Source organism: Mucilaginibacter sp. CAU 1740 (assembly GCF_039839285.1).
Classification (GTDB): Bacteria; Bacteroidota; Bacteroidia; order Sphingobacteriales; family Sphingobacteriaceae; genus Mucilaginibacter.
In genome coordinates, this window is sequence record NZ_JBDOQS010000001.1 from 403,701 (window position 1) to 519,043 (window position 115,343).

At 43.7% G+C, this 115,343-nt stretch carries 99 protein-coding genes and 2 tRNA genes (2 of these 101 cut by a window edge); 44 read left to right on the forward strand and 57 right to left on the reverse strand.

What is annotated here, in order from left to right; all coding sequences use genetic code 11:
- Positions 1 to 147, forward strand: partial view of a Trm112 family protein gene (locus AAFN85_RS01850; RefSeq protein WP_347525250.1) — the 3' portion only. Its footprint begins 111 nt before the window's first position; the window shows 147 of its 258 coding nt (coding positions 112-258); the start codon falls outside the window, past its left edge; the stop codon is at positions 145 to 147.
- A gap of 140 nt (positions 148 to 287) precedes the next feature.
- On the opposite strand, the gene AAFN85_RS01855 is transcribed toward AAFN85_RS01850, so the two are convergent.
- Both AAFN85_RS01855 and AAFN85_RS01860 read right to left on the reverse strand, forming a co-directional pair.
- The gene (locus tag AAFN85_RS01855) at positions 288 to 2,708 is read right to left on the reverse strand and encodes a DUF2012 domain-containing protein (RefSeq protein WP_347525251.1); all 2,421 of its coding nucleotides are present in this window, start codon (positions 2,706 to 2,708) and stop codon (positions 288 to 290) included.
- A 121-nt stretch (positions 2,709 to 2,829) separates the two neighbouring features.
- On the reverse strand, positions 2,830 to 3,159 hold the full coding sequence (locus AAFN85_RS01860) for a DUF6249 domain-containing protein (RefSeq protein ID WP_347525252.1): 330 nt from the start codon (positions 3,157 to 3,159) through the stop codon (positions 2,830 to 2,832).
- A 125-nt stretch (positions 3,160 to 3,284) separates the two neighbouring features.
- Between AAFN85_RS01860 and AAFN85_RS01865 the strand changes: the two genes are divergently transcribed.
- Both AAFN85_RS01865 and AAFN85_RS01870 read left to right on the forward strand, forming a co-directional pair.
- The gene (locus AAFN85_RS01865) at positions 3,285 to 3,842 is read left to right on the forward strand and encodes a sigma-70 family RNA polymerase sigma factor (protein WP_347525253.1); all 558 of its coding nucleotides are present in this window, start codon (positions 3,285 to 3,287) and stop codon (positions 3,840 to 3,842) included.
- Positions 3,839 to 4,252, forward strand: coding sequence for a hypothetical protein (locus tag AAFN85_RS01870; RefSeq protein ID WP_347525254.1), 414 nt, complete (start codon positions 3,839 to 3,841; stop codon positions 4,250 to 4,252). Before AAFN85_RS01865 ends, AAFN85_RS01870 begins: the two co-directional genes overlap by 4 nt.
- 8 nt (positions 4,253 to 4,260) lie before the next feature.
- Here AAFN85_RS01870 and AAFN85_RS01875 read toward each other — a convergent pair whose 3' ends face one another.
- From AAFN85_RS01875 to AAFN85_RS01885, 3 genes are all read right to left on the reverse strand, one after another.
- Positions 4,261 to 4,905, reverse strand: coding sequence for a C40 family peptidase (locus tag AAFN85_RS01875; protein WP_347525255.1), 645 nt, complete (start codon positions 4,903 to 4,905; stop codon positions 4,261 to 4,263).
- Between the two features lie 93 nt (positions 4,906 to 4,998).
- A complete protein-coding gene (locus AAFN85_RS01880; protein WP_347525256.1) occupies positions 4,999 to 6,132 on the reverse strand; it encodes an acyltransferase in 1,134 nt (377 codons plus the stop codon).
- Between the two features lie 115 nt (positions 6,133 to 6,247).
- On the reverse strand, positions 6,248 to 6,829 hold the full coding sequence (locus AAFN85_RS01885) for a Crp/Fnr family transcriptional regulator (protein ID WP_347525257.1): 582 nt from the start codon (positions 6,827 to 6,829) through the stop codon (positions 6,248 to 6,250).
- Between the two features lie 361 nt (positions 6,830 to 7,190).
- Between AAFN85_RS01885 and AAFN85_RS01890 the strand changes: the two genes are divergently transcribed.
- The 4 genes from AAFN85_RS01890 to AAFN85_RS01905 all read left to right on the forward strand — a co-directional run bounded on the left by AAFN85_RS01890 (position 7,191) and on the right by AAFN85_RS01905 (position 12,191).
- Positions 7,191 to 7,541, forward strand: a complete 351-nt coding sequence (locus AAFN85_RS01890; protein ID WP_347525258.1) for a hypothetical protein — start codon at positions 7,191 to 7,193, stop codon at positions 7,539 to 7,541.
- A gap of 152 nt (positions 7,542 to 7,693) precedes the next feature.
- Entirely contained in the window at positions 7,694 to 8,296 is a 603-nt protein-coding gene (locus AAFN85_RS01895; RefSeq protein WP_347525259.1) for a DUF1349 domain-containing protein, read from the forward strand.
- 261 nt (positions 8,297 to 8,557) lie between these two features.
- Positions 8,558 to 9,445 (forward strand): dienelactone hydrolase family protein, encoded by an 888-nt coding sequence (locus tag AAFN85_RS01900; protein ID WP_347525260.1) that lies wholly within the window; start codon positions 8,558 to 8,560, stop codon positions 9,443 to 9,445.
- A 274-nt stretch (positions 9,446 to 9,719) separates the two neighbouring features.
- Positions 9,720 to 12,191 carry a TonB-dependent receptor gene (locus AAFN85_RS01905; protein WP_347525261.1) on the forward strand — a complete coding sequence of 824 codons (2,472 nt, stop codon included), beginning with the start codon at positions 9,720 to 9,722 and terminating at the stop codon, positions 12,189 to 12,191.
- A gap of 138 nt (positions 12,192 to 12,329) precedes the next feature.
- Here AAFN85_RS01905 and AAFN85_RS01910 read toward each other — a convergent pair whose 3' ends face one another.
- Complete coding sequence (locus AAFN85_RS01910; RefSeq protein ID WP_347525262.1) at positions 12,330 to 13,670, reverse strand: BamA/TamA family outer membrane protein; 1,341 nt, start codon at positions 13,668 to 13,670, stop codon at positions 12,330 to 12,332.
- Positions 13,671 to 13,905: 235 nt separating this feature from the next.
- On the opposite strand from AAFN85_RS01910, the gene AAFN85_RS01915 reads away from it, so the two are divergent.
- Complete coding sequence (locus AAFN85_RS01915; RefSeq protein ID WP_347525263.1) at positions 13,906 to 15,633, forward strand: alpha-glucosidase; 1,728 nt, start codon at positions 13,906 to 13,908, stop codon at positions 15,631 to 15,633.
- 219 nt (positions 15,634 to 15,852) lie between these two features.
- Here AAFN85_RS01915 and AAFN85_RS01920 read toward each other — a convergent pair whose 3' ends face one another.
- The 12 genes from AAFN85_RS01920 to AAFN85_RS01975 all read right to left on the reverse strand — a co-directional run bounded on the left by AAFN85_RS01920 (position 15,853) and on the right by AAFN85_RS01975 (position 26,413).
- The gene (locus AAFN85_RS01920; RefSeq protein ID WP_347525264.1) at positions 15,853 to 17,466 is read right to left on the reverse strand and encodes a DUF5597 domain-containing protein; all 1,614 of its coding nucleotides are present in this window, start codon (positions 17,464 to 17,466) and stop codon (positions 15,853 to 15,855) included.
- 355 nt (positions 17,467 to 17,821) lie between these two features.
- Positions 17,822 to 18,841, reverse strand: a complete 1,020-nt coding sequence (locus AAFN85_RS01925; RefSeq protein WP_347525265.1) for a nucleoside hydrolase — start codon at positions 18,839 to 18,841, stop codon at positions 17,822 to 17,824.
- A gap of 189 nt (positions 18,842 to 19,030) precedes the next feature.
- A complete protein-coding gene (locus AAFN85_RS01930) occupies positions 19,031 to 19,792 on the reverse strand; it encodes an MBL fold metallo-hydrolase (protein ID WP_347525266.1) in 762 nt (253 codons plus the stop codon).
- 3 nt (positions 19,793 to 19,795) lie between these two features.
- Positions 19,796 to 20,884 carry a nitronate monooxygenase gene (locus AAFN85_RS01935; protein ID WP_347525267.1) on the reverse strand — a complete coding sequence of 363 codons (1,089 nt, stop codon included), beginning with the start codon at positions 20,882 to 20,884 and terminating at the stop codon, positions 19,796 to 19,798.
- A gap of 9 nt (positions 20,885 to 20,893) precedes the next feature.
- Complete coding sequence (locus AAFN85_RS01940) at positions 20,894 to 21,370, reverse strand: nuclear transport factor 2 family protein (RefSeq protein ID WP_347525268.1); 477 nt, start codon at positions 21,368 to 21,370, stop codon at positions 20,894 to 20,896.
- Between the two features lie 21 nt (positions 21,371 to 21,391).
- On the reverse strand, positions 21,392 to 22,126 hold the full coding sequence (locus tag AAFN85_RS01945) for an SDR family oxidoreductase (RefSeq protein ID WP_347525269.1): 735 nt from the start codon (positions 22,124 to 22,126) through the stop codon (positions 21,392 to 21,394).
- Positions 22,127 to 22,131: 5 nt separating this feature from the next.
- A complete protein-coding gene (locus AAFN85_RS01950; RefSeq protein ID WP_347525270.1) occupies positions 22,132 to 22,350 on the reverse strand; it encodes a 4-oxalocrotonate tautomerase family protein in 219 nt (72 codons plus the stop codon).
- Positions 22,351 to 22,382: 32 nt separating this feature from the next.
- Positions 22,383 to 22,916 carry a YceI family protein gene (locus tag AAFN85_RS01955; protein WP_347525271.1) on the reverse strand — a complete coding sequence of 178 codons (534 nt, stop codon included), beginning with the start codon at positions 22,914 to 22,916 and terminating at the stop codon, positions 22,383 to 22,385.
- A 350-nt stretch (positions 22,917 to 23,266) separates the two neighbouring features.
- Complete coding sequence (locus AAFN85_RS01960) at positions 23,267 to 23,839, reverse strand: Crp/Fnr family transcriptional regulator (protein ID WP_347525272.1); 573 nt, start codon at positions 23,837 to 23,839, stop codon at positions 23,267 to 23,269.
- A gap of 80 nt (positions 23,840 to 23,919) precedes the next feature.
- Positions 23,920 to 24,612, reverse strand: a complete 693-nt coding sequence (locus AAFN85_RS01965; protein WP_347525273.1) for an SMUG2 DNA glycosylase family protein — start codon at positions 24,610 to 24,612, stop codon at positions 23,920 to 23,922.
- A gap of 15 nt (positions 24,613 to 24,627) precedes the next feature.
- The gene (locus tag AAFN85_RS01970; RefSeq protein ID WP_347525274.1) at positions 24,628 to 25,518 is read right to left on the reverse strand and encodes an AraC family transcriptional regulator; all 891 of its coding nucleotides are present in this window, start codon (positions 25,516 to 25,518) and stop codon (positions 24,628 to 24,630) included.
- A gap of 76 nt (positions 25,519 to 25,594) precedes the next feature.
- Positions 25,595 to 26,413: an SDR family NAD(P)-dependent oxidoreductase gene (locus tag AAFN85_RS01975; protein ID WP_347525275.1), complete on the reverse strand. Its 819-nt coding sequence runs from the start codon at positions 26,411 to 26,413 to the stop codon at positions 25,595 to 25,597.
- 371 nt (positions 26,414 to 26,784) lie between these two features.
- On the opposite strand from AAFN85_RS01975, the gene AAFN85_RS01980 reads away from it, so the two are divergent.
- From AAFN85_RS01980 to AAFN85_RS02005, 6 genes are all read left to right on the forward strand, one after another.
- Positions 26,785 to 27,528 carry an SDR family oxidoreductase gene (locus tag AAFN85_RS01980; RefSeq protein ID WP_347525276.1) on the forward strand — a complete coding sequence of 248 codons (744 nt, stop codon included), beginning with the start codon at positions 26,785 to 26,787 and terminating at the stop codon, positions 27,526 to 27,528.
- A 55-nt stretch (positions 27,529 to 27,583) separates the two neighbouring features.
- Positions 27,584 to 28,474 carry a glutamate--tRNA ligase family protein gene (locus AAFN85_RS01985; protein ID WP_347525277.1) on the forward strand — a complete coding sequence of 297 codons (891 nt, stop codon included), beginning with the start codon at positions 27,584 to 27,586 and terminating at the stop codon, positions 28,472 to 28,474.
- Between the two features lie 190 nt (positions 28,475 to 28,664).
- Positions 28,665 to 29,540: a phosphatidylinositol-specific phospholipase C/glycerophosphodiester phosphodiesterase family protein gene (locus tag AAFN85_RS01990; RefSeq protein ID WP_347525278.1), complete on the forward strand. Its 876-nt coding sequence runs from the start codon at positions 28,665 to 28,667 to the stop codon at positions 29,538 to 29,540.
- 27 nt (positions 29,541 to 29,567) lie between these two features.
- Positions 29,568 to 30,740 carry a glycosyltransferase family 1 protein gene (locus tag AAFN85_RS01995; RefSeq protein WP_347525279.1) on the forward strand — a complete coding sequence of 391 codons (1,173 nt, stop codon included), beginning with the start codon at positions 29,568 to 29,570 and terminating at the stop codon, positions 30,738 to 30,740.
- Between the two features lie 36 nt (positions 30,741 to 30,776).
- Positions 30,777 to 31,721, forward strand: a complete 945-nt coding sequence (locus tag AAFN85_RS02000; protein ID WP_347525280.1) for a hypothetical protein — start codon at positions 30,777 to 30,779, stop codon at positions 31,719 to 31,721.
- Between the two features lie 108 nt (positions 31,722 to 31,829).
- The gene (locus tag AAFN85_RS02005) at positions 31,830 to 32,714 is read left to right on the forward strand and encodes a PfkB family carbohydrate kinase (RefSeq protein ID WP_347525281.1); all 885 of its coding nucleotides are present in this window, start codon (positions 31,830 to 31,832) and stop codon (positions 32,712 to 32,714) included.
- 265 nt (positions 32,715 to 32,979) lie between these two features.
- Here the strand turns inward: AAFN85_RS02005 and AAFN85_RS02010 are convergent, their stop codons facing one another.
- The 8 genes from AAFN85_RS02010 to AAFN85_RS02045 form a co-directional block, all read right to left on the reverse strand.
- Complete coding sequence (locus AAFN85_RS02010; RefSeq protein WP_347525282.1) at positions 32,980 to 33,741, reverse strand: tetratricopeptide repeat protein; 762 nt, start codon at positions 33,739 to 33,741, stop codon at positions 32,980 to 32,982.
- A gap of 1 nt (position 33,742) precedes the next feature.
- On the reverse strand, positions 33,743 to 35,575 hold the full coding sequence (locus AAFN85_RS02015; protein WP_347525283.1) for a BatD family protein: 1,833 nt from the start codon (positions 35,573 to 35,575) through the stop codon (positions 33,743 to 33,745).
- 23 nt (positions 35,576 to 35,598) lie between these two features.
- Complete coding sequence (locus tag AAFN85_RS02020; protein ID WP_347525284.1) at positions 35,599 to 36,357, reverse strand: tetratricopeptide repeat protein; 759 nt, start codon at positions 36,355 to 36,357, stop codon at positions 35,599 to 35,601.
- Positions 36,354 to 37,400 (reverse strand): VWA domain-containing protein, encoded by a 1,047-nt coding sequence (locus AAFN85_RS02025; RefSeq protein WP_347525285.1) that lies wholly within the window; start codon positions 37,398 to 37,400, stop codon positions 36,354 to 36,356. The genes AAFN85_RS02020 and AAFN85_RS02025 overlap by 4 nt, the downstream gene beginning before the upstream one ends.
- Before the next feature lie 4 nt (positions 37,401 to 37,404).
- On the reverse strand, positions 37,405 to 38,409 hold the full coding sequence (locus AAFN85_RS02030; protein WP_347525286.1) for a VWA domain-containing protein: 1,005 nt from the start codon (positions 38,407 to 38,409) through the stop codon (positions 37,405 to 37,407).
- On the reverse strand, positions 38,406 to 39,374 hold the full coding sequence (locus tag AAFN85_RS02035) for a hypothetical protein (protein WP_347525287.1): 969 nt from the start codon (positions 39,372 to 39,374) through the stop codon (positions 38,406 to 38,408). The genes AAFN85_RS02030 and AAFN85_RS02035 overlap by 4 nt, the downstream gene beginning before the upstream one ends.
- A gap of 6 nt (positions 39,375 to 39,380) precedes the next feature.
- Positions 39,381 to 40,262 (reverse strand): DUF58 domain-containing protein, encoded by an 882-nt coding sequence (locus AAFN85_RS02040; protein ID WP_347525288.1) that lies wholly within the window; start codon positions 40,260 to 40,262, stop codon positions 39,381 to 39,383.
- Positions 40,263 to 40,391: 129 nt separating this feature from the next.
- Positions 40,392 to 41,315 (reverse strand): MoxR family ATPase, encoded by a 924-nt coding sequence (locus tag AAFN85_RS02045; RefSeq protein WP_347525751.1) that lies wholly within the window; start codon positions 41,313 to 41,315, stop codon positions 40,392 to 40,394.
- 667 nt (positions 41,316 to 41,982) lie between these two features.
- Between AAFN85_RS02045 and AAFN85_RS02050 the strand changes: the two genes are divergently transcribed.
- On the forward strand, positions 41,983 to 43,014 hold the full coding sequence (locus tag AAFN85_RS02050; RefSeq protein ID WP_347525289.1) for a hypothetical protein: 1,032 nt from the start codon (positions 41,983 to 41,985) through the stop codon (positions 43,012 to 43,014).
- 283 nt (positions 43,015 to 43,297) lie between these two features.
- Here AAFN85_RS02050 and AAFN85_RS02055 read toward each other — a convergent pair whose 3' ends face one another.
- From AAFN85_RS02055 to ileS, 3 genes are read right to left on the reverse strand one after another with little or no spacing between them, the layout of a single operon-like run.
- Positions 43,298 to 43,903 (reverse strand): lipoprotein signal peptidase, encoded by a 606-nt coding sequence (locus tag AAFN85_RS02055; protein WP_347525290.1) that lies wholly within the window; start codon positions 43,901 to 43,903, stop codon positions 43,298 to 43,300.
- Positions 43,904 to 44,287 (reverse strand): TraR/DksA C4-type zinc finger protein, encoded by a 384-nt coding sequence (locus AAFN85_RS02060; protein ID WP_347525291.1) that lies wholly within the window; start codon positions 44,285 to 44,287, stop codon positions 43,904 to 43,906.
- Positions 44,287 to 47,670, reverse strand: coding sequence for an isoleucine--tRNA ligase (gene ileS / locus AAFN85_RS02065; RefSeq protein WP_347525292.1), 3,384 nt, complete (start codon positions 47,668 to 47,670; stop codon positions 44,287 to 44,289). Before ileS ends, AAFN85_RS02060 begins: the two co-directional genes overlap by 1 nt.
- 72 nt (positions 47,671 to 47,742) lie before the next feature.
- Between ileS and AAFN85_RS02070 the strand changes: the two genes are divergently transcribed.
- Positions 47,743 to 47,937, forward strand: coding sequence for a hypothetical protein (locus AAFN85_RS02070; protein WP_347525293.1), 195 nt, complete (start codon positions 47,743 to 47,745; stop codon positions 47,935 to 47,937).
- Positions 47,938 to 48,527: 590 nt separating this feature from the next.
- Here the strand turns inward: AAFN85_RS02070 and AAFN85_RS02075 are convergent.
- Positions 48,528 to 49,832, reverse strand: a complete 1,305-nt coding sequence (locus AAFN85_RS02075) for a leucine-rich repeat-containing protein kinase family protein (protein ID WP_347525294.1) — start codon at positions 49,830 to 49,832, stop codon at positions 48,528 to 48,530.
- A gap of 166 nt (positions 49,833 to 49,998) precedes the next feature.
- On the opposite strand from AAFN85_RS02075, the gene AAFN85_RS02080 reads away from it, so the two are divergent.
- The gene (locus AAFN85_RS02080; RefSeq protein ID WP_347525295.1) at positions 49,999 to 50,244 is read left to right on the forward strand and encodes a hypothetical protein; all 246 of its coding nucleotides are present in this window, start codon (positions 49,999 to 50,001) and stop codon (positions 50,242 to 50,244) included.
- A 150-nt stretch (positions 50,245 to 50,394) separates the two neighbouring features.
- A complete protein-coding gene (locus AAFN85_RS02085; protein ID WP_347525296.1) occupies positions 50,395 to 51,234 on the forward strand; it encodes an endonuclease/exonuclease/phosphatase family protein in 840 nt (279 codons plus the stop codon).
- A gap of 83 nt (positions 51,235 to 51,317) precedes the next feature.
- On the opposite strand, the gene AAFN85_RS02090 is transcribed toward AAFN85_RS02085, so the two are convergent.
- From AAFN85_RS02090 to AAFN85_RS02115, 6 genes are all read right to left on the reverse strand, one after another.
- Positions 51,318 to 51,851, reverse strand: a complete 534-nt coding sequence (locus AAFN85_RS02090; RefSeq protein WP_347525297.1) for a hypothetical protein — start codon at positions 51,849 to 51,851, stop codon at positions 51,318 to 51,320.
- Positions 51,852 to 51,998: 147 nt separating this feature from the next.
- Positions 51,999 to 52,073: transfer RNA gene (locus tag AAFN85_RS02095), tRNA-Val, on the reverse strand.
- Positions 52,074 to 52,185: 112 nt separating this feature from the next.
- A complete protein-coding gene (locus AAFN85_RS02100) occupies positions 52,186 to 53,463 on the reverse strand; it encodes a carboxypeptidase-like regulatory domain-containing protein (protein ID WP_347525298.1) in 1,278 nt (425 codons plus the stop codon).
- Positions 53,464 to 53,475: 12 nt separating this feature from the next.
- Positions 53,476 to 55,956 (reverse strand): TonB-dependent receptor plug domain-containing protein, encoded by a 2,481-nt coding sequence (locus AAFN85_RS02105; protein WP_347525299.1) that lies wholly within the window; start codon positions 55,954 to 55,956, stop codon positions 53,476 to 53,478.
- 313 nt (positions 55,957 to 56,269) lie between these two features.
- Positions 56,270 to 56,344, reverse strand: a tRNA-Val gene (locus AAFN85_RS02110).
- Between the two features lie 102 nt (positions 56,345 to 56,446).
- Positions 56,447 to 56,764 (reverse strand): hypothetical protein, encoded by a 318-nt coding sequence (locus AAFN85_RS02115; protein ID WP_347525300.1) that lies wholly within the window; start codon positions 56,762 to 56,764, stop codon positions 56,447 to 56,449.
- A gap of 2,097 nt (positions 56,765 to 58,861) precedes the next feature.
- On the opposite strand from AAFN85_RS02115, the gene AAFN85_RS02120 reads away from it, so the two are divergent.
- Positions 58,862 to 59,557, forward strand: coding sequence for a ferritin-like domain-containing protein (locus AAFN85_RS02120; RefSeq protein ID WP_347525301.1), 696 nt, complete (start codon positions 58,862 to 58,864; stop codon positions 59,555 to 59,557).
- 12 nt (positions 59,558 to 59,569) lie between these two features.
- Complete coding sequence (locus AAFN85_RS02125; RefSeq protein ID WP_347525302.1) at positions 59,570 to 60,415, forward strand: ferritin-like domain-containing protein; 846 nt, start codon at positions 59,570 to 59,572, stop codon at positions 60,413 to 60,415.
- Between the two features lie 79 nt (positions 60,416 to 60,494).
- Here the strand turns inward: AAFN85_RS02125 and AAFN85_RS02130 are convergent, their stop codons facing one another.
- Entirely contained in the window at positions 60,495 to 60,941 is a 447-nt protein-coding gene (locus tag AAFN85_RS02130) for a thioredoxin family protein (protein ID WP_347525303.1), read from the reverse strand.
- 89 nt (positions 60,942 to 61,030) lie between these two features.
- Complete coding sequence (locus AAFN85_RS02135) at positions 61,031 to 62,773, reverse strand: DUF6600 domain-containing protein (protein ID WP_347525304.1); 1,743 nt, start codon at positions 62,771 to 62,773, stop codon at positions 61,031 to 61,033.
- Between the two features lie 202 nt (positions 62,774 to 62,975).
- Between AAFN85_RS02135 and AAFN85_RS02140 the strand changes: the two genes are divergently transcribed.
- From AAFN85_RS02140 to AAFN85_RS02150, 3 genes are all read left to right on the forward strand, one after another.
- A complete protein-coding gene (locus tag AAFN85_RS02140) occupies positions 62,976 to 63,938 on the forward strand; it encodes a 2-oxoglutarate and iron-dependent oxygenase domain-containing protein (RefSeq protein ID WP_347525305.1) in 963 nt (320 codons plus the stop codon).
- 124 nt (positions 63,939 to 64,062) lie between these two features.
- Positions 64,063 to 64,434 carry a hypothetical protein gene (locus tag AAFN85_RS02145; RefSeq protein WP_347525306.1) on the forward strand — a complete coding sequence of 124 codons (372 nt, stop codon included), beginning with the start codon at positions 64,063 to 64,065 and terminating at the stop codon, positions 64,432 to 64,434.
- A 29-nt stretch (positions 64,435 to 64,463) separates the two neighbouring features.
- Positions 64,464 to 65,135 carry a CPBP family intramembrane glutamic endopeptidase gene (locus tag AAFN85_RS02150; RefSeq protein ID WP_347525307.1) on the forward strand — a complete coding sequence of 224 codons (672 nt, stop codon included), beginning with the start codon at positions 64,464 to 64,466 and terminating at the stop codon, positions 65,133 to 65,135.
- Between the two features lie 5 nt (positions 65,136 to 65,140).
- On the opposite strand, the gene AAFN85_RS02155 is transcribed toward AAFN85_RS02150, so the two are convergent.
- Entirely contained in the window at positions 65,141 to 66,379 is a 1,239-nt protein-coding gene (locus AAFN85_RS02155) for an MFS transporter (protein ID WP_347525308.1), read from the reverse strand.
- A 144-nt stretch (positions 66,380 to 66,523) separates the two neighbouring features.
- On the opposite strand from AAFN85_RS02155, the gene AAFN85_RS02160 reads away from it, so the two are divergent.
- A complete protein-coding gene (locus AAFN85_RS02160; protein WP_347525309.1) occupies positions 66,524 to 67,414 on the forward strand; it encodes a LysR substrate-binding domain-containing protein in 891 nt (296 codons plus the stop codon).
- Positions 67,415 to 67,636: 222 nt separating this feature from the next.
- Here AAFN85_RS02160 and AAFN85_RS02165 read toward each other — a convergent pair whose 3' ends face one another.
- Positions 67,637 to 68,119, reverse strand: a complete 483-nt coding sequence (locus AAFN85_RS02165; protein WP_347525310.1) for a hypothetical protein — start codon at positions 68,117 to 68,119, stop codon at positions 67,637 to 67,639.
- Complete coding sequence (tilS, locus tag AAFN85_RS02170) at positions 68,116 to 69,453, reverse strand: tRNA lysidine(34) synthetase TilS (RefSeq protein WP_347525311.1); 1,338 nt, start codon at positions 69,451 to 69,453, stop codon at positions 68,116 to 68,118. The genes AAFN85_RS02165 and tilS overlap by 4 nt, the downstream gene beginning before the upstream one ends.
- 51 nt (positions 69,454 to 69,504) lie before the next feature.
- On the opposite strand from tilS, the gene AAFN85_RS02175 reads away from it, so the two are divergent.
- From AAFN85_RS02175 to AAFN85_RS02200, 6 genes are all read left to right on the forward strand, one after another.
- Positions 69,505 to 72,138 (forward strand): OstA-like protein, encoded by a 2,634-nt coding sequence (locus AAFN85_RS02175; RefSeq protein ID WP_347525312.1) that lies wholly within the window; start codon positions 69,505 to 69,507, stop codon positions 72,136 to 72,138.
- A 272-nt stretch (positions 72,139 to 72,410) separates the two neighbouring features.
- On the forward strand, positions 72,411 to 72,656 hold the full coding sequence (locus AAFN85_RS02180; RefSeq protein ID WP_347525313.1) for a hypothetical protein: 246 nt from the start codon (positions 72,411 to 72,413) through the stop codon (positions 72,654 to 72,656).
- A 438-nt stretch (positions 72,657 to 73,094) separates the two neighbouring features.
- Positions 73,095 to 74,180, forward strand: coding sequence for a Gfo/Idh/MocA family oxidoreductase (locus AAFN85_RS02185; RefSeq protein WP_347525314.1), 1,086 nt, complete (start codon positions 73,095 to 73,097; stop codon positions 74,178 to 74,180).
- Between the two features lie 2 nt (positions 74,181 to 74,182).
- Positions 74,183 to 74,911, forward strand: coding sequence for a glucosamine-6-phosphate deaminase (locus AAFN85_RS02190; protein WP_347525315.1), 729 nt, complete (start codon positions 74,183 to 74,185; stop codon positions 74,909 to 74,911).
- 48 nt (positions 74,912 to 74,959) lie between these two features.
- On the forward strand, positions 74,960 to 76,675 hold the full coding sequence (locus AAFN85_RS02195; RefSeq protein WP_347525316.1) for a GMC family oxidoreductase: 1,716 nt from the start codon (positions 74,960 to 74,962) through the stop codon (positions 76,673 to 76,675).
- A gap of 26 nt (positions 76,676 to 76,701) precedes the next feature.
- Positions 76,702 to 77,466, forward strand: coding sequence for a DUF1080 domain-containing protein (locus tag AAFN85_RS02200; RefSeq protein WP_347525317.1), 765 nt, complete (start codon positions 76,702 to 76,704; stop codon positions 77,464 to 77,466).
- A 189-nt stretch (positions 77,467 to 77,655) separates the two neighbouring features.
- On the opposite strand, the gene AAFN85_RS02205 is transcribed toward AAFN85_RS02200, so the two are convergent.
- From AAFN85_RS02205 to AAFN85_RS02260, 12 genes are all read right to left on the reverse strand, one after another.
- On the reverse strand, positions 77,656 to 78,120 hold the full coding sequence (locus AAFN85_RS02205) for a phosphatidylglycerophosphatase A (RefSeq protein WP_347525318.1): 465 nt from the start codon (positions 78,118 to 78,120) through the stop codon (positions 77,656 to 77,658).
- 209 nt (positions 78,121 to 78,329) lie between these two features.
- On the reverse strand, positions 78,330 to 79,151 hold the full coding sequence (locus AAFN85_RS02210) for a DUF475 domain-containing protein (protein ID WP_347525319.1): 822 nt from the start codon (positions 79,149 to 79,151) through the stop codon (positions 78,330 to 78,332).
- 9 nt (positions 79,152 to 79,160) lie between these two features.
- The gene (locus AAFN85_RS02215) at positions 79,161 to 80,123 is read right to left on the reverse strand and encodes a hypothetical protein (RefSeq protein WP_347525320.1); all 963 of its coding nucleotides are present in this window, start codon (positions 80,121 to 80,123) and stop codon (positions 79,161 to 79,163) included.
- A gap of 207 nt (positions 80,124 to 80,330) precedes the next feature.
- Positions 80,331 to 81,503, reverse strand: coding sequence for a toxic anion resistance protein (locus AAFN85_RS02220; protein WP_347525321.1), 1,173 nt, complete (start codon positions 81,501 to 81,503; stop codon positions 80,331 to 80,333).
- 63 nt (positions 81,504 to 81,566) lie between these two features.
- Positions 81,567 to 82,181, reverse strand: a complete 615-nt coding sequence (locus tag AAFN85_RS02225) for a TerD family protein (RefSeq protein WP_347525322.1) — start codon at positions 82,179 to 82,181, stop codon at positions 81,567 to 81,569.
- 5 nt (positions 82,182 to 82,186) lie between these two features.
- Positions 82,187 to 82,741 (reverse strand): TerD family protein, encoded by a 555-nt coding sequence (locus AAFN85_RS02230; protein WP_347525323.1) that lies wholly within the window; start codon positions 82,739 to 82,741, stop codon positions 82,187 to 82,189.
- On the reverse strand, positions 82,731 to 83,576 hold the full coding sequence (locus AAFN85_RS02235) for a phosphoribosyltransferase family protein (RefSeq protein WP_347525324.1): 846 nt from the start codon (positions 83,574 to 83,576) through the stop codon (positions 82,731 to 82,733). Before AAFN85_RS02235 ends, AAFN85_RS02230 begins: the two co-directional genes overlap by 11 nt.
- Complete coding sequence (locus tag AAFN85_RS02240; protein ID WP_347525325.1) at positions 83,573 to 84,274, reverse strand: HAD family hydrolase; 702 nt, start codon at positions 84,272 to 84,274, stop codon at positions 83,573 to 83,575. Before AAFN85_RS02240 ends, AAFN85_RS02235 begins: the two co-directional genes overlap by 4 nt.
- 133 nt (positions 84,275 to 84,407) lie before the next feature.
- A complete protein-coding gene (locus AAFN85_RS02245; protein WP_347525326.1) occupies positions 84,408 to 85,079 on the reverse strand; it encodes a TerD family protein in 672 nt (223 codons plus the stop codon).
- A gap of 4 nt (positions 85,080 to 85,083) precedes the next feature.
- Positions 85,084 to 85,659 (reverse strand): TerD family protein, encoded by a 576-nt coding sequence (locus AAFN85_RS02250; protein ID WP_347525327.1) that lies wholly within the window; start codon positions 85,657 to 85,659, stop codon positions 85,084 to 85,086.
- 443 nt (positions 85,660 to 86,102) lie between these two features.
- Positions 86,103 to 89,666, reverse strand: coding sequence for a two-component regulator propeller domain-containing protein (locus AAFN85_RS02255; protein ID WP_347525328.1), 3,564 nt, complete (start codon positions 89,664 to 89,666; stop codon positions 86,103 to 86,105).
- 171 nt (positions 89,667 to 89,837) lie between these two features.
- Complete coding sequence (locus AAFN85_RS02260) at positions 89,838 to 90,320, reverse strand: hypothetical protein (protein ID WP_347525329.1); 483 nt, start codon at positions 90,318 to 90,320, stop codon at positions 89,838 to 89,840.
- Positions 90,321 to 90,400: 80 nt separating this feature from the next.
- Here AAFN85_RS02260 and AAFN85_RS02265 point away from each other — a divergent pair, with 80 nt between their 5' ends.
- A complete protein-coding gene (locus AAFN85_RS02265) occupies positions 90,401 to 93,295 on the forward strand; it encodes a hypothetical protein (protein WP_347525330.1) in 2,895 nt (964 codons plus the stop codon).
- 264 nt (positions 93,296 to 93,559) lie between these two features.
- Here AAFN85_RS02265 and AAFN85_RS02270 read toward each other — a convergent pair whose 3' ends face one another.
- On the reverse strand, positions 93,560 to 95,899 hold the full coding sequence (locus AAFN85_RS02270; RefSeq protein WP_347525331.1) for an MMPL family transporter: 2,340 nt from the start codon (positions 95,897 to 95,899) through the stop codon (positions 93,560 to 93,562).
- A 314-nt stretch (positions 95,900 to 96,213) separates the two neighbouring features.
- Here AAFN85_RS02270 and AAFN85_RS02275 point away from each other — a divergent pair, with 314 nt between their 5' ends.
- The 5 genes from AAFN85_RS02275 (at position 96,214) to AAFN85_RS02295 (ending at position 104,206) form a co-directional block, all read left to right on the forward strand.
- Complete coding sequence (locus AAFN85_RS02275; protein ID WP_347525332.1) at positions 96,214 to 96,582, forward strand: diacylglycerol kinase family protein; 369 nt, start codon at positions 96,214 to 96,216, stop codon at positions 96,580 to 96,582.
- Positions 96,572 to 97,297 (forward strand): DNA repair protein RecO, encoded by a 726-nt coding sequence (gene recO / locus AAFN85_RS02280; protein ID WP_347525333.1) that lies wholly within the window; start codon positions 96,572 to 96,574, stop codon positions 97,295 to 97,297. Before AAFN85_RS02275 ends, recO begins: the two co-directional genes overlap by 11 nt.
- A 334-nt stretch (positions 97,298 to 97,631) precedes the next feature.
- Entirely contained in the window at positions 97,632 to 100,010 is a 2,379-nt protein-coding gene (locus tag AAFN85_RS02285) for a glycoside hydrolase family 3 C-terminal domain-containing protein (RefSeq protein ID WP_347525334.1), read from the forward strand.
- 67 nt (positions 100,011 to 100,077) lie between these two features.
- On the forward strand, positions 100,078 to 102,417 hold the full coding sequence (locus tag AAFN85_RS02290) for a glycoside hydrolase family 3 N-terminal domain-containing protein (RefSeq protein ID WP_347525335.1): 2,340 nt from the start codon (positions 100,078 to 100,080) through the stop codon (positions 102,415 to 102,417).
- Positions 102,418 to 102,670: 253 nt separating this feature from the next.
- Positions 102,671 to 104,206: a carboxylesterase family protein gene (locus AAFN85_RS02295; RefSeq protein ID WP_347525336.1), complete on the forward strand. Its 1,536-nt coding sequence runs from the start codon at positions 102,671 to 102,673 to the stop codon at positions 104,204 to 104,206.
- Positions 104,207 to 104,212: 6 nt separating this feature from the next.
- Here AAFN85_RS02295 and AAFN85_RS02300 read toward each other — a convergent pair whose 3' ends face one another.
- Entirely contained in the window at positions 104,213 to 105,496 is a 1,284-nt protein-coding gene (locus tag AAFN85_RS02300; RefSeq protein WP_347525337.1) for a hypothetical protein, read from the reverse strand.
- Between the two features lie 246 nt (positions 105,497 to 105,742).
- Between AAFN85_RS02300 and AAFN85_RS02305 the strand changes: the two genes are divergently transcribed.
- The 8 genes from AAFN85_RS02305 to AAFN85_RS02340 all read left to right on the forward strand — a co-directional run bounded on the left by AAFN85_RS02305 (position 105,743) and on the right by AAFN85_RS02340 (position 112,942).
- Complete coding sequence (locus AAFN85_RS02305) at positions 105,743 to 106,324, forward strand: sigma-70 family RNA polymerase sigma factor (protein WP_347525338.1); 582 nt, start codon at positions 105,743 to 105,745, stop codon at positions 106,322 to 106,324.
- On the forward strand, positions 106,321 to 106,827 hold the full coding sequence (locus tag AAFN85_RS02310) for a hypothetical protein (RefSeq protein WP_347525339.1): 507 nt from the start codon (positions 106,321 to 106,323) through the stop codon (positions 106,825 to 106,827). Before AAFN85_RS02305 ends, AAFN85_RS02310 begins: the two co-directional genes overlap by 4 nt.
- A 325-nt stretch (positions 106,828 to 107,152) precedes the next feature.
- Complete coding sequence (locus tag AAFN85_RS02315; protein ID WP_347525340.1) at positions 107,153 to 108,055, forward strand: helix-turn-helix transcriptional regulator; 903 nt, start codon at positions 107,153 to 107,155, stop codon at positions 108,053 to 108,055.
- A gap of 91 nt (positions 108,056 to 108,146) precedes the next feature.
- Positions 108,147 to 108,980, forward strand: a complete 834-nt coding sequence (locus tag AAFN85_RS02320; RefSeq protein ID WP_347525341.1) for an SDR family NAD(P)-dependent oxidoreductase — start codon at positions 108,147 to 108,149, stop codon at positions 108,978 to 108,980.
- A gap of 35 nt (positions 108,981 to 109,015) precedes the next feature.
- On the forward strand, positions 109,016 to 109,747 hold the full coding sequence (locus AAFN85_RS02325; protein ID WP_347525342.1) for an SDR family oxidoreductase: 732 nt from the start codon (positions 109,016 to 109,018) through the stop codon (positions 109,745 to 109,747).
- 187 nt (positions 109,748 to 109,934) lie between these two features.
- On the forward strand, positions 109,935 to 110,780 hold the full coding sequence (locus AAFN85_RS02330) for an oxidoreductase (RefSeq protein WP_347525343.1): 846 nt from the start codon (positions 109,935 to 109,937) through the stop codon (positions 110,778 to 110,780).
- Entirely contained in the window at positions 110,741 to 111,019 is a 279-nt protein-coding gene (locus AAFN85_RS02335) for an Atu4866 domain-containing protein (protein ID WP_347525344.1), read from the forward strand. Before AAFN85_RS02330 ends, AAFN85_RS02335 begins: the two co-directional genes overlap by 40 nt.
- A 297-nt stretch (positions 111,020 to 111,316) precedes the next feature.
- A complete protein-coding gene (locus tag AAFN85_RS02340) occupies positions 111,317 to 112,942 on the forward strand; it encodes an NADP-dependent glyceraldehyde-3-phosphate dehydrogenase (RefSeq protein WP_347525345.1) in 1,626 nt (541 codons plus the stop codon).
- A 211-nt stretch (positions 112,943 to 113,153) separates the two neighbouring features.
- On the opposite strand, the gene AAFN85_RS02345 is transcribed toward AAFN85_RS02340, so the two are convergent.
- Complete coding sequence (locus tag AAFN85_RS02345) at positions 113,154 to 113,783, reverse strand: DUF2306 domain-containing protein (protein WP_347525346.1); 630 nt, start codon at positions 113,781 to 113,783, stop codon at positions 113,154 to 113,156.
- On the reverse strand, positions 113,780 to 115,343 hold the 3' portion of the coding sequence (locus AAFN85_RS02350) for a YARHG domain-containing protein (RefSeq protein ID WP_347525347.1). 332 nt of this gene lie beyond the right edge of the window; only the last 1,564 of its 1,896 coding nucleotides appear in the window; its start codon lies beyond the right edge, outside the window; the stop codon is at positions 113,780 to 113,782. Before AAFN85_RS02350 ends, AAFN85_RS02345 begins: the two co-directional genes overlap by 4 nt.

Here is a 115,343-nt window from a genome sequence, read left to right on the forward strand (position 1 = left end):
TGCACCAGCTGCCAGCGTAAATACCCTATTGTTTACGGCGTCCCCATTATGGCCCCTGATGAGTATCGACAGATGCAGTTGGAGCAGCCTATTGTTGAAAAGTGGAAGCTGGAGTATGATTTGGTTGATGTGAAATTACTGCCGTAAGGAGTGTGTTAAAAAACGTCATTGCGAGGTACGAAGCAATCGCGAACTTTACAAGGCGGATTTGCATAGCCCCTCGGCTTCTGTGCGATTGCTTCGTGCCTCGCAATGACGATGTTGTTACTTAACCAAGTTTTCACTCATCAATTCGCCACATCATTATTCTCAATTCCCGTCCTGTTTTTGTTGATTCTATCCTTTAATCCACCAAAATTATAATTAAGGCTGATATTGAATGAGCGGTAATAGTTAATGCTTTGATAGGTTTGGGTAAATTGCGGCCCGAAGGTTTTGCTTATGCTGGTGCGGTATTTGGTAAAGGGGTTTTTAATTCCTCCGGAGATGCTAAACTTGTTTTTAACAATATCCTTATTGAAATTAAAGGCACTATAAAAATAACCGTTGGAGTAGCCTTGCAAGCCAGTAGGGTTACGACTGCGTACACCAAGATCTGCATTTAAAGCCCAGCCATGGTCAAGGCGCACTACGTTTGATAGGGTTGCGCCATACATCAATTGGTTATTGCTTACGGTTTTACCATCGGCCTGCCCTTGCAGCCATAGTTGCATGATATTGCCGTTAACGCTTACATTGTAAATTTTAGTTACCGGATAGCTAAAGTTGAAATTAACACCCGCGCTTTGGGCTTTGCCGGTGTTTGCATAGCTTATTTGCGTAACCTGGGTAACGTTGTTAAAGTTCACCACCTGCACATCCAGGTTGTTCATGAACGAATAATCAAAGCCGATATTCACCGATAGCTTTTTGTTGCTGTTGTAACCAAACTGGATATCGTTCAATAAAACTGGCCTTAGGTTGGGGTTGCCGGTAACTTCAAAGTTAGGGTTAGAGCGGTCTATATAAGGGTTTAACCTGTTGATGCCGGGCCGCCTGATGCGTTGCGAAAAGCCGAAGTTGATGCTGCTTTCGTTTTTAAACCTTTTGCCTATGGAGATAGAGGGGACTACATTTAAATAATTTTGACTGGCTATAGATCCGGTGGTCATGAAATTGGCGCGGATCACAGTTTCTTCCGCCCGTACACCGGCATTAATATTCCAGCTGTTTAAATTTACCTGGTACGAGTTATAAGCGCTGAATACATTTTGTGTATTGGTGTACGCGTTCGATTGCTCGGCGTTGTACTCGTAAAAACCAGTAGCATCGTTCAGGTTGCTGTACTCAAAATCGCTGCTGCTGGTTCTGAAAATAGCTTTCAGACCAGCATCTATCATTACCTTATTTATAGGCGTAGCGAAATCAATTTGCGCGGTATGTTCATTAAACTTCTGTTTATCTATCTGCCTGAAATTAGGGGTGGTAAAATTTAACCGGTCGGAAAAATCGATATTGCTGGTGCGGTTATCACCTGCTCCGCTGTACTGGTACGAGAAGGTGAGTAACCTATTTTTTACCCCTTTAAACCCTAATTCGTAATTAATGCCCGCGTCTATGCCATGGTCGGTACCGTGGTTGTCATTCCGAAAGGTATATTGTTGGGGCTGACCGTTCCCGCTTAAAAGCGACGATTGGCCACTATGGCTATTATTACGGTTGCTGTTATAATTAAACTGGGCGGTTAACAGGTGCAGGGTATCTATCTGCAAACTCATTTCTGTACCGAAGTAGGCCGTTTTGTTGTTTGAGCGTTGATAGCCTTGCTGCGTAAGCGCGTTGCCACTGGTATCAACACGGTTATTATTATTATAAGTTTCGGGAGATTTATTGATACTGCCGCCACTAAAAGCCGAGATCCCAAACTTCCCTTTTTTAGCCGTAAAGGAAGCGCCAACACCCGGGCCACCAGTAGGCAGACTTTCATTAATGTTTACAGTGCCGTTTAGGCCGTCGTTTATTTTTTTACTGGTGATGATATTTATAATACCAGCCAGGCCATCGGCGTCATATTTAGATGGCGGTGTGGTGATCACCTCTATGCGCTCGATGGTTGAGGCGGGGATGCTTTTTAAAACTGCTTTCAGGTTGTTTTCCAAACTGCCGGAAGGCTTGCCATTAATGAACACCTTAAAGCTTGAATTACCTTTCAATAACAGGTTATCATCGCCATCTAACGAAAGGTAAGGTACTTTACGCATCATGGTTAAAACATTGTTGCCTTTACTTTCCGGGTCGGCTTTCAGATCATAAATGATCCTGTCGGCCTTTTGCCTGATGATAGGCCTCTCGGCAGTAACGGATACTTCCTTTAGCGTGGTCATGGCATCGCTTAAGTAAATAGGCTTCAACTCAAGCGTTTTTTGTTGTGCGAGGTCGATGGTTACAGTTTTGGTTTGATAACCTATCGCGTTGATGTATAGCGTGTATTTTGATGCCGGTATTGAAGCAAAGGTGAATGAACCATCATCTTTAGTTACGGTAACTTTAATAGTTTCATTATCGGCACCTTTTAGCCTTACGGTGATTAAAGGCAGGGTTGCTTTACTTGCCGAATCGGCTACGGTGCCTTTTATGGTAGATGTGATTTGGCTATAGGTAATGATATTTTGGGTGAGCAACAGAGCGATCATAATGATAAGCCGTATTGCAAATTGTTTAGTTTTCATGTTTGTGAGGTGTTAGATTTTTTAGGCAAAAGGGTTCCCTAAGGAGGATTTCTCCCTTAAAAATTTGGTGAAGCAGGCGGCTAAACCACCTGCTTAATGCAATAAATTAATGTGTGATCATTTAAACCTTGCGGCGGCGCAACAGGTAGTAGATGAGGAAACCGGCCGAGATAAAGATCATTTCAACGCCGTAAGGTACCGGAGAATCTTCGGCGCTGTATGGGATAAATTCCATTACTACAAAGCCAATACCGGCGCAAAGCAGAATGAGTCCCCATTTTAAAGCTTCGTTGCCCGAGCCTAATTCGGCTAAAAATTTGGTGCTGTTTTCGTCGAGTTGCCCTGCATCAATAATGCGTTTTTTTAACCTGTAATTGTAAAGGGCAAGTATGAAGATGGCTATCAGTATAAAAAATACGATAACTACTATAAATGGCATTAACTGTTTCATGATGTTGTATGTTTAAGTTATTTGCTACAGTAGTCAGCACTTAGGCTGCCCCGGTTGCAATTATTTTAAAATATTTTTTATTTCTTTTTTGCAACCGCCAAAGCACATATCTTGACTACTGTTATATGTTTAATGAACAAGAGGTAGTATCCAAAATATTGAACAAAGATATGCGGGCTTTTGAGCTGCTGGTAAAGCAGTACGAAAAGCTGGTTTTCTTTGTGATACACCGCCTTGTTCAGGACAGGCAAAACAAAGAGGATATATGTCAGGAAGTGTTTATTAAAGTTCACCAAAACCTGCACCGGTTCCAGTTTCAATCTAAACTATCAACCTGGATAGCGCGGATAGCTTATTTAACCGCTGTAAACTATTTAAAAAAGAACAAAAACAATTCTCCTTCCGAATATCCTGAAAATATTGATCACTATCATTTTACTGACCAAAACCCCGAGCAGGAACTGATAAAGAAAAACACCGCGGCTTACGTTAACCTGCTTATTGAACAAATGCCGCATCAATATAAAACGGTGCTCACGCTTTACCACCTTAACGAGTTTTCGTGTGCCGAGATAGAAGAAATTACCGGGATACCCGAGGGCACGGTAAAAAGCCATTTGTTTAGAGCGAGGAAATTGCTGAAAGAAAAAATTGAAAAAGATTTAAAAAGAGAAAATATATGAAAGAGCTGGATGACGATGCACTACAGGAATTGCTGAACGGCGGCCTGCTTCCGGACGATGAAACGCTTTCGGATAATGATCAGGCAAACCTGCAAGCCTATCAAAGCTTGTTCACGGCGCTTAATACCGAACCTGCCGAGGGCTTACCAATGAGCTTTGCCGCCAACGTAAGGCGCGCGATACAGGAACAGGCCGCCCGCAAAAGCGATATGCGTTTTAACATACTGGCGCTGCTTTTATTTTTGGTTGGATTGGCCGTGGCCTATGGAATGCTGGCACTCATCAGCCCGGAAAGTGGGGATATGTTTTTAACTGCCGTTGTTGGTTATAAATGGGTATTGCTAACCATGGTTGCAGGTTTTGTGGCCTTTCTTTTTATCGATCAGCGGTTGGCGAAAAGAAGTTATTAGAATTGATTTTAGCGTGCTACTGTTTCTGTTGAATCCGGAGTTGTAGCATCTTCCTCTTCAACCGGAACTTGCTCTTTAAACACGCGGATGGTTTTGATATACCTGCGTTGATAAAGATCATTCATGGTAGTTACGGTAACACCATTCTCCGCACCCGAGGTAGAATGGATAAATGCCAAAGGCTCGCCCGGTTGCGATATTACAATGCCAATGTGGCCTGCACTATGATAATTATGACTGCGGGTACCGGTAAACAATATCAGATCGCCAAATTTGGCCTCACTAATATCGATACCTTTTACCGGTTCAAAATCTGACGAGCTGCGTGGGATGGAGATCCCAAAGTGACTGAAAACATAATTAACAAAGCCCGAGCAATCAAACCCTCTTTCCGGATTGGTTGATCCATAGCGGTAGCGGATACCTTTAAGGGTTTGTGCAAACTCAACCAACTCATCGGGAGTAGTTTCGCCGGTTTCGTAATTGGCCTCCACTTCGGCATAATGATGCCTTACACGTGAGTGCTTATGTGCCTTTACTGATTTAGTTGCTTTATGTTTTTTGGATGTTGCATGATGCGCGGCAGGCTTTACCGGCTTCGAAAATGATAAAAAAGCAATAAGAAGGAGCTTGGAGCCAACTACAAAATGCATTTTGTAATGATAGGCAAAAAGTTTTCAGATTGCCAGTAAAATGTAAAAAAGGTTATTAACATATGTTGTTAATAACCTTTTTTACAGGATTTTCTAAGCTTTTTTCTTCACCAAATACTTTTTCCTTAACCATTCCCTAACTGGCTCGTCATACAATTTTAAACAGGCGTAAGCAATCGCTATGCTCGACGCAACCAACACAGCACCCCATTGCAAGCCATAACTCATTGGTATTTTATTATCAACTACCCAGGCGGTAAACCAATAAATAAGCGGGTAATGGGTAATGTAAATAGGGTAGGAGATATCGCCAAAAAACTTACATACTTTATTAGCGAAGTTGCCTTTTATCTCACCTCCAGCACCAATAGAAACAATAAGCGGGAACACTAAAATGATACAAACTGATTCATAAATACCATTCATCCAAAGATGCTCAGGGCCACCAATGCGAGGGATAAATAAGGTTAATGCGAGCAAAATGCTGCTAACCGTAAATGCCGATTTAACGCGGACCAGTTTAGCCGTGCGGCAAAGCAGCATACCGGCCAGAAAGGGGTATAACAAACGGGTAAAGCCAATGTTCAACTGTTCGGCGTTAACTGTCCAGCCGCCTATCACATCGCCGTTTGGTCCCCAAACTTCGTAACGGATCAGTAAAATGGCCGATAGAACAACAAATATGGTTAGCACCGTATTTGAAAATCTACGGATAAAGAGTGCGTACAATATATTGGCTACGTATTCAAAAAATAACGACCACGCAGGTCCGTTAAGCGGGTGCATTTCCTGCCAACCGCGGATATCCATCGAGGGCACGATCGGGATCATGGTACAACCGATCAGCATGATCAACAGCATTTTCCAAACCGGGGTGGCAGCGATAGGTGGGAATAACCCGCCTGCCTGTAAATAGAAAAATATCGCGCCTATTATTGACCCCGCTATAACCATGGGCTGCAAGCGGATGAGGCGGCGTTTGTAAAAATCCCATTGGGTCATTTTGCCCCACCTGTCATCATAAGCATAAGCCACCACAAAGCCAGAAAGCAAAAAGAAAAAATCGACAGCGAGGTAACCATGGTTAATGATCTGCGCGAAGCGGCTGCCGCCGTTAAAGGCTTCAAAGGTGTGAAATATTACAACAATGATAGCTGCTACGCCGCGTAGCCCGTCGAGGATTTTATAATGGCTTTTGGTTTCGAGATAAGCAGGGTTTTGTGACATTACAGGATTATAAAGTATTTAAGCTAATTGGGTTTATTACCCGGAATAGTCAATACCGGGCAGCTAAATATGCTTTAAATAATCAGAATATACAAGGAGTTGGCTTTTGAACCCGTTATTTTTTAGAAAGCTCTTTCCTGATCCTGCTTAATGATGTATCCGTTATCCCCAAAAAGGAAGCGATATGCTTTAAGGCTGCATGCTGAAAAATATGCGGATAGTTGGTGAGCAGGAAGCTATACCGCTCTTCGGCCGTTTCGGTGATCTGCATCAGCATCCGGGTTTTCAATTGGGTGTAGCCTTTCACCAATACCGAGCGGCCAAACTCCCTGAAATCGGGCGAGGCATGGAACAGCTGGTTCAGTTGCTCGTAAGTGATATACCAGCCTTCACAATCCGTTAGCGCCTGGATGTTCTCTTTAGAGCGGATGCGGTTAAAAAATGAGGATACCTCGAAAGCCAGTTGCCCGGCCGAGCAAAAAGCTGTAGTTACTTCATTGCCATCAATATCATGCGCGAAACCGCGCATATAGCCTTTTTCTAAAAACAGGTATTCATCGCATATTTTTCCTTCCGTAAGCTGAAACTGATTTTTAGCGAGACTTTTATAGGTAAAATGGTCGGCTATTTCCTTAGCGGCCGACATGGTGATCAGGTTACTGCTGTGCAAAAAAGCTACGAGGATATCTTTGTTCATGAGTTGATAGGTTAAGCAGGTGAATCGCTGTTTTCAAAAAATAATTACGAATTAGGAGGCACCTACGGAGCCAAACCTCTTTTTCTGTTTTCTACAAATATGGTACTCCTACGGAGTTTCTGTAATTTATCTTAAACTCCGTAGGAGTACCATGTTTATAGTTTTAAAATAAACCTGTATTTGGCTCCGTAGGTGCCTCCTTTTTTGCCGGTAGCTTAAATATCGCTAACATAATTATATCCTTTTCAAAAATAGGCGGATTTGGCAAAAATAATACCCAAGGGGTGCTTTCTTGCCAAATGGCAAGAGTATTGGCTCAAATACGCTGCAACTTTGCTTCCATAATAAAACAAATAAGATCATGGAAAACCAGAAAAACACCCTCCCCGACTTTAGCACCCCTACAACCAAAATATTAGCCATTGGCCGTTGGACAGAAAAAGGCCTCATAGCCGAAAATAGGCTTCCGGTAATGCCTAAAGAAGTTCCGGCTACACTTAGCCTGTATTTAACCGGAGTTATGGACGCATGGTATGTAAAACCCGACCTAAGTGGCGTAGTATTTATCATCAACACATCAGAGGTTAATACCGCACATGAACTGTTGGAAAAACTACCCCTTGGCCAGGCTGGCTTAATGGAATTTGATTATATCCCTTTAGGCCCGCTTAGTCCGCTGCGTTTCCTTTTACCAAAAGAGACAGCCGCATAATTTATTTTGAACCGGAGCGAAAGCCGGTGATCAAAATAGAGAGCTTCCCTTAATTAAGGGAGGCTTTTTTATTTTAGGGGAGCCACGATCTAACAAGAAAAAGAATATTTTCAATTGCTAATAATTTTGGTAATAAATGCTATTTTGCGGCCATGAAAAAACATATTCTAACACTTACCTTAATACTTAGTACGCTGTTTAGCTATGGTCAAACCATGAAATGGTTTAACAAACCCAAAGCCTGGAAAGGCAATGCCAAACAACTTACCGTTACTGTTGACCCCAATACCGACTACTGGCGCGTAACGCACTACGGTTTCATCCGCGATTCGGGACCGTTTTATTATGAGGACGTTACAGGCGATTTTGAGGCATCGGTAAAAGTGACAGGCAACTACCAGGAACTTTTTCACCAGGCAGGCCTTATGGTACGCATCGACTATAAAAACTGGATCAAAACGGGCATTGAATATGTAGACGGCGTACAAAACGTAAGCGCCGTAGTTACCCGCGAAGTATCGGACTGGTCGGTTGTGCCGCGTACCGATAGCCCAAAATCGGTATGGTTAAAACTGTTGAGAAAAGGCGATTACGTACAGATCCAATATTCGTTTGATAATAAAGATTTCAAGATGTTGCGTTTGGCATACTTCCCGCCAAAAGTAAAAGCACAAATTGGTGTGGTAGCTGCCGCGCCAGGCAAGAAAAGCTTTGATGTAGTATTTGATGATTTTGTGGTGAAGCCGCTTAAGTAGTTTACTCACCCCGACATCGCTACGCTTGTCACCCCTCTCTACGCTTCGCGTAAAGAGGGGTTTCTTTTTGATTTTGTTTTCTTTTTCTGCCAAAGTAACCCTCTTTGCCGCGTAGCGGGAGAGAGGGTGATCCAGCGAAGCGTAGATCGGGTGAATAAACTCTGCGCGAGGCACCCATGTAACACAACCTTTACCAAAAGCAAACACCTTTAGCCACCCGCCTGTTAACCTGATTAACTAAATTTGATAAAACCTTTAATTATGAGCGAGATAAAAAAAGAAGATATTAATCAGGAAGTGTTTGATCTGTACGATGATTACGCGCACAGCCGTATCGATCGCCGTGGGTTTATGCAGAAGTTATCGCTATATGCTGTTGGCGGTTTAACTGTACCATCGCTGATGAGTTTCCTGATGCCCGATTATAAAGGCAATGTGCAAATTGGTGCTGATGATCCCCGTTTAAAATCAGGCTATATTAATTACTCGTCGCCAAAAGGTGGTGGTACCATCAAAGGTTTACTATCAAAACCCATAGATGCTAAAAGGAAACTGGGTGGCATAATAGTAGTTCATGAAAACCGAGGACTCAACCCTTATATTGAGGATGTAGCCCGCAGGGCTGCGCTTGCCGGTTTTGTTTCCTTAGCTCCGGATGCTTTAACGCCACTTGGCGGGTATCCTGGTAACGATGATAAAGGCCGCGAACTACAATCTCAACGAAACAAAGGCGAAATGGAAGAAGATTTTATCGCAGCTTTCAACTATCTTAAAAACCATGAAGATTGCAATGGCAAGGTAGGTGTTGTAGGCTTTTGCTTTGGCGGTGGTATTGCCAATACAATGGCCGTGCGTGTACCCGAACTTGCTGCCGCCGTTCCGTTTTACGGCGCTCAACCTGCCGCTGCCGATGTACCTAAAATACATGCCCCACTGATGCTGCACTACGCCTCGCTGGATACCCGCATTACCGAGGGTTGGCCTGGTTATGAAGCTGCCTTAAAAGAGAACAACAAAAAATATCAAGCCTTTATTTACCAAAATGTGAACCACGGTTTTCATAATGATACCACGCCACGTTATGACAAAGCGGCTGCTGAACTGGCTTGGCAACGTACTATTGATTTTTTTAAGGAGCAATTGGCGTAAGGGATATAGTCAGTAGCTTGTAGAAATTGGATAGATTTTATTATATAGCCTCAGTTGGAAAATTGAGGCTATTGTTTTATTAAGCGATATATCCTACTATTAACTATTTGCCGACCATCCCCCAATTTTCACCGATGAACGGCAACATTCCGTCGCCCCGGCCTTAAATCAGTCATAAAAGCCTCAACGTCGATTATTTTCCTACCTCCGTCTATCGCTTTTGCCGGGCCTGTTTAGCTGTGCTTTATTTGTATCGAAAAAACCAGCAAACACAATGAAATATCTATATATCATACTCCTTAGCCTTTTATCGGTTACCATAGCAAAGGCAAACAAACGGCCTGTCGATGCGGCTTCATCTATAACCGGTACAGTTATCGATTCACTTACTCAAAAACCGGTTGATTATGCCACGGTTTCGTTATATGACCAGGCCAGTGGAAAGCTGCTCAACGGAACAATAACTGCTACCGATGGTAAATTCTCTATCGGAAAATTATCGGCTGGTGTCTATAAGATAAAGATCAGTTTCTTGAGCTATACCGATAAAACCATCTCCAACCTTAAAGTAAGTGACGGCGGCTCATTAAAGCTTGGTCGTATTTTGCTTGGCCCGGATAGCCATTTGTTAAACGAAGTAAAAGTTACAGGCAAAAAAGCACTGATTGAAGAAAAGATAGACCGTACCGTTTATAACGCCGAAAATGATTTGACCACCCGCGGCGGTGATGCTACCGATGTAATGAAACGCGTTCCGATGGTATCGGTAGATCTGGATGGTAATGTAAGCGTGCGCGGTAGCGGAAATATTAAGGTATTAATTAATGGTAAACCATCAGCAATGGCCTCGGCCAGTGTTGCCGATGCTTTGAAACAGATCCCTGCCGATCTGATCAAGAGTGTAGAGGTGATCACCTCGCCATCGGCAAAATACGACGCTGAAGGCTCGGGTGGTATCCTGAACATTATTTTGAAGCAAAACACCTTGCAGGGCTTATCGCTTAACCTTAATACTACAGCGGGTACACGGGGCAGTAACCTTGGCCTTAACGGTAGCTATAAAACCGGAAAGCTTAACTTTTCGCTTGGCGGCTTTGGCCGTTCGGGTTATAATATCCCCGGCGATTTTACCAATACTCAAACCGTTACCGATCTGGCTACTAACGATGCCTTCACAACTACCCAATCGGCCAATACCCATAACAAATATTTATTTGGCCGGTACAATGTGGGGGTTGATTATGATATTAGCGAGCATAATTCACTTAGCCTCGGTGTTGTATTGGGTGCCAATAACCGTCCCACAACGCAGGATGATTTCCTTACCCAAAGCTACCTTAATAACCAGCTTACAAGCACATCATTACAAAGAAACAAGATCACCAATAATTCAACGTCGGTAGATGCGACTTTAACTTACACGCTAACCGGTAAAAAGCCGGATCGTGAGTTCAGTTTCCTGACCGAGTTTAGCCAGAACAACCGCGATAACAACTTCGAGAATATTTTTCTGGATCAAAGCAGTGGCGCTACAACCGGCGGCTTACGGAATAATAACAATGCCATTAACAAGGAAGTTACCTTCGAAGCCGATTATCAAACACCGCTGGCCAAAAATCAATTGCTTGAATTTGGCGCGAAAGATATTATCCGTACCGTAAGCAGCGATTATACCTATTTATCAGCAGCCGATGGTACGCTTAATTACGTGCCGGTTTCGTCGGCCAGTTTATCTAACGCGTTTAATTATAAACAAAATGTGGCTTCGGCTTACGCGTCGTTCACGTTCAATCCTTTTAAAAACTATACAATAAAGGCCGGTACCCGTTACGAATACACTACCATCAATGCCGATTTTCAGAGCGGTAACGCGGTTAACATTCCCGATTATGGGATTCTTGTGCCAAGCCTTAACATTTCAAAAAAGTTTGATAACGGCGATATCCTGAAATTAGGTTACAACCGCCGCATCCAGCGCCCGTCTATCGAGTTTTTGAACCCCAATATCCAGGCTTCAAATCCGCTGAACATCAGTGCAGGTAACCCGGCCTTACAGCCCGAGTTTACCAACAACTTTGAGCTGGCTTACAGTACCAATATTAAAAACAATCACTTCAACATTTCGGCTTTTATGCGCAATACCAACGATGCTATCCAAACCATCCGGAGCACCAGCGGCGATACCATAAAAACCAACTATCAAAACCTGGGCAAGCAAAACGCGTATGGTATGAGCCTTTCGGCCAATATTGCCATCAGCAATAAGTTTAACCTTAACGGTGGCCTTGATCTTTACCATTTAGATCTCGACAATAATGATCCCGATCCGCTTTTCCACGCGTCGAATAGTGGCTGGGTAGCCAATTACCGGTTGTTTGGTAGCTATGACTTATCAGATAATTATGCGCTGCAGGCTTTTGCATTCCGTCGTTCCCGCCAGATCCAATTGCAGGGTTACCAGGGTAGTTTTGGTGTATATAATCTGAGCATCAACAGAAAATTCGCCAATAAAAAAGGTAGTATAGGTATTGGTGCCGATAACTTCCTTACCAACGGCCTCAAGATCCCAACGGTGGTTAACTCGGGCAATATCAACCAAAATTCGGTTAACATTATGTATAACCGCAGCTTTGAGATCACATTTAGTTACAAGTTTGGCGGCTTATCGCAGGCCAAGCCTAAAAAGCCTAAGAAAACCATCAATAATGATGATTTAAAGGAGGGGAGTAGTAATAGTAATAATTAGGAAGTTGGGTTGAATATTAAACCACATGTCATTGCGAGGCACGAAGCAACCGCACGGAAGCAGGTCCACCCTGTATAGTTCGCGATTGCTTCGTGCCTCGCAATGGCGTTTTATAATAAGTAAGTATAATCCTTAACCCTAAAACGCCTCATTCAACCCCAAAAAGAAACCTTTCGATCCATACTTACCAAAAGCATAATCCAAACAAAGGTTGGTACGGGTAGCCTTGTTAAACAACACGCGTAAACCGCCGCCATAACCCGGCTGAAATTGTTCAAATATTTTAGTGCCCGATTCATCGTTGGCGGTTTGCAGATTGCCAAATACCACACCACTTACAAATTTGTTGCGCAGTATCGGGAAACGGTATTCTACCTCGCTGTAGTTGTATTGTGTGCCTTTAAAGTATTGTACCACGTATCCGCGCCCGCTCCTGAAGCCTGGATCTTTACCCGTACCGGCGAGTTCGAGGTAGGGGATATTACCGGTAAGGAGATATGAACCCCAGTTCCAAAAGGCGATAACATGTTCAGGGTTCACGGATGAAAGACTAAAGTATTTCCTGAAATCGGTAGTGAACTGAACCGCGTTGCGCGAACTGCCCATCCACGATTGATTAACACGGAAGCCCGCATCAACATAAATACCATGATAGGCCCGGTTTTGGTTATCGCGGGTGGTATATTGCAGGTTAAAGAGCAAACCGTTGGCGGCATAATGATCATTAGCAAAGCCGTGGCGACTGTTGTAAATGTTATAAGGCGTAAAATCGGTAGTTGATTTGGTGTCTTCAATTTTACGGCGGATATCGAAAGATGCGCCTGCACCCAAAAACAAACCTTTATCTATCTCCTTATAAACCTTTTCGCGGATGTTATAGTATTGCGAATGCAGGGCGCGGCCTTTACGCTCGGGATTGGCCAGTACCTGGTCGGCAGCGCTGCCGTTAGATGCCTGACCTATGCCCAAACCGTAATCGGGCGATACCGTTTTGGCTGCAACCAAATTACCCTGAAAATTCCAATTATTACCCGGTGTGTATATGTTGTGGTTAATGTAAAAATAGATAATGCCTTTTGTAGTGATAGATGCCGATGTGGCTGCCACTGATAAAAGTGTGTTAGGATCATCGCCCAGCTTTTTACCGGCAACAGCTTTAATACCGATCTGCGAGCCGATGGTTGGGTTTGATGCCACGTTGGGAATAACCGTAATCCCCGACGATTTTTTACCAGGCGCATCAGCCGGTCGACCGGGATGAAGAATGTTACGCACCAGATCGCCAAAATCATATTGTTTATACAGGGTGTCGGTAGCTTTTACCGGTTTGGGTTGATCTTTATGCAAGGAATCAACTTTGGTACTATCCGAAGGAACCTGCACCTGGCCGTAGGCATGGTTTGTTACGCTGCCTAAAACAGTAAATAGAACAATACCGAATAAAGGACGAAATATTTTATATGATGATTTACGTTGCACGTTAAACTATGTAAATATTTAAAATTCAATTTATTATGTTTTAATTATGATGGCGGCAGGTTTTGTTTTAACCCCAAAAACGGGATAATGTTTTTGACTGATAATATCAGGGCATACTCAATCGGTTTTTTATACGCATGGTTGCTTGTTAAATAAATAGTTTTTAACTTGCTTGTATCCAATTATAAGCCTGTAAATCAATTTATTCCTGCTGCATTCCTTTAAATCAGTTTTTATGATGAAGAAATCCTGTATCCTGTTCACAGCAATTGCTGTTTGGATGTTAACATGCGTGGTATGCCATGCACAAAACAGTAATGATACCACCGGGCGTAAATGGTGGAAAGAAGCTGTAGTGTACCAGATCTATCCCCGCAGCTTTAAGGATAACAACGGCGACGGGATAGGCGATCTGAAAGGTATTATATCAAAACTTGATTATATAAAAAGCCTGGGTGTGGATGTGGTTTGGCTTAACCCGATATATGGTTCGCCAAATGATGATAACGGGTACGATGTTAGCGACTACCGCGACATTATGAAGGATTTTGGCACGATGGATGATTTTGATACCCTGCTGAAAGGGATGCATGCAAGGGGTTTAAAATTGGTAATGGATTTGGTAGTGAACCATAGCAGTGATGAGCACGAGTGGTTTAAGCAAAGCCGCAGCTCGCGCAATAACCCCTACCGCGAATATTATCATTGGTGGAATGCAGAGCAAGGTAAACCGCCATACCGTTATAGTTTATTTGATGTAAACCACGATGCCTGGCGTTACGATTCGCTCACTAATGCATATTACCTGCACTATTTTTCGCGCAAACAACCCGACCTGAATTGGGAAAATCCAAAACTGAGGAACGAGGTGTATGGCATCATGAAGTTTTGGGCCGATAAGGGGATAGACGGCTTCAGGCTGGATGCCTTCCAGTTTGCAGCTAAGGACACTACGTTTCCTGGCTTTCCAAAGGGATTTGAAAAGAACTTTACACAATATTATGCCATGCAGGGTAATTTGCATGGCTACCTGCAGGAAATGAATAGGGAGGTACTAAGTAAGTATAATGTAATGAGCGTTGCCGAAGGTGCCGGAAATACTTTTGAGGATGCCCATAATTTGGTTGATGCCGACAGGAAGGAATTAAATATGGCCTACGCCTTTGAGGGTGCAGACATAGCTAAACCCGAAGGATATAGCGTGATCCATTTAAAACAGGTATTTACCAAATGGGATAGCGCGTTTGCAGCCAACGGATGGCTTTCGGTTTTCCTGGCAAACCATGATCAGGCCCGGTTGATAAGCAGGTACGGTAACGACAAGCCAGAGTTTAGAGAACTATCATCGAAAATGCTCACAACCTTTTTAATGACCATGCGTGGTACGCCCTATTATTATAATGGCGATGAGTTAGGTATGACCAATGCTGGTTTTACCACTATTGACGATTACCGTGACGTGCAAACACTCAATGAGTATCAACGCCAAAAGAACATTGGAGGCGATATCCCGAAATATTTACAACGGATAGCTTTTGAAAGCCGGGATAATGGTCGTACGCCTTTTCAGTGGAATGCAGATAAAAATGCAGGTTTTACCACAGGCACGCCGTGGATAAAAGTAAACGGTAACTATAAAACTATTAACGCGGCCCGGCAGGAAAAAGACAAAAATAGTCCGCTAAATTATTTCAGGCGTATAGTCAAGCTTCGTAAAGATAACCTGGCATTGGTTTATGGGAAATATACCCTGCTCGATGCGCAAAATCCGGATGCCTATGCCTATACCCGCGAATTGAATGGTAAAAAGCTGCTGGTCATGTTAAATTTCAGGGATAAACCGGTTAATACAGAAACAGGCATCGATATTAATAAAGCCAATGTTTTGATGGGAAATTATGAACACCCATCAAAAGATGGGAAACTGTTGCCTTATGAGGCTGTTGTTTATGAGTTGAATTGAATCTGATTACCAGTAGCGGATCGCTTTTAGAGACGAGGCACCCATGGAGCTCAAAAGCTTTTGTGTCTTCGATGTTGTAAACACGGTACTCCTACGGAGTTCTAAAAATAAGGCTTGTCACCCCATAGGGGTACCGTGTTTATAGTATTGAATTAAATGAATTTTAAGGCTCCGGAGGTGCCTCTTATTTATTTTTATTGAAATGGGATTAGCGGATGATTATCTGGCCACCAACGAAATTTGCAATACCATTGTTTGAGAACCTATCCTCGGCCCGCCCCAATCTGTTTCATCGCCGTTGAGTATGCGGAGGGGTTTAAACTCCCCGTTTATGTAACTGCCCTCTTCAACTTTAAGGTATTGCCATGGTTTGCCGGCATTGCCGCCGGTTGGTTTAAAAGTTAAATGGCAATGTGAACCGATTACTAAGAATTTATTTTCGGACAGGGTAACGATAATTGCCTTGCCAACCGGAAGCGGATTATTTTTAAGATTATTGCTTGCCCCTGTGCCAAAAGTAATAATGGCATCCCAGGCACCAAGCTTAATGGCTTGCGCGGCGTGGTCTTCATGCTCAACCACTGCCTTTATCTTGCCATCAAAAGCCCATTGCGCAAGCTCAGGCATCATGGGGGTGGCCATGGCGTATTCCTGGGCATAGGGTGCAAGGCGCTCGGCCATTTGTTCGTTTGTATGAGCCTCGCCGTTAGCATCAATGCCGAAGGGAGAAAAACCGATACCGCCGTGAGCAAGTACGTCGTAAAAATAACGGGCATTTTCAGTTGTAAATCCGACTTCGGGTACAAACAGGGCATTATCGGGGCGGGTGTACAGATCGATAACTTTTTGTACACGTTCGCTGCCATCTAAATAAATATCAGGTGCAAGGAGGTCGATGTGTGGCGCGGCGACTTTCCAGATCGGGATCACATTATCCGTAGCGCCGCCGCTTTCATAATGTGTAGCAGGCGGGTTGGTTAGTGGATCGCGCAGGGCTACGTTTACGTACAATGGCAGCGGATATTCCGCTTTACCGGCCGCTGCAACCTGATCAATAAAACGGGCTATAGACCAGGCCTGAAAATACTCATCGGCACGTTCGCCAAAAACATTTTGCCATGAGCCCTTCACGCCGGGCTGGATGTTTAAGGATTTAAGCAAATCCGACTTTAATAATTCAGCAGGAACATTGGCTTCGAAAAATTTTTGAGCTTTCGCCGAATAATCGCGTACAGTATCCCATGATCCTGGCTCATTTTCTACCTGAACCATGATTACGGTATGCTGCGGATCGGCCTGTTTCAGATAGCGCATTACCGCGGCAAAAGCTTTGATATCGGCATCTAAGGTAGCTTTGGCGTGTGGTGAAGGTGAGTCGATCTCTTTCCCTGTTTTGCCTGTAATGTTGGGATATTTTGCGGCATCACGCTTCATCCACTCGGGCATGTAATGGTTACTGCCATTTTTCCAGGTGCCGAACCATAACAATACCAGGCGCACATGGTGCTGGCGCGATTGGGCAAGTAAAGTATCCAATACAGAAAAGTCAAACTTACCGGGTTGCGGTTCTATCTGTTCCCAGTACAGGGGGATCTCGAGCGTGTTGAGGTGCATGGCCTCGGCAGATTGCCAAACCTGCGGCAACATGCCCGGCCAGCCGCTTGAGTTATGTGCCTGTCCGCCTAAAATTAAAAATGGTTTGCCGTCAACCAGCAGCGCATGCCTGCCGTTTTTTTCGATGAGTTTAGGGATAGGAGTGGTTTGCGCAGAGGTTTTAACTGAGGCTAATGATAGCAATATAAGCCCGAGGAATGCAGTTTTAATTTTACCCATTGTTTTATAATATGCTAGGGATAAAATTATCATTTAGATAGGTTTGCTGTAAATACTAAAGCAGCGGTTTATAATCGGAAATTTGCAGGTATAGCATGTTTTGTAGTTGAAGCACGCAAAGGCGCTAAGACGCAAAGATTTTTAAGATATTTTAAATTAGATTGTTTTAACGTAGAGACGCATCACATGCGTCTCCCGCATGCAATTTACGGTGGCTAATGATGTGCAAGGTCGCTTGTCCTACGGGAGACGCATGTGATGCGTCTCTACTTGAAAAAACTTTATTCTTGTTTACAAAAAATCTTTGCGTCTTAGCGCCTTTGCGAGAAACCAATTCTAAAACACAAATAGCGTCTTACTTATTCAACTCCAGCTTAGCAAAAAAATCGTTAAACATCAGGTTGATATCCAGCCTCCGGTAAACCCGGATATTACGGCCATGGGCATTATACTCATAACTTCCCTGCGCGTTAATAAGTGGGCACGGTTTCAACACATACTCGCTTGATGAAGGATCTGCCTCGAAAGATGATTGCAAGGCTGTTAACAACACCAGCGGACTATCGCCTAAAATATAAACCTCGCCAAGGTTAAGCTTGTACTGCTGAATGCGTGCCATTAAACTCTCCAGCACCCCGGCCAGGTATTTACCTGTTTCTCCCTGTGGTTTTATTTTAGTATGTAACTCCGACCATGGCAGGATAGCCTGACGGTAACCATCCCTTGGTATTTGCCAAAGCTTTAGTTGCGAGTGGTTAAACACCGCCCTTGCCGCTGCTATATCAATATTAAGGTTATATTCGGGATTACTGTAGTTAGGTGGAGGTATGGCAATGTCTAAGTACTCCGGGCCACCAATCCAAATTAGGGTAACTTTATCAGCGATTTTAGGATCGGTTAACACAGCCGAGGCTATTTCGGTAAGCCCCGCGCCGCAAAGAATATATAATGGCAAGGATGTGTCGGTACGTGATGCCTCTTTGATGATCAGATCAACTGCCGCGCTTTTAACCGGGGTAGTATCGTTGACCATGGCGGTGTTTGAACCTGCCACGAGCGGAAAACGGTCTTTCATTTTTAAAACGGTTAATAGTTCGGTAGCTTTTTTTACCGCATTGTCGGCCTGTGTTTTTGATTTGTCGAAACCATCGTTAGCGTTGAGGTGCGAGCCGATGATGCCCCGTACTTCTACAGAGGGAGATAATACCAAATGTGTAAGCGCGAATAAACCATCCGGATCTCCGCCAAAATCATTATCCATAATTACCCTGAAACGTGGCGTAATGGCTTTAAAAGCCGGATTAACCTGTGCAAATAAAAATGATGGAGATGCGATTATCAACAGCAAAAAAAGCAGCGATTTACTTTTAAACATAGCTTAATTGGGTTTACTGGTTAGCGAACACAATATAAGTGTTTTTATGACACAATGGGGTTTTGTGTGCGATAATTTTGCTGTAAAAGTGCTAAGGGGTGACAGGCCAGGAGAGGGGAGACTTACGAAGTTTCAAAAACTTCGTAAGTCTGAAAAGAAAGGAGGGTAAGCATGCTCAAACAACAAACTTTACAAGCTTGTTTTCTTCCCTGGCTCCAAAATATTAAGCCTGTCGTCTATCCCCAATGCTTTAAACGACTGCCGCAACATATCCCCAGTCTCCGTATAATGCGACCATCCTTCAAAATGCACCGGGATAATAGTAGCCTTTGGAAAAGCGAATGCTGTATCAATAGCATCATTAGTACCCATAGTTACATTAAAAGGTCCGCGCGGTTTGGCTGCTCCCGCGAAAATGAAAACGTATTGCGGATCGAACCTTTCGGCTACCTCCTTTACACCTTCGTAAAATACCGTATCGCCGGTGATATAAACCTGCAGGTTTGCATCACTCTTAACCTCTACCAAAAAGCCTACCACCTCGCCGGTTAGTTTTTCAACCCCGGTAGGGCCGTGGCGGGCTGGTGTTGCGGTAACGGTAATTTCATCTCCTTCGGGTGAGTTAATAGTAACGCTTTCCCATGGAGCTAAACCTTTGGCTGTTCCCTGTAAACGTTCGGCACCTATGTGGGTGGTAAGCGTTTGCCTTACTGTTTTCAGTAATTCCCTGCCGGCATTATCAAGGTTATCATTGTGCTGATCATGACTTAGCAATACCGTATCAATATGGCCAATATCGGTAGTTGCCGGGCCTTCCGTTTTCCAGTATGTTGGGTTGTGGAAAGTTTCGCCTTCGGGATCGAGGGTAGGATCGGTCATGATCTTCAGGCTGCCTATTTCCAGGATAATAGTAGGGCCGCCAAGGTAGGTTACACTTACAGGGCTTTTCATGGGTTAGTTATTATAGGTTTGATTAAAGTAATCGTTGGTTTCAGTGATGAGGGACTGCATCAGGTCGGCAGCTTTGGTATGTTTTAATACCGGGGCTATCTGTCCGCTCCAGAACAGGATCATCTCTGTTTGTTGCTTATCAAACGCGGCTTTCCGTAATGACGACATGAACTGCGTTTGCAGCGGGAAGGGCAGCAATTCAGCTTCTTTACCGATAGCATCCGAGCTAACCCGGTTGCGGATGCCGCGGCCTAAGCGCCCGGTAAAAGCCCGGGTTAATATGGTATGGTTTGATTTATAGGATAGTAAAGTTTGCCGGTAAAATTCGGTAATGTTTGATTCTTCGGTTACCAGGAAGGCGGTGCCCACCTGTACCGCGCTTGCACCTAAAGCCAACGCCGCGGCAATGCCTTTACCGTTGGCTATGCCCCCGGCAGCAATAATGGGCGTTTTTACTTTTTCTTTGATCACCTGCAACAAGGCGAATGTTCCCATCAGCGAGTTTTCGGATTTATCTAAAAACGATGGCCTGTGCCCACCGGCCTCAAAGCCCGAGGCGATGATCAGATCGACCCCTGCGTTTTCCAAAGCTACGGCCTCATCAAGCGTAGTAGCGGCACCCATAACAGCAATATCCCGCTTCCGAAACTCATCCAAGAGCGTTTGCGAAGGGATGCCGAACATAAAGCTGAATGCCGGTGGGCGGGTAGTTAACAAAGCCTCTGCCTGATCTTCAAAAGTTAAAAATAACGATGAAGGTTTGGGCGGCAATGGGATGCCCAGCTCATCAAAATAAGGTTTAAAAAGGGCTTTGGTATTTTCATACACGGCATCGGTAATGCCACCGCTTGGTACATCGCTGTTGGATACCCAAAGGTTAATATTGTAGGGCTTACTGGTGGCGGCTTTAATTTGCTGATCTATATTGATGATCTCATCCGGACTAAGCGTATATGCCCCGTAGCCACCAAGGCCGCCCAGGTTTGATACTGTTGCCGCCAGTTGAACGGTGGACAGGTTGCCGCCAAACGGCCCCTGCAAAATAGGATACTGAATACCCAGCACCCCGGCCGCTTTTGTATTGTACCACATAATTGTTTTTTATTTAGAGGTGTCTGTAAGCATTTTATTGACTATCAGCCATCGGTTATCTATTTTATGAAACGAAAGTAAATCATTGTAAATAAAATCATACATCTGTACGCTTACTTTCGCCATAGCTATCGAGTTAATTACATCTATAGAAATAATTTCGGCCTTATAAGGTTTGCCTGAATCTTTTGGGCTTTGTCGATTAGCTACACCATCAAGATATTGATCGAGCGTTTTTGCATAAGGCACGCCTTTTATATCGCCAAAAAGCAAAGTTCCCTTATTAAAAGTGCTGCCTAAAAGTTGGACGTCACCTTCATAAATCGACTTAAAATAAGTATCCAATACCTCACTTATAGCCAACGAATCGTTTTTTGCAGTTTCCATGATATTGATAATTTGAATGTGTTTGTTACCAACTCTCTGCTGTGCCGAAGCGATAGCAATACTACAGCATAAAAGCACAGCAGAAAGAAGTGATTTCATAATACGATGTTGAAGTGAAAATTAGTTCAGGTTATGACCGGCAGCGGTGCCGCCATCAACATTAATAATTGCGCCGGTTATAAAATTGCTTTTGGCAACGGTATAAACCATTTCGGCAACATCTTCAACCTCGCCCACGCGGTTTAGTAAATGGATGCCCGCGCTATCATCAGCATTATCGACATGCATAGGTGTACGGATCACGCCGGGGGCAACGGTATTTACGCGGATGTTGCTTTTGCCAAATTCGGCAGCCAGTTGTAAGGTAAGCGCATGGATAGCACCTTTGCTTGATATTGGCGCGGTAGCCGGTACACCACCAAAAGCTTTGTTTACCAAAGGGGTACCGATGTTGATCACTACGCCCTGTTTTTGTTTCAGCATTTGAGGGATGGCTGCCTGGGTGGTGAAGAACGTACCTTTTAAGTTGGTATCCAAAAAGCTATCGAGGTAGGCTTCGTCAACTTCTAAAAATGCTTTAGTTCCAAATATCCCGGCGTTATTTACCAATACATCGACCGAACCAAATTTTTCAATCGCTGCGGCTACCAATTGCTCGCCCGTGCTTTTATCTTTTACGTTGCCTGCAACCATGGCCAGGTTAGGGCCTGCACCAAGTTCGTTATAAACCTGTTCCAATTTTTCGGCTGTGGTGGAGTTGATCACTACATTATCGCCATTGGCTAAAAAGTGCCTTGCAACTTCTTTACCTATCCCGGATGATGCACCGGTTACTATTACTGTTTGTGTTTTCATGATTTTTATTTTTTATCGGCAGTGATACCTTTTGCCCGGAGTTCTGAAACCTGTTCGCCGGCATAGCCCCAATCGTCAAGGTCAATTTCATGTATCACTACGTGGGTTAAATGTGGGTCTTTGTTAAGGGTGTTGGTAATTACCTCGGTTACACCTTTTATAATTTGTTGTTTTTGCTGTTTGGTAACCCCTTCGCGGGTTACTTCAATTTTTACGTATGGCATGACTGTTTTTAGTTTGTGCAATGCGCCGCCGTTTAGGCTGCTTTTGCGGTTACAGATATGTTAAGGTCAAAATCATTGTAGATAAGGGTATCGCCCAGATTTTGAAAGAAATTACCAGAGCGGAATTTCATTTCGTATTTGGTACGATCAATAATAATCTTTCCGGTGGCGGCTAATGTATCACCATTGATGTTTGCGGCGGCATCGAAAACAACGGGGTGGGAGATGCCTTTAATTGTAAGGTTACCTTCAATATGATATTCTTCGGCTGTTTTGGGAGCAACTGATTTGATTACCAATGTAGCTTCAGGATATTTTTCGATAGCGAAAAAATCATCAGATGCCAGGTGACCGGCAAATTGCGCGTTGGTAGCCGCATCTTCAATATCCAGTATTTTAATGCTGGTGGTATCGATAGTAAATTCGCCACCGGTTAATTTGCCATCGACTACGTTAAAAGTACCACGGGCTATGTTAATAGTGCCATCATGTGCACCTGTAACTTTCCTGCCAATCCATTCAATACGGCTTTGGTTGTTTACGATCTCAAAATTTTTAGTTTCCATTTTTTTATGTTTTTGATAATGTTTTGTTTGAATTAACACTACAAAGTACGGGAGGAAAGCGGGGGTAACTACATGATGTAGGTCACATAGTGATAGGATGGAAATAAGAGGAGGGATTATGTGATGTATATCACTATTGAAGTAAGCGGATTGATTTACGACGAGGAATCGCTTTTAAAAGGAGGCACCTACGGAGCCAAAATATCGAAGATAATTGTTGCTACAAACATGGTACTCCTACGGAGTTAGAAAATTAGAAACTCCGTAGGAGTACCATGTTTGTAGAAAATATGAAAAAGGTTTTTGGCTCCGTAGGTGCCCCCTAAGTGTAAGTAAATTACGCGACTTGCTTACGAATGATAAAGCCTGCTCAATGTCTCGCGTGAAACGCCAAGATAAGCCGCTATCAAGTGCTTCGGCACCATATTATACAGAGCAGGGTACAGCGCCATCAATTCTTCATAACGTTTTTTAGCATCGTTATTCATAAACGATAAAAGCCTTTTTTGCGAGGCTATAAAGCCCTTGTTTGTGCGCCATCTGAAAAAATGTTCAACCGGGTGCAGTTCGCTGCAAAGTTTTTCCCTATCGGCATTGGAAATGGAAAGCACTTCGGCATCGGTAATACAATCGAGGTTAATAGTGGCGCGGGTTTGGTTATATAGTGCGTTATAATCAGATGCCCACCAGGTTGGCATAGCAAACTGCAGGATGTACATTTTTACATCATCATTAATGAAAAATGATTTCAAACAGCCCGAAAGCACAAAGTATTCATGATCGACCTTGTCGCCTTCGGTAATGATGGCTTGGCCTTTTTTGTAGGATTGTTGTTTAAAATGGGAGAAGAAATACGCAAACTGCTCATCAGTTAAACTGATGGTTTTGGCGAGGTGCTGTTTGAGGATTGCTTCGGCTTGCATGATGACGCTTATTATTTAGGTTAAAATTAATAAGAATGTGAGTATAAAAAAGACGTCATTGGGCAACGCTTATTTAAGCTTTATATCCCCTCAAACGCCTCCAGATACTTATCAATATAAAACTGCTTGCTCTTGGTTTTATACTGCATAATAAACCGCGGGTGCTCCAGTGCTATGATCTCGCCGAAAAAACGGTATTCCTCGTTCAGTTTCTTTAAAAAAGTTTCGTTTTTGCCGGTGCCGAAGCAAAAACATTTGTCGGTATTAACGCCGAGGGCTATTTGCTTACGGATATTTTCGATCATGAATTGATATACCGCTTTGGTTAGCTCTTTGCTATCGTAGTAGTTATAATTCTTCTCCCGGCCTTTATCATCAATACTGGTAAAACCTAGCGGACAGGGGGAGTTGATGTAGATCTTATTATAAAAAGTTTCCGGGCCGCCAAAAGCGTTGATCACCTCGTACACAAAAACAGATGAGGGTTCGTGCGATATTTTGCCTTCGTAGGGGATATGGCATTCGGCCATTAACCGTTTAGGATCGGTAAAGGGAATGCCGGTAAGCCCGCCGCCAAACCGGCCGGGGTTAATGCCCAGGATGATATGGCGTTGGTTATTGTCGTTGTAGTATTTATGATAAAAAGTATCAACAATACCCATAACTTGCGGATGCTCTTTAAAAGGGTTAAGGATGCGGATACCTGGCGGCAATGGTTCGCCGGTGTAGGTGAGCTGCTCGTTGAATTGAATAACCCTGTCTGCAAATGTCATAAGCCAAATGTAGTGTTAGTTAACCAATTGTTTCTTAAACTGGTTAGGGCTAACCCCCGTTTCTTTTTTAAACAGGCGCGAAAAATAAGGCAAGTTTTCAAAGCCCAAAGTATAGGCAATTTCAGATACGCTTTGATCTTCACCTTTCAGTTTGTTTTTAGCCTCATTAATAAGGTAGATATGGATCAGCTCCATAGCTGTTTTTCCGGTTTCCTGTTTCAGCATATCGCTCAGGTAACGGGCCGAAATATTTAAATCAGAAGCCATCACGGCTACCGTTGGCAGGCCTTTAGTTTGCAATAAACCTTTCTCAAAATAAGCCGATAAGGCCTTATTAAATTTTGATACTGTTTTGCCGGATAACTCCGTGCGGTTAATAAACTGGCGCTTGTAAAAACGTTGCGAATATTTCAACACCGAATCGATATGGGTGAGGATAATTTCGCGGCTGTACTCATCTATATTGCCGTTCAGTTCGGCCTCTATTTTATCATGCAGTTCCCAAATGATCTGTTCTTCGCGGGGCGAGAGGTGGAGGGCTTCGTTAGTTTCGTATTCAAAAAAACCGTATTTCTTGATCTCATCATGTAAGGCGTGGCCGTTCAGAAAATCCTCGTGAAAAAAGATATTGAAACCGGCTTCCTCCAGTTCTATCTCCCTAAACTGGATCACCTGGCGGGGCTTTACAAACATCAGCGATCCATTTTCATGATCGTATTTGGTTCGCCCGTAAGATATAGTGCCCGATTTGAGTTTTTTAAACGCGATCATATAGAAATCGCCAGTAAGCTCCCTTTCGGCAAGATCGCAGGTGCCGCGACACGGAACAACACCAATCATCGGGTTTTCGGGCGGTGGGAAACCGTACCTTTTAAAAAGGCTGCTAAGGTCTTTGTAATGGATCATAATATGTAAAAATAAGAACAAGATCCATACAAAAAGCTGTATGGACCTTGCAGATAATTTATTTACGTTGAGATGATTAGTGACCGTGTGCAGCTACCGAAACTTCGTTCCATTCGTCCCACTCGGCAGCGCGACCTGCGTAAACCTGTTTAACCCATTGGTAACCAATTTTACCAAGGAACAAACGCAACGGCGGGTTTTCGCTGTCGATCAGTTTCAGGACGGCATCTGTTGTTGCTTCCGGTTTGCCAAAGAAATCTTCGGTGAAGCGGGCTTGTTGGTCAGCTTTCAGCTGATCGTACTGAGGTAACGATGCTGAACGTACTGCCGAAGCACTACCCCAATCGGTAGAGAAGCCGTTTGGCTCAACGATAGAAACATTGATGCCGAAACCTTTTACTTCGGCAGCAAGGGTTTCACTCAAACCTTCAACCGCGAATTTTGATGCGTTATAGATGCTCAGAATAGGGGCTGCAACCAAGCCTAACACGCTTGATAATTGGATAATATGGCCATAGCCTTGCTCGCGCATTACCGGGATAGCGGCTTGTGTTAACCACAGTAAGCCGAAAAAGTTGGTTTCCATTTGGTCGCGGGCCTCTTTTTCTGAAGTTTCTTCCACACTGCCAAATAAACCGTAGCCTGCATTATTGATCAGCACATCGATACTACCGAAATGTGCTTTGGCTTGATTTATCGCAGCGAAGTCGGCCTCGCGATCGTTTACATCCAGTTGAAGAGGTAATATGTTATCGCCGTATTGTTTAGTAAGATCATCTAACGCACTGATATCGCGTGCTGTTGCTACTACTTTATCGCCGCGTTTTAAGAATGCTTCGGCCCAGATTTTTCCGAAACCACGTGAAGCGCCTGTTATAAAAATTGTTTTTGACATTGTTGTAATGATTAATTGATATCACAAAGCTACCGGGTATCCGGTCGGGGAGTTTATACAGAAGTAGGGAAGAATGATACATTTTTACATGGGGAGTAACCGCTCGCATAGTTAACTCACCCCGACATCGCTGCGCTCGTCACCCCTCTCTACGCTGCGCGTAAAGAGTGGATTTTTGGGGTTTTATTTTTTTCTGTTCCTACCCTCTTTGCGGCTTGCCGGAGAGAGGGTGATCCAGCGCAGCGTAGATCGGGTGAGTAGATTGTACGCCATGCTGCAAAAAACACCAGTCCATTTTCGTTTTTACCAAATGTTAAGTGAATCCGTCGCTCGCCGCCTGAACTTTGCTTTATCAAAAAACAAATATTGTTATGAAAAATCAAAGCGAAAGCAAATCAACATTAAATGGTAAAAGGGTAATTATATTAGGCGGAAGCACCGGTATAGGTTTTTCAACCGCGCAGGCCGCTGCTGCCGAAGGTGCTAAAATTGTTATTGTATCGGGCAACCAGGGCCGTATCGATAAAGCCTTAAGCCAGCTGCCCGAGGGTACAGAAGGTTACGCTGTAGATCTTGCTCAAGAAGAAAACATTAAGTCATTTTTTCAGCAAATCGGTAATTTTGATCACCTCGTTTACACCGCTGCTGAAAACCTTAACCTCAATAATATTGGCGAGACTGATATTGATGCCGCGCGTAAATTTTTAAATCTCCGTTATTGGGGTGCCTACGCTGCCGTAAAATATGGTATTCCGTTTATTAACGAAGGTGGTTCGGTTAACCTTACCGGTGGTACTGCAGGTACACGCCCGGCAAAAGGATGGACTATTGCCAGCAGTATTTGTGGTGCGATAGAGGGATTGGTGCGCGCTTTAGCTGTTGAACTGGCCCCTATACGTGTTAACGCCGTAGTTCCGGGAGTTATTGATACCAACCTTTGGGATAGCCTTGATCCGGCTGCTAAAGAAGGCCTGTATAATTGGGCTGCCGATACGCTGTTGCTTAACCGCGTTGGCCATCCCGAGGATGTGGCATTAGGTTTTGTTTACCTGATGAAACAAAGCTTCGGCACAGGCCAAAACCTGGTGATTGATGGCGGTACATTCCTGGTGTAAGTATTTGCCCCTACTAATAGCTTTTGTATATTGGCCGTTCATCAAGCAGGAAATATTGACAAACGATCTAATATATTTCAATAAAACCCGCCTGGCTCCAACGCCAAGCGGGTTTTTGCATGTGGGTAATATTTTGTCGTTCGCCATAACCGCGGCGCTCGCACATAAACATGGGGTGAAAGTTTTATTGCGGATAGACGATATGGATAGGATCCGCGCTACACCAGAATACCTGGCTGATGTTTTTGATACGCTGCGATTTTTAGAAATACCATGGGATGAAGGCCCGGCGAATGCTGATGAGTTTGAGGGGACGTTTTCCCAGTTGCACCGCATGTCTTTATATAATGCCGCGCTGGAAGAACTCAGGGAAAAAGGTGCCGTTTTTGCCTGTACCTGTAGCCGTAAGCAATTGCTTGAAACAGGCTCCTGCACCTGCATCAATAAAAATATCCCTTTAGATACCCCGGAAGCCAGTTGGCGTTTACGAACAGATAGCAACCTGATCAATGTAAAAACTTATACCGGCGAAATAATAAAGGAGGAAATGCCTGCCGACATGCAAAACTTTGTAGTGCGTAAAAAAGATGGCCTGCCGGCCTATCAACTAACTTCGCTTATTGATGACCTGTTTTATGGTGTCGACCTAATAGTACGAGGTCAAGATTTATGGCACTCCACACTGGCACAACTGGCACTGGCCAAATTATTAGGTAAAGAAGCTTTCGGCGAAACGGTATTCTATCATCATCCGTTACTGTTGGAACCTTCGGGGCAAAAGCTATCCAAATCCGCAGGCTCAACTTCGGTTAGGTTTATGAGGATGGAGGGCAAATCAAAAAGGGATGTATTTAAAGATATCTCCGGTTTTGCAGGGCTTGACAATATTGCCGAAGATTGGCAACAATTGGGGAGCGAGTTGCTTTTGAAGCAAGGTGTTTATTAACAGGTGTTTATAAAGTGCTTAATTAATATGAACCTGCTTTGAACAAGCCGTGGTCATTGTAAAAACATATTGTAATGAAAATGTAAATTTCTTTACAGAAAGTTAAAGGATAGCGCACCTTTACTTTATCATGACATAACCGTCCGTACATATTGCCTCTTTAAATTTGCATCAACAAATAAAATTTACGATGCAAGCAGCACTTCGCCACACGCACCTGAAATTTGTGTTTTTTGTTACCCTGTTGTCCATAGCCTTCACCGCCCAGGCTCAACGCACTCCGCTCCCCAAAGCCTTCGCCCATAACGATTACTGGCACAACCGCCCGCTTTATGACGCGCTCGACCATGGTTTTTTAAACGTTGAGGCCGATATTTACCTGCGCGATGATGAATTGCTGGTAGCCCACCTGCTGCCATCTTTCCAAAAGAAGCGTACGCTGGAGCAGCTTTATCTTAAACCTTTACTCGATTACTACGAAGGCAGAAGCAATGAGATCAAATACCCGCTTTACCCGATAACGTTGATGATCGATATCAAATCCGACGCGGAAAAAACCTACGCCAGGCTTGCCGAAATACTGAAGGATTATAAATCGATACTATCAAAATATGATAAGGGCGAGGTTAAGCCCGGCAAAGTCACCATTGTTTTAACCGGCAATAAACCTTACCAAATGATTAACGGGCAAACCGAGCGTTATGCCTTTATTGATGAGGATTTGATGCAGGTACGTACTGATACAACGTCTAACGCGGTTTACCAAACAGCCAGCTGCAAATATTCGCGCCTGCTTAACTGGACGGGTAAAGGCCCCATGCCCGAAAGTCAGCGACAACTATTGATAAGCTATGTAGCCGTTGCCCATCACTATAAAAAACGGGTAAGGCTATGGGCATCGCCCGAAAATAAAGAAGTATGGCGTGCCCTGCTCGAGTGCGATGTTGACCTGATCAACACGGATAAACTGGCCGAACTGCGCGACTTTTTTGAAAATAAACGCCAGGAAGAAGAGCGTAGCGCCGAGCAACTGAGATATGCTAACGCCAGCCTGAACGCTAAATAGTTTTTACATCTACCTATCGGTAATAAAATGAAGAAGATAAAAGTTGCTTTTTTTGCCGAGATATTAATTGAAGATTTTGATGGCGCGGTACGCACCATGTACCAGATCATCAAACGGATAGACCGCCGTATCTTCGAGTTTTTATTTGTGTACGGTGCCGGTCCAGACGATATGTTGGGTTTTCCCTCATTAAAAGTGCCAGCCCTTACATTGCCCATCAATACAGGTTATACCATGGCTATCCCGGCCCTGGTTACCAGCGAACTGAAAGAAGAGATCGATAAATTCGCGCCCGATATTGTACATATTGCTACGCCATCATTATTAGGTACTTTCGCACTTAAATATGCCACGCAGAGGTTGCTTCCGGTTATCTCCATTTATCATACCCACTTTATCTCCTATATTGATTATTATCTGAAGCATACGCCGTTTTTGATAGGTAAGGTAAAACAGATGATGTGCGATAGCCATCGCACGTTTTATAATCAATGCGACCAGGTTTATGTGCCTTCAAATAGCATGAAAAATGAACTGACGGATATGGGCGTGGACATCTACCGGATGAAGCTTTGGCAAAGAGGAATGGATACCCGGCTTTTTTCGCCGGCAAATAAAAACCTGAAAGCATTAGAAAAGCTTACCGGAAACGACAATCCAACCATCCTGTTCGCCAGCCGCTTGGTTTGGGAAAAGAACCTTGAAACCCTGTTTGAGATTTATGAAGCTATGCAGGAAAAGCATCCCGAAGTTAATTTTTTAATAGCCGGGGATGGCATAGCGCGCAAAGCCTGTGAAGCCAGGATGAAAAACGCGGTTTTTGTGGGTAAGGTTGATCATCAAACATTATCGGTTTTATATGCCTCGTCTACGCTGTTTGTGTTCCCCTCAGTTTCCGAGGCCTATGGCAATGTAGTGCTGGAAGCCATGGCATCCGGTTTGCCTTGTATAATTGCTGATGGTGGTGGCTCGAAGGATTTTATTGAACAGGGTATTAACGGTTTTAAATGCAAACCATATGATGCCGCTTGTTATGTAGATAAGATCGAGATCCTGCTCAGAAACAATACCCTGCGGCTGCAATTTATTGAAGAGGGGCTTGAGTACAGCAGCCGGTTGAGCTGGGAGCATCTTGCTTCGGTTTATTTTGATGATCTGGCTGAAATGGCCGGGCAGCATGTGCTTAGTGCTGTGATTTAAAATGTTATATATTTATAACGTTTTAAATCTTATTACATGATCAGGTATTTCACCGCGTTTTTATTATCCATAGTAAGTATTACTGCTTATGCCCAGGATGTTTGCACGCAATTAACAAAACTTAAACAGGAATGCTATGGGTTTAAACCCGAAACACTGAACGATGCCCAACAGCAGGCGAAATCGGCACAGTTGGATAAGTTTTGGGAGTTGGCCAAGAGCGATAAAAAATCATCCGTACCCTGCTTAAGGGCGATGATCAAAGCGGAAAATAACGACCCATATTTTTGTTTTGATGCTTCTTCTCTTTTACTTTCCCTGGATGAAAGCGCGGAGAGCCTTGATGCGATTTTGGCAGGGGCTAAAAAAAGTACGCTGGATGGTTTGCAGCTTGAATCCTACCTTCAGTTAAGCTTTTATCTTGGCAAAAAAGGGCTTGATGTTAGCGCGCTTGCCGAAAAACTGATCAGTTACCCTAACGCCCATATTCCTTTAATACAGCATGCTATAACGCTCAATGCCATCGATGCATGCCTTTTCTTGTACAATACCATCGGCGATGCAAAAGCAGAGCAAAGCCTGATCAACACCATCACAAACGGAAATGAAACAGGGCGAAATAACGCTGCGGTTGTTTTAAATCTTATTTCAACAAACCGCGGTGATAGTTTGATCAATAAACTGATAGCTCAAAAACAACTGCCGGATTCGGTTTCGAAATTTATATTGAAAGACAGGGAGAGTTTTACTACAAAAGCAGATTGTAAGGCTACACTAAGCAGGGAAAGCGCGTTACAAAAAGCAAGATCGCAGGGTAATGATGATGAAGATTATATCTGCGCTGCCTCGAAGGCTTTAAAACCCGAAGATGCTGATGCCGTACGTGAGGCCCGTTATAAAACTATCAGGGGACTATCAGACGAAGGCCTGGGGAGATATTTCAGGCTCACTGCTTTATTGATGAACATTCGTCATAAGTAAGTTACGGGTCACAAAACATTAATATCCTTGTACTCCGTTTGGTATTTAGTACTTTTGCTGTTTGCCTTAAATAAGGCTGGTTTTTCATCACCATAAACAGTAAAATTCATGTACGATATTTGTTGCGTTGGGCATTTAACATTAGATAAAGTGGTAACTCCACAAGCGGTAAAACACATGGCGGGGGGCACTTCGTTCTATTTTTCGAACGCTATCCGCAATATGGATGTTAGCTATGTGCTGGTTACCTCACTTGCTTTAAGTGAAATGCCGGTTGTTGAAAAACTGCGCGACAAAGGCATCGAAGTGAACGCCACAACCGGCGGCGAAACCGTTTATTTTGAAAATATCTACTCAGGTAATCAAGACCACCGCACCCAGCGCGTGCTTCAAAAAGCTGATCCTTTTGTTATCGATCAGTTAAACGATGTTGAAGCCAAAGTTTTCCATTTAGGTCCACTATTGGCCGATGATATCTCGACCGAGTTTATCAAAAAGCTATCGCAACATGGTCAGCTTTCGCTTGATGCACAAGGCTACCTGCGCAAAGTAGAAGATAAAAACGTGATCCCGGTTGATTGGCCTGAAAAACGTGAAGCATTACAATACATCACCACGCTTAAAGTTAACGAGCACGAAATGGAAGTGCTTACCGGTATAACCGATATCCACGAAGGTGCTAAAGTATTAAACGATTGGGGTGTTAAGGAAGTGGTTGTAACCCTTGGTAGCATGGGTTCCGTTATTTATGTAGATGGCGTTTACTACACTATCCCGGCCTATAAGCCAACCGAAATTGTTGATGCCACCGGTTGCGGTGATACTTACATGGCAGGTTATTTATTTCAACGTGCAAAAGGCAAAGGTTACCAGGAAGCGGGTGAGTTCGCGGCTGCAATGGCGAGTTTAAATATTCAAACATCGGGCCCTTTTGTGGGTACGGAAGAGGATGTTTTGGAGCTTTTGGCGAGTGATAAAGCGTTTAAAGCCTAAGGGGGCTTGTTGTTTTGTCATTTCGATAGAGCAGTGGGGAAGATAAGTGCGCAGGGGCGAAAGAGAAATCTTGTACGCCCTGTATTGCCGTTATGCAAATCCGCTAAGTATTGCGTAGAAGATTTCTCCTCACGGCCAACATACAGAGCCAGCGCTTGTTCGTCGAAATGACAAGTGGGACAATGAGGTGTCTGAGACGAAGTATGCCTGTTTAAGAAAAGCGACAAACCTTTAGCCTTTTACCTTTATCCTTTCGCCTCAACAATCAAATTTCCTTCGCATCCGAGGCGTTGATCCAACCCTCGCTGCCATTGGCCAGCTTTACCCTCATCCAACCGTTATTATTATCCATTACCTCAACCTTGGTACCATCATGGATCAGGAACAGGTTTTTTGCCATTGGATTAGGCGCGCTTTTCACATTAACCGAATTGCTGAAGATGATAGCGCCATGGTGCCCATCAAAATATTGCTGCTGCCTGTCGGCGGTGAACATGCTGCCTAAGCCTAAAAAAATAATGAGCAATGCCGAGTAAAACGAAGCTTTTTTGATCCCTACCGAATTGGTGAAACGGTAAACTACCAGTAAAGCGAATCCGGTTATCATCAGCAAGATACTTATAACCGCCAGCGTAGTTAACGAAAAACGCAGGATAAACGAATGCCACCAACGGGTGATAAAAAACTCTACAGGGGCTTCTACCTTATCGGTAGTTTTTTGATTGGCAAATTGGATATTAAAATTGATATCCTTATCGCCGGGCGATAGTTTATGGGCTTTTTCGTAATAGAGCAAAGCCGACGGCACATCGTTATTTTTAAAATAAGCATTACCCAGGTTAAAATAAACCAGGGCCGACATGTGGCCATCGTCCACTATCTTCTGGTACGTGGTAATAGCTTCCTTATATTGGCCTTTGGCATATTGCTCGTTGCCTTTTTTTACCTGTGCGTTCAGACTTGCATCGCCAAAAGCCAGTAATGGCATGGCAACTATCATGAACAGGTATATAATGCGTTTTAGCATGTTATATTTTACTTTCAATGTTATTGATCATGGTTTGTGCCTTATCAAACACCTGCTGGCCGGAAATGCCCGATACCGGCGCATAGCGTGCCATCTCGCACATATCCAAAGTATCCAGCATCTCGTTAATGAGGCTTTCATCCAACGAGCGGGCTTTAAGCTCATCGGCAATTTTCTCTCGGTTCAGATCGGCGTAAGGGATATTTAATTTATCGCTCAGGTAACCGTATAACCCGCGGAACAAATCTTCATAAAAGGCTTTGATATCATTTGCAGCCAGGCGTTGTTTTGCTATGGCTAAATGCTTAGCCGCCACTCTGCCGGCCTTGCGGCTTTTGGTACCTACCACGTCGGCATTGTTTTTATCACGCCATTTGCCGTAAACCAATGCGCCTGCAAATCCCAGCGGACCTAAGATCAGCAGGAAATAATAAAGTCCTGAATCATAAAAATCGCTGCCTACTTCATTTAACTCGCTGCCGGTTTTAATGTAGCGGATATCGTTGCTTAGCACTTTAACATCTTGTTTGCCCGCACCAGAAAAGGCGGTTACATTACTGTTATCACCTGTACCTTTGGCAACTTTAACCGGGAAAGCGCGGGTTGTTAGAGTAACATACTTGCCTGTAGCCGGGTTAAAGTACGAGAATTTTATTGGGTCGATAGTATAATCGCCCTGGTGCCTTGGGATCAACAGATAAGTATATCTCCTGCTTCCCGAAGCGCCGTTTTCATTCTCGGTGATGGTATCGGTTACTTTAGGATCGTACTTTTCAAAATCGGGCGGGAAGCTTGGGCTTATTGGCTTTAGCAGTTTTAAGTTGCCTGAGCCGCTTACCTTAAGCTGATAGTTAATAGCATCGTTGGCTTTAATGTCGTTTTTATCAAGTGATGCAGCGATATTAAACTTGCCTACCGCGCCGGTAAAATCAGCCGGTTTGCCTGCCATTGGGAGCGGTTTTACATGGATCACCACGGGCGTACCTTTAATGCGGTATTTTACATCCTCATATCCACCAAAAAATGCATCGAATGGATCGCCCGATGACGATGCTGCCTGTTGCCTGATCACGAAGTTCATGATAGCAGGTTCGATAGTGATATCGCCCTCATGCTCGGGGAACAGGATAGTTTTCTTGATATCGGTGACGTTATATCTTACGCCATTCAATATCTCGGTGCGCCATTGGGCGTTGGGATTATTGTTTTTGATCTCCTGGCTGTAAAAACTGTTCAGATCAGGTATTTTTTCTGGTTCGCCATTTACAATAGGAACACGGGTGTACAACCGGAGGTTCATCATGATCTGCTGACCAAGGTACACTGTAGATTTATCCACAGACGTTTTCAGGAACAAAGCTTTCGAAATGTCCTTTACCCGGCCGCGTTGCATATTCCGCTCATCAGGTTCACTACCCCTTTGCTGTTGTTGCTGCTGACCGCTGCCCTGATTATTGCTTCCCGACCCCTTAACCACTTTTATTTTAATAGGCGCCGAACTGTAAGTTCTGCCGCCCGAAACAATAGAAGCCGGCCCAATGGTAAAATCGCCCTCTTTGTTGGCAACCAGCGCGTAACCATAGCCCATACTTGCGGTGGTAACCCCGTTTATCATGGATACGCTGTTGGATACATTGGGGCCGCCAACTACCTGGAAGCCCGTAAATGTTGGAGGGGCAAAACGTTCGCCGTTGGCATTGATGGAGAAATTTATTTCAAATATCTCGCCTGCGCCTACGGTTGTTCTATCTACTGTTGCCACAAACTTTACCTGCGCAAAGGCCAGGGTTGAGCAAAATAGCAGCAGTGTTAATATGGATAGTTTAATTTTCATTAGTATGTGCAAAACAACAAAGATTACCAGTCTTTTGAAATAGGGACTTTGGCACCTTTTAATTTTTTATTCTTCAGCTTTTCCTGGGTCTGCTTTTCATCATTGTTTAAAGCATCAAGCATGTTTTGGGCATCATTTTTTGAGAGCTGATTAGGCTGTTGCCCCTGTTGCTGCTGATCTTTCTGATCCTGGTTTTGCTTGTTCTGGTCCTGCTTGTTTTTGTCCTGGTCTTTCTTGTCCTTGTCGCTCTTATCTTTATTCTTGTCGTCCTGGTTCTTGTTGTCTTTATTTTTGTCCTTATCCTTGTTTTTGTCTTTGCCGCCCCCACCGCCGCCGCCTTTGTTTTTGTCTTGCTGGTTTTTCAGCATTTTTTGGGCATAGGCAAGGTTGTAACGGGTTTCGTCATCTTTAGGGTTGTTCAACAAGGCTTTTTTGTAAGCATCGATACTTTCCGGGTACTTTTTCTCAGTTAAAAATGAGTTGCCTACGTTGTGAAAAGCGCCTGCTTTCGCGTTTTTATCGCTGGTGCCGTTGGCTATTTTATTGAACAGGTTACTCGCGTCACCATATTTTTTCTGCTTGAACATGGCATCGGCAAGGTTAAAATTACCCTCGAGGGTTTTGGCTTGTTTGCCTGTTGCCTGGCGGTAGGCTGCTTCGGCTTCTTTATATTTTTTTTGCTGGTAAAGCTCATTACCCTGTTTAATGAACTTTTTTTCCTGCTGGGCAAACGTTAATGAAGCCTGCAGCACTATAATGATGGCTATGATATATTGCTTCATGGTTGTTTTACTTCAACTTCAAATAATTTGATTTTGCTGAGGCGCATGTTTTTACGGTTGGAGATGAAAAACTCTACCAGTAGCAGTACAAAAGTGATGGCCAGGAAAAACTGGAACCTATCCTCAAAATCTTTAAATTGCTTGGTATCGGTCATTTTGCGCTGTACTTTGGCAATCTGGTCCATCACTATGTTCAACCCGCTATTGGCGTTGTTTGCACGTACATAAACGCCTTTGCCGGCTTCTGAAATTTCCTTACCCATAGCCTCGTTAAGCTTACTCACCACTGGGCGGCCGGTGCTATCGTTATGAAAGCCGACCTGCTTTCCGTTCTGTAAAATAGGGATCGGCGCGCCCTCTTCCGAACCAACACCAACCACATTCACCGTAACGCCTTTTGATAACGCGTATTTGGCGGCAGCTACAGCATCATCCTCGTGGTTTTCACCATCGGTAATAATGATCATGGATTTACCGGTGCCGTTCTTAAAATCGAACGATTGTAAACCCAAGCTTATCGCCGCACCAATGGCGGTACCTTGGGTAGGCACCATATCGGTATTGATGGTATTCAGGAACAGCTTAGCTGCCGCATAATCGGTAGTAACGGGCAGCTGTACATAAGCCTGGCCTGCGAATACGATGATGCCGATACGGTCATCGTGCAGTTTATCTATCAGCTGGGCTAATGCACGTTTAGCGTTCTCCAGGCGGTTAGGAGCAAGATCCTGCGCCAGCATACTGTTGGATACGTCGAGCAGGATCATCAGGTCGGCGCCTTTGCGTTTTACATCTTCGGTTTTTGAACCCAGTTGAGGGTCGGCAATACCGATGATCAGGATGGCGTAGGCCAAAATGAAAAAGATGAACTTAATGGTTGGGCGCGAGTGCGAAACTTGTGGTATCATCTGGGCCACCACATCCTTATTACCCAACGAGGCAATGGCTTTGCGTTTCCACCAGGCAACCCTCAAAAAGATAAAGAGCAGCAGCGGAATGGCAAGCAATCCCCATAAATATTCTGTATTTGCAAAACGTAGCATGCTGTTATGTTATAGCCCCTTTAAGCAGGGTGTTTTTGGTTAAAAACTCCAATGATAAAAGTGCCAGTGCGATAATGGCGAACGGCAAAAAGCGCTCGGTTTTTTTGCGGTACTGGGTAACATCTATCTTGGCTTTTTCCAGTCTGTCAATCTGTTCGTAAATATCTTTCAAGGCATTGTTATTGGTAGCCCTGAAATATTTGCCGCCGGTAATGCTGGCAATTTTGCTTAGCGTGCCCTCGTCAATATCCACTTTCATGCGTTGGTATTGTACGCCCATTGGGGTTTGAACAGGGTAGGGGGCAAAGCCGTTGGTACCGATGCCTACGGTATAAACCCTCACGTTAAACTGTTTGGCGATCTCCGCAGCGGTGATAGGAGGGATTGAACCCGAATTGTTAGATCCATCGGTAAGCAGGATCACTACTTTACTTTTGGCTTCGCTATCTTTTAAGCGGTTAACGGCAGTGGCTAAACCCATGCCAATGGCGGTACCGTCCTCAATCATTCCGTTTTTGATATCGGCATACAAATTCACCAACACCGAGTGATCGATAGTAAGCGGGCACTGCGTAAAGCTTTCTCCACTAAAAACCACCAGACCGATCCTGTCATTAGGGCGGTTCTGGATAAAATCGATAGCGATATTTTTACCTGCTTCGAGCCTGTTGGGCTTAAAATCTTCAGCCAGCATACTGCCCGAAATATCTGAAGCGATCACAATATCGATACCCTCGGTAGTAGTATCCTGCCAACTTAACGATGTTTGCGGTCTTGCTAATGCAACGACCAACGCGGCCAGTGCCAACGAACGCAACACAATACCCAAATGCCTGAAACGCGGCAAGGCGCTTTTTGTGATCATGGCAAAACCACGGATGGTTGGCATGGTCATGTTGGCGTTTAACTGTTTCTGTTTCCAGATGTACCAACCCACAATAAGCGGGATGCTGAGAAACAGCCAGAAAAAACCCGGATGCGCAAATTCTATTCCTTTAAACCAGATCATTTAGCTTCATCCTCCTTTGTATCGGTTGGCCTTAAGTAAGATTGTGTATCCTTAACAAAGTTAACCGCGTTTTCCATGCTCTTTTCGTTTTCAAAAGATGTAGGTTTCTCTTTAGCGAATTTCACCATGTCCGACAGGATAAGTAACTGCCTCAACAAATTCCTGTCTTCGCTGGCAATATCCATGGTTTTCAGGCTGGCGAAGATCTCTTCGGATGTTTGCTCTAGTGCCTGGATGTTGTAGCGTTGCTCCAGGTAATCGCGCACAACATCGCTTATTTCAATGTAATAAGCTTTAACCTGATCCTGCTGCCAAAGCTGTTTGCCTTTTATCTCGTCCAGTTTCTCGAGGGCGATAACGTGTGGCGGTTTTATTACCTTTGGCTCTTCTGCAATCACTTCTTTTTTAGGACGTTTAAGCAGGTAATACACTACGCCGCCTGTTGCCGCCATGGCTGCTAAAACTCCCAAAACCAGTTTCCAGTTGTCGCGCAGCCAATCCCAGAAATTGTACTTGATGGCCAGTGGCTGTTTAATATTATAAAACGCCTTGGTGGTATCAACAGCAACCGTTTTAACATCCAGTATCAATGAATCGGTTTGCATTACGCCAACCGGCAATTTAAACGCGTACGACGGGATGGTGTACGTACCACTATCAAAAGCTGTAATATTGTAGTGGCGGGTTATGGTTTCGATAGAGTTATCAACCTTATCAAATGCAGTATCGGCCTTAAAACCACCTGCTATTTTGATTTTGCCAATGCTATCAGCCAGCTTAGGAAAGCCAATGCTATCCTTAACGCGGAAACGGACGCTTAAGTGAAGCTGGGTTTGCTCGCCAATTAATATGGATTGTTTGGTGAGCGCGGCCCTTGGCCCTAAAGCTTCTTGTGCACTGGATGTTTGGTGAAAGCCTGCAAGCGAAACCAATACAGTTAGGGTATATTTAATGTACCTGTTCATGATGTATTAACGGCGGCCTTCGCGTTTTTTAAATAGTGTCATTAATGGTTTTACGTATGATTCGTGCGTACCGATGTTGGTATAATCAACGCCCGACCGTTTAAAGGTATCCTGCAAGGCGGCGTTCCGTTTTACTGCATCCCATTTAAAGGCTTCGCGTACGGCTTTATCGCCGGTGTTTACCCACATAATTTGCCCGCTTTCTTCGTCCTTCATCGGGATGAGGCCCAGGTTAGGGAACTCTTCCTCGTGCTTATCATACAACTTAAGGGCGATGATATCATGCTTTTTATTGGCGATCTTGATCTCGTTCTCAAACTCGGGCGTGATAAAATCTGATATGATAAAGGCAGTGCTTCTCTTTTTAATGGCACCGGTAAAATATTTCAAGGCTTCGGCTACGTTAGTACCTTTATTTTCAGGCTCAAAATTGATCAGCTCACGAATGATCATCAAAATATGACTGCGGCCTTTTTTGGGCGGGATAAACTTTTCAATTTTATCGCTGAAAAATATCACGCCCACCTTATCGTTATTCTGGATAGCCGAAAATGCCAGTACCGCGCAAAGCTCCACAGCCAGTTCCTGCTTTTGCTGGTTTTGTGTGCCGAAGTATTCAGAACCGCTCACATCCATCAAAATCATTACAGTAAGCTCGCGCTCCTCTTCAAATACTTTTACGTAGGGTTGGTTAAAGCGGGCGGTCACGTTCCAGTCGATAGTACGGATCTCGTCGCCTATCTGGTATTCGCGCACCTCGCTAAAGGCCATACCGCGCCCCTTAAAAGCCGAATGATACTCGCCCGAAAACAGGTGATTGCTCAACCCGCGGGTTTTGATCTCGATCTTCCTTACCTTTTTTAGCAGATCTTTGGTGTCTTTAGCCATAAGCCCTATAGCCCCTCTAAATCGCTCCGCCTGCTGGCGGAAGATTTTTAAAAATCATTGTTATAAATCAATACTATTCGCCCTGTTCTTAAAGCCCTCTTCCTACCGGAGAGGGTTTGGGAGGGGCTATTACGGTACCTCAACCGCGTTCAATATCGCTGTGATGATATCCTCGCTGGTGATGTTCTCTGCTTCTGCCTCATAGCTCAAGCCTACACGATGTCTTAACACATCATGACAAACAGCACGCACATCTTCAGGAATTACATAACCACGGCGTTTAATAAAGGCATAAGCTTTTGATGCCAGCGCCAAACTGATACTTGCCCTTGGCGATGCGCCGAAGGTAATCAGCGTTTTGTATTTGGCCAGCTTAAACTGATCTGGGAAACGGGTAGCGAAAACGATATCAATAATATACTGCTCTATCTTCTCATCCATATAAACCTCGCGCACTATTTGGCGGGCTTTAATGATCTCTTCCGGCTTGATGATAGCGTTCGGTTTGCCCATGCCCGATGGCGAAATGTTGGCGCGCATGATCTTTTTCTCATCCTCTTTGTTAGGATATTTGATCACTACCTTCAACATAAAACGGTCAACCTGGGCCTCTGGCAGTGGGTATGTACCTTCCTGCTCAATAGGGTTTTGGGTTGCCAGTACCAGGAACGGATCGGGCAGTTTATAGGTGGTATCACCAATAGTTACCTGGCGCTCCTGCATGGCTTCGAGCAAGGCACTTTGTACTTTGGCAGGTGCACGGTTAATCTCATCGGCCAAAACAAAGTTTGAGAAGATAGGGCCTTTACGCACAATGAACTCTTCCTTTTTCTGGTTGTAGATCATGGTACCCAGCACGTCGGCAGGTAGCAAGTCGGGCGTAAACTGGATACGGCTAAAATCGGCCTGGATGGCCCTTGCCAGCGTATTGATGGCTAATGTTTTTGCCAAACCCGGTACACCTTCCAATAAAATGTGCCCGTTGGCTAATAAACCGATCAATAAACGCTCAACCATGTAACGCTGACCAACTATCACTTTATCCATCTCCATAATGAGCAGATCGATAAAGGCACTTTCGCGTTGGATCATTTCATTCAGCGCCCTGATATCGGTTGAATACGATACGGGGGCTGCCGGAGCGGCCGATGAAGCGCCGCCTGTATAGCTATTTTGTTCTTCCATTAATTTTTTTCGTTTCGGTAGGCAAACTTAAACACACGTTCAGTTTTTCGCCAACTAAAAATTTAGCTCAAATGTTAAAAATTGTTAAATACTAATGTATTGCGGTCCGGTTATCTGTTTAACACTCATTAAGTTTGGTGAAAATTGTTAAATCCGGCCCTTTCAAATCCCCAAGATACGCTATTTAAGCGCTTTTGATGTAATTAAACGTGATTTGGTTGGTTTTATTGGGAGGGAGATGACCAGCGCTCGCTGCAAACGAACGCGATACCGTGATGCATTCAAAGCGTATATACATGTTCGATACTTTCCAAACGGATTTTGGCTAAAGCCACTTTTCGCTTTCGATATTAATCCGTCGGTTAAAACCGACGGCAATGAAATTATAGTTGATTCTGGTTTTCTTCATTGCCGTTGGTTTTAACCAACGGTTTTTAATAGGTAAGAAAGTGGGCTTTAGCCCAAATTCGCTTTGCTGGTCTTAGATTGATATCATGTTTATTCCCTAATTTTAAACCATATCACCCAACCCGATATGCAAAAAATAAAATCGCTGATCGCATTAGCTATTATTCTTTTCACTATAAGAGTAACCCATGCGCAAAGTATCTACAAAAATATCCCGCTGCCCAAAGCCATAGCCGGTGTTAACGAAGAATTTTCGGGTATGACCATCTATGGCAACCGCCTTTACCTCGAACCTCAATACGGGGATCATAAGGAAATTAAATTAGATGGGGTATTTAATTTATACAGCATCCTTACGGATAGCATTAGCCGGGTGATAGATAATAGGGATACTTCGCTTACTGCATATCGTACCATTAGTGTGAAAAACTTAAACTTGCTACCAGATTCTGTAAAAGCAAATTATGAGGGGTTTGAGGCAATAAGCATAGTCAATAACACGGTTTTTCTTTCTATCGAAACTGATGATAAATACGCATACTGCTTTTTGCTGAAAGGTAAACTTGACACTATTAAAAATGAAGTAGTAGTCGATCCAACGCATTTTATTTCCCTGCGCAGATATCCATCCATCAGCAATGCCGGTTTTGAGGCTGTTACTTATCTGCCGAAAGAAAATAAATTGCTGGCTTATTATGAGTTTAATGCTATGCCCAAAGGCGGCTGCGGATACCTGATCGATACTTCATTTAATGAAACTCCGGAGCAGATAAAAACTCCCTTTTTATATTTCAGGCTGACGGATAATGCTGCCGCAGATGATGGCCGCGTTTATGGCATCAACTATTTTTGGAATGGGGATTATAATAGTTATCTGAATAACGATTGGGTAAAATCGCCGGAAGCATCGATAGGTAAAGCCATCCCTGAATTGGGGGAGAAGCTGAAAACCGATGCGGATTATTTGAAAAAAAATACTTACGCTGTTATTGTTATGCTGGATAACTCTAAAAGCCGTAAATGGAAGTACGTACGCTCATTTGATGGGTTTAAGAATAATTGGGAGGGGATAGCGCTGTTTAAAAAAGGTGCACTGGTGGTTACAGATGCCAACCGGAGTAGTAAGCAGGTTTGCAGGTTGGTTTATGTGGATTTTTAAAAATATAAAACTACCGTCATCCCGAATTTATTTCGGGATCCCACAGGACAGGCCACTTTGCTTAGCACGGTGGCTACTTAGCGAGTGGGGTGCTGAAACAAGTTCAGCATGACATAATTAAAAATCCGGGTCATGCTGAGCCTGTTGAAGTATGGTGGGGAGGGGCTCTACGCGCGACCCTTTGACAAGCTCAGGGTGACAGGCCCTCGCTCTTTTTTCGGTGGAATTATCCAACAAAAAAAGCCGCTCATCGCGGCTTTTTATATATCAGGTTTATAATAAATTATTCTTCAACCATCTCGCTGTTAGGGCTGGCTACTTCGGGGTGTTCGTGTTTGAAATAGCGTTTTTGATATAGTAATATCATGCTAACGCCCACGCAGATCGAGGCATCGGCAAGATTAAATACCGGCCTGAAAAACTCGAAACTTTGCCCGGCCCAAAACGGAAACCATGATGGGTATGTGCCCCTGAGCAGCGGGAAGTAGAACATATCTATCACCCGGCCGTGAAATATCGGCGCGTATTTATACATCAGTCCGTAAAAGGTGGAATCGATGATGTTACCTGTAGCACCAGCCAGGATCAGGGCCACATTCATGATGAGGCCGCGATGGTATTTGTGTTTTATTAAAAAAATGAGGGTGTAAATTATACCGGCAACCGCAACAATACGGAAAAGTGTTAAAGCAAGCTTGCCCGTATCTCCGCCCCATTCCATCCCGAAGGCCATACCGTTATTTTCGGTGTAGTGCAGCATACCACGGTTGCCCAGAAAGCGGATCTCTTCCTGGAGTTGCATGTGTTGGTGCACCCAGGTTTTAATGGCCTGGTCGGCAAGGATAATGAAGGCGGCTGTAAGAAAAGGTTTGGTATAAGCAGCCTTCATTTATTGCTTTAATTTAGCTTCCATAGAGAGGGTGGTGTGCGGTACTGCACGTAAACGCTCTTTAGGGATCAGTTTGCCGGTTTCGCGACAAACACCGTAGGTTTTGTTTTCAATACGCACCAACGCGGCTTCCAACTGCTCAATAAATTTTTTCTGGCGGGCAGCCAACTGGTTGATCTGCTCTTTTTCGAGCGTGGCCGAGCCATCTTCTAATGTTTTGTAAGTACCGGCAGTATCGTCGGTACCGTTAGCATTTGGCGAACTTAATGACGTAGCCAATGAGTTTAACTCTTCGCGGGCAATACGCATTTTATCCAGGATGATCCCTTTAAATTCTTGCAGGTCAGCTTCAGAGTATCTGGTTTTTTCTTGTTCTGGTTTCATTATACTTTACTAATAGCGATCAATATTTCTTGTTCATCAATTGTAACAGGTTCGCCCTCGGTTAACTCGTTGTTAAGCTGTATGTTATCTGCTAAAATTTCGGCGCAAATATAGGATAAGTTGTTTTTCACTGCTTCGCCTAAAAAATTGGCGTTGCTGATGCTTACGTTTATCCTGTCGGTTACTTCAAATTCCTTAGCCTTACGCAGGTTTTGGATACGGTTGATCAACTCGCGCGAGATGCCTTCCTGTTTCAATTCGTTGGATATGGTAACATCTAAAGCCACAGTTAGTTTTCCTAAATTTGCAACCTGCCATCCGGGCACGTCTTCGGCTATGATCTCCACATCGGCAACCTGTATCTCATACTTACCATCCAACACGCCCATATTGCCATTTGCCTCTAAAGCCGAGATATCATCTTGTGTAAAATTGTTGATAGCTTCGGCAACGGCTTTCATATCCTTACCCACTTTTTGGCCTAAAGCTTTAAAGTTTGGCTTGATCTTCTTTTTGATAAAGCCGGCGGTATCGGTAATGTACTCAATATCTTTGATGTTGGTTTCAGACAGTATAAGGTCTTTAACCTGCTCAACGTGTAATTTAAAGCTTTTATCCAGTATTGGCAACAAAATTTTGCTCAATGGCTGGCGTACGTTGATATTCACCTTTTTACGTAACGATAAGGTTAACGATGAGATATCCTGTGCCAACTGCATACGCTCTTCAAGCTCGGCATCAACCAGCGCGCTGTTATACTCGGGGAAGTAAGCCAAATGAACTGATTCAAACGGCTCTTTACCGGTAACGGCGTTGAGATCGCAATATAACCTATCAGCAAAGAACGGCGCAACCGGCGACATTAACTTGCTGATAGCGATCAAGCAGGTATATAGTGTTTGGTAAGCTGATAGCTTATCTTCCGAATCGTCTGATTTCCAGAAACGGCGACGGCTTAAGCGAATAAACCAGTTGCTGAAATGCACATCCACAAATTCCTGGATAGCACGGGTGGCTTTGGTTGGCTCAAAATCGGCATAATAACCATCAACCTCTTTGCTTAGGGTATTTAACAGCGAAATGATCCAACGGTCAATCTCCGGGCGTTTGCCAATCTCGATCTCAGGCTCGCTGTACGTGAACTTATCGATGTTGGCATAGAGCGTGAAGAACGAGTAGGTGTTGTGCAACGTGCCAAAAAACTTACGCCTTACTTCGTCAATGCCTTCTTCATTAAATTTAAGGTTATCCCATGGCGACGCGTTGCTGATCATATACCAGCGGGCAGCATCGGCACCATATTGTTCGATAGTAGTGAACGGATCAACAGCATTGCCTAAACGTTTAGACATTTTGTTACCGTTTTTATCCAATACCAGGCCGTTGGATACTACGTTTTTAAACGAGATACCTTTATTGCCAACCTGCTCGTTAATGGTTTTGATCTCGTCGCTGGCTTCGCTTAGCATTACGGCTATGGCGTGCAGTGTAAAGAACCAGCCGCGGGTTTGGTCAACACCTTCGGCAATGAAATCTGCCGGGTAAGCATTTTTAAATTCTTCCTGGCCTTCAAAAGGGAAATGCCATTGTGCGTAAGGCATAGCACCCGAATCGAACCAAACGTCGATCAGATCCGGCTCGCGGAACATTTTGTTACCGGTTGATGACACTAAAACCACATCATCAACATACGGGCGGTGCATATCTTCCAACACAAAACCTTCGGGCATAAAGCCTGCTTTGATCGATTTTTCGATCTCAGCATTCAGCTCGGCAATTGAACCAATGCAAATTTCTTCGGCACCGGTTTCCTCACGCCAGATAGGTAGCGGGGTACCCCAGTAGCGCGAACGCGAAAGGTTCCAGTCAACCAAATTTTCCAGCCAGTTACCGAAACGGCCTGTACCGGTCGATTCCGGTTTCCAGTTGATGGTTTTGTTTAACTCCACCATTTTATCCTTCACGGCGGTGGTGCGGATAAACCAGCTATCGAGCGGATAATATAATATCGGCTCGTCGCTGCGCCATGAGTGCGGGTAGCTGTGCTCGTATTTTTTAACGTCGAACGCGCGGTTCTCGGTTTTTAATTTGATCGAGATGAGTACGTCGGTTGGTTTAAACCCTTCTTCGGCACGCTCGGCCTCGGTGTAGTATTCTTCTTTAACATAACGACCGGCATAATCGGTAACCTCATCCACAAAACGACCTTGTTTGTTTACAAGCGGTACTTCTTTGCCGTTTTCGTCTTTTACCAGTACCGATGGTACGTTGTTTTCCTTACAGGCCCGGAAGTCATCAGCGCCAAATATCGATGCGGTGTGAACTATACCGGTACCATCTTCGGTAGTAACAAAGTCGGCCGGGATAACGCGGAAAGCGTTTTGCTCCAGATCGGCATTGGTTACATACGGCATCAACTGCTCGTAGTGAATGCCTACCAGCTGACTGCCTTTTACTTCAGCCTCAATTTTCCATGGGATGATCTTGTCGCCGCCTTTATAATCGGCAAACGACGCGTTCTCGCCATCGGCTTTAAAATATTTTTTTACCAGGTCTTTAGCCAATACTACACAAACCGGCAGGTAGGTGTAAGGGTTAAAGGTGCTGATCTTAGCGTAAGTAATCTCTTCGCCAACAGCCAGAGCACAGTTTGATGGCAAAGTCCATGGCGTGGTTGTCCAGGCCAGGATAAATACTTCGGTATCTATGCCATTAAACAAAAACTCCGAATCGCCATCGCGTTTAACTTTAAACTGCGCGGTAATGGTAGTATCCTTCACCATTTTGTAGGTGCCCGGCTGGTTCAGCTCGTGCGAGCTAAGGCCCGTGCCCGATTTTGGTGAATATGGCTGTACGGTGTAGCCTTTATACAGCATGTCTTTATTATGCAGCTGTTTCAGGATCCACCAAAGGCTTTCAATGTATTCGTTTTTGTAGGTGATGTACGGATCGTTCAGGTCAACCCAATAACCCATTTTTTCGGTCAGGTCGTTCCAAACATCGGTATAGCGCATTACCTCCTTGCGGCAGGCATCGTTATAATCTTTAACGCTTATTTTTTTGCCAATGTCATCTTTGGTAATGCCCAAAGCTTTCTCTACAGCAAGCTCAATAGGCAAACCATGGGTATCCCAGCCGCCTTTGCGTTTTACCTGGTAACCTTTAAGGGTTTTGTAACGGCAAAAAATATCTTTAATAGAGCGCGCCATTACGTGGTGAATACCGGGCATACCGTTGGCGCTCGGCGGGCCTTCATAAAAAGTATATGGGTTACCGGCCGGACGACTGGTGATGCTTTTTTCGAAGATATTTTTCTGTTTCCAGAAGTCCAGTATCTCTTTGCCTGTTTGCGATAAGTTTAACTGCTTATATTCCTTGTACATCTATTATTTCACCTCGTTTTTAAGAGGTTGCAAAAATACAGAATTAAAAAATGATTTTTTTAATTTAGGCCGATGAAAAATAAAGCAAAACGCTCTGTTTATCTTTTATTAATAGGCACCATACTTTTTTCGGCCGGAATGGCTATCCCAAGCGGCCCCTCCGAGAAATGGGACGACTACGCGCGGGGCGCAGGACTCGGCTTATTCATTGCCGGTTTTATCGGTTTGTTTACCTGGTTGCTTGATGTGGTGAGGGAGAATAAGTAGTCAGAACCGGGATTTACAGAATTTTAGGATTTTCAGAATCTAATGTCGGTCATCGAGTGTGTTGTCTGAACTCGAATTTGGGGGAATTATAAGAATTTATTGAATTTGCTTAGCTTTCTGTTAATTCAATAAATTTCATAAAATTCGAGTTCAGACATAAAAAGTCAGCGAAATCAACGTAATCAAAAAAACCGACGGTTTATATTATAGACGCAGCTATTCTATTCTCTAAAATAAATTACCTGTTTAAACACTAAAACTTAAGGAGATACGTTAGTAATAAGGCTAAAAAATAAAAGCCTCCTTGCACTCGCTGCTTGGAGGCTTTAAACCTAAACCTTATCACAAATCAAGGTGGTAACCTTGTATTGAAATAGCTGCAAATCTAATACATGGATTATTAAAATCAAAAAAAAACCGACGAATGGATGCAATGAATCGATAGATTGGCAAAAATTATCATTTTTCGTTCAAAAATTTCTAAAAAATTAAAAAATATACCTGATTTAACCTTTGCTTTTTGGCACAAAAGCACCGCATTGTTAAAAAGATGGTAAAACGTTTTTAGAGTTAAGGTAAGATCGTAGAGATTACCTTGTCAATTTTGCCAATTGAGAACTTAAAAATTCAAATTTAGGACGTTGGTTAATATCAATACTCATACAATTATCTCTAATGGTTTTTAATGAGTGAATAGCTGGGTCATCGTTTTCAGTACAAAGAGATATTAGGTCGTCAAGAAAGCAGCCAAAGGCGCGCACTTCTATGTGTTCAAGTTTTTCAGCAATGGCATTTTCAGTTTTATCATAAAAGCAGGCTGCACCAAAATCGCCAAACAGGGTGTTGCCATTATCGTCAATCAAGGTATTGTGGGCGTATAGGTCGCTATGCATGATTCCCTTGCTGTGCAAATGTTCGGCAACAGAAGCTATGGTGGAGGCGATCTTTAACACTTGATTTATGGTAAGACTATTGCATGGTTTAAAAACATCGCGGGTGCAACTTTCAAAACTTGGCGGGAGACCAAGGTTAAAGAAGCTTTTAGGGATTAGTTCCATCACCAGCCCTTTTTTGTTTTCGGGGTGGTTGGTTATCTGGCCTATCAGTTTTACAAGTCCGTGGTGATTGCCGGCTACAATGCAGGCATCCATTTCATCTTGCGGAAGGCCATCGCTGGTAACCGCGCCTTTAAATATTTTAACAGCTACATCTTTGGCGAGGCCTTCGGTGTTCCACGTAGCTTGTGATATTACGCCGGATGCGCCTTCGCCAAGCAGGTGTTTAATTTTCAACTCGCCCCAATTAATTGCTTCCGATGTTTTTACCTCGTGCTTATGATTAAAATTATTGCCCGAAAAAGCCAGCCAGGATAGTTTGGGCATGGAGAGTAACCATTGTGGTAACTCAATCAATTGGTTGGCCGCTATACGCAACAGTTGGAGGTTTTGGCAATTACTTAATGATGTTGGCAATTCTTTTAACCGGTTTCCTGCAAGCATCAGTTTTTGCATGCGGGTGCAGTCGCCAATTTCGGCAGGTAATTCATTTATTCGGTTATTGGTAAGAATCAACCAGCGCAGGTTGGGATTGAGTGCTTTAGGCTGGATGGTTTCTATAAGGTTTGATTTAAAGCCTACAATATCCAGCAATGGGCAATCTCCCAAAACTTCAGGCAAAACGGTAAATTGATTTTCTGAACAAAAAAAGATCTTCAGTTTTTTCAGGCGGCCAAAATCAGCAGGTAATGCACTTAGCTTATTGAACGAAAGGTCGAGATATTCGAGCGTATCCGCCAGTTCAAAAATTTCTTCAGGAAATTCGGAAAGCTGCTCGGATAGTTTGAGCGATGAAACCCCTTTTAGTTCTCCTTTTTGTAATTGCTGTAGTGTTTGCATGGCTGATTTAAACAAAGGTAAATATTTCACGGCTTCATTAAGATAGGAGAGTAGCAGCTGTCTGTTTTAAGTTGCGATCAGAAGGCAAGTAACAAATACGATAGGTTTCTTTTAACCGGCAATATCCCTGTTAACTTCCCGTTTAACGCGCAAACCCCTAACGTTTATGCAAAAGAAAGTGCAGTTAGCACATATCCGCTACAACACCAACAGCGATGGCCAAAACCTATGCTGGCGATTGGTGCTCGACGGTGAAGAGATCCTGGTAGAGTCTGTACAGATCGAAGCTCCCGTATTTACCTCAAAAGATTGGATCGAACCCATAGGTCAGTTTAAACACCATATTTCTGTTCGGGATTGCGCGGTGATTATTGGTGAAGCTGGCGATGCCCTGATCAGGCCGGTGGTTTGATCATTGCTGTAGCTATGCAGCCTGATCATTTACCCTGTTCGGAAGTTTGGATAAATATTAACTTTATCGCGGTTCCGAATTTTTTGGATAGCAATGCTGAACCCGAAGAAGTCAGGGCCATGAGTGATATCAACAGATATATTTATACCTATGAAACTAAAATCGTTTTTATTCAGCGCATTGTTTGCGCTGTTATGCCTGCAAGCCGGCGCGCAGCATTTAATTGTAGCAACTTTTAACTTACGATACGATAATAAAGGTGATACCGGTAACCTGTGGGTGAACCGTGCGCCGGTTGCCGCTGCGCTGATCCGTTTTCACCAGTTTGATATTTTTGGTACCCAGGAGGGTTTGAAAAACCAGCTTGAAGACCTGAATACCGCGCTGCCCGAATATGAACGTTATGGTTTAGGTAGAGACGATGGGAAAGACGCAGGCGAGCACTCGGCTATATTTTTTAAAAAGAGCCGTTTTGTGCTGCTGAAAAAAGGTGATTTCTGGCTATCTGAAACTCCTGATAAGCCAGGCCTGGGTTGGGATGCAACTTGCTGTAACCGCATTTGCTCGTGGGTGTATCTACAGGATAAGGAAAGCAAAAAGAAATTCTACTTTTTTAACGCTCACTTTGATCACCAGGGAAAAGTGGCCCGCGAAGAAAGCGCCAAGCTAATCCTAAAAAAGATAAAAGAAATAGCAGGCACCCAAAAAGCCATCTTCACCGGTGACCTGAATGGCGACCACGAAAGTACCTGGTACCAACGTTTGGCCACATCGGGCTATTTAGTTGATACCTACAGCCAGGCCGCTCACCCATATGAGTTTAACCCATCTTTTCAATCCTTTGGCGAGGAGATCAACTCAACCGGCGTTATTGACCATATATTCACCACCGGTAAGGTTAGCGTGAAACGCTGGGGGATATTGTCTGACAGCTATCATGGGAAATATCCTTCAGATCATTTTCCGGTGTTGGCGGAGTTGAGCTTGTAGGGAAATAGTTATTTATGAAAAAGGGTTGCCTATTGAGCAGCCCTTTTTCTGTATCAGGTAGGACTACCCGATAAATTATGGGCTTAATCTTTATAAAAGATGAGTCTACATAAACGCTTGCCATTGGGTAAAAAAGCGGAGAACTCTATAAATGCTCCAAAATAATTACCGTTTTCCGTTGTTGTTACCAATAAATAGGGAATTGGCTGGTTATGCTTGTTATCTCGTATCATTACTTGCCCATCAGTTAACATCTTCGGTATTATCTTATCTATAGCACCAATATATTTATTTTGTAGTGATGCGGTATCAATCAATCCGGTTTGCTGATCAAAAACAAGTGTGTCTTGCAGGTAAAAAATGCCATTTTTTGTGTGTTTTAACGCCTTACTTAAAAGAGTTATTCCCTGTTTATTATAAACATTGGCGCCGCGGTAATTTTTCAGGTATTTCAAAACCAACCGCAATTCGAGATAAAGTTTATTATGCCCAAGATCATATACTAATGTATCGCCCTTGTTAAAGTATCTTAACAAAATAGTATCTTTCTTTGCATTAGCTCCCTGGCTTTTAGCTATTGTTGGGAGTAGTAGAATGACAAGAAACAATCTCCACATGAATTAAGATTTAGTAAATTCAAAGATAAGTGGGGATGTATGATTTTAGAGAAGAAAAGTCTAACAGTAATGCTTTGCTTTTTTGCGCAGGAGCTACTGGGTTATTTCAAATAAAAAAGCCCAACATTTCTGTTGGGCTTTTTTACGTGGGAACTACTGGGTTCGAACCAGTGACCCTCTGCTTGTAAGGCAGATGCTCTGAACCAGCTGAGCTAAGCTCCCTTAGTTTGGTTTTCCTAAACCGAGCGGCGAAGATAAATTACTTTATAATATTATCCAAATTGTTTTGCGTAGAATTTTTTATTTGCGGTGGTTTTCAGATTGATGAAATCAATTACGGCTCATAATCATACGGCAATTTGGTAGCTATTTTCTCCCACCAGCCCCAAAATCCCTGCAAATAAAGATTTGTGTTGTTGAAATAACCATTTTCTGCAATTTCAACAGGTATGCCTTTTTCAAGCCTTAATTCGGTAAAAGGGTATTGTTTGGGTGGCATAACCAACTGGTTGGTGCTGATGCTATTGTTGTAGGCAGTAAAGGTTTCGGTACCAAGGGCGTTTTGATTCCTGTAGTTATAATACTCTTCGGGTTCTTTAATTTTTTTGTAAACAACCTGCAGGGCATCTTTAAACTGAAGCGTGATGTTATTATTGGTTTTTGATGAAATATCTTTAGCTTTTAATACATCGCCCAATTTTATGATGTTGTCTTCCTGTTCAAGTATCTTTTTGTAGTATTTTAACGAATCCTTGTTAAATAGCTTTGCAGCTATTTGTTTTTCAACCAAAGGCTTCTTTGCAGTGTCCTGATAACGCGCAAGATTTTGGCTGTATAGTTTTTTAACCCTTTCTTTCTCCGGATTGATCTTGTTGCTAAATGGGCGTACTTCATAGCCTTCTTCCTTTAATTTGTCGCTATATAGGGCGCGGGTAAAATGCATAAAGGATAGTGAGTAGGCTTTTAGCCTGTTTTGTTCCCAGGTGTCTTGTTGTTTTTGATCGCCGGTTATTTCTTTAAACAGGTAGTACCCTTGGTAGTCAACATCGTTGTTGATGGTATAAAGAGTAAAATTAACCAGTGTTAATGATATGTTATAACCCAGGTCTTCGTTGCGGATCGTGATCGGCTCGGAAGCGTAGGCGTGAAGTTCTTTTTTTAGCTCATCATATTGAAAGCCTATTACTTCGTGATTTACAATGGTGCAGTGTGCCGCAAAAACGGATGTGCCAATAAAATGCGTGGTAAACAAAGCACCCCAGCGCTTCCAGTTATCATCTGATCTTGATTTTACAATTACATCTTTTAGCTGATGATTTACCGGATTCAAAGTAAAACTAACATCCTGTAAAGGCGGTCCTGCACTTATCTGCTTTACCGAAGTGGTGTATCCCACATAGGAGGCCACCAGTTTAAAATCGCCTTTTGCGCGGAAATACAGGGTGAATGTACCTGTGCTATCAGTAATGGTGCCGGATTTTGATTGCGCTACAAATACGCTGGCATTGGCTAAAGGTTTCCCTTTTTCGTCGGTTACCTTACCCTTAATTTGCTGTTGTGCAAAGGCCCCGAGCGTTATAATTGAAAGAATAATGGTTAATGCTTTTTTCATGCTGCCCTTTGCTTAGTTATTAACAAACTCCTGGTATTTATAGCCAATTTTTCCTTCTGCCGAGATGCCTTCTATGATCACTGCAAACTTTTTAATATTGCTGCCAACCGAAAATTGGATCACCGCTTTCCCTTCGTCGTTTGTTTGCATTGCGGGGTTCCAGAAAATGGTTTCGGGCGATGTGATGGTTTTATTCGCCGGGGTATATTTTGGTACATAAAATTCGCGCTGCTTTTGGTAGCCATTGTAAACAAAACTAAATACACCTGGCGGCGATGTTAGTGGCTTGTCTTCCGGTTCATCGGGCGCGTTATAGTCAATTCCTCCTTTTTTGGTGGTGATAACCAGCACACCGCCGCTACCCTGAAGCCCATAAGCTGCAATCAGCCCTCCGCTGCGCAGCACTTCTATGGTTTGTACATCGCCAATGGGAATGCTGCTTAATGAAAACTGACCGGGTTGCATAGGTATACCATCAAGCACAAACAACATAGGCTTATTAAAGCCACTGGTGCTGTAAGGTATTTTGATGTAACTATGGCTGGCAGGGTCTTTAACGGTTTTAAAGAATACGCCAACTAACCGGCCTATCAGGCAGTTCTCGAGAGTTGCGCAATGGGCCAGCTCTTTATAGGTTACTATTTGATTCGCTTTGCCGGCGCCGTTAAGATTTGCCGATGGGGCTACTGCTTTTTCTACAAGGTTTATTTTTTTTGATTTTACAACAACTTCCGTTAGCTGGCGGGTTTGACCATTTAATGGTTGGGTAGGTTTGGTCGCCATATAGCTCGCAAGCGTTTGATTTAGATCTGTTAATGACTGTTTATAAACGCTTGGAGGTGCGAACTGATCAAGTATGATATTTATAGCATCATCTGTTTTATTTGCAGATGTGATGATGGATAATTGTTGGTTGCCCTCAATGTCAGGCAATTCAAAAGTGAAATTGCCCTTGTTATTTGTTTTGGTGCGTATAGTGAAAGCCGAATCTCCTTTTGAGGTCAATAGCAGATCTACGTTGGGTAATGGTTTGCCTTTGCTGTTTTTTGCCTGGCCGGTGAGGGTTTGTTTTTTTTCTGCAGGATAGTTTATCTGCGGGAATTTGCTTGCCAGTATATCCTGCCATACAAACCTGCGCCAGCCCTGCGTAAGCATTAAATTGTCAAGTTCGAGGGCGGTTGCCGGAGATCTGTCGCGAAAATAATGATCCGGATTTTCGATATAGCCTTTAATATCGGAAGTGAGGAGCAGGTTTGATAAAATAGAAGGGATTGTAGCAGTGCTGTCAATGGCCCTGCTTTTATTCACAACCGCTATCGAGAAACTGCTGCTCACCGGATTGGCCAGCTGGTCTGTTACTTCCAGAGGCATGCTTACCAGCGTGCCTTGTGATGGTGCTTTTTCGGTACCGAGGCTTAAACGAAGCTGATCGCGCCTGTCTGAAAATATTAAACGTTCGGCTTTTGGTTGCGATAGTTTATCAAAAAGAGTAAGCTGAACGATGCCTGTGGCAAATTTTCGCTTAGGTAATGATATGCTTACCGATCCGTTTAAAAGCGCTATTTCGTTAATGCTTATTAACTTATTGTTTGCCTGGGCTATCAGCCAAACAGGATCTGAGCTTTGGGTTCCGGAGTAGTTTACCTGTATGTTAAGGTTGGCTTTGTCCTGGTTGTTTACAGATAAAACATAGCCCGAAGGTAACGCGGCAGGTAAAGCTACTTTGTTGGTAGTGCCATTTTTAAATTTAACAACCGCCGTATAATGTTTTCCGGCTATTGGTTTCAGGGTAAACCTGCCCATACCCGCAAAGGCCGATGCAAAATTTACCAATGGTTTCCCGCTTTCGTCTGTTAGGAAACCCGAAACATTTTCGCTTTGGCCGATGCTGTTGGTAGCTTTAAAGGCTACGGTTGAGCTTATTCCGTCCACCAAATCGCCACCTTCTGGGAAAAAATGAATTTCGGGCAGGTTTTGCTTGTTGGGCTTTATGGTTTCGTTGGATGGATGGTTTCTTGTGTTGCCAATTTTTAATGAAGCGTGATAAAAAAAGTCCTCATCAAAATTTCGCATCCAGCTGGTATAAGCCCTAAGCACGTATTCGCCTTCCTGCAGATTTGGAGGTAGCGCTATAGTTCCCGATGTATTGCCATCGGTTAAAGGAAAGCGGAGCGCTACAATGCCAGAATCTTTAGTGCTTACCAGGTCTACATAAAGCACTTTGCTTAAATCGGCAAAATGGTTGTTTTCGGCATTAACTACGTAGGCTTTAAATTGTACGGTATCGCCGGCGGCAAAATAATCCCTGTCTATATGGAGGTGTACTTTCTCTTGCGGGTATTTCTGGCCAAATTGTTCCAGTAGTGGCGGTATTTTATCTGCCGGGCTATCTAATAAGGTAAAAGCAAATATTACAGCGGATAGTGCTATCCAATAGATCTTTGATTTTTTAATCTGTTTCAGCAACAGGTTAATCACATCATAATTTTTCATACAGCAGGCGAAGTATGGTTAAGGTTAACAACTTGCCCGAAAAGAGAAGTATCGGATAAGCTGTTTGGTTGCTCCTGTTTATAATTGGCTATTTTGAAGCAGGATAAAAATGGTATTATTATTCATTACCTATTGGTTGAATCCTATCATTGTTTGGTTTTTTTGTCTCGTTTTGGAGGGGAAGGGGAATCTCTGTAGGCTTTTCGTGTGGGAGCTACCGGGATTCGAACCAGTGACCCTCCCGATGTAAAATCGGGATGCTGCTGAATCTTGTAAAATAAAAAAGCCCAACATTTCTGTTAGGCTTTTCGTGTGGGAGCTACTGGGTTCGAACCAGTGACCCTCTGCTTGTAAGGCAGATGCTCTGAACCAGCTGAGCTAAGCTCCCTTGTTTTGGGACTGCAAACATAGGAGTTTGAATTAATTTGTCAAAATAAAATTTAAAAAAGTAATTAAATTGTTGATTTTTAGATTGTTGTGATTGTTTTATTTACTTCACATCACGGTATTGTGCCCTCGGACGAGGGTCTTCAGGCAGTATTTCCATCTCCGGATCGCCAATATAGTTGGCATACCACTGTATAGCGCTCACTAAATCAAGGGCGTCTTCTGCTACTACATTGATGGTTTCGAAGGCATAAAGCTTATGGTCGGCGTAACCGTAAAGCTGGATCTCGTTTTCGTCCGGACTAAACCGCTCTTCGTCAAGGCAAAATACATTAACCTTCAGGCGTGTATCCCTGGAATGGATCACGTCCCGGCAGGGGTTTCTCGGATCGGTGGCCAGTAAATATACATTGTAGTCCATATCGGTTTAACAAAGTTTAAATAGGATAGTTTCTGTATTACGTATTTATCTTGGAAATTGTTTGGCGTTGCGAAAGCTCGTTTTTCCCCAACTGGGGAAATTTGGCCCATGTTTGGGTAAATTATCTACATAATAATTAACGCGAAATATTAAAAAGGTGTTTTTTAGGCGTTTGAAACTCTTTTTGGCAATTGGCATTTCGTTTGACTTAATGTTATTGCCCTTCTCAAAGGGTTGTTTTTCATAGGTAGATGTAGGGTCGAAATACTGCGAGAGTTTTTCGACCTTTTTTTATTTATGAAAATTCAGAGACTGCTTCGCGGTAACTCCAGCTTTTAAGTATATCCAAAAGTTTTCGTACAAATTGGGCGTGCCGTTTTCCTGGCGTTACTGTGTTCATATTTTATGATATTTTGCACAGAGTTAACAACGCGTTTGCTGATGCTTAATACAGATATTAACCAGTGGGAAAAAATACATCAATTGAGGAAAGTATTTCTACAATAAAAATTTAATTCTTACCCAATACCGGCCTCTTGCGCTATTACAAGGCTGTTTTGGTAATTGGCATCCCATTTGAATTATGGTTAATACCCTTGCTAAAAAGGGTTGTTTTCATAGGTAGATGTAGGGTCGAAATACTGCGAGAGTTTTTCGACCTTTTTTTATTTAAGAAAATTATGCTGCGATAATGAGTGTTATTTCGAATAAGTGAAAGCCGAGGCCTCAGAAGGAGGTATGGCGTTCTCCCATTTGTCGTGCTGAGGTACGAAGCATCTTCTTCGCTCTGTATAGCGGTCATGCTTGTTGAAGAAGATCCTTCGCTATTGCTCAGGATGACAAAGCTAATTTTTAAACTTGTTATGGGTAGGTGCGAAGTAATCCCCGACTGTGCAGGCCGGATTTGCTTGGTTTCTCTGTCTTTGGTGAATTGCATGCCTACCCACGGCATAATTAAAAAGTGGGTTATGCTGAGCCTGTCGAAGCATGATGGGCCGGCCTCTGCGCGCGACTCTTCGACAAGCTCAGAGTGACAGGCTTGCCCGCCATATGTAATATGTGCTTCAGAGGCGATGGCTTTTATTTGCCTGCAATGATGGCTTTCAACCTCAATCAGCTTTTTAGCTCAAGTTTTCCTCTAAAGCGCCCGTTATGTTTACTGATGATTAATGTTTTGTTCTGATGTTAACCTTTGGGAAAATTTACACCAATTAAGGAAAGAATTTCTACATAAATGCTTATCGATAAGTACGAATATACGCAGTTTTGAGCAACTGAAGCCGTTTTTAGTAATTGGCATTGCGTTTGAATTATAGTTAATATCCTTATTAAAAAGGATTGTTTTCATAGGTAGATGTAGGGCCGGTAAACTGCGAGAGTTGACCGGTCTTTTTTGTTTTCGGGAGATGTTGTTGCATGGTAATTAAAAATGAATGCTGTCATTTTAACCAATGGATAACTATTTCCCCATATTATGGTGTCATTTCTACGCATTGATGGCGATTGTGCTTTCAAAAAGCTGCCAATTAGGCATTTAAGCGTGTTTTTAATGATTGGCATTTAGTTTGAATAAGGTTTATTACCCTTCTCAAAGGGTTGTTTTTCATAGGTAGATGTAGGGCCGGAATAACTGCGAGAGTTGTCCGGCCTTTTTTATTTCATCAAAAATTTAAATGCTGTTTAACTGAAACCTAATAAGTTTAATTCCCACTGCCCGGATATTGCCCGCTTTGGGGAATTGTTTCCAAACGAAAATACTTTACTATTATTTAAAATCGCTTAAATGCCTGTTTTAGGGCGTTTTTTGCAATTGGCATGTTGTTTGGCTTATAGATAATGTCCTTACTAAAAAGGACTGTTTTTCATAGGTAGATGTAGGGTCGAAATACTGCGAGAGTCTTTCGACCTTTTTTATTGGCAAAAACTCATCGGCATCTCGCCAGTCCCTCCCAATTCAGTCATTAAAATTTACTTTTAATTAAATACTCTAATTCAGAGTGGATTAATTGTCAACTAATTGCAATCTGCAAGGTTTCTATAGGCGTATATCATCTACAAAACGAAACGAAATTATCAATCAAAAAATCAAAACTTTCTATGAAAACATCTGAACAAGACAGCATAGGTGGAGCTAACATGGCCCGGAGGTCATTTTTACGCTATGCGGGGTTAGGGGTAGCCTCGGCCGGACTTTTAGCCACAGCGGCTTGCCACAAAGATCATAAAGTGATTGTAGGCAACAGCATTGATATAGGCGCTAAAGGCGACCTTGCAATTTTAAACTACGCTTACGCTCTTGAGCAATTGGAAGCTGCCTTTTATATCCAGGTTATTGCTACGCCATACTCAGGTATGACCGGAGATGAAAAGGCGCTTTTCACAAGTATCCGCGATCATGAGGTAGTTCACCGCGAATTTTTCAAAAAAGCCCTTGGCGGTAATGCTATCCCGGCACTAACGGTTGATTTCAGCACTATCGACTTTACAAAAAAATCAGCAGTATTAGGCGCAGCCAAAGCATTTGAAGATACCGGTGTTAAAGCTTATGATGGTGCCGGCTACCTGATCCAGGATGCAGGTTACTTAACAATAGCAGGTAAAATTGTATCTGTTGAGGCAAGGCATGCGGCATTGATAAGCAATATGCTTGTTGCAGGTTCATTTGCAGCCGACGATCAGGTTGACAATAACGGCCTGAATAAATCGGCTACCATTGCCGAAGTGTTGCCAATTGCCAATACTTATTTAAAAACTAAAGTTAACGCATCTAATTACGGTTACGTAGCTTCTTAAACCCACATCGCCATGAATTTATTTAATATAGTAGAAGAATTAGAAAAATTTGATCCGGAACTGAACGACAGGTTAAACCCGCGCCGTGCAGCCATCAAAAACATAACCAGCTTTGGCACTAAAGTAGCTTTGGCAGCCGTTCCTTTTGCCATGGGTACCATGCTAAAAAGAGCTTATGGTGCAGCTGCTGCTCCAACTGTTGTTGAGGTGTTAAATTATGCTTTAACGCTTGAGTATCTTGAATCGTCGTTTTATAACATGGGTGCGGCTTCGGCTGGCTTGATCCCTGCTGCTGGCGCCTCTTACATTAATACTGTAAAAGATGACGAAAACCAGCACGTAGCCTTCCTTAAAACGGCTATTACAGCTTCGGGTGGTACACCGGTTGCTATACCTAAATTTGATTTTACCGCAGGTGGCGGTACTGGTAACGGACCGTTTAAAGGTTTGTTTAGTAACTATAACCTGTTTTTGAAAGTAGCTTTGGCATTTGAAGATACAGGTGTACGTGCTTATAAAGGTCAGGCACCTAACTTGTTGGGCAATAAAGACATCTTGACCGCTGCTTTGTCTATCCACGCAGTTGAAGCCCGTCACGCTTCGGCTATCCGCCAGTTGCTTGGTGTTTCACCATGGATCACCAGTACTGCTACTGTAGGTAATGATACAGGCGTACCACAGGTTAATGGTAACTATGCAGGTGAAGAAAACGTTACCCAGGGTGGTGTAAACCTTACTACTTTGCCAAGCGCAACAGGTTCAACAACCTCTGTAGCAGTTGCTACCGCCGCGTTTGACGAGCCTTTGAGCATGGACCAAGTATTGGCCTTGTTGGTAGGTACTTTTATCTATAGCTAAGCAAAATTATAATCCCCAAAAAAAAGTGACCGGCTACCTTATAAGGCAGCCGGTCTTTTTTTTATGTGGAAACCGGGCGTTATTTGTTAAGTGCCTGCTGGCCAAATTTGATCAGGTCATTCGGTTTTATATAACCTACCGTTCCTGATATTGGTTTCCCCTTGCTGTCAAAAATGATCATGGTAGGGTAGGCCTGTAATCCCCATTCGGCGGCGAGGGTTGGCCCCTGGCCTTTTTCCATATCTATAGCAACGTTTACAAAATTATCGTTATAAAAATCGGCTACCCTGTTGTTTTTAAAAGTGGTTGCCTTTAGCATTTTGCAGGGGCCGCACCAGCTGGCGTAGGCATCAACAAAAATATATTTCTTTTGCTTCGCGGCCTGTTTCAAGGCTTCAGTCCATGAGTTTTCAATAAAATTGATCTGGGTTGATGATTTGCTTAGTGTTTCCTGTGCTTTTGTGGTCAGGCAATTTGCCAGCATTAATAGGATTACGAAGCAGGAGATATGCAGGGATTTTTTCATTCGTTTAATAAAATCAGGATAAATATAAAAACAGCACGTATATAATGCTTTATACGTGCTGTTTATTATAGCGGTTATCAATTATTTGCTTAATTGGCAGGCCTGCGTTGTTGCTGCTGACGTTGTTGCTGTTCCTGTTGGCGCTGCTGCTGTTGTTGCTGCTGACGCTGTTGTTGCTCTTGCTGACGTTGCTGCTGCTGTTGTTGTTGTTGGCGCTGTTGCTGCTCTTGCTGGCGCTGCTGTTGTTGTTGCTGTTGCTGCTGACGCTGAGCTTGCTGCTCTTGTTGGCGCTGCTGTTGTTGTTGTTGACGTTGAGCCTGCTGCTCTTGCTGGCGCTGCTGTTGTTGCTGCTGACGCTGGGCCTGCTGCTCCTGCTGGCGTTGTTGCTGTTCTTGTTGACGCTGGGCCTGTTGCTCTTGCTGGCGTTGCTGCTGTTGTTGCTGGCGCTGGGCTTGTTGCTCTTGCTGTTGTTGAGTACGCTGAGCCTGCTGTTGCTGCTGACGTTGTTGCTGCTCCTGCTGGCGTTGCTGTAATTGTTGATTACGCTGAGCCTGCTGTTGCTGCTGACGCTGTTGCTGCTCTTGCTGGCGTTGTTGCAACTGTTGTTGACTTTGCGCCTGCTGATCGGCAGGTTTACCTGCCTGCCTGCCTTGCTGGCGTTTTTGCTGATCGGCCTGGCGTTGTTGTAACTGCTGCTGACGGTTAGCCTGTTGGTCTTGCTGGCGTTTTTGCTGATCCTGCTGGCGTTGTTGCAGTTGTTGCTGACGGTTAGCCTGTTGATCATTAGCGGCTGGTTGGCTATTAGGCTGGCGGCCATTGCCTGCTTTATCGCCACCCCTTGCATTTTGCTGGTCGTTACGTTTGTTATTATCCGCAGGGTTTGGCCTTGTTGCAGGCCTATCATGGTTAACCTGTACTAATTTATTATCAGGTTTTTCATTACGTGCAACTTCTCTTAAACGTGCTGCATTATTGCGGTTTGCTGCATCATTATTACCACGACCCCGGTTAGCAATACCCGCGTTAGGGTTTTGCTGCCTATAAGCTGCCGCGTTCACTACCCTTGCAGGCCTTGCATCTGGTGCTTTCCTCACTTCAGGGCGATAAATGTTTACAGCATTATTCACTACCCTGCCGCCACCGTTTGGCCGGTTAACATTGGTAATATTATAAACCCGCACATTGTTGTTCCTGGTTACACGCCTAATTTCGGTTACCCTTGGGCCTGTAATATAGGTACGGTTATTACTAACATAAGTGTTGTTAATAATGGTGGTTTGATGTATGATGTTAACCACCCTTGGGCGCGGTGTATAATAATTATAGATCTGCGGACTATTGATATAAGCCTGCGGAGCGCAAACCCAATAGTTATCGGGCACGCGGTAGCTGTTGCCAAATGAAATATCAATGCTGATACCCGGTTGCAGCGGTGCCCAGCCATAATAGCCGCCACCATGCCTCCAGCTTACCCATGCCGGTGCCCATTCATTACCTGGGATCCATTCCCAGCCATAATAGTCATCATAACGCCAGCGGCCATAGTGAAACGGTGCCCAGCCCCATTCGTAGTCAGATACCCAGGTGTTGCCATAATCGGTAACTACCCAGTGGCCGCGGGTGGCGTAAGGCCTGAAACCTTCTTCGGCATCTGGCACCCAAACGTTGCCGTATTGTGGGTCGGATACCCAGGTGCCATAGGGGTCAAGTTCGTCGTAAAATTCCTGGTCGGATACGTAGCCTCCCTCCTGGGCTTTGCTCATGTTTGGCGCGGCAAGCATCATCAAAAATGCTATTAAGCTGATACCGCATATTTTATTAATGAATTTCATGGTAATAAGTATTTATAATAGTTGCTGTCAGGTTGTTATCTGATAGGTATGACAAGCAGAAGTATAAAACGTTTAAATCAAAAATTGTTTTAACCCGTTAATACAAACTGAAGCAAGGGTTATTATGGGGATAAAATAATTTTGTTACCTTGTATATCGCGCTAAAAATTAAATAATTTTGCTACCTGTTATAAACAACAACATGAGTACAGTAAACATCCCACGCCTCGATCTTAATACCTACATAAACGGTACTGCCGAAGAACGCAAGCAATTCTCTGACGAGATAGGCAAAGCGTTTAACGAAACAGGTTTTGTTACCATCACCAATCATGGTTTAAGCAAGGAGTTGATAGATAAGCTTTACGAAGATGTAAAAGCCCTTTTTGCATTACCCGAAGACGTGAAGCAAAAGTACGAGATCCCCGGCCTGGCTGGTCAGCGTGGTTATACCGGCAAAAGCAAGGAAACCGCCAAGGGCTTTAAAACGCCCGACCTGAAAGAGTTTTGGCAGATAGGCCAAACCGTTACCGACGATGAAGCCCTTAAAGCCCAATACCCCCCAAACGTGGAGGTACAGGAATTGGCCGATTTTAACCCAACTACCATCGAAGTTTATAAAAAACTGGAAGCCGCAGGCAAACATTTATTACGCGCCATAGCCGTTTATCTTGAACTACCTGAAAATTACTTTGACGATAAAGTGCATAATGGCAATTCTATTCTGCGTAACCTGCACTATTTCCCTATAACTAACCCTGATGCCGTTCCTGATGATGCCGTACGTGCCGGTGCACATGAGGATATTAACCTCATTACCCTGCTGATAGGTGCCAGTGCTGATGGCCTTGAGCTGTTAACCCGCGATAATACCTGGTTCCCGGTTAAAGCGTTTGGTGAAGATCTGGTAGTTAACGTTGGCGATATGCTGCAACGTTTAACCAATAACAAACTGAAATCAACCACGCACCGTGTAGTAAATCCGCCGCGCGAGTTGATGGGCTTTTCTCGTTTTTCGGTGCCGTTTTTCCTGCACCCAAAATCAGATATGGACCTTACCAGTTTAGAATCGTGCATTGACGGAGAGCATCCTAAATTGTACACCGATATTACCGCAGGCGAATATTTAGATGAACGCTTGAGAGAGATCGGTTTGAAAATGTAAAATAATAAGCTGCGGATCGCTCAACAGTTGTCTGCTGATAAGTATAAATACAAAAAGCTCTTTCAGTTTTTGAAAGAGCTTTTTCGTATAATAGTATTTTAATTACCTAACCTAATGCTATTTCATGACCGGCGATATCACAAACTACTTATTTAATCAAGACTTTTGCCATTACCTGGGGTGGCATTTATCAAATGCGTTTGAATACCAAGAAGATGATCAAATTAATGATTTTTGGTGCGATGGGATAGCTATGCCATCTATTGATAGGCAATTGTACCCGAAAAATGTTAACGATACCCGCAAGATCATAACCACTGCCTATATAGGAAGTGATGGGCAGGAAAAATACGAAATGACCATCAGGTTTGGCCCGAAAGCCCTCAGCAGGTATGCCCGCGGATTAGATCTGAAAGAGTGCGTTCCGGCCAGAGATACTCAAGGCTGGATCAGATTGGATATAGACGAAAAGAAGATAGAACTACAATTACGATAATAATATTAAACCTGACCTTATTAAAAATAATGATCCAGCCCCTTGAAAAAAGCGAATCCCGCAAGGTAATTTACAGTGTTTTAATTGTTATCGGTCTGCATATCTGCTGGCTGCTTACTTCGCTTTTTGTGCGCGATATGGCGATAGCCGGGCGGATGCTGATAACGCGTATAACTTACTGGATGTGTTTTGGCGCAATTTGCTGGTACGCCGCAAGAATCGAAAAGCAACCGCTTTTGCTTTGGCCCGAAAAACCGCATCCGTTTGTGTTTTATATCGGCTCTGTCATTTTGATACTGTTGGTGATAGTGTTGATAGCCGCTTCAATTGCGTTGCCGCTTAGTCGGATGGGTTTTAAGCCGAGTAATTTAGTGCTTCAAATTTTAACTCTGCCACTTTCAATAAAGCTTTACACAGTTATAACGGCTGGAGTGTTGGAAGAACTTGTATTTAGAGGGTATATTCAAAGCCGTTTGCAACTCCTTTTTAAAACAGAATATCCGCCCATTTTATTATCAGCATTGTGCTTTGGTTTATTGCATGCCTCGTACGGAACGCTAATCAATATACTGATGCCTTTTATTATAGGACTGATATTTGCGTTTCATTACTATAAATATCGCAACATCAAAATACTGATCATCTGCCATCTGTTGATCGATGCCAACGCGTTGTTACATACTACGATACCAACGCATTAACATGCTTAATCGGCCAACATCGTTTTGCCGTTTATATCAGCTGTTGCTGCTTGCTTCCTTTTATATAATACAAACAAAGCGGTAGCCAACACACCAATAATACCCTCTATACAAACAGCCCGACGCGGCCCAAGTGCGCCAGCTAACCAACCGGCCATTAAACTACCTACCGGGATCATGCCCTGGTAAGCCATTACATAATAACTGATGGCTCTTGCCCGCATAGCAGGGATAGCATGAGTTTGAATGTAAGTGTTAATGGCCGATGTTTGGGCCATCATGCCCACACCTGTAAAAGTCATAAATACGAGGGCAAAAGGAAGCTTACCTGCATAGGCTACCATCAGCACGCTGATACCAAAAATAAGGCTTGCGATGCTCATGATCTTCACCAGGTTTTTATTGGTTTTTAAATTGGCCAGGTAAACCGCGCTGATCACCGAACCTAAACCCGCCGCGCTTTCAAACCAGCTGAAAGTTTTGGCATCACCGTTAAAAATATCTTTAGCAAAGATGGGCATCAGGGTATTAAAAGGGATCACGAACAGGCTGCTTGCGGTAAGCATCAATATCATGCTGCTCAGGTCTGCATCGCCTGATACATATTTAAAACCTTCCTGTAATTCAACCCAGATGCTTTTTTCTGAACGAACAGGTACAATAGTGTTGAGCCTCATCATAAACAAACAGGTAAGCACCGGGATGTAACTGATAAAATTACCGAAGAAACAAACGTCCTCACCAAACACACTTAATACAATACCTGCAATGGCCGGACCTGCAATGCGGGCCAGGTTAGTCATGGTGGAGTTTAGGGCGATGGCGTTTGGCAGATCATTTTTATCATCAACCATATCAACCATTAATGATTGTCGGCAGGTTACATCAAAAGCGTTGACAATGCCTTGCAGTAAGCTTAAACCTATAATAGCCGGTATATTGTAAAACTTGAACAATATCATAAAGGCCAGCGCGCCGGCCTGTAACATGGATACCACCTGGGTAATTACCAGTATGCGGTAACGGTTATGCCTATCAACAATACTACCGGCATAAGGGGCCAAAATAAGTGACGGGATAAGACTTACAAAACTAACAACACCCAGTAGAAGAGCCGAACCTGTAAGGCGGTAAACCAACCAAGCCACAGCTGTTTTTTGCATCCATGTGCCTATGAGGGAGATTGACTGACCGTAAAAAAACAGCTTGAAATTACGGTACTTTAATGAGCGGAAAACATTCATCGTACTAAAGCCTAACAAAAGCAAATTCAGGGGAGTACTTAATGCAAGAACTATTGATTTGTTTTATGATGCAAATATCGCCCATAAACATACATTTGTAAAATAGATTGTTTTAATAGAATTGATTGATAAAAACGATTGATTATGGAACTGCGTCAACTCCAATACTTTGTGAAAGCTGCCGAAACGATGAATTTTACAGAGGCCGCCGCGGCTGTGTTCATTACTCAAAGCACACTATCACAACAAATTAAGCAGCTGGAAGAGGAGTTAGGGATGCTGCTATTTGATAGGATAGGTAAACATGTCCGCATTACCGAAGCCGGGCATATATTTTTAACCCACGCCCGTAAAATTCTCAATGATGTACAGCGAAGCAAGCAAGCCATCAGCGAGTTGCAAAATGCCACAACCGGCGAGTTGAACCTTGGCGTATCTTATGCTTTTACCTCTTTATTGCTGCCGGCTTTAGCGCCATTCAGCACCAAATATCCCGGTATTAAAATTTTTATTACCTACGGTAACCCCGAAGAACTTGAAAAGAAACTTCGCCTCGCTGAACTGGATATGATCTTGGCTTTCCATAACGAAAGTGATGATGAGGATCTGGAAATGCAGGAATTATTTAGTTCGAGTGTGGTGATGGTGGTTTCAAAAAATAATCCTTTAGCTAAACTGGATAAGATCAGTTTGGAAGAACTGGCTAAACAGGAATTGATTTTGCCCGGTAAAGGTTTCAGCTCGCGTGAGTTTATTAACGAGTTATTTAACCGTAAAAAGATAGTGCCAAATATTAAGATAGAGCTGAATGATGTGCATTCATTGTTGGCCTTAGTTGAGAGTGGGCATTGGGCAACTATTTTAAATGAAAAAGCACTTATCGGCTGGAATAAAGTGGCTGCTGTACCTATCCAATCGAAAGGGATCAAGCGGCAATCGTATATCCTTTGGCAAAAAGGTGTTTATCGTAAAAGAGCTGCTATTTTGTTTATTGAGGAGTTAATGCGGGTGATGGAGATAACGGATGGGCAGTAGATCAGCTGGCATAATAACTCAAATGTCATTTCGACAGAGCGGAGGGTGGGATATCGCGTAGGAGCGAAAGAGAAATCTTGTACGCTATGCAAGGCAGAAATGCAAGTCCGCTCAGCAGGGCGTATAAGATTTCTCCTCCCGCCATCGCTCAAGGCCCTTACGTGTTCGTCGAAATGACAGGCAGATATAACTATGTTCGTATCTCCACGAACGCCAGTGAGGTTACTTCTTCATCTCTTCCTTAACTGCCCTCAAAAACTCATTAGGGTGTTTTGAGCCGATAATATATAGCAAGCCATCCCTATCAGTAAGGTGAATAGCCTCATTGCCCGAAGTAAAAAAGCGGATAGTACCTTTAGTATGCAGGTTATAAACAGGGTTGTTAAACAAATAGCGGCTATAAGTGCCCTTTTCGGCTTTTACAATGCTGTTTAGGTCTATCTTTACCAGTTTGGTTGTCCATAAGCCATCAAGCATTACGCTTTTATTTTCCACACGGGTGCGGAAATGGAGCAGGAAACCCATGATGATGGAAATGATGATGATGGAGAAACCAACAACTACCAGCAGGTCGCCGTTGCGTTCGCGTTCGTCAGTAAAAAAGTAGGCTGCAAAACAAAACATGGCTAAAACCAGGCGTATGGTTAGCGGTATAAATTCCCGGCCAAGGTATTGCTTTTCGGTAAAAACAGATTTATCGCTCATGTTAGTTTAAACAGTTCGAAGATAGTAACTTTTTTAGTGTTATCATTCACTTTATACCTTTCGTCGGGCCGGTAACCGCCAATCCACATAATTTCGCCGTTACCGTTTACCAAAACGGGAATTTCGTCTTTTTGGTGTAGCGGCACCTTCTGATTGATGAAAAAGTCGCTCAGTTTTTTGCGGCCTTTCATCCCCAGCGGGAAAAAATGATCGCCTTCCTGCCAGCTGCGGATGGTTAGCGGATGGATCAGTTTATCGACATCAATAGATGTGGCCAGCGGATTATCTTTGATAATGAGCGCACTATCATCATGTAGGATAGTTAATTTATATGCGCCCCAATTTATATGATGCGCATCCTTATCAATAATCCCTTTGCTCACGGCAACCGTGTTTTTAGGCTTGAGGATGATATTTTCTCTATCCAGCAATAAACTATGCGAACCGGATTCAAATATCCGCCCCGAATGTTTATCAAGCGAGGCGATCAGGTCATCAATAATTGTTTCGTTAAAACCATACTCACTGAGTAATTTAAAAAGCAGCAGGCGCTTAGGGTTCAGCGATTTTACTTTGTCGATAGATAAATAAATTGCATCTTCTTTAAGCTGCAGTAGTGTTTGCCGTAACTCATCAAGTTTTAATTCGAGCAGCAACTCCAGGTCGCGAAAATGTAGCAGGCTATTCTCAAAAGTTCTCTCGAGCGATGGGTTAAGCTCCTTCAGCTTAGGCACCACCTCTAACCTGATCTTATTACGGGCATATTTTGCCGAGGCGTTCGAGCTATCTTCAACAAAACTTAAACCTTCGGTGGTAACAATGGTCTGTACCTCATCGCGGGTAAGGAATAGTAAGGGGCGCACCAGTTTGCCGTTTTTAGGCAAAATACCGTGCAACCCGGCAATTCCGGTGCCGCGGGTAAGGTTTAACAATATTGTTTCGATAGTATCGTTTTGGTGGTGAGCAAGCGCAACGGCCTCATAGCCTGATTGCTGACAAACGGTATCAAACCACTGGTAACGAAGATCGCGGGCTGCCATCTGGATCGAGATCTTGTTATCAGCCGCGTATTGTTCGGTATCGAAATTGATGGTATGAAAAGGGACTTCCAGCTGTGCGGCCAGCGATTGCGAAAATTGCTGATCGCGCAGGGCTTCATTGCCCCGCAGTTGAAAATTGCAATGGGCTATAGCGAAATTGTAGCCGGCGGCTTTAAGCAAATGGGCCATTAAAACCGAATCGATGCCGCCGCTTACCGCCGTCAAAATAGGGGTGGAGCGGGTAAACAAAGCGTTTTGTTCAATAAAATTAACAAACTGATTAACTGGCAGCATTCATCAAAATTATTAATTTAATAACCCCGACAAAAAACTAATTTTGCCATTGTGAGGAAATACGTTTTATGCTTTTTGATTTTGGTGCTGGCAACTGCGGCCATGGCCCAAAAAAAATCAATTGTAAACCTTATACAATCTGAAAGAAGCACCGCCACAAAAATAAATGGCAAGCAGTTGGTAAAGGTGTACAAAGGTACTTTTAAGCAGGATTATTCCTTGCTACGCTCTGATAGCGCATACTTTTATCCCGATTTGAATTCGTTTGATGCTTTTGGCAACGTAAACATTAACCAGGGCGATACGCTGAATATATTTTCGGATAAGTTGAACTATAACGGTAACACCAAAATAGCCATCCTTACCGATAACGTAAAAATGGTTGACCGTGACGCCACGCTAACCACCAACTATCTTACCTACAATACCGCCAGCAGGGTGGGTACCTATACCGGCGGGGGTAAGCTGGTCAATAAAGATAACGTGCTAACCAGTAAAAATGGTTACTACTTTGCCAAAAGCCGCGACTCGTACTTTAGGTACGATGTGGTGCTGACCACGGTAGATGCTTTGATCAAAACAGATACGTTGCGTTATAATACCGGAACCCGCATCTCGTACTTTTACGGCCCTACCAATATTTACGGCACTAAAGATAAAGACACCCTGTACACCGAAAACGGGCAGTACAATACCGTTACCGAGCAAGCCAACTTCGGCAAAAAAAATTCGTACAGGCAGGGTACCAAATCATTAAAGGGCGATAGTTTATTTTACGATAAGCTGAAAGGCTACGGTCGTGCTGTAAAAAACATCACGTTTGAAGATCGCGAGCAAAAAGTAACCATAAAAGGCGATCTGGGAGTTTACTATCGGGCCGAAGAAAAAACCATTGTTACCGAAAATGCTTATGTAGTACTCATCTCCGAACAAAAGGACAGTACCAAAACAGATTCGGCAGAGAAGCCTTTACAGGCTACAAGTAAAAATGCCAAGGCATCGGATAAGAAACTTACCGATCTGGGAAAAATAGCCAACGCTATAAAACCGGATAGCAGCCGTAAAGCCCCTGCTAATACTATACCTATTAAACCGGATAATAGTCGTAAAGCACCGGCTAATACTATTCCTATTAAACAACCTTTCGCTATCGGCAAAAAAGATAGCGCCAATGTTGATATGGCCACCAGGCTGGCGCAGGATGCTCTGAAAAATAATAAAAACCTGCCGCCTGTGCCATCAGATGAGATGGTGAAAACAGCGACAGATCAAATAAAGAAAAACCCGAAACTGGTTGATTCGGCATTAAAGATGGTTCCGGCGCAGAAGCTTAGCACCAAGGATAAAGCCAATATTAAAAATATAACTACCCTTGCAGGCGTAGCCGATGCCATAAAGCCCGGCAAGGATGGCAAAATAACTTCTAAGCCGCTCGCAAAAACGGCTATCCCGGTTGCTAAAGATACCAGCCATATTAAGCGTGATTCGATATACATGACTGCCGATACCATTGAAACGCAGATCATGACCTACAAGAACCTTAAAATTTACCAGGAACGTCAGCGTACCCTGCGCGATACTACTTTAAAGCAACGTAAACTGGCTGCCGATAAAAAAGCATCGAAGTTTTTAGAGGCGACCTATCTCCGCATCCCTAAAGATACCAGCTATTTTCACCGCGATTTTTTTGGTAAACCTAAGCCGGTAAATGATTCGTTGCAGCGTAAAAAAGATGCTATAAGTGCCGCCAAAAAAGCGAAACAGGATAGTATTTATCGTGTGCAGATGCAGCGCGACCCGGTTTATAAGCAGTATCCCAACGATACAAAAGATACCGCAAGAGTACGGATGCTAATAGCGCATCATCACGCCAAGATCTTTAAATCGGACCTGCAAGCTAAATCCGACTCAATATTTTACGCCAATAGCGATTCGACCATGCGTATGTATGTGAACCCGATCATTTGGACACAGGGTTCGCAATTATCGGGCGATACCGTGTACCTGCAAATGCGCCATAAAAAGATGGATAACATCGAGTTGTTTCCATCGGCCTTTATTGTAAATATAGATAAGGACGATTCGACGCATTTTAACCAGGTATCGGGCAAAAAGATGCGGGGGTATTTTAAGGATGATAAACTGGATAAGATGTATGCGGTAGGCAATGCCGAAACCATATTTTTTCAGCGCGATAGCGGGAAGGTATCGGGCATGCAGCGATCGGTAAGTAGCCGGATCCGCGTTGCATTTAAAGATAAACAGGCAACAGACGTTTTCTTTGTAACCAAGCCCGAAAACCGGTATATCCCGATAGAAAAGGTGAAAGAAGATGATAAAATACTGAAAGGCTTTTTATGGAAACCTAAAGAGCGACCGGCATCAAAAGAAGATATCATTAAAAAGAAGGTAAAGAAGAAACAGGGTGCCACCAAGCCACCTGGAAAAAATGCGCCTGCCAAACCCGGAACAGGAAAGCCCGGCGCTATCCCTCAAACAGATAGCCTCAAGGCTCCCGGATTAAAAAATATGCGGGATAGCACATTAAAAGTTGATACTGGACAGAATAATGCCATAAAAATTAAAAAGGATACGATAATTGGAAAAAACTTCCCAAATACACCCCAAAATGGCACAAAAAAGGACACTATTGTTAATAAAAGGCCATCTGTGAAGAAAAGTTGATCAAAACGATAAAAAAGTTGATATTTTTTATCAAAAAAATTAGTCTACTAATTCTATAGTGCTTATATTTGGTCAATTGTTATTATCGTTCTAACCAATTAGTTCTTTATGATAAATAATGAGGTCAGTCAACTTAAATTAAAAAAAGAGACAGCCGGCGGGCTATCTCTTTTTTTTCGGCCTTTCAAAAAGCGTGTTTGCACATGCATTTAATTTGTCAATAAAGTAAACTATCCAGCTCCCGGCGATGTTATCCCAATAAACATATCGCCATGAAAGATCAAAATGACACCATACCTGCAGCCAAAGATGGGAAATACGAATTTCTGATCAATTACTCCGAACGCGAGCTTACCTGTAAGGTTGAAAAGGAACAAAACAAACTCCACGTTTTCATCGATAACAACATCAACGCCGAACTCGAGATCCAACCCGACGGCACCCTAACCCAAGCCAGCGGCAATTCCCTGCCCGAATCAACTATCGAGTTTATCAAGAAGCATGTGTTGGAGGGGTAAATCAGAAGGGAAAAATATTCCAACAATAGAAGCGCGAGGGCGTCATATTAGTCAAGTCAAAAGCGCGGTGGCCTGACAGAAAAGCGGGCCGGGCGTATGGCCTTGCGGGCTGAAGCTTTTTTCTGTCTTGGGTTTTTGGTTACTTTTGGGCTAAGCCAAAAGTAACAGCCTCCGCGGCAAATGAGCGGCCAATGTTTGTACGTTAAAATACAGGTGTTTATATAACGGGAATAACGAATGCTGCATGCAAAAGTACCAGATGAGAGTAAACTTTATCTACCTTTCGCATGAGATATACAAACTCTAATTTGCACCCCCTTCATCTTCCAAAACTTTTCAATTTTAAAATATTATTCATTAATCTTGAATAGTATTCTTAACCGCTAAATCCTGCGCGCTGCCCCAATTATCAGCGCCAAACTATATACAAAACTTTATATGAAACGAACCAAAGTTGCCATACTGGGTGCCGGTTTTATAACCGATATCCACATGGAATCATACCATCGCTTTATCCCCGAAGCCGAGGTAGTAGCCTGCTATGCCCGCAAAGGAGAAAAAGCACAAGCCTTTGCCGAAAAATACCACATCCCGCAATGGTTTGATGATATCGATAAGCTGATTGCCGAATCGGGCTGCGAAGTAGTAGATATCTGCCTGCCCAATTATCTCCATGCCGAAGCGAGTATCAAAGCCGCAAAAGCAGGCAAGCACATCATTATCGAAAAGCCGCTGGCAGTAACGTTGGAAGAAGCCGACGAGATGATAGCCGTTTGCAAAGCCAATAACGTAAAGCTGATGTATGCTGAAGAGCTATGCTTCGCGCCAAAATATGAGCGTGCCAGGCATTTGGTGAAGGAAGGTGCCGTAGGCGAGATCTACATGCTGAAACAGGGTGAAAAACATTCCGGTCCGCATTCAGATTGGTTTTATGATATCAACTTTTCGGGCGGTGGGGTTATCATGGATATGGGCTGCCACGCCTTGGGTTGGTTTAGATGGATGTTGAATAACGCCAAACCAAAAAGCGTTTATGCAAGTATGAACACCATATTGCACAAGGAGCGCACCAAGGGTGAAGATAACTCAGTAATTATTGTAGAATTTGAAAACGGTGTAACCGGCGTAGCCGAAAACAGCTGGGCCAAACACGGCGGTATGGACGATAGGTGCGAAATTCACGGTACCGGCGGCGTAATTTATGCCGATTTGTTTATGGGCAATGCCGCGGTAACTTATAGTAAAGAAGGCTACGGTTATGCCATGGAGAAAACCGATACCACCCAAGGCTGGAGTTATACCATTTTTGAGGAAGCCTTTAACCAGGGCTATCCGCACGAGTTGAAACACTTTATTGATTGTGTACAGAACGACAAGACTCCGCTGGTAACCGGCGAAGATGGCCGCGCGGTGTTAGAGCTGATCTATGCCGCCTATGCATCAGCCGGAGCGGGCAAAAAAATCGAATTACCTTTTAGCGCCAAAATTGATAAACCCGTAAACCTTTGGCTCAATAATAAATAACGATGAAAATACATACCTATACCGATTACAATACCATGTCGAAAGCGGTAGCCGATTTGGTGGTTACCCTTGTTAATCAGAAACCCGACGCGCTGATCTGTTTTCCTTCCGGCGAGTCGCCTACCGGAATGTTCGATTATTTGGTACAATACGTTACCCGTGGCCTGGTTGATTTTAGCCAAACCAATTTTGTTGGCCTCGACGAATGGGTAGGCCTGAGCAAAGAGAACGACGGCAGCTGCACCCACTACCTCGAAAAACATTTTTTTAAGCCGCTCAATATCTCACCCGGTAAAGTGAAGTTTTTTGACGCTACCGCGGATGACCTGGATGCCGAGTGCAAAGCGATGAACAAACACATCGAAAAACACGGCGGACTGGATATGATGATAGTAGGCGTTGGACTTAACGGTCACATAGGTTTGAACGAGCCGGGTGCCGATTTTCATTCGTACGCGCACCATTCGCCATTGGCACAAATCACCATTGATGTTGCGCAGAAATATTTTACTAATGATACCGCTATATTGACCGAGGGGATCACCCTTGGTTTACGTCATTTGGCTGAGTCTGCCGTGCCTGTGTTGATTGCTGGTGGATCGAAAAAGGCAGCCATCATAGCCGAAGCCCTGCAAGGCGTTGTTACTAATGATGTACCTGCTTCCATATTCAAAACCTTGCCCAACGCGCAGGTATTTTTGGATAATGCCGCCGCTTCGCAGCTTAATTAAAACCTATTTGTCCTTAAACAGTTAATTTAATCATAACCAATTATGCCAATGCCCGATCAACCCGAAAACAAAGCCGAACAGCTTACTTATGATGCCATTGTTATAGGCTCGGGCATTAGTGGCGGATGGGCCGCCAAAGAGTTGTGTGAGCAAGGCCTGAAAACCCTTGTTTTGGAGCGCGGCCGGGATGTGCAACATATTAAAGATTATCCAACCGCCACCATGGATCCATGGGAGTTTAAGCACCGTGGCCAGATGACCAAAGCTTTTTTGGATGAAAACCCGCTCATAAGTAAGGCGGCAGGTTATGGAGAGGATGACCACCACTTTTTTGTGAAGGATAACGATCATCCTTATATACAGGAAAAGCCATTTGATTGGATCCGTGGCTACCAGGTTGGTGGTAAGTCGCTCACCTGGGGCAGGGCCTGCCAACGCTGGAGCAAGTACGAATTTGAAAACCCGGCACGTTTTGGTTATGGCATTGAATGGCCTATTGGTTATGACGATGTAGCACCATGGTATTCGCACGTAGAGAAATTTATTGGTGTTTGCGGTAATAAGGATGGGATAGAGGCCATGCCCGATGGCGAGTTTCTGCCGCCCTTTGATATGAATGCCGTGCAGGAACACATCAGCAAAAAAATAAAAGAAAACTATCCCGACAGGCATTTGGTGCACGCCCGCTGGGCGCATATTACCGAGCCAAAACAAATCCATATCGATCAGGGACGGGTGAAGTGTATGGCCCGTAACCTATGTATGCGGGGCTGCCCGTTTGGCGGATATTTTAGCTCGGTGAGTTCAACGCTGCCCTGGGCTAAGAAAACGGGTAATTTGACCGTTAGGCCGTTTTCGGTTGTGCATTCGGTTATCTATGATGAAAAGCTGGGTAAAGCGAGTGGGGTGAAAGTTATCGATACCAATACTAAAGAGGAGATCATTTATAAAGCTAAAGTGATTTTTATGAATGCCTCGGCATTAAATACTAATCTCATTTTGCTTAATTCAACATCCAATCGATTTCCTAACGGTTTAGGTAATGATAATGGATTGCTGGGCAAATATATCGCTTTCCAAAACTACCGTGCATCGGTTAGTGCCGATATGGATGGCTTTTTAGATAGATACTATTTCGGCCGTAACCCTACCGAATTGATCCTTGCCAATTACCGCAATTTGCACAAACAGGAAACCGATTATAAAGGCGGCTTTACCACCTTTATGGGGGCATACCGCAACCAACATCGGGCTGAAACAGAACAAGGCGAAGTAGGCGGTGCTTATAAAGATTCATTGACCGAACCGGGGAGTTGGAGCGCCTATATGTACCTGCAAGGTGAAACCATCCCTAAAGAAAGTAATCACGTGCGATTGAGTAAAGATCAAAAAGATCAATGGGGGATACCGCTATTGATCACCTCGGTTGAGTATGATGATAACGACGAACGCATGATCCAGGATTTTTTAACCCAAACTGCTGATATGTTTGAGAAAGCAGGCTGCAAAAATATCCAGAAACACGAAAATAAGCAGGCTCCCGGATTGGATATTCACGAAATGGGCGGCGTGCGTATGGGAAAAGATCCCAAAACGTCATTATTGAACAATTGGAACCAGCTGCATTTATGCAAAAATGTTTTTGTTACGGATGGTGCCTGCATGACAAGCACCGGCAACCAAAGCCCATCCATATTATACATGGCCTTAACAGCCCGCGCAGCTACTTACGCCGTTGGCGAAATAAAAAAGGGAAACTTATAAACACACAAAACTAAAACATAAAACTAATGAACAAACCACTTTTAGCATTGCTTGCAGGCAGCATAGCCTTAAGCGCCTGCCATTCATCAACGCCGAAAAACTATAATAAGGAAGATACTACAGCATCTAACGCAACTACAACCGCTACAGACAGTACAGCTTCGGGCTTTACTTCATTGTTTGATGGCAAAACCACCAAAGGTTGGCATGCTTACGGCAAAGCTGCCCCTGGTGCGGCCTGGAAAGCTGAGGATGGTACGCTGCACCTCGATGCCTCGCAAAAAGGTGATTGGCAAAGCAAAAACGGCGGCGACATGGTTAGTGATGAAGAGTACACCAACTTTGATTTGAAGTTGGAATGGAAGATCTCGAAAGCAGGCAACAGCGGTATTTTGTTTTTGGTTAAGGAAGATACTGCGAAATATAAGTACAGCTATTTCACCGGGCCGGAATGCCAGGTTGTTGATAACAAAGAGAACGAAGACGGCAAGCTGATCAAACACCGAGCGGGAGATCTATACGATCTGATCTCGATATCAAAAGAAGTAGTTAAGCCTGCCGGCGAATGGAACCAGGTGGAAATCGTGTGCAATAACAGCAAGCTTGATTTTACCATCAACGGGGAGCATGTATTATCAACTACCCTTTGGGATGATAACTGGAAAAAACTGGTAGCAGGCAGTAAGTTTAAAGAATGGCCAGATTTCGGCACGTTTAAAACCGGGCATATTGTGCTACAGGATCACGGCGCTGATGTGTGGTACAGGAATATTGAGGTGAAGAAGTTGTAGTTAACGACCTCCGTCAAAAAGCTTTTGTCATGCTGAGGAACGAAGCATCTTCTTCGCCCTGTATAGCCGCTTTGCTTATTGAAGAAGATCCTTCGCTATCGCTCAGGATGACAGACTTTTAAAGCTGGGTAACTTTTTAAGACTTACGAAGTTTTTAAAACTTCGTAAGTCTGGTATGCTCAGTAAGCCTTACTTCCCAAACTTCATCCACAAAAAATACCCCACCCAAAGCAGGATATTGGAATAAACTCCGGCCAGCACATCATCCATCATCACACCCAGTCCACCGCCCAGATCTTCCATTTTGCGTACGCCAAGCGGCTTAACAATATCAAAAAAGCGGAACAGCACCAACCCTGCCAGCAGGAAATAAAAATTAGGCGGAATGAATAGCACAGCGATAAGCATACCTGCCACCTCGTCGATCACTACACGTGAGCTATCTTCGCCCCATTCGGGTTCAACTTTGTTGCCTACGTATACGCCGAGGGCGGTAATAAATATGGTAATAGCGAATAAATACCAGGGGTTTTGCAGCGCCGGACTCTGCCAAAGCAGCCAGATCAACCCGCAGGTTACAATAGCCGCGTAAGTGCCCCCGCCTTTTAAAAAGCCGATGCCGAATATGGAGGCTATGGTTTTGTTTAAAAACATGATTTAATTAATATCTTCTAAATTCCCTCACTCGGGAGGGGTGCGATGGCTTGCGTAGTGGCAGGGAGGGGTTTATACGCCATGCTATAACGAGTATGCATGATGAAGAAACCCCTCCCTACACCTTCCCAGGGGAGGGAATCGCACAATGCCGCGCTTTGGTTTATGTATTGACTTGCCTACTGCAAACCGCACAACTGCCAACTGAACTACTGTTTATCCAAAACATCCTCTGCTGCTTCTGCAACTTCGGGCTTAACGGTATGCCTTTTTGGGAAGTTGAACAATAGCGAGGTTAATACCGGAATAATGAACAAGGCTACTGTAAGTACCGATGTGAAAATATCTGCGCTTTCGCCTTCCATAAGTTTGGAAAAACCGGCTTCCGGGTAAAAGTGTACATATAATGATGAGGCCAGTTTAAATCCTAAAATTCCGATCACCAAAAATGCTACTGTTTCCAGGAAAGTAAATTTTTCCATCAGCTTAACAAATGCCTGCGCCACAAAACGCATGGCCAGTATGCCGATAAACACTCCGATATAGATCAGCATTTTATGATCAGTGAATGCCACAGCCGCGAATACGTTATCGATAGAGAAGGCTAAATCCATCAGCTCCACCAACGCGATGGTTGCCCAAAGCTGCCCAATAACGCCCACGGTTGATTTGTAAAGCCAGTTTTGTGTTTTATCAACTGCTTCATCTTCGCCGCCGCCATTTGCTTCCTGTATTTTACCTTTAAAATAGTTAAAGGCGAGGTATATAAGGTACAAGCCGCCTAATGGTTTTAACCACCAAACAGATACCAACCAGGCTGCCAAAAACAAGCAAACGCCACGTAATACATATGCGCCAATAATACCATAACGCAACGCTTTTTTACGTTGACTTGGTGGCAGATCGAGCACCATGGTGGCCAGCACGGCAGCATTATCTACAGAGAGCAAGCTCTCAATAACTATCAGGTTTAAAATGATCAGAACGCCGGCCTTCAGGTCGGGGCCAAGCAGGTAGTGTAAAAAATCCATAGATTTATTTTATATGATATCGGTGTTAAGCATTGATTTTAATATGTTGGCCTGTACATCAATTTCGCTGATGTTTTGCAGAAAATTAATGTCGTTTAGCTTTTTATAGTTTTCGGCCAGCAGGCTTTTAATTTCGGCCGGCATATGCGCTTTCATGGCTACCACATCGCTTTGCAGTTTGTTGGTTTTATCCTGCAGTTCGTGCATCAGCCGCTCTTTGCGCGATAAGTTGTTGGTACGGTTAATCCCGTCAAGCTTATCTACATCGCAAAATATGAATAAATTATTGGCAGGCGAAAATAAAAAATGCCTGTCTTCATCCAGCAGTTTATATACTTCCAGTACCAGGTTACTTGCTTTCAATCCACAATAAAACTCTGTACGGAACTCGTATTTATTAATGATCCCCATCAATTTACGCTGAATAGTAGCGTAAGTGTTATGATAAGTTTCATTGAAATTGTACTGGATCAGTTCGGTATAAAGCTCGGGACTGATATTGAAAAAGAAATCCGGAGCATACCGCAGGCTAAAAGCATTAATGTTTTTGGAGAACGGATAATCGGTCGAGTTATCCGATAGTACCTGGTAAAGCTTGCGCAGCGACAGGTTGATTTTTAAAGCCTGGCGTTGCTGATCTATTTTAAAACTTTGCTCGCTAAGCTGGTTATCATCCATTTTATCGATCATCTCCCGGGTAAGATCGATCTCGTCAAAAACCAAACTCACGTTAGTTTCATTATTCTTTTTGATCTTCCTTAACAGATCGACCAGGCTGGTGGTAAACTGGATATGGAAAAGCTCAAGTTTGTTGATATCCAGCTCGGGGTTGGTTTCAAACAGCTTATGGATAACCTGGGTACGCAGGTAAATTTTATAGATCAGTTCATCCTCAAAAAAAACCGAAAGCAACTGAAGCTTGCTCAGCATTCTGTTCGATTCGTTAAGAATATTTAACCTGTTTTCATCCATCAACGTGCGGTACCCAATTATTTAACTGTAAAAATACAAATTTATGGGATTGAATGTTTGAGGGGGAGGAGAGAAGTGCACTTACACAAAAACGTCATTGCGAGGTACGAAGCAATCGCGAACAGTACAGGGCGGACCTGCTTCCGTGCGATTGCTTCGTACCTCGCAATGACATGTGGTTGAATTTTCCTTCAATCGGAATGAGGTTTAACTCACACTCGTAACCGTTTTCTTCAACTCTGTTTCTAAATTTTGAAGCTCGGTGTTCAGCGTACGGCGGTTGGCGGTGCCTTCGTCGTGGATGCGTTTTACCTCTGTTAAGGTTTCAATGAGTGATGACGTAGTACGTTTTAGCGTATCCAATGATACTACGGTTTTCTCATTTTCGCGGGCTACTTCGATGCTGTTTTGTTTCAGCATTTCGGCATTCTTTTGCAAAATAGTGTTGGTAGTATCCGAGATCTTTTTCTGCATCTCCACGTTTTCCTTTTGGCGGTGCAGGGCAACGGCAATGGTTAACTGGTTTTTCCAAACCGGGATAGTGGTTGATACGATAGATTGTGCTTTCTCGGCAATGGTGGTATTGTTGTTCTGCACCACACGGATCTGTGCCAGCGATTGCAGCATAATGAAACGGACAACCTTTAAATCGGCCAGGCGTTTATCCAAGCGGGTAACAAAATCGCGTAGATCGGCAATTTCATAATCCTGGTAGCCTGTTGGGTTGCCTTCCATTACGGCCAGCTTTTCGTTCAGCTCATTGTATTTGATCTGCCCGGCAATGATCAGGTCTTCCATTTGCTTAATGTAGGTAACATTGCTATCAAACATGGTTTGAAGCGAACTGTTATCCTTCAACGAATTCACGCGACCGGCCTTGATCTTGTTGGTGATCTTATCAATGTTGTTAACAACGGTATCGTACTTCTGGAAAAGCTTTTTGGCATCAACCACCAGCTTTTTCATAAAAGGGATATGTGATATAAATGACGAGAACGCGTTTTGGTTCAGCTCATCAACATCAATATAGTTAAGCTCGGTAAGCAGGTCATTGATCAAACCGCCAACCTCGCCCGAATTATAGGTACGTACCGAAGTGAGGAAATTGTTACTGTATTTCTCCATTGAGCCTTGCAGCTCAACGCCGTAGTTCAGTATCGAGTTAACATCAGAAGGATTGATATCCTTGCTCATGTCATTGTACTTTTGCAGGTCCTGGTTAGGTATAGCCTCAAGGTTTACGTTGCCTTGTTTATCTACCTTCATAGGCACGTTGCTGCCCTGTGGTGCTGCTGCCGCCGCCGGGATATCCAAATTGGTTGGAGTAATAAGCGGTGGTATATTTAGATTTAAATCATCATTAAGCGGTGTGTTTTCCATTGTCGTAATTGATTAATAATTGTGATGACAAATAGCGCCCGGGTAAACGGGTGTTGGTATTACCTATAAATAATTTGCTGTTACAGTTTTAACAGTTTCTTCCAGCTTGCGGTCGCGCGTTGGCTCGCCAATGGCGTTAAATTTCCATTCGCCGTTCTTTTGATAAAATACGCCCATCACCATAGATACATGGCCTGCAAAATCTTTGCTGTGCGCAATATCGTAGGTCGCGAAAACTTCGTTAACACGTTTCGGCGTTCCTTCGTAAATGCGGATAGAGGCAAATGGAATAGTACCAAAATCCTGCCCGCGGAAGCTGTTCAGCACAAAAGCTACATAGGTAACAGTGGGGCTAAGCGTACCGAAATCAACCGTGATCACTTCGTTATCCAGTCCATCGTTACCTGCCATATCGCCGGTAAGGTCATCGCCGCTGTGTTTAACGGCATGATCTTTTGAACGCAGGTTTCCGAAATAGATCACATCTATCAGCTGTTTAGCGTCATTGTATAAAATACAGCTGGCATCAAGGTCAACCGCTTCTTTAGTTGTGCCGAAACCAAAAAGGCCCTTTTTTTCGATAGCGCCCCAGTTTATACCAACGCATACATTTTGCAGCTTGCTGCCATTGCTTTTTTCAAGACTGATGCGTTGCCCTTTTTGAAGATTAATTGCCATACTTATTAATTGTATTTGGTTAAATAATCCTGCAAGCCGCCTTTCATGCCAGCGCCTACAGCTTCAAATTTCCAGTTGTTATCTTTTTTGTAGATGCGGCCAAATTCAACGGCAGTCTCTATCGAAAAATCTTCCTCCAGTTCGTATTTCAGGATATCGGTGTTTGTAGCGGCATCAAAAATGCGTACGAACGAATTGCGCACCTGGCCAAAATTCTGGCGGCGGCTTTCAGCTTCGTGAATGGTAACTACAATACAAATTTCAGTAACGCGGGGATCGATCTTTGATAGATCAACAATGATCTGCTCATCGTCGCCATCGCCTGCACCTGTTAAGTTATCGCCGGTATGCTCAACCGCCCCATCCGGAGATTTTGGGTTGTTATAGAAAACGAAAAACTCGTCGGCAGGTAGTTTCTTGTTATCGCCTAAAATAAATATTGAGGCATCAAGGTCAAATGCCGAACCGGTAGATGAGTTATTGGTGTCCCAGCCAAGGCCTACAGTAAATTTAGGGGCGTTAATTGCCTCCCGCTGGCCTTTTTGCAAGTTAATTGCCATGTTTAATTAATTTATGAGTGTTTGTTAATAGGTTCTGTTTAATAAAGTTAAGGTTATCGGCATAAGCATCAATGGTATGGTAACCGTTGCCTAAAGCCATATCGTATAGCAAGTTTATGAATTTGCTGCTTTGATCTTGTATAAAAATGCAAAAACTTTCATGCTCGTAATTCAGGAGGTATTTTACTATACGGGTGTTAACGCAAAAATGATCGGCCTTAATGATATCATTAAGGTGAAAGATATTTTTTACATGGTGATAATTCAGAAAATTCTCGATGTTGGGGTGTATGTTTTTGTTCACCAGCTCGGCAAAGTAAAGCATGTAAATATCATTCTGTAAACCATACTCTTCCACCATTTTCATGATCATGCGTTCATGGCTGCCCGTGATCTTGATATCATCCAGAAACAACAACGTTTTGCCGGTGAGAAAATCTTTATCAATATGGAACGAGTCGTTACCTATCAGCTTTAACCTTTGCTCGGCATTTAACTCGCCGTAATCTTCTTTATAGGTTATGGTGCGGTGCACCTTGGTTTCTTGTACTACCGGATAACCATGTTCGGCCAGCCAGCGGTTAAGGCCGCACACAAAATGGTTTTTCATGGCGAAGGTAGCCGTAGGTATAAACGAATACGGACTGGAAATCACTACTATTTGCTGATCAACAGGCTGTTTGCTTAATTGATCGCGGATAAAGCCTTCGGCCAGATCGGCACCAAACGAGCGCGATACATCGCCATCGCCAAATTTAAAGCGACTGTAATCGTCGGCATCAAAGCCAAAATGCGTTGCGCTGTTGATGTGATGTAATGAATAGGTTGCTTTCATAAGCTTAGCAGGCTTAATATTGATGTGGTGTTTGAGTTAACAAGCAGGCTTTTTAGCCCCGCAGCTTCGGCCCCTTCAATATCGGCCTTTGGGTTATCGCCTATGTGAACAATGTTTTCGGGCTTTATTTGTTTGGTTTTATTGTAATCCTTAACGTTTTGTATCATCAGGTTAAATAAGGTTTGGTTAGGTTTCGACATGCCTTCCTCGTCCGAATACAGCTGGAAACTGAAAAAATCATGCAGGCCTAAGTTAACCATTACTTTTCTTAAAGTTTCGCCCTTAATAAAACCTGTATTGCTTAAAATGCTAAGGGTGCAGTCACCTTTTTGTTTTAGAGTATGCAAAACATCAATTGTTACAGGTGAGTAAACCACCGGTAGGTAGTAGAACAGCAGCTTCTCCATATCGAGGTATAGTTTATCAACGTCGATATCGGCTAACGGATACTGGTTATCGTTGATCATGCTGATCACCATCAGGTACATTTCGTCTGCATCGATATTTTTACCTGTACGCTCGTTTACTGCATTGCACATGAGGTCAACCTGGCGGAACGCCCTGGCCACATCATCAATACTTTTACCTGCGGGATTGAAATCGCGGTGAAAAATTTTGGTGCGCTCGATCTTGAAATATGGGTTTGATTTGATGAGTGTTAGCCACAGATCAAATGAATAGTGATGGTAGATTTGCATGTTTTTGAGAGAGGCAAGAAATCAAGAGACAAGAATCAAGAGAGGACTCTTCCACCCAAATCTTGCTTCCTGGTTCTTGCTTTCCTGCCTCTTACTTTCTTGGTTCTTGTCTCTTGCTTTCTTGATTCTTTCCTTAATATCCTTTCAATATATCCACAAAAGTATCCGTCATATGCGGCTCGCCGATAGCGCGGAACTTCCAGCTGCCATCTTTACGATATACTTCAGCAAAGGTCATCGAACACATGCCATTGTAGGTAGAATCTCCGGATAAACTAAACTTTGCTATCTCCTTGCCATGATTATCAACCGCACGGATAAAAGCATTATCGATCATGCCGAAGTGCTGGTTGTTTTTGCGGCCCTGGTAAATGGTAACCAGGAATAGGATGCGATCATACTTTGGGTAGAGGGCATCCAGTTTTACAATGATCTGCTCATCGTCGCCATCGCCTGCGCCGGTACGGTTATCGCCGGTGAGCCAGATATTACCCGATGGGTGGCGCATAGAATTAAAGTAAACCACATCTCCCTCAAACATGTTGATGGTACGACCATTTGATGCCTGTTTGGCATAACCGCGATTAGCCACCTTGCCATTTTTATCCAGCAGGAAGGCGATAGCATCGAGGTCATACTCGGCTTCTTCAGCTCCGCCGCTAAATAGTTTGCCTAAAAAGCCGCCGCCATGTGTTTTACGCACATCCCAGCCTAAACCAATAGTAACCGACGAAAGATCGAAGCTTTCGCCATTATCATTTTTACGAAGATCAATGGTTTGACCTTTTACCAAATTGATAGCCATTGCCTTATTTAATTATTTGTCCTTTAAAATATTTACCTAAAAAGAAGGCCAGGTCTTCCTTGTAACCTACGCCCGATGCTTCAAACTTCCATGCACCACCGCGTTTGTACAGACGGCCAAATTCGATAGCGGTTTCGATAGAAAAATCTTCGCCCAGTTCGTATTTGCAAACTTCCGATCCGGTTTGATCATCCAATATGCGGATGTACGAATCACGCACCTGCCCAAAGTTTTGCCTGCGAGCCTGTGCCTCGTGAATAGTAACCACAAACAAAATTTCCTGGATGCGGGCATCAACCTTGGTCAGATCGACCGTGATGGATTCATCATCGCCGCCAGCGCTGTTACCGCCGGTTGGGTCATCGCCGGTATGATGTACCGATTGCTCGGGCGAATCGACGTTATTATAGAACACAAAAAACTCATCTTGCGGAACTAACCTGTTAGCATCGATCATGATGGCCGATACATCCAGGTCGAAATCATAACCTGTACCTTCGTTAGGGTTCCAGCCCAAACCAACTGTCATTTTTGAAAGGCCGATATCTATCTTTTGCCCTTTTTGTAAATTAATAGCCATTGTAGTAGTGTTATTTTTGGTAAACCTGTATCACCTATTGGGTTTTTGCGCGGCGTTGCAGGTGGTAGCCGGTTATTAACCGGGATTTAAACATTTAATCTAAGGTAGATGTTTTAACGGGAGTAGTATTGTAAAATTGTTTACACGATATTGAGACTACAGTGGTTTGCAGATGTTACAGTTTTTGGGGGAGAATATCTTGTTGATTATTTTTAGCACGCAACGGCGCTAAGCCGCAAAGATTTTCGAAGGTGGATAGTTTGAGAATTTTAAGCACGCAAAGGCGCAAAGGCGCAAAGTTTTTTTTGGTGGTTTGATTTTAAGTAGAGACGCATCACATGCGTCTCCCGCATGCAATTTACGGCGACAAACTGAAGCATGGCCGCTTGTCTTGTGAGAGACGCATGTGATGCGTCTCTACTTAAAAAAATCTTTTATAAATATTAGTTTACCGGCAATGTAATTGTAAACAACGTAAACTCACCCTCTTTGCTCTCAATATCAATTTTACCGCTGTGCCCCTTCACCACAATATCATAACTAAGCGATAAACCCAATCCGGTTCCCTGCCCGGTAGGTTTGGTGGTGAAAAACGGTTGCATGATCTTTTCTTTAATGCTGTCAGGAATGCCGATGCCATTATCACGTACGGTAATAATTGCGGCCTGACTTCCTGAAGCGATAGCAATGTTTTTTGTTTCGACAATAACTTCCGGCTTATAAACATCACCAGCAGTTTTTTGCTTTTGATGAACGGCGTAAAACGCATTGTTAAACAGGTTAAGCAATACCCGGCCTATATCTTGCTGCACCATATTAACAGCGGGCAGGCTTTCATCAAAATTGGTAACCAAGGCCGAATTAAATGTTTTGTCTTTTGCACGAAGGCCGTTATAAGCCAGCTTGAAATATTCGCCGGTTAGGTTATTGATGTTTACCGGCTCTTTGCTGCCACTGCCTGCGCGCGAATGCTGCAGCATGTTTTTCACAATGCCATCGGCCCGTTTGCCATGGTGGTGGATCTTTTCGAGGTTCAGCTTAATATCGGCGGCAATGGATTGTGCTTCTTCGGTATCACCATTGGTTAGTTCGGTTTGCATTTCATCAAGCAGTTCGATACTTACTTCTGAAAAGTTGTTTACAAAGTTTAATGGGTTTTGAATTTCGTGGGCTATACCGGCGGTAAGCTCGCCAAGCGAAGCCAATTTTTCTGATTGGATGAGTTGCTGTTGGGTTGTTTTGAGGTTATCAACAGCTTCGGCCAGACGGTCGCGTTGGGTAATGATCTCTTCTTGTTGTTCGCTTAGTTCTTTGTTGGCTTTGCTTAACTCGTTGGTTCGGAGTGTTACCTTCTGTTCCAGTAAAATGTTCTCATTTTTTAGATGGCGCGAACGGTAGGCAATAAAAGTGTAAACAGCCGAAGCAAATACTACCGCATAAATTAACCAGGCCCACCAGCGCAGGTACCAGGCTGTGGCTATTACTATAGTAAAAGTATCACCGGTATTGTTCCATACGCCCGAGCTATTGGCGGCCTTTACATGAAACACGTAAGTACCTGCCGATAGGTTATTGTACGTTACCGAGCGATCCGTACCTGCATGTACCCAACCTTTATCATAACCATCAAGCTTGTAGGCGTAGGTGTTTTTTTCTGGATTATCATATTGCAAACCCACGTAGTTGATCTGGATCCGGTTTTGGTTATAAGATAATTCGAGCGATTTGCGGCCATAGGTTAAAATATTGGTCGACGCTTTTTCGCTATCTTTTGGATTGTTGTAAGTAACTGATTCGATATGCACAATAGGTGCATATGGACTGCCATTTAAATCATCCGGATTAAAAAAAGCTACTCCATTATTTACAGGGAAAGCTATCCGGCCGTCGGTTAGTTTGGTTACGTTATCCAATCCTTTAAAGGCATCATAACCGGGCATAATATCATCCATCGAAAAGTTTTTTAAACTCATATCTCCGGGATCGATACGGGTAAAGCCACGCTCGGTTAAAACCCACAACCTGCCGTTATTATCCTCGTTAATACCCATTATCGAATTGAATATTAATCCGTTGCTTTCATTGATATGCTTTACAAAAAATTCTTTTTTGCGATCGAACAGGAATACGCCATCCAGGTAGGTGCCTGCCCAGAACCTGCCTTTGCTATCTTCAAATATGTTATCGATACAAATGGCATTGCGCACATCGTTGTTAAAATATGATTTAAACCGGCCGGTTTTTCTGTCAAAGCGGTTAAGCCCTCCAAAATTGGTACCTACCCAAAGTGTGCCCTCACGATCTTCATAAAAAGTAATAGCCCGGCTATCGTCCAGGTAGTTTTTATTTGCCGGCGTTATTTTTTCATAAGTGTTACGGTACGGGTAACGGGTAAACTTTTTGGTGGTAGGGTTAAATGAACAAATACCCAGGGCATTGTTGGTGGCAATCCATACGGTACCTGTATGATCCTGAAAAATGTAATGGATATTATTGGTGGGGATAGAAGTAGTATCGCCGGGGATGTTAGTATATTTTTCTGTTTTGCCGGTTACTACGTTATAAGTTAACAAGCCACTACTTTGGGTTGAAATATAAAGAATGTTGTTTTGCCCATAAAAACTACCCGACGAATAACTATCATTATCCAGGTTGAAAGGCAGCCTTTTATATTGGTTAGTCAATATGTTCCCCCGGTAAAAGCCCTGGCTTGTGGTTAGCCAGGTATCTCCATTAGGTGCCATCCTTGTGTAGATGATATGTCCGGGATAAGAACCGGCTTTTGCAGGGTTGTTTTTTATAACCGAAAAAGAACTCCTGAGTTTATTTACCCGTGCAGCCGCTGCATTGATAGAACCTGTCCAGAGGGTGTTGGTATGATCAATTAGGCGCCCCGAAATATATTGACCGGGTATCGATCCGGGGTTTTCCGCATCGGGCAGGTATCGTTTAAATTGAGTTGTAGCAGGATCAAAATAAACCAATCCAACCACAGAGGTGAGCCAAAGCTTACCATCAAGGCTTTCCTTAAAAGCGCTGAACTTGTTTTTTTGGGGAAGGTTTACCGTATCGTTAGGGATATAAGATCTGAATTTGCCTGTTTTTCTGTCAAACTCTGATAAGCCCTGATCTATACCTATCCAAAAACGCTTGTTTTTATCTTCCCAAAAAGCGTGAATGGCTGCGTTAGCCAGGCTATCTTTTACCTTTGATGCGGTCCACTCCTTAAGTTTTCCGGTACTTACCTCATAACGGGCAAACCTTAATGTCTGGTTATAATTATGAAAAGTGTTCATATAGAGCACGCCGGGTTCGGAGGGGGCTTCGTACAGTGGGTTAACCGCACGTATTTTTGATGTATCGGTTGCTGTGAGGTAACTGCTGAAGTTTTTGCCATTATAACGGTGTATCCCGTTATCGCTGCCCAGCCATATGTTACCATCGGCTGTAGTGATGGGCTGAGAAAATGTTTGCGCGTTAATATGGTACCGGCCGGTTTTTTTGGCCGAAAATATTTCGTAACTGCCGGTTTGGGGGTTAAACTTCATCAGCTCCAGGCCGTGGATGGTTGAAAAAAACTGCCCCCAAAGGTTATCATCATGATCAGTTGTGCCAACAATAAGCTGGCCATAGCCTACATTTTGTGGGTATGGGTATTGTGTAAAGCTATCGGTGCCGCGGTTATATTTGAAAATGCCGTTGGCAAGGGTAGTGATCCATAAAGTTTTATCTCTGGTTTCAATAATGCTAAAAACCAGCGTTGATACCTGCTTGTTCAGTTTAGGCGAACCCAGCTGGTAAATATGGTAACGGTAACCATCGTACCTTACCAAGCCATTTTGTGTTGAAAGCCAAATGTATCCCTGGCTATCTTCCTTAATAATACTAACGTTCGATTCGGGCAGGCCTTTTTTAATATCAAACCTGTCGAAATATAAATTAGCCGATTGCGCGTGTGTAAGCAGATATAAACCACAACACAAAATCAGCAGGATGATCTTTTTCATTAAGGTATAAGTTAACAGGGTTAAGGTAAAAGTTTTATCCTGTAAAATGAAATAGGGAGGATTATCACAAACGATCACGTCATTGCGAGGTACGAAGCAATCGCGGACTATACAGGGCGGATTTGCCTCCGTGCGATTGCTTCGTACCTCGCAATGACGTGATCTTTTAATCTACTTTTTCGGCGCCTTTAACTTCTTCTCCCGCTTATTATCACTCACCATTTTAATAATGGTTTTACCCTGTGTTATCTGTTTAGCGTCTTTCACCTTGGCCAGCGAGTTTTCCCAGGCTTGTTCCATTAACTTTTTTACCTCGTCTTTCGGAAACTCATTGATATCATCCACCAGTAAATACCGGTACTGCTTGCCATCGCCAATAAGCAGTTTCTGCGGGTCGTGAAGCTCCGATCCCCAGTAAAAACCAAAATGCGTGTTATAACCAACCCTGTACACCGCGAACGAGCAGAAAATATGCCCCATTTTTTCGGTAGGCGACCAGCCCACGGCCAGCGCGTTATAATTATCATAAATAAGTTCGTTGGCCTGCGGGTACAGTTCCCAGATAAAATCGCGCAGCCATAAAGCCCGTTCCCGCACTTCGGACGGGAAGGTTTTCATGAACGAAAGCAGGTCGGTAACCTCGTTAACTGGCATATTATAAATGTACTGGTTTTATTTTTAGTTAATAATAACTAACTTTATTTCACCCAATTATAAACCTAAATACATCTGCATTGGAAAATATTGGCATTGTCGAACCGGTATCTGGTTATATCAGCAGGGCAAAATTATTGATAGCCTTATTGTTTGTGTTGTTTAACGACAGCGCCCAAGCCCAGGAAAAGTCCCCGGCCTGGCAATTGCTTCAAATGAAATCGGCCGCAGATAGCACGATGCTTAAAAATCCGGCCGAAAAGATCTACCTGCAACTGGATAAAAGTACCTATACCCCCAGCGATACCTTATGGTTTAAAGCCTATCTGCTTAACGCCCACGCGTTAAATGCTTCGGCCAAAAGCGGCATCATGTACCTAACCATAGCTACCGATAGTAATGTAACCGTTAAACAATTGCGCCTCCCTGTTGAAAGCGGGTTAACCTGGGGCAATATCAGCCTGAGTGATCTGCCTGCCGGAACTTACACCCTTGCAGCCTACACCCAATGGATGCAGAACTTTAGTCAGGATTGCTTTTTTTACAAACAATTCACTATTGCCGATGACGCCCGCAACAGCTGGATGGCAAATTACAGCAGCACAAGCGCTATGGTTGACGGAAAGGAACAGGCACATGTTAAATTATTGCTGAACGATAGCTACAATAAAAAAGCGATCATAGCCCGGCAGGTGCAATTGATGGTGATGAAAGGTAAACGCCGCCTATACCGCTCAAATATCCAGACCGACGAGAAAGGCCTGATCGATATCACATTTAACCTGCCTGCAAAACCCGGCGATATCAGGGTGATTGCTAATGATATTGTAGATAAAAACCGGGTGGAGATCCCGCTAAATTTTAACCGCCCGCAGGATGCCGATGTTCAGTTTATGCCCGAAGGTGGTGATCTGGTAGAAGGCTTGCCTGCTCACGTTGGTTTTAAAGCCATTGGTTTGGATGGTAAGGGGATCAATATATCGGGCACAGTGCTTGATGAAAAACATCAGCCTGTAGTTAGTTTCGCATCCGCTCATTTAGGGATGGGGAGTTTTGACCTGAATCCAAACCAGGGCGAAAGCTACACTGCCAAAGTTACTTTACCCGGCGGGCAGGTTAGGGAGTACCCTTTACCCAAAGTAAAAAGTTCGGGTATTGCTTTAAATTTAAATGATAGCGCCAATGCCGATTCGATAGCGGTTACATTATACGCTACCGAGGATGTGAAGAAAGAGGCCGAAAGCTATTTCCTTGTTGGCAAATCGCGCGGCATCATTTGTTACGGAAGTGTGGTAAATTTTAGGGCAAAAGCCAAAATTAGCGGGAAGATCAGCAAGGCGCTGTTCCCATCGGGCGTAGCCCATATCATGCTGCTCGATATGAAAAACAAGCCGTTGAACGAGCGCTTGTTTTTTATTGATCACCATGACAACCTCAATGTAAACATCAGCGCCGGCAAACCCGTTTATGCATCGCGCGATAGTGTTGCCTTAAATTTGAGTGTAACTGATGCTGCCGGAAACCCGGTGCAGGGTAGTTTCTCGCTTGCCGTTACTGACGATGCGCAGGTACATCCTGATAGTTTAAATAATGAAAGCATCAATACCCGGATGCTGCTCAGTTCAGAAATTAAAGGTTATATAGAGCAGCCAGGATCATACTTAAATAACGATGACCCTGAAAGTAAACAGGCCCTCGATAACCTGTTACTTACCCAGGGCTGGGTTAATTATGAGTGGCGCAAAGAGAAAAAAGAGCAAGTATTTGCAGCCGAAACGGAACTTGCCATCAAAGGCAGGGTATTGAACATATTTAACAAACCTGTTAAAAAAACCAAGGTACAGTTGTTTTCAAATTCGCCATTAATGGCTACTGATACCTTAACTGATGCTAATGGTAGCTTCGTATTCCGTAACCTACCCTTGACTGATACCCCGGCGTATTTTATAAAAACCGCCAAAAACTTTAATGTGGGCATTGTGATTGATGATGCGCCCTTGCCGGTTTTAACATCGCCGCCACCAGCTACTATTACGCCATGGTATGTAAGCAACGATACTACGCTGTTCAACAGTGTTAAAACTAATCGTATCCGCCAAAACCTGGCCAATGATTTGCCTGCCAATATGCGGGTACTGAAGGAAGTAAAGATCAAGGCGAAGAAAGTTGTAAAAAGCTCAAAAAACCTGAACGGCCCCGGTAATGCCGATTTTGTTTTTGATGAAGGGGACTTGCTTAAAGCGGGTAAAAAAAGCTGGCTACAGTTTTTGGAAGAGAATATGAAAAGCTTTAGGGAAGGTACAATAGTGAAGAAATTTCCTGTGAGGGCTGTAGTGCAGGGTAAAACACTAAGTGATGTTCAGTTTGGCACCTGGCGCTTAACCCCAAGCATCTTTTTTAACTGGTACTATATTGATCATAAGCCTATCTGCTTTATTATAGATGGGATACCTTTTGGTACCATATACAAAAGCCAGTACATTGAAGAGCCCGATTTTAACGGTATTAAAAATTACCTCGAATCGAACAGCGCGGAAGATATTAAGGGGATCGAGATCAACACTACCTCAAAGTATAATAACGAATACTATAACAAGTATATCCCGTCCGAGTGGCTAATGGGCACCAACGTTGGTGATTTTACTTTTATGGAGATCACTACTCGCGGCGGCCATGGTCCGGTGATCAATAAAACGCCGGGGAGTTATTTGTATAAACCATTGGCGTTAAGCTTTCCCTCGCAGTTCTATAGTCCTAAATACAAGGTGAATGAAGTGCCGAAAGCAAAAACAGATCTGCGTTCAACAATTTACTGGCAACCTAATATTATTACCGGTGCGGATGGCAAAGCTGTAGTTAGTTTTTATACTGCCGATATGACATCAACCTATTCAATTATTGTAAATGGTACCGATATGAGTGGTGGCTTTGGTTTTAAGCGGGGAAGGGTGAAGGTTAGCCCCCCAGCCCCCTAAAGGGGGAGCCAATGTTAAACAAGCAAAACGCCCGGAATTTTTCCAGGCGTTTTGCTTGTTTTATCAATTAACTGCCGCGGGTTTAGCGATAGCGTAACCCGTGGTGCGAAATAATTTAAGTTTTCAACTTAAATTCCACCAGTTGCAATGGTTTCTGGGACGTAAGTTGAAAACTTACTTTGTTATTCCCACGGGTTACGCTATCGCTAAACCCGCGGTAGTGTTTTAAGCTTTCGGCCTTGAGCCTTAGGCTTTCAGCCTAAATTAAGCTTCCTCAATATCCGGCCCTTTAATTTTTTCGCGGTTAACCCCACCTTCCAACGAAAGTAAAAACGCTGGCAACAAGGTAAGGTTGCTGATCATGGCAACTAATAACGTCATTGATAGCAGGATGCCCAATGCAGCTGTACCACCAAATTTAGATACCGCGAAAATGCCAAAGCCGAAAAACAACACTGTGGCAATAAAGATCATACTTACCCCGGTTTCGCGGATGGTATCCGAAACTATCTGCGAGATGCTTTTGTTGCTGTGGCGCAATTCGTGACGGTAACGGGTAATGAAATAGATGGTTTGATCGGACGAGATACCCATCGCTATACTGAATATCAATATGGTTGAAGGCTTAAGCGGGATACCGAAAAAGCCCATAATGCCGGCCGTAATAATCAATGGAACCAAATTGGGCACCAATGATATCGCTATCATTTTAATCCCTCTAAACAATATCCACATAACACCTGCTATCAGCACAATGGCCCAGGCCAGGCTCTCGTACAGGTTTTTAAGCAGGTAGTTGGTCCCCTTTATAAATATAATGCTTGAGCCGGTTAGTTCTACATGGTATTTCTGCGGATTAAATATCGAATCGATGCGGGGCTGTAATTCGGCTATAACCTCATTCATTTTCTTCGATCCGGCATCAACCATTTCAAAAGTAACCCGGGTAACACGGTGCGTGCTATCCAGGTAGCTTTTAAGCATGCTGCCAGTTCCCTTGCCCGAATTACCGGCATAATTGAGGATAAAGTTTTGTTCCAACCCATCAGGCAAACGGTAATACTCCGGACTGCCGCCATAAAAAGCCTGTGTACTGAATTTCAACACCTGGATCAGCGAAACCGAGCGGCTAAACTCGGGGTACGATGAGATCAGTTTTTCCAGCTTCTCCACCTTGCGGATGGTGGCTAAATTCATCACCCCGTTTTTGCGCTTGGTATCAATGCTTACTTCAAGCGGTAAAACCCCTTTAAAGTTCGATTCGAAAAATTTAAGATCGTGCAGGGTATTATTGCTTTGCGGCAGGTCATCAACCACATAGCCATTGATATTCATTTTCGACATGCCGAAACCTGCTATCACCAATAATACCAGCGTAGTGATATAAATGGGCTTGCGTTTGGTGTTCACCAGTTTATCTAAACCGGCCAGCAGGGCATCCATTAGTTTGCTATCCTTAATGCCGGTTTGGCTTGCTTTAGGAGCAGGCAAAAAGCTAAAGATGATCGGCACCAAAATAAGGCTCAGCGCAAAGGTGAGCAGGATGCCCAGCGAAGCTACCAAACCAAACTGCGTTAATAATTCGCTATTGGTAAAACATAACACGCCGAAGCCGATAGCTGTGGTAACGTTGGCAATAAAAGTGGTGATACCAGCACGTTCAACAGCAACCTCAAGTGCTGCCATTTTATTACCGCTGATGCCATACTCGTGAAAATATTTATTAAGGATAAACACACAGTTGGGGATGCCGATAACCACAATAAGCGGTGGGATGATACCGGTAAGGATGGTCATTTCGTAATGCATCAGTTGCAGTACGGCCAAACTGAATATCACGCCCAATATCACGATCATCACCGGGAAAATAACCGGGAAAAGCGAACGGAAAAACAATGCAAGGATGAGGCCTGTAATTAACACCGATAAGCTCAGGAACAGCGAAAACTCGTGTGCTACCAGGTCGCCTACTACGGTGCGGATAAGCGGCAAGCCAGAATAGTGTACTTTGATATTATGCTTTTTTTCGAAAGCCTGACCAAGCTGGTCTATCTTTTTGATAATAGGCACGCGGTAAGGGGTGTTGATGATCTTATCATCAAAAGTGATCATCATCAGGGTGCTTTGGCCATCGTTGCTTACAATCAATCCTTTATAAAAAGGCATAGAGGCCAGTTGCTGCTTAACGCTATCAATGGCGGCGGTGGTTTGCAATGGCTGGGTAACCAATGGTTTCAATACAAATTTGTGCTGTACGGTATCTTTTTGCAGGTTATAGATATTGGCGGCAGATATCACGGCTTTAATGCCTTTTACCTTTTTTAGTTCTTCGCCTATCTGGTACCAATCGTTAAAAACATCTTTAGTAAAAATATCGGGCGATTTGATACCTATAACCATCGATGAAGCATCCTGGCCGAAGGTTTTCTTAAACTCGGCATAGCGAATAAAGGCCGAATCGGTAACGGGTAGTACCTTGCCGCCATTAAAAGTGATCTTTACTTTTGAAGCCTCGAACCCCATAAAAGCGCTCAGCGCCAAAACGCAAATAAAAATTATTAACCGGTTTTTGAGGATTGCAGATGCTATATGTTTCCAGAACATTATTATCGTGATATGTAAGAGAGAGGGGCAAAAGTACTAAAAATGCGTTATGTGCTTATTAATGATGTTCATAATGTGACAAAAGGGTAACGTAGAGGGGGGGAGCTACGGCATAATTGATCTCAGCTGTCCGAAGTCTATGACTTCGGACGCCTATGCCTGGAGTTTGTAACTCCAGAGGCTTCGGGGGATTTTTTTTCGATGTCGTGCGTGTTTCCGGAGTCGCAAACTCCGGGCATAGCTAATTCGAAGTCTCCGACTTCGAATAGCGATAGTTATAGAGCCGATAACAGCTAAACTTTGTATTTTTGAGCATGAAAAGGTTGGTCCGTAGTTTTGGTTTCGCGTTCAAAGGCTTGCGTTATGCAACCAAAACCCAACCTAATTTTCAGATCCACCTGGCTGCAGGTACAGCTGCCATAGCCCTTGGATTATGCTTCAGGATCTCTATAAACGAATGGCTATGGCTTGCGGTGAGCATAGCCATAGTACTGATCACCGAACTGCTCAACACCTCGCTCGAAACCTTAACCGACCTGGTTTCGCCAACTTACAATGAAAAAGCAGGTCATACTAAAGATGCAGGTGCCGCGGCGGTTGTAATAGCGGCTTTATTCGCGTTAATAACCGGAGCAGTTATTTTTCTACCGAAGATCATAAACCTGTTTTGGCATGCTGCATAAAACCAGGGGCATAGTATTTAAAGCTACCGATTACGGCGAGAGCAGTGTGATAGTGCAGATCTTCACCGAAAAATTTGGTTTACAATCATACATCATCAACGGTGCCAAAAAGCCCAAAGCTAAAATTGGTCGCAATATGTTGCAGCCGTTGGCCCTGCTCGATCTGGTAGTTTATCATAAAAATACCGGTAGCGTACAGCGTATCTCTGAATTAAAAAACACGCCTGTGTTGCTTACCATCCCTTACGACGTGATCAAAAGCTGCGTGGCCATTTTTTTAAATGAAGTATTATATAAAGCGGTAAAGCAACAATCGCCGGATGAAAACCTGTTCAATTATATTTTCAGTGGCATTGAATGGCTTGATCATCAAACCGAAGGCGTGGCTAACTTTCACCTGGTATTTTTGGTCCAGCTTAGCCGTTACCTCGGTTTTTATCCGGACAGGTACATGGCGGGCGATACCGATTACTTCGACATTAAAAACGGGCAGTTTACCCGCTATAAGCCCGATAGCGTATCATACCTTTCGCCCCCGCATACGCAAAACTTTGCCGCGCTGCTGCAATGCAGTTTCGAGAACATGCACCTGCTTAAACTAAGCAACGATGAACGCCGCTACCAATTGCAAAAACTGCTGGAGTATTATGCCATGCACATTGAAGGTTTCGGCAACATCAAATCGAACGATGTGCTGGAAGAGGTGCTGAGTTGATTGGGGTTTTGATTTCGTATTTGTTTTGAGGCGATTTTATCCTCCCAGTGTCATTGCGAGGTACGAAGCAATCGCACGGAGGCAGAGTAGCTATACAAATCCGCCCTGTATAGTTTGCGATTTTATCCTCGCAATGACATAGTAGTGTAAACGTCGCCCCGTTCCATCGCCCAACTTTTCCCCTTCATCCCTAATCTTCAGCCATTCATCGATAAAACTTGCTTTTACAAAAGTTAATATCTACTATTGTGTAATAATGACACAAAGATAATTTTTCGTTTGTTTGTCATTGAGCTACTACCAATTAGTGCTATAAACCTTTTAAAATTTTAACATGAGATCAAGCTACAAACATTACGTTGCTTTCGCCTGCATTTTAACGACCGGTAGTTTCCCGGTTATGGTGCAGGCTCAAAAGTCGGCTCCCCAATTAACCGCTACCAATATTAAACAGGTAGTGGCCGCCATGACCCTCGAAGAAAAATCAAAACTGGTAGTAGGCATGGGTTTTAAAATGCCCGGAATGCCTCCTCCCTCAAAAGATAAAAAGAACGAGCCTATAGATATTGGCGGGTTTAAACTCCCTCCGTCGGATCCCGATGCTTATAATATCCCCGAAAAAGTTCCGGGTGCTGCGGGGCGTACGCATGCTATCCCGCGTTTGGGTATTCCATCTATCACTGTGTCCGATGGGCCTGCCGGGTTAAGGATCGAACCTATCCGCAATGGCGATAAATCAACAACTTATTATGCAACGGCATTTCCGGTGGCTACGCTTTTGGCCTCGACATGGGATACGCAACTTGTAAATAAAGTAGGTGTTGCTTTTGGTAATGAAGTGCGCGAGTATGGTGTGGATATACTACTTGCTCCCGGTCTTAACATTCACCGCAACCCGCTTGGCGGCCGTAATTTTGAATATTATTCTGAAGATCCGCTGGTGGCCGGTAGCATGACGGCCGCTATTGTTAATGGTATCGAATCTAATGGGGTGGGTACCTCTATCAAACACTTCGCTGCCAATAACCAGGAAACCAACCGTAACTCTATCAATACTATTGTAAGCGAAAGGGCTATGCGCGAGCTGTATTTAAAAGGCTTCGAAATTGCCGTGAAAAAATCACAACCGTGGACGGTGATGTCATCATACAACAAACTGAACGGCACTTACACTTCACAAAGGCGCGATCTCCTCACCACCATCCTGAAAAAAGAATGGGGCTTTAAAGGTTTCGTAATGACCGATTGGTTTGGCGGTGATAACGCCGTTGAACAAATGAAAGCCGGTAACGACTTGATCATGCCCGGTAGCCCAAGCCAATCGGAAGCCATAGTGGCCGCGGTAAAAAGCGGTAAACTCAGTGCCCAGCAATTGGATGCCAATGTGGAGCGGATGCTGAATGTAATTATACAATCGCCTACATTTAAAAAATATAAATATTCTGATGCGCCAGATCTGGCTGGCCATGCCGCCGTTGCCCGTGAGGCCGCTGCTCAAGGTATGATTTTGTTAAAAAATGAAGATAAAGCCTTGCCGTTTGGCGCAGGCAAAAGGATAGCTGTGTTCGGTAACACCTCGTACGATATTATTGCAGGTGGAACTGGTAGTGGCGATGTGAATAAGGCTTACACTATTTCGCTGATGCAGGGCTTAGCGAATGCAGGTTTTAAATTACAGGAGAAACTATCTGATAATTACAAAAACTACCTGGCCGATATGAAAGCCAAGCAACCTAAGCCTAAAAACTTTTTCGATCATCCGGCTCCGATAGCGGAGATGGATGTAAGCAGCATTGCTGCCGATGAAGCTAATGGCGCGGATGAAGCCCTGATCACCATCGGGCGTAATGCAGGTGAAGGCGCAGACCGCAAATTGCCTGGCGATTATTATTTAACTGATGCCGAAAAAGGTTTAATCAACGGTATTGCCGATGCTTTCCACGCCAAGGGCAAAAAAGTAATTGTGGTACTGAACATTGGCGGCGTGGTAGATGTTACCGCCTGGCGTGATAAGGTTGACGGTATTTTGCTGGCCTGGCAACCCGGTCTTGAGGCCGGCAACGCCATTGCCGATGTACTGAGCGGTAAAGTAAACCCATCGGGCAGGTTGGCCACTACTTTCCCTGCCGACTATAAAGATGTGCCATCGGCCAATAATTTCCCTGGTACACCAGCCGAAAAACCGGAGCAGGTTATTTATGAAGAAGGTATTTACGTTGGCTACCGTTATTATGATGCCGCAAAGATCACCCCGGCTTACGAGTTTGGCTACGGCTTATCGTACACCAAATTTAAATTCAGCGACCTTAAACTGAGCTCGAAAGTTTTCAAAAACATGATCACTGCTACCATTACGGTTAAAAATACGGGAGATGTGGCAGGTAAGGAGGTTGTGCAGTTATATCTTGCAGCCCCGAAAAAAGATATTGATAAACCCGATGATGAGTTAAAAGCTTTCGGCAAAACAAAACTGTTAGCTCCCGGCGAATCGCAGACTTTGACATTTACAATAAAAGCTGCTGATCTGGCTTCGTTTTATACCGATAGAGAAGCCTGGATAGCCGATGAGGGTAGTTATAAAGTGAAAGTAGGCTCGTCATCACGCAAAATTGAAGAAACAGTATTATTCAGCTTAGCTAAAGATATTACTGTTGAAAAGGTTAATAAAGCCTTAGTTCCTCAACAAAAAATAAACCAACTCAAACTAAACTAAAACCAACCAGCCCCTCGCAAAATTTTTGCAGGGGCATTTTTATTGTAAACCTGTTATCATCAACATAATGGCTAATCAACTAAAATTTATGGCCTTGCTGGCCCTGCTGCCCGCTGCCGTGGCATCAGCACAAACTAAATGGACTGAACGTAAAGCTGGCGATATAGCTTTTGTAACCAATACTGGTGGGCAAAATCTGGGCTACTCCGCCACATCGGGTGTGAAAATATTAACGGTAGATGGCTTGGCGTTTAAAGACCTGAACAAAAACGGTAAGCTGGATAAATATGAAGACTGGCGTTTACCGGTTGATGAACGTGCCAAAGACCTGGCCTCGAAAATGAGCGTTGAGCAAATTGCGGGGTTGATGTTGTACAGTCGTCACCAACCCATCCCGGCTGCAGCAGGCGGCCCTTTCGCGGGGACTTATAATGGAAAAGTGTTTGCCGAAAGCGGTGCGAAAGCTTCCGATTTGTCCGATCAGCAAAAGCAGTTTTTGGCTAAAGATAATGTGCGCCATGTGTTGGTAACATCGGTGCAAAGCCCCGAGATCGCAGCCCAATGGAATAACAACGCGCAGGCTTTTGTTGAAGGCCAAGGTTTAGGCATTCCAAACAATAACAGCTCCGACCCTCGGCATGGTACATTGGCTACTGCCGAGTACAATGCAGGTGCAGGCGGTGCTATTTCCATGTGGCCAGGTTCCTTAGGTTTTGCGGCTACGTTTGATCCGGAGGTGGTAAAAAGCTTCGGTCATATTGCCGCACAGGAATACAGGGCTTTAGGTATCTCGACAGCATTGTCGCCGCAGGTTGATATCGCTACAGATCCGCGCTGGGCACGGGTGAGCGGCACTTTTGGCGAGGATCCGCAACTGGCTGCCGATATGGCGCGTGCTTATATTGACGGTTTCCAGACTTCGGCCGCCGAAAAGGAAATTAAAAACGGTTGGGGCTACAACAGTGTTAATGCCATGGTAAAACACTGGCCTGGTGGCGGTGCAGGAGAGGGCGGCAGAGACGCGCATTATGCTTTTGGTAAATATGCCGTGTACCCGGGCAATAATTTTAAACAACACCTCATCCCTTTTACCGAGGGGGCGTTTAAGCTTGATGGCAAAACCGGTATGGCCGCGGCGGTGATGCCTTACTACACCATATCCTTTAACCAGGATACTAAAAACCACGAGAATGTGGCCAATAACTACAACTCGTATATTATTAATGATCTGCTCCGCAAAAAATATAAATACGATGGCGTGGTTTGTACCGATTGGTTGGTTACAGGCGATGAAACCACGCTCGATTCGTTCCTATCGGGCAAATCATGGGGTGTTGAAGGGCTGACCATCGCGCAGCGCCACTACAAAGTATTGATGGCCGGGGTTGATCAGTTTGGCGGTAATAACGAAGTTGCCCCGGTTGTTGAAGCTTACCAAATTGGTGTTAAAGAACATGGTGAAGCTTTTATGCGCGCCAGGTTCGAGCAATCGGCAGTGCGGTTGTTGCGCAATATTTTCAGGACTGGTTTGTTCGAAAACCCGTACCTGGAGCCTGAAACATCTAAACAAACAGTTGGCAAACCCGAGTTTATGGATGCCGGTTACCGGGCGCAGCTAAAATCGATAGTAATGCTGAAAAACAAGGCTAACGCCTTGCCATTGCAAACAGGCAAAACCGTATTTGTGCCTAAAAAATTCACCCCGGCAGGGCGCAACTTTTTAGGGATGGAAACTCCCGAAAAACTGGAATACCCGGTTAATATCGAAACCGTAAAAAAATATTTCAAGGTAACCGATAACCCAGAGGAGGCTGATTATGCGCTGGTTTTCATAGCCAGCCCTAACAGCGGTGGTGGTTATGATAGTAAAGATGCCAAGAACGGTGGCAATGGCTATGTACCGGTAAGCCTGCAATATGGCGAATACAAAGCCACTAACGCTCGGGAGACCAGTATTGCCGGAGGTGATCCGTTGGAGAAATTTACCAACCGTACTTATAAAGATAAATCGAGCAAGGCCATTAATATTACCGATCTAACTATGGTTACCGAAACTTATGCCAAAATGAAAGGCAAGCCGGTTATTGTGTCTGTTAATATGAGCAACCCCATGGTGTTCGGTGAGTTTGAAAAACAAGCCAATGCTATTATAGTTGATTTCGGGGTTCAAGGCCAGGCGTCGCTGGATATCATGACGGGCAAAGCCGAGCCATCTGCCTTACTACCGCTACAAATGCCTGTTGATATGCAAACTGTGGAAGCGCAGTTTGAGGATGTGCCGCACGATTTAAAATGCTATGTTGATGAGCAGGGCAATAAATATGATTTTAGTTTCGGATTGAATTGGAAAGGCGTGATCAAAGATGCGCGTGTGGATAAGTATGTGAAGGGTGTTGCAAAGCCGTAAAAGAAAATAGAGTACCGGTACTTGATAGCCGCATAATTTACTCACCCGGTCTACGCTACGCTGGACCACCCTCTCTTCGGCAAGCCGCAAAGAGGGTAGGAAAAGAGAAATAAAACAAAAATCTCCTCTTTACGCGCAGCGTAGAGAGGGGTGGCGAGCGCAGCGGAGTCGGGGTGAGTAGATATGTGAGCGATATTACAAGAGATTGGGAACGCAGACTTTTTACTAACTTAACCCCATAAACCATCAACCAATGAAACGCCTCCTTTTACTGCCGCTGCTATTGCTGCTTACCCCGGCCATCGCACAAAACAAAAACCTCGATGTTGTAAAAACCGAAGCCGGTGAAGTATCAGGTTTCACTAACCCTGCTGGTGATATACACATTTACAAAGGCATTCCATTTGCTGCGTCACCGGTTGGCGATCTGCGTTGGAAGGAACCTCAACCCGCGCAACCCTGGCAGGGTGTTAAACAGTGTACTGAGTTTGCAGCCAGCCCCATGCAGGGCAAACCCGATGAGTTTGGCGTTTATACCCGCGAATTTTTGATCCCTTACCAACCCATCAGCGAAGATTGCCTGTACCTGAACGTTTGGACGGGCGCCAAAGCATCAACAGAAAAAAGACCTGTATTGGTTTATATATACGGCGGAGGTTTTGTAAGCGGTGGAGCAGGTGTGCCTATTTATGATGGCGAAGCGATGGCCAAAAAAGGCATCATATTTATCACAATTAACTATCGGGTTGGTATTTTCGGTTTCTTTGCCCATCCGGATTTAACTAAAGAATCGCCACACCATGCCTCAGGTAATTATGGTTTGATGGATCAGCTGGCTGCCTTAAAATGGGTTAAACAGAATATCGCTGCCTTTGGTGGCGACCCGGAAAAAGTGACCATCGCAGGGCAATCGGCCGGTTCAATGAGTGTGAATTGTTTGGTGGCCTCGCCTTTAGGTAAAGGGTTGTTTAATGGCGCTATTGCCGAGAGTGGTGCAAGTTTTATCGCTCCCCGCGGTTACGGGAGTTTGACAGATGCTGAGGCGAGCGGTGCTAAACTGGCAACAACTTTAGGTGCTGCAACTATTGCCGAATTAAGAAATAAACCTGCTGCCGAACTGGTAGGCAAAGGTCAAAGCCGCCCGGTTGTGGATGGATACGTTTTGCCCGAAAGTATTGCCGATATTTTTGCGGCCAACAAACAAAATGATGTACCTGTACTAACCGGATGGAATGAAGATGATGCCTTTGTTGGTCCGCCAAAAAACGCTGCCGATTATAAAAAGACGATTGAAGAGCAGTATAAAGCTGATGCGCCGGAAGTTTTGAAACTTTATCCAGGTAGTACAGATGCTGAAGCTGCCATATCCCAAACCCGTTTAAACCGCGACCAGATCTTCGGTATGCAAAATTATACCTGGGCTAATGTGCAAAGCGAAAAAGGTAAATCGAAAATATATGTATATCGCTTTACCCGCCGCCTGCCGGCCACTGCAGATTTTGTGAAATACGGCGCTTTCCACACCGGCGAGGTTGCTTACGCTTATGATAACCTGAAATTTTTGAACCGCCCCTGGGAACCTGTCGATCAGCAATTGGCTACTACTATGAGTTCTTATTGGACAAACTTTGTTAAAACGGGTAATCCTAACGGAAAAAGCTTGCCCCAATGGCCCGCATATAGCGCAGGTAGTAACCAGATCATGATGCTGGGCGAAAAGCCTGTTGCAAAACCTTTGCCGGATAAAGCGGCGCTGGAATTTATGGTGAAAATGGCGAAAGCGCAGTAATAGTTATTAAAAAATATAGTTTACGCCCGCTTCAATAAGTGATGTGTTTACAAACATGGTATTAGCAGCATAAAAGCTTTTGATATTAATGTGGTAGGCGAATGTAAGATCGATCTTGTTGTTAAATACAAAGCCGCTGCGCACCATCGGCATAAACCAGGCGGTGTTACTTGGGGCTACGCTTGCTGTTGCCGAACCGTTGTATTCGGCTATGAGAGTGCTTGTTCGGCCTTCGGTAATAACTACGTTGCTATATCTTGATAGGTTTATAGCAAGCCCGCCACCTGCGTAAAACTTAAAATTATCGGTGTTGTAAAAGTTATTGACCACCTGCACACGTAGCGACGCGGTTATTTGGTTAAACGATACTCCTGTAATGCGGGTATAATTATCTTCCGGATAGTAACGGAGGGTTTGCGCTTTTGATAAAAGAAAACCTAACTCGGTGCGAAAAACCAATTTGCCGGTAGTAGGATTAAAAGGAGTTGAAACACCGAAGGTAAACTCAGGTAAAACGAACCTTTTGCTTACATCTGTCGAACCATTATCGGAAGGAACTTCGGCTGTGCTTGTTTTGGTTGCATTTAAGCCAATGCCGGCAAATAAATGATAGGTTGGAAACGCACTACTTTGAATAGGCGCTTTTTTAGGATCTTCGTTGTTAAGTTGTTTAACAACTTTCAATAGCTCGTCGTCGGTGTAGTTCAGCGTTACAATTTGGTTTATCAGGGCATCGGCATCGTTCCCTTTATATTTCTTCGCCAAATCGATAAGCTGGGCGTAATAGGTATTCTTTTTTTTAACACTTCTCGAGTCGTGATCATAATAAGCCTGGTACCTTAGTTCCTGAGGTGCCGATTGCTCTTGATTATCAGATATATAATATCTTGTTTTAATAGGATCTGTATAGGCAAGTAACGATACATTATCACCTTTTTGCAGTAGTTTTAAAAATACAGTAGCTGTATAAGTATTGGTATCGATGTTATCCGCCATGTTTTGCAGGTCGATCCTGACTTTGCTGATAGATACCTTTGCCGCTTGGTAGGCATCCAAACCAGTTACCTCGAACGAAGAGATATCGGTAGGCTTATATATTTGAAGCGCTGTTGAGTTACCCGCCTTAAAATTAACACTGGCCGGATTTGAAAGCCACTCACGGTAATCAATAAAACCCTGGATAGTTTGGCCCGATTTGGTAGTTACAATAGAGGCTTTGTAATTTGTTTGGGCAGAAATTTGAAACGGCAATAAAATAATTGCAGCAAAAAAGGCGAAAACTAATTTCATAAATTGTGAAGGCATAAGTTTTATCGTGTTAAAAATACAGGAATTTTGATATTTCATCCTGTTTTAAATTAATATTGGGCTCGCCGTAAACAGATAAGGTTATATCTCCACTATATATACCCTTTTAGTGTGGGATTGATAGTGTACAATATTCGCTTGCAAAATCCCCGTTATTGGAAGGTAAATAATTAAATTTACCTAAAAGTGTAACCTGAACAGCAAAGCCGTAGTCACAACGATTATATAATGCAGAGCAAGCTTTCAGATATCGAACTTATTGAGCAAACCCTTGCGGGTAACCAGTTCGCCTATGCCGATCTGGTTAAGCGCCATCAGCGTTTTGTTTTTACGTTGGCTATGCGTTTTGCAAAAGGTAGGGAAGATGCCGAAGAGATTGCCCAGGATTGTTTTGTGAAGGCTTACCGCTCGTTGGCGAGTTTTCAGAGGCAATCCAAATTCAGTACCTGGTTGTACAGTATAGTTTATACTACAGCCATGACATTTTTGCGGAAGAAACGGGTTGATACCGATTCGATTGATGACGAAGGCACTTTTGTACAGGTTGAAAGCCAGCAATCGGCTTTTGATACCAATAATATTGAAAATAAATCAAGATCGTTTTACCTTAACCAGGCCATTGAGCAATTATTGCCCGATGATGCTACAATTATTACCCTGTTTTATAAAGGGGAGCAATCGTTAGAGGAAATTGCCCAAACTATGGGTATCGAAACAAATACGGTTAAGGTTAAACTATTCAGGGCGCGCCAGCGTTTGAAAGAAAAGCTGGAACGCAATTTAAAACACGAGGTGAAAGAACTGATATGAACACCATCGAAGAAAAACTGTGGAACTATATTGATGGTACCTGCACGCCAGCCGAGCAGGAGGACATTGCCCGGCTTATTGAGCAGGATGAAGCGTACGCGGCAAAGTATGCCGAATTAACTGCCCTCAACGCCGAATTTGCCACCATGGAACTTGATGAGCCACCGATGGCATTTAGTTACAACGTACTGGAAGCCATTCGCTACGAAAAAATGTTAGCGCCTTTAAAAGCTACTATTAATAAAAAAATAATATTGGGCATAGCGGCGTTTTTTGTGTTGAGTATAGTGGCCTTATTGGCAGTTGTATGCTCATCTGTACAGGTTTCAGGTAACTCTTTAATCGAAATAAGCATCAAATTGCCTGATAATTTAAAAGTTTTGGCCACAACCAGTATGTTTAATAAAACCTTTATGCAAGGTTTTTTCGTTTTTGACGTGATTTTGGCGCTATTTTTAACTGATAGTTATTTGCGTAGAAAAAAAGCTGCAAAACAGGCATAAAGTGTTCACTTTTCTATATGGTTATCTGCGTTGGATGTCGTTTTGACACTAAATGAATGAGGGTTTGTAACAATTACACAAGTATTAATGTATCAACAACGATACATTAAATAAAAAATAAATAAAGCTGGAAACTTTGGCACAGTGATTGCCGTATACTATGCGAACTGGTAATCTTACCGGTTTAATTGTGATAAGGTTTAGGTTGAAAGTCGCCCGACGCAAGGTCTGGGCGGCTTTTATTTTTTTTGGCCTTTTTCGCATACACTCTTATCGCTTTACTCTTCACTTGACACCCCGGTTTGATTTTTGTAATTTTGTGCTTATGTCGAAAACGGAAACACTGGACGATTTTTATCAACGCAAGATGAACTGGCTGCCCGGCAGTGTACAACAGAACATCGGTCATTTTAACGTATTCAGGATTGAGGATTGCATTGGCCCCAATGCCAAACATGTTACCTATAGCCGCCGTACGTTTTATAAGATCAGCCTGATGCGCGGTGATAATATCATCCACTATGCCGATAAAAGCATCACCCTTTCGGGCACTACATTGATGTTTTTTAGCCCGATGGTGCCTTATACCTTCGAAACTATGTCTGACGACAGGACAGGTTTCTTCTGCATTTTTACCGAAGAGTTTTTCCTCGAAAAATTCAGGACGGGTTTGAGCGAGTTTCCGATGTTTGGGCTCAATGCCAAGCCTGTTTATGCCTTAAATGATGAGCAGGATGCATATGTTACTCAGCTTTTTGAAAAAATGCTGAATGAGATCAATACCGAATATTCTTTTAAATATGACCTCATCCGCAGCTATGTAACCGAACTGGCTTACTACGCGCTTAAAACGCAGCCGTCCGAAAACGTATATCAGCATGTAGATGCCAAATCTCGTATAACATCGGTATTTACCGAGTTGTTGGAGAGGCAGTTCCCTATCGAAACCCCTTCACAGCGTTTCGCGCTGCGTTCGGCTAATGATTTCGCAAGGCAACTATCGGTGCATGTAAATCATTTGAACAGGGCTATCCGCGAAACCACCGGCAAAACCACTACCGATCATATTGCCGAAAGGTTGTTGAGCGAAGCCAAATCGTTGCTAAGGCATACCGACTGGAATATCTCGGAGATAGGTTATTGCCTGGGATTTGAAGAACCAACCCATTTCAATAATTTTTTCAAAAAGCAAACTCAGCAAACCCCAGGCTCATTCAGGAATGTTTGAATTTTGTAACCTTTGGTTTGATTAATGTAATGCACCCCCTTTGTTGTCATATTAACTTTGCTCTCTCTAAAGCAAAACAAACAGTTAATTTATGGACAACAAAAAAGTATGGTTTATTACCGGGGCTTCCAAAGGTTTTGGGCTCAGTTTAGTAAAACAGCTGCTTGAAGCTGGTCAGCTTGTTGCCGCCACTTCTCGCAATCAACAGGAGTTAACCGCCGCGGTTAACTCCACAAGTAATAATTTTTTACCCTTGCAGGTTGATCTGGTTAACGAAGCCAGTGTATCATTAGCCCTGCAACACACGCACGAAGCATTTGGCCGTATCGATGTAGTGATCAATAATGCCGGTTACGGTATTGGCGGCGCTATTGAAGAGTTAAGCGATGCCGAAACCCGCTTGGCTTTTGATGTGAATGTTTTTGGTACGTTGAACGTGATCCGCTATGTGATGCCTTACCTGCGCAAACAACGCTCGGGTCACATTATCAATATTTCGTCTATAGCCGGTGTAACACCAGGTACTGGCTGGGCAGTTTATGGAGCTGCCAAACATGCAGTTATTGGCTTAACCGAAGTATTGGCTGCCGATGTTAAGGAATTTGGCATCTACGCTACTGTGGTAATGCCCGGCGCGTTCCGCACGCAATTTCTAACTGCCGATTCATTAGCCATGACCGATAACAAAATTGACGGTTATACCGAAGTGCGTGCAAGCCATGATAAGCTTTTAAAGATGAACGGCAAACAAGCCGGCGATCCAGAAAAAGCAGCAACCGCTATCATCAACACAGTTTACGAAGAAAACCCACCTGTGTATCTATTACTGGGCGGCGATGCTTACAATCGTGCTTTAGATAAGTTGCATGTATTGGATGCCGCCTATCGCCAATGGCAGGATGTAACCTGCTCGACAGACTTTTAAACATCAACCCTACATCTATCTATAAAAACAAACTTATGGAAAACATCAAAAACAAAGTGGTTGTGATAACCGGTGCCAGCAGCGGCATCGGCGCCTTCACAGCCCGCAAGCTGGCCGGGCTTGGCGCTAAAGTAGTTTTGGCGGCCCGCCGCGAAGATCAGCTGAAAACCCTGGTTCAGGAAATTGGCGATAACGCCATCTATGTAGTAACCGATGTGGCCAAACGTTCCGATCTGGATAACCTCATTGCACAAGCCATAGCCAGATTTGGCCATGTGGACGTAATGTGGAACAATGCCGGTGTTATGCCCATCTCATTTTTTGAAGAAGGCCATGTTGACGAGTGGGACAAAATGATCGATATCAACATTAAAGGTGTGTTGTATGGCATTAACGCGGTATTGCCCCATATGCAGCAAAGAGGGGAAGGGCATATCCTCTCAACCTCATCGGTAGGCGGCTTAAAAACTTCGCCAGGCATAGGTGTTTACAGCGGAACGAAATTCGCGGTAAAAGCCATTATGGAAACGTTGAGGGAAGAGGCAGCACAAACTATTAAAGTGACTACTATTTATCCCGGTGCAACCAAATCCGAATTAGGGCATGATATCACCAGCCCGAAGATAAAAGGCCTGTATGGTAACCTAACCAATATGCCTAAACTGGATGAAGAAGCTATAGCCAACGCCGTGATTTACGCCATTGGCCAACCTGGCAATATCTCGGTAAATGAAATAACCGTAAGGCCATTAGGGCAAACAAGATAAAAGAGAATAATTAACAAAAATATTAACCACCGAAAGAGAAATCACCAAATTAAAAGACCGGCAGATATACACGGTAATTCAGTGTAATCCCGAAGAAGATGAATCAGCGGAATCAACGAAATCAAAATCATCAACGGTCAAAATCGGTGTAATCAAAACTCAATCGGTGTAATCCCAAAAAATAGAAATGGAAAACAACAAAATATGGTTTGTAACAGGTGCCTCAAAGGGCCTGGGACTTGCCTTAGTCAAGAAGCTATTAACACAGGGCTATAAGGTAGCCGCAACATCGCGCAGTTTAAGCGATTTAAATAAAGCCGTTGAAAACGCGAACGATAACTTTTTGCCCCTGGCAGTTGATTTAACCAACGAAGAAAGCGTACAGGAAGCCATTGAGCTTACCGTTAAAACATTCGGTAAAATAGATGTGGTGGTAAACAACGCAGGCTACGGTTTATTAGGCGGTATTGAAGAACTGACCGACCGCGAAGCCCGCGATAATTTTGAGGTAAACGTATTCGGTTCGTTAAACGTGATCCGCAAAGCACTGCCATATCTGCGTGCGCAAAAATCCGGACATGTATTAAACGTATCATCTATCGGTGGTTTTACCGGAGCCTTTGCAGGCGGCGGTATTTATTGTGCCACCAAGTTTGCGGTTAATGGTTTTTCTGAAACCCTATCTGCCGAGGTTACGCCATTTGGTATTAAAGTTACCATTGTGCAGCCGGGATATTTCCGCACCAACTTCCTTTCGGCAGGATCATTGGCGGTACCACAAAACCAGATAGCCGAATACGAGAACGTACGTAACACAGTGAATTTTCACCAAAACGACATGGACAAGCAACAACTCGGCGACCCGGAAAAAGCCGCCGAAGCCATGATCAGGATCACTACCGAAGCTAATCCGCCGCTGAATTTGTTTTTAGGCGAGGATGCTTACGGCCTGGTTGAAACCAAGCTTGCCTTCGTTAAAAACGAATTGGAAACATGGAAAGAATTAAGCCTTTCAACAGCAATAAAACAATAACAGCAACACAATATTTAGGGGTGTGGGTTACCCGCGATGGTTTTATCCGTCACGAATTTTTGCCCAATGGTCGCTATGTGGAAGCTCGCGGCAATAATGAAAATGCCTTTGCCGGTTACTACAGCGTATTAGGCAACCACGTTGAATACCTTGACGATACTGGCTTTACTGCCGAAGGCGATTTTATAGATGGAGCGTTTTTTCACGCCGGGATGGTGTTTTATAAGGAGACGGTGTAAAAGCTTTTTTAATTCCCTCCTTGGGGAGGGGCGCGACGGGAATGTGTAGTGGCAGGGAGGGGTTTGTGCGCTATGCTAAGGGAGAAGGCTTGGCGTTGAAACCCCTCCCTACACCCCCCCAGGGGAGGGAATCGCACAGGCCCTGCTTTGTTACCTCTCTTCCACTACTATTATACATCAGCAAAAAAACTACTCTTTGTGCCATAATAAAATCAGTAAATATTATTAGCACCTAAAAGCTTGCTTGTTAAAGCAGGCTTTTTTTATATTTAGGGTAAATCAAAACCCTTGGAAAATATGAGTTTTAAAACCCAGCTCAGTTCTATTTTTGTTGATGAAAAAAATATTCCCCCCGAGTTTCAGATTGAAGAAGTACACCAGCGCGAATACCTGAGCGGTGGCGAAATGAAACCCTGGACAGGTGAGGTAAGCGAAGTGTATTCTCCGGTTGGTTTTTGGGGTGAGGATGGTACTTTTAAGCGCAAGCTGATAGGTACTTACCCGGTTTGCACCGAAAAGGAAGCCTTCGAATCTCTTGATGCCGCCCTTGCTGCTTACGACAATGGCCGGGGCGAATGGCCAACCATGAGCATTGCCGACAGGATCAAATGCATGGAGCGCTTTATTTTTAAAATGAGCGAGCAACGTACCCTTGTAGTTAAACTGCTGATGTGGGAGATCGGAAAATCTTACGTCGATTCGGCCAAAGAGTTTGACCGCACTATTGAGTACATCAACGCTACCATCGACGCCCTTAAGGATATTGACCGCCAATCGTCCCGCTTTGAAATGGCCGAGGGTTTAGTAGCCCAGATCCGTCGCTCACCATTGGGTGTGGTGCTTTGTATGGGGCCGTTCAACTATCCGCTTAACGAAACTTTTACCACCCTTATCCCCGCTTTAATTATGGGGAATACCATTTTATTTAAACCACCTAAACATGGTACGCTACTGCACTACCCGCTCTTAAGGGCTTTTCAGGAGTCGTTTCCGAAAGGTGTGGTGAATACTATTTACGGTAGGGGAGCAGTAGTAACTCCGGGTTTAATGGCATCGGGCAAAGTGAATGTGCTGGCCTTTATCGGTTCGAGCAAAGTAGCTAATGATCTTAAAAAACGTCACCCTAAAATTAACCGCTTAAGGGCAGTTTTAAGTTTAGATGCCAAAAACGCGGCCATCGTAACCAAACATGCCGATCTGAACCTGGCTGTTAGCGAGTGTATTTTAGGCTCGCTATCTTTTAACGGACAGCGTTGTACTGCCATTAAATTAATATTTGTACAAAAAGAAGTTGCCGATGAGTTTTTGAAATTGCTAAGCGAAGCAGTTGCCAAACTAAAATTCGGTTTGCCTTGGGATAAAGATGTTAAACTTACCCCGCTACCCGAGCCAAACAAAACCGAATACCTAACAGATATTGTAGCCGATGCCATAGCCAACGGAGCGAAAGTAATTAATGAAAACGGCGGCGAAACTTCGGCTTCGTTCTTTTTTCCGGCTATTGTTTACCCGGTTAATGAAAAAATGAAACTGTACCGCGAAGAGCAGTTTGGTCCGGTTATCCCGGTAATTCCGTTCGAGGATATTGAAGAGCCGATCACCTACCAGATAGATTCGCCGCACGGTATGCAGGTGAGTATTTTCAGTAATGATGCAAAAGAGATCTCTTCGCTGATCGATCCGTTTGTGAACCTGGTGAGTCGCGTAAACATCAACAGCCAATGCCAGCGTGGACCGGATGTGTTCCCATTCACCGGCCGTAAGGATAGTGCCGAGGGTACCTTATCGGTTCATGATGCTTTGAGGTCATTCTCAATTCGCTCATTGGTTACTACTAAAATGACCGAGACGAATAAGAGTATCATTAACGAGATTGTGAACGATAACGACTCGAACTTTTTGAGTACGAAGTTTATATTGTAGCCCCCCAGCCTCCAAAAGGGGGAGCAATGGACTGCGAGGTAAGACTTACGAAGTTTTTAAAACTTCGTAAGTCTGGATTGGATTCTACTATATGTCATTGTGAGGTACGAAGCAATCGCACGGAGGCAGAGCGGCTCTGTATAGTATGCGATTGCCGCGCTACGCTCGCAATGACATTTTTTGTTTCTTCCGAATTGCTCCGCGATAATTTTTAGTTTATCTGTATAGGCTTCCGATACCTCAACAAAATCTCCACCAAAATTAAATTAGGCACCCAGCTTAAAAAGGCAATGATAAGGTAGTTGTTATTAAAATCCACCCCGTTGCCAAAAACTTTAAACATCAGGATATAAAAACGTAAGGTTACCGCACCGAAGGCAAGGGCGTAGCTCCGGTTCATCATTTTGATGTGCCCGTTGATATTGCCTCCTTTTACCTGTAACAAAGCTGCCAGGGTAAATACCATCCAAAGTGTATTTTGGAGCAGGAAGGATATGAACACGCCGGTACCACGGTTAATAAATAGCGTCATTATATAGGCGCCCGGCGCGGCAAAAAACAGCACACCAAAAACATACAACTTCCCTAAAGCGCGGTGCAATGGCTTATTGGTGTAAACTATTTTTGTAAACTGGAAAAAGCCAGCCAGCAAAATTATGCTGCTGCCAAAAACATGGGCGTAAAATGCAGGCAGGTACCAGCCGGTGGCCACCGCAGCTTCCTTAATTTGCAGAAAGAATGAGGAACGTGGTGATGTTACATAGGAATATAGTGTGCTGCCGGATAATGCGAAAATCCAGAAAAAGGCAAAGCAGCGCAGTATAAGGCTAATATATTTCATTGGGCTGCCAACGTAGTTGTTTTTATTTTATGCCTGCTGTTGATCTTATTAACCAAAAATTTGATGTTGAACTTATCAATCACAGTTAATGAATCATCAACATTGGTGTTTTTACCTTCTTCACTTTGGGTAACACGTAGCCCAAACCGATGTGTCCATTTGGGATTTTTAAATTTGTATCCGTATGATGCGTAGATCTCGTTTTTCATGTATTCCAGCAAACTATCGGGTAACTCATTAATAGTTTTGCCTTTGTCGTCGTCCGAATAGAGCACATAGCAACCGCGCAGATATGAGTCGTCCATTTTAACGTATTGCGTAAAATTAAAAATGCGTTTGCCAGGCAAAGCGGTAAGCTTACCATTTTTAATTTGCAGATAATGATAATATGGACCTTCCGCTATCCCTCCCTGGGCAAGGTTAGATGTTGTTTTAAATTCGAACAACGAATCATTAATTGCTTTAAATGAATTTTCGTTGCACGCACCGGATAAATATCCACCACCTTCTGCATCGCCAAAAAAGCTACCTGTACTAAAGCCCATTACCCGGTTTTGTTTTTTATCAACAAACAAAAGCTTCTTCTCAGTATATAAACCGGCCCTGGCACCGAGGTATTCATCTGCAATGGAATAGTAAGCGCTCTCCAGCCAGTTGTTTTCTTCTTTTTGCCTGCCATTAAAACTTATGGTCATGCTTACATCGCCTTCGCCATCTTCTACCAGGCTCTTAACTCGTTTTCTTAGCGGGTCTTGAAAATCGATGCTTTTGGGCATTATTTTCCAATCAACTAGGTACGAGGGCGGCAACACCAGGCAGTTTACATCTTCCCGGTCATTATACTCCATAATATTGGGGGTGCTTTTATCTGATAGTTCGTATGATGATCCGAAGGCTTTGATGTTGGGCAGAACATCCGCTATCTTCAAATCAGCTTGTTTATCTGTTATGCTCAGATCTTTGGTCAGATAAAAATAATCAGGACCTTTTTTCAGCAAAGCGAAATTTTCGGCCTCATTTTTCTTTAATGGATAGATCTGCTCATAATCAACCGGAACCACCAGTTTGCCATCAATACTGTAAAGCCCGCGTTTATCATCTTTTTCAACTTCTATCATTCCATCAATTGTGCCGCCAATGTTATGGATGAGGTCGTAGGCTGGCGGGATGATCTCTTTTAACGAAGGGCTAACTAAACCCATTTTATAGGTGGATTTTTGCGGCACTGCATTATCATCGTACCAGTAATAATGATCATTAAAGGTGCCGTTGATCACAAAAAAATAGGTTTGATTTTTTACATGCTCAAACCAAAGCACACTATCGTATTTAGTTTTTAGCTGATTAGCGGTTTTAAAGGCAGCAAGTGTTATGGGTTCAAAAGCATTATCGTTGTTTAATGTTATTGGGATGGTTTTCCGTTGATAGGCCAGGTAGTTACGCCTGAAAGTGTCGGCATTAGCACTGACGATCTTAAAACTCCCATCGTTTAGCCGATGAATGGTGAACGTCATAACCGACCATTTTTCCTGTACGTTTTCGGCCGCAAAATTAACCGGT

Excerpts from the sequence above, each read along its gene's own strand:
- AAFN85_RS02000 (WP_347525280.1), top strand. The coding sequence starts at position 30,777 with ATGATCAGGTATTTCACCGCGTTTTTATTATCCATAGTAAGTATTACT.
- AAFN85_RS01960 (WP_347525272.1), bottom strand. The coding sequence starts at position 23,839 with ATGCAAGCCGAAGCAATCCTCAAACAGCACCTCGCCAAAACCATCAGT.
- AAFN85_RS02305 (WP_347525338.1), top strand. The coding sequence starts at position 105,743 with ATGCAGAGCAAGCTTTCAGATATCGAACTTATTGAGCAAACCCTTGCG.
- AAFN85_RS02310 (WP_347525339.1), top strand. The coding sequence starts at position 106,321 with ATGAACACCATCGAAGAAAAACTGTGGAACTATATTGATGGTACCTGC.
- AAFN85_RS01875 (WP_347525255.1), bottom strand. The coding sequence starts at position 4,905 with ATGCATTTTGTAGTTGGCTCCAAGCTCCTTCTTATTGCTTTTTTATCA.
- AAFN85_RS02165 (WP_347525310.1), bottom strand. The coding sequence starts at position 68,119 with ATGAGCGATAAATCTGTTTTTACCGAAAAGCAATACCTTGGCCGGGAA.
- AAFN85_RS02135 (WP_347525304.1), bottom strand. The coding sequence starts at position 62,773 with ATGAAATTCATTAATAAAATATGCGGTATCAGCTTAATAGCATTTTTG.
- AAFN85_RS01935 (WP_347525267.1), bottom strand. The coding sequence starts at position 20,884 with ATGTGGTACAATACAAAAGCGGCCGGGGTGCTGGGTATTCAGTATCCT.
- AAFN85_RS02250 (WP_347525327.1), bottom strand. The coding sequence starts at position 85,659 with ATGGCTATTAATTTACAAAAAGGGCAAAAGATAGATATCGGCCTTTCA.
- AAFN85_RS02210 (WP_347525319.1), bottom strand. The coding sequence starts at position 79,151 with ATGGATTTTTTACACTACCTGCTTGGCCCCGACCTGAAGGCCGGCGTT.
- AAFN85_RS01880 (WP_347525256.1), bottom strand. The coding sequence starts at position 6,132 with ATGTCACAAAACCCTGCTTATCTCGAAACCAAAAGCCATTATAAAATC.
- AAFN85_RS02120 (WP_347525301.1), top strand. The coding sequence starts at position 58,862 with ATGAAAACATCTGAACAAGACAGCATAGGTGGAGCTAACATGGCCCGG.
- AAFN85_RS01860 (WP_347525252.1), bottom strand. The coding sequence starts at position 3,159 with ATGAAACAGTTAATGCCATTTATAGTAGTTATCGTATTTTTTATACTG.
- AAFN85_RS02045 (WP_347525751.1), bottom strand. The coding sequence starts at position 41,315 with ATGGAGATGGATAAAGTGATAGTTGGTCAGCGTTACATGGTTGAGCGT.
- AAFN85_RS02060 (WP_347525291.1), bottom strand. The coding sequence starts at position 44,287 with ATGAAACCAGAACAAGAAAAAACCAGATACTCTGAAGCTGACCTGCAA.
- AAFN85_RS02260 (WP_347525329.1), bottom strand. The coding sequence starts at position 90,320 with ATGCCAGTTAACGAGGTTACCGACCTGCTTTCGTTCATGAAAACCTTC.
- AAFN85_RS01890 (WP_347525258.1), top strand. The coding sequence starts at position 7,191 with ATGGAAAACCAGAAAAACACCCTCCCCGACTTTAGCACCCCTACAACC.
- AAFN85_RS01855 (WP_347525251.1), bottom strand. The coding sequence starts at position 2,708 with ATGAAAACTAAACAATTTGCAATACGGCTTATCATTATGATCGCTCTG.
- AAFN85_RS02020 (WP_347525284.1), bottom strand. The coding sequence starts at position 36,357 with ATGAAGCAATATATCATAGCCATCATTATAGTGCTGCAGGCTTCATTA.
- AAFN85_RS02220 (WP_347525321.1), bottom strand. The coding sequence starts at position 81,503 with ATGGAAAACACACCGCTTAATGATGATTTAAATCTAAATATACCACCG.
- AAFN85_RS02005 (WP_347525281.1), top strand. The coding sequence starts at position 31,830 with ATGTACGATATTTGTTGCGTTGGGCATTTAACATTAGATAAAGTGGTA.
- AAFN85_RS02300 (WP_347525337.1), bottom strand. The coding sequence starts at position 105,496 with ATGAAATTAGTTTTCGCCTTTTTTGCTGCAATTATTTTATTGCCGTTT.
- AAFN85_RS02270 (WP_347525331.1), bottom strand. The coding sequence starts at position 95,899 with ATGTTCTGGAAACATATAGCATCTGCAATCCTCAAAAACCGGTTAATA.
- AAFN85_RS02025 (WP_347525285.1), bottom strand. The coding sequence starts at position 37,400 with ATGCTACGTTTTGCAAATACAGAATATTTATGGGGATTGCTTGCCATT.
- AAFN85_RS02010 (WP_347525282.1), bottom strand. The coding sequence starts at position 33,741 with ATGCTAAAACGCATTATATACCTGTTCATGATAGTTGCCATGCCATTA.
- AAFN85_RS02090 (WP_347525297.1), bottom strand. The coding sequence starts at position 51,851 with ATGTGGAGATTGTTTCTTGTCATTCTACTACTCCCAACAATAGCTAAA.
- AAFN85_RS02160 (WP_347525309.1), top strand. The coding sequence starts at position 66,524 with ATGGAACTGCGTCAACTCCAATACTTTGTGAAAGCTGCCGAAACGATG.
- AAFN85_RS02125 (WP_347525302.1), top strand. The coding sequence starts at position 59,570 with ATGAATTTATTTAATATAGTAGAAGAATTAGAAAAATTTGATCCGGAA.
- AAFN85_RS01950 (WP_347525270.1), bottom strand. The coding sequence starts at position 22,350 with ATGCCATACGTAAAAATTGAAGTAACCCGCGAAGGGGTTACCAAACAG.
- AAFN85_RS02055 (WP_347525290.1), bottom strand. The coding sequence starts at position 43,903 with ATGAAGGCTGCTTATACCAAACCTTTTCTTACAGCCGCCTTCATTATC.
- AAFN85_RS01945 (WP_347525269.1), bottom strand. The coding sequence starts at position 22,126 with ATGAAAACACAAACAGTAATAGTAACCGGTGCATCATCCGGGATAGGT.
- AAFN85_RS02345 (WP_347525346.1), bottom strand. The coding sequence starts at position 113,783 with ATGAAATATATTAGCCTTATACTGCGCTGCTTTGCCTTTTTCTGGATT.
- AAFN85_RS02330 (WP_347525343.1), top strand. The coding sequence starts at position 109,935 with ATGGAAAACAACAAAATATGGTTTGTAACAGGTGCCTCAAAGGGCCTG.
- AAFN85_RS01990 (WP_347525278.1), top strand. The coding sequence starts at position 28,665 with ATGCAAGCAGCACTTCGCCACACGCACCTGAAATTTGTGTTTTTTGTT.
- AAFN85_RS02080 (WP_347525295.1), top strand. The coding sequence starts at position 49,999 with ATGCAAAAGAAAGTGCAGTTAGCACATATCCGCTACAACACCAACAGC.
- recO (WP_347525333.1), top strand. The coding sequence starts at position 96,572 with ATGCTGCATAAAACCAGGGGCATAGTATTTAAAGCTACCGATTACGGC.
- AAFN85_RS02320 (WP_347525341.1), top strand. The coding sequence starts at position 108,147 with ATGGACAACAAAAAAGTATGGTTTATTACCGGGGCTTCCAAAGGTTTT.
- AAFN85_RS02030 (WP_347525286.1), bottom strand. The coding sequence starts at position 38,409 with ATGATCTGGTTTAAAGGAATAGAATTTGCGCATCCGGGTTTTTTCTGG.
- AAFN85_RS02325 (WP_347525342.1), top strand. The coding sequence starts at position 109,016 with ATGGAAAACATCAAAAACAAAGTGGTTGTGATAACCGGTGCCAGCAGC.
- AAFN85_RS02015 (WP_347525283.1), bottom strand. The coding sequence starts at position 35,575 with ATGAAAATTAAACTATCCATATTAACACTGCTGCTATTTTGCTCAACC.
- AAFN85_RS01980 (WP_347525276.1), top strand. The coding sequence starts at position 26,785 with ATGAAAAATCAAAGCGAAAGCAAATCAACATTAAATGGTAAAAGGGTA.
- AAFN85_RS02075 (WP_347525294.1), bottom strand. The coding sequence starts at position 49,832 with ATGCAAACACTACAGCAATTACAAAAAGGAGAACTAAAAGGGGTTTCA.
- AAFN85_RS01905 (WP_347525261.1), top strand. The coding sequence starts at position 9,720 with ATGAAATATCTATATATCATACTCCTTAGCCTTTTATCGGTTACCATA.
- AAFN85_RS01995 (WP_347525279.1), top strand. The coding sequence starts at position 29,568 with ATGAAGAAGATAAAAGTTGCTTTTTTTGCCGAGATATTAATTGAAGAT.
- AAFN85_RS02225 (WP_347525322.1), bottom strand. The coding sequence starts at position 82,181 with ATGGCAATTAATCTTCAAAAAGGGCAACGCATCAGTCTTGAAAAAAGC.
- AAFN85_RS02190 (WP_347525315.1), top strand. The coding sequence starts at position 74,183 with ATGAAAATACATACCTATACCGATTACAATACCATGTCGAAAGCGGTA.
- AAFN85_RS02035 (WP_347525287.1), bottom strand. The coding sequence starts at position 39,374 with ATGAACAGGTACATTAAATATACCCTAACTGTATTGGTTTCGCTTGCA.
- AAFN85_RS02155 (WP_347525308.1), bottom strand. The coding sequence starts at position 66,379 with ATGAATGTTTTCCGCTCATTAAAGTACCGTAATTTCAAGCTGTTTTTT.
- AAFN85_RS02290 (WP_347525335.1), top strand. The coding sequence starts at position 100,078 with ATGGCTAATCAACTAAAATTTATGGCCTTGCTGGCCCTGCTGCCCGCT.
- AAFN85_RS02195 (WP_347525316.1), top strand. The coding sequence starts at position 74,960 with ATGCCCGATCAACCCGAAAACAAAGCCGAACAGCTTACTTATGATGCC.
- AAFN85_RS02085 (WP_347525296.1), top strand. The coding sequence starts at position 50,395 with ATGAAACTAAAATCGTTTTTATTCAGCGCATTGTTTGCGCTGTTATGC.
- AAFN85_RS02130 (WP_347525303.1), bottom strand. The coding sequence starts at position 60,941 with ATGAAAAAATCCCTGCATATCTCCTGCTTCGTAATCCTATTAATGCTG.
- AAFN85_RS01930 (WP_347525266.1), bottom strand. The coding sequence starts at position 19,792 with ATGAAAAGCCCTGTAAGTGTAACCTACCTTGGCGGCCCTACTATTATC.
- AAFN85_RS02180 (WP_347525313.1), top strand. The coding sequence starts at position 72,411 with ATGAAAGATCAAAATGACACCATACCTGCAGCCAAAGATGGGAAATAC.
- AAFN85_RS02275 (WP_347525332.1), top strand. The coding sequence starts at position 96,214 with ATGAAAAGGTTGGTCCGTAGTTTTGGTTTCGCGTTCAAAGGCTTGCGT.
- AAFN85_RS02285 (WP_347525334.1), top strand. The coding sequence starts at position 97,632 with ATGAGATCAAGCTACAAACATTACGTTGCTTTCGCCTGCATTTTAACG.
- AAFN85_RS02315 (WP_347525340.1), top strand. The coding sequence starts at position 107,153 with ATGTCGAAAACGGAAACACTGGACGATTTTTATCAACGCAAGATGAAC.
- AAFN85_RS02100 (WP_347525298.1), bottom strand. The coding sequence starts at position 53,463 with ATGAAAAAAGCATTAACCATTATTCTTTCAATTATAACGCTCGGGGCC.
- AAFN85_RS02255 (WP_347525328.1), bottom strand. The coding sequence starts at position 89,666 with ATGAAAAAGATCATCCTGCTGATTTTGTGTTGTGGTTTATATCTGCTT.
- AAFN85_RS02240 (WP_347525325.1), bottom strand. The coding sequence starts at position 84,274 with ATGCAAATCTACCATCACTATTCATTTGATCTGTGGCTAACACTCATC.
- ileS (WP_347525292.1), bottom strand. The coding sequence starts at position 47,670 with ATGTACAAGGAATATAAGCAGTTAAACTTATCGCAAACAGGCAAAGAG.
- AAFN85_RS02200 (WP_347525317.1), top strand. The coding sequence starts at position 76,702 with ATGAACAAACCACTTTTAGCATTGCTTGCAGGCAGCATAGCCTTAAGC.
- AAFN85_RS02245 (WP_347525326.1), bottom strand. The coding sequence starts at position 85,079 with ATGGCTATCAATTTGGTAAAAGGTCAAACCATTGATCTTCGTAAAAAT.
- AAFN85_RS01975 (WP_347525275.1), bottom strand. The coding sequence starts at position 26,413 with ATGTCAAAAACAATTTTTATAACAGGCGCTTCACGTGGTTTCGGAAAA.
- AAFN85_RS01955 (WP_347525271.1), bottom strand. The coding sequence starts at position 22,916 with ATGGAAACTAAAAATTTTGAGATCGTAAACAACCAAAGCCGTATTGAA.
- AAFN85_RS02295 (WP_347525336.1), top strand. The coding sequence starts at position 102,671 with ATGAAACGCCTCCTTTTACTGCCGCTGCTATTGCTGCTTACCCCGGCC.
- AAFN85_RS02340 (WP_347525345.1), top strand. The coding sequence starts at position 111,317 with ATGAGTTTTAAAACCCAGCTCAGTTCTATTTTTGTTGATGAAAAAAAT.
- AAFN85_RS01970 (WP_347525274.1), bottom strand. The coding sequence starts at position 25,518 with ATGATCCATTACAAAGACCTTAGCAGCCTTTTTAAAAGGTACGGTTTC.
- AAFN85_RS02145 (WP_347525306.1), top strand. The coding sequence starts at position 64,063 with ATGACCGGCGATATCACAAACTACTTATTTAATCAAGACTTTTGCCAT.
- AAFN85_RS02050 (WP_347525289.1), top strand. The coding sequence starts at position 41,983 with ATGCAAAAAATAAAATCGCTGATCGCATTAGCTATTATTCTTTTCACT.
- AAFN85_RS01895 (WP_347525259.1), top strand. The coding sequence starts at position 7,694 with ATGAAAAAACATATTCTAACACTTACCTTAATACTTAGTACGCTGTTT.
- AAFN85_RS01965 (WP_347525273.1), bottom strand. The coding sequence starts at position 24,612 with ATGACATTTGCAGACAGGGTTATTCAATTCAACGAGCAGCTCACCTAC.
- AAFN85_RS02215 (WP_347525320.1), bottom strand. The coding sequence starts at position 80,123 with ATGGATGAAAACAGGTTAAATATTCTTAACGAATCGAACAGAATGCTG.
- AAFN85_RS02105 (WP_347525299.1), bottom strand. The coding sequence starts at position 55,956 with ATGAAAAATTATGATGTGATTAACCTGTTGCTGAAACAGATTAAAAAA.
- AAFN85_RS01920 (WP_347525264.1), bottom strand. The coding sequence starts at position 17,466 with ATGGGTAAAATTAAAACTGCATTCCTCGGGCTTATATTGCTATCATTA.
- AAFN85_RS02335 (WP_347525344.1), top strand. The coding sequence starts at position 110,741 with ATGGAAAGAATTAAGCCTTTCAACAGCAATAAAACAATAACAGCAACA.
- AAFN85_RS02070 (WP_347525293.1), top strand. The coding sequence starts at position 47,743 with ATGAAAAATAAAGCAAAACGCTCTGTTTATCTTTTATTAATAGGCACC.
- AAFN85_RS01900 (WP_347525260.1), top strand. The coding sequence starts at position 8,558 with ATGAGCGAGATAAAAAAAGAAGATATTAATCAGGAAGTGTTTGATCTG.
- AAFN85_RS02205 (WP_347525318.1), bottom strand. The coding sequence starts at position 78,120 with ATGTTTTTAAACAAAACCATAGCCTCCATATTCGGCATCGGCTTTTTA.
- AAFN85_RS02230 (WP_347525323.1), bottom strand. The coding sequence starts at position 82,741 with ATGGCAATTAACTTGCAAAAAGGCCAGCGGGAGGCAATTAACGCCCCT.
- AAFN85_RS02185 (WP_347525314.1), top strand. The coding sequence starts at position 73,095 with ATGAAACGAACCAAAGTTGCCATACTGGGTGCCGGTTTTATAACCGAT.
- AAFN85_RS02115 (WP_347525300.1), bottom strand. The coding sequence starts at position 56,764 with ATGGACTACAATGTATATTTACTGGCCACCGATCCGAGAAACCCCTGC.
- AAFN85_RS01940 (WP_347525268.1), bottom strand. The coding sequence starts at position 21,370 with ATGAAATCACTTCTTTCTGCTGTGCTTTTATGCTGTAGTATTGCTATC.
- tilS (WP_347525311.1), bottom strand. The coding sequence starts at position 69,453 with ATGCTGCCAGTTAATCAGTTTGTTAATTTTATTGAACAAAACGCTTTG.
- AAFN85_RS01885 (WP_347525257.1), bottom strand. The coding sequence starts at position 6,829 with ATGAACAAAGATATCCTCGTAGCTTTTTTGCACAGCAGTAACCTGATC.
- AAFN85_RS01915 (WP_347525263.1), top strand. The coding sequence starts at position 13,906 with ATGATGAAGAAATCCTGTATCCTGTTCACAGCAATTGCTGTTTGGATG.
- AAFN85_RS01865 (WP_347525253.1), top strand. The coding sequence starts at position 3,285 with ATGTTTAATGAACAAGAGGTAGTATCCAAAATATTGAACAAAGATATG.
- AAFN85_RS02040 (WP_347525288.1), bottom strand. The coding sequence starts at position 40,262 with ATGGCTAAAGACACCAAAGATCTGCTAAAAAAGGTAAGGAAGATCGAG.
- AAFN85_RS02140 (WP_347525305.1), top strand. The coding sequence starts at position 62,976 with ATGAGTACAGTAAACATCCCACGCCTCGATCTTAATACCTACATAAAC.
- AAFN85_RS02150 (WP_347525307.1), top strand. The coding sequence starts at position 64,464 with ATGATCCAGCCCCTTGAAAAAAGCGAATCCCGCAAGGTAATTTACAGT.
- AAFN85_RS02235 (WP_347525324.1), bottom strand. The coding sequence starts at position 83,576 with ATGAAAGCAACCTATTCATTACATCACATCAACAGCGCAACGCATTTT.
- AAFN85_RS01870 (WP_347525254.1), top strand. The coding sequence starts at position 3,839 with ATGAAAGAGCTGGATGACGATGCACTACAGGAATTGCTGAACGGCGGC.
- AAFN85_RS01925 (WP_347525265.1), bottom strand. The coding sequence starts at position 18,841 with ATGTTTAAAAGTAAATCGCTGCTTTTTTTGCTGTTGATAATCGCATCT.